138 protein-coding genes and 1 riboswitch (2 of these 139 only partly in view) are annotated in these 115,343 nt (G+C 36.4%); of the genes, 41 read left to right on the top strand and 97 right to left on the bottom strand.

Annotated elements, in window-relative coordinates; translation table 11 throughout:
- From MUA87_RS03750 to MUA87_RS03730, 5 genes are all read left to right on the top strand, one after another.
- Positions 1–1,356 carry the 3' portion of a heavy metal translocating P-type ATPase gene (locus MUA87_RS03750; protein WP_262551311.1) on the top strand. The gene continues 579 nt to the left of window position 1, outside the view, so only the last 1,356 of its 1,935 coding nucleotides appear in the window; its start codon lies beyond the left edge, outside the window; its stop codon occupies positions 1,354–1,356.
- Entirely contained in the window at positions 1,295–1,510 is a 216-nt protein-coding gene (locus MUA87_RS03745; protein WP_057509872.1) for a heavy-metal-associated domain-containing protein, read from the top strand. The genes MUA87_RS03750 and MUA87_RS03745 overlap by 62 nt, the downstream gene beginning before the upstream one ends.
- 102 nt (positions 1,511–1,612) lie before the next feature.
- Positions 1,613–2,137, top strand: coding sequence for a YfiT family bacillithiol transferase (locus MUA87_RS03740; RefSeq protein ID WP_060803675.1), 525 nt, complete (start codon positions 1,613–1,615; stop codon positions 2,135–2,137).
- Positions 2,138–2,314: 177 nt separating this feature from the next.
- Complete coding sequence (locus MUA87_RS03735; RefSeq protein ID WP_002479534.1) at positions 2,315–2,794, top strand: PTS sugar transporter subunit IIA; 480 nt, start codon at positions 2,315–2,317, stop codon at positions 2,792–2,794.
- 145 nt (positions 2,795–2,939) lie between these two features.
- Positions 2,940–3,785 (top strand): CPBP family intramembrane glutamic endopeptidase, encoded by an 846-nt coding sequence (locus tag MUA87_RS03730; protein WP_023014966.1) that lies wholly within the window; start codon positions 2,940–2,942, stop codon positions 3,783–3,785.
- 75 nt (positions 3,786–3,860) lie between these two features.
- On the opposite strand, the gene MUA87_RS03725 is transcribed toward MUA87_RS03730, so the two are convergent.
- The 39 genes from MUA87_RS03725 to rpsJ all read right to left on the bottom strand — a co-directional run bounded on the left by MUA87_RS03725 (position 3,861) and on the right by rpsJ (position 25,694).
- Entirely contained in the window at positions 3,861–5,081 is a 1,221-nt protein-coding gene (locus MUA87_RS03725; RefSeq protein WP_262551310.1) for a PAS domain-containing protein, read from the bottom strand.
- A 96-nt stretch (positions 5,082–5,177) separates the two neighbouring features.
- On the bottom strand, positions 5,178–5,717 hold the full coding sequence (locus tag MUA87_RS03720) for a histidine phosphatase family protein (protein WP_262547320.1): 540 nt from the start codon (positions 5,715–5,717) through the stop codon (positions 5,178–5,180).
- Entirely contained in the window at positions 5,714–5,956 is a 243-nt protein-coding gene (locus MUA87_RS03715; protein WP_023014969.1) for a DUF7695 domain-containing protein, read from the bottom strand. Before MUA87_RS03715 ends, MUA87_RS03720 begins: the two co-directional genes overlap by 4 nt.
- Before the next feature lie 32 nt (positions 5,957–5,988).
- On the bottom strand, positions 5,989–6,831 hold the full coding sequence (locus MUA87_RS03710) for a glycosyltransferase family 8 protein (protein WP_060803672.1): 843 nt from the start codon (positions 6,829–6,831) through the stop codon (positions 5,989–5,991).
- Between the two features lie 205 nt (positions 6,832–7,036).
- Positions 7,037–7,429: a 30S ribosomal protein S9 gene (gene rpsI, locus MUA87_RS03705; RefSeq protein ID WP_002479540.1), complete on the bottom strand. Its 393-nt coding sequence runs from the start codon at positions 7,427–7,429 to the stop codon at positions 7,037–7,039.
- A gap of 19 nt (positions 7,430–7,448) precedes the next feature.
- The gene (gene rplM / locus MUA87_RS03700; protein ID WP_002479541.1) at positions 7,449–7,886 is read right to left on the bottom strand and encodes a 50S ribosomal protein L13; all 438 of its coding nucleotides are present in this window, start codon (positions 7,884–7,886) and stop codon (positions 7,449–7,451) included.
- Between the two features lie 213 nt (positions 7,887–8,099).
- The gene (gene truA / locus MUA87_RS03695) at positions 8,100–8,903 is read right to left on the bottom strand and encodes a tRNA pseudouridine(38-40) synthase TruA (protein ID WP_002479542.1); all 804 of its coding nucleotides are present in this window, start codon (positions 8,901–8,903) and stop codon (positions 8,100–8,102) included.
- A 4-nt stretch (positions 8,904–8,907) separates the two neighbouring features.
- Positions 8,908–9,714 (bottom strand): energy-coupling factor transporter transmembrane component T family protein, encoded by an 807-nt coding sequence (locus tag MUA87_RS03690; protein WP_002479543.1) that lies wholly within the window; start codon positions 9,712–9,714, stop codon positions 8,908–8,910.
- Positions 9,704–10,564 carry an energy-coupling factor transporter ATPase gene (locus tag MUA87_RS03685; protein ID WP_262551309.1) on the bottom strand — a complete coding sequence of 287 codons (861 nt, stop codon included), beginning with the start codon at positions 10,562–10,564 and terminating at the stop codon, positions 9,704–9,706. The genes MUA87_RS03690 and MUA87_RS03685 overlap by 11 nt, the downstream gene beginning before the upstream one ends.
- Positions 10,561–11,370 (bottom strand): energy-coupling factor transporter ATPase, encoded by an 810-nt coding sequence (locus MUA87_RS03680; protein ID WP_031262423.1) that lies wholly within the window; start codon positions 11,368–11,370, stop codon positions 10,561–10,563. Before MUA87_RS03680 ends, MUA87_RS03685 begins: the two co-directional genes overlap by 4 nt.
- A gap of 357 nt (positions 11,371–11,727) precedes the next feature.
- Positions 11,728–12,096: a 50S ribosomal protein L17 gene (gene rplQ / locus MUA87_RS03675; RefSeq protein ID WP_002479546.1), complete on the bottom strand. Its 369-nt coding sequence runs from the start codon at positions 12,094–12,096 to the stop codon at positions 11,728–11,730.
- Between the two features lie 22 nt (positions 12,097–12,118).
- Positions 12,119–13,063 carry a DNA-directed RNA polymerase subunit alpha gene (locus tag MUA87_RS03670; RefSeq protein WP_002479547.1) on the bottom strand — a complete coding sequence of 315 codons (945 nt, stop codon included), beginning with the start codon at positions 13,061–13,063 and terminating at the stop codon, positions 12,119–12,121.
- 89 nt (positions 13,064–13,152) lie between these two features.
- Positions 13,153–13,542, bottom strand: coding sequence for a 30S ribosomal protein S11 (gene rpsK / locus MUA87_RS03665; protein ID WP_002479548.1), 390 nt, complete (start codon positions 13,540–13,542; stop codon positions 13,153–13,155).
- A gap of 22 nt (positions 13,543–13,564) precedes the next feature.
- The gene (gene rpsM / locus MUA87_RS03660) at positions 13,565–13,930 is read right to left on the bottom strand and encodes a 30S ribosomal protein S13 (RefSeq protein ID WP_002479549.1); all 366 of its coding nucleotides are present in this window, start codon (positions 13,928–13,930) and stop codon (positions 13,565–13,567) included.
- 22 nt (positions 13,931–13,952) lie between these two features.
- Complete coding sequence (gene rpmJ, locus MUA87_RS03655) at positions 13,953–14,066, bottom strand: 50S ribosomal protein L36 (RefSeq protein ID WP_002479550.1); 114 nt, start codon at positions 14,064–14,066, stop codon at positions 13,953–13,955.
- Between the two features lie 33 nt (positions 14,067–14,099).
- On the bottom strand, positions 14,100–14,318 hold the full coding sequence (gene infA / locus MUA87_RS03650; RefSeq protein ID WP_002479551.1) for a translation initiation factor IF-1: 219 nt from the start codon (positions 14,316–14,318) through the stop codon (positions 14,100–14,102).
- Between the two features lie 189 nt (positions 14,319–14,507).
- Positions 14,508–15,158, bottom strand: a complete 651-nt coding sequence (locus MUA87_RS03645) for an adenylate kinase (protein WP_002479552.1) — start codon at positions 15,156–15,158, stop codon at positions 14,508–14,510.
- 16 nt (positions 15,159–15,174) lie between these two features.
- Complete coding sequence (secY, locus tag MUA87_RS03640; RefSeq protein ID WP_262551308.1) at positions 15,175–16,467, bottom strand: preprotein translocase subunit SecY; 1,293 nt, start codon at positions 16,465–16,467, stop codon at positions 15,175–15,177.
- Positions 16,467–16,907: a 50S ribosomal protein L15 gene (gene rplO / locus MUA87_RS03635; protein WP_002479554.1), complete on the bottom strand. Its 441-nt coding sequence runs from the start codon at positions 16,905–16,907 to the stop codon at positions 16,467–16,469. Before rplO ends, secY begins: the two co-directional genes overlap by 1 nt.
- 27 nt (positions 16,908–16,934) lie before the next feature.
- A complete protein-coding gene (gene rpmD, locus MUA87_RS03630) occupies positions 16,935–17,120 on the bottom strand; it encodes a 50S ribosomal protein L30 (RefSeq protein ID WP_002479555.1) in 186 nt (61 codons plus the stop codon).
- Positions 17,121–17,136: 16 nt separating this feature from the next.
- A complete protein-coding gene (rpsE, locus tag MUA87_RS03625; protein WP_002479556.1) occupies positions 17,137–17,637 on the bottom strand; it encodes a 30S ribosomal protein S5 in 501 nt (166 codons plus the stop codon).
- Positions 17,638–17,658: 21 nt separating this feature from the next.
- On the bottom strand, positions 17,659–18,021 hold the full coding sequence (rplR, locus tag MUA87_RS03620) for a 50S ribosomal protein L18 (protein WP_002479557.1): 363 nt from the start codon (positions 18,019–18,021) through the stop codon (positions 17,659–17,661).
- Positions 18,022–18,053: 32 nt separating this feature from the next.
- Positions 18,054–18,590, bottom strand: coding sequence for a 50S ribosomal protein L6 (gene rplF, locus MUA87_RS03615; protein WP_002479558.1), 537 nt, complete (start codon positions 18,588–18,590; stop codon positions 18,054–18,056).
- 25 nt (positions 18,591–18,615) lie between these two features.
- The gene (gene rpsH / locus MUA87_RS03610; RefSeq protein WP_002479559.1) at positions 18,616–19,014 is read right to left on the bottom strand and encodes a 30S ribosomal protein S8; all 399 of its coding nucleotides are present in this window, start codon (positions 19,012–19,014) and stop codon (positions 18,616–18,618) included.
- Between the two features lie 32 nt (positions 19,015–19,046).
- Positions 19,047–19,232, bottom strand: a complete 186-nt coding sequence (locus tag MUA87_RS03605; RefSeq protein ID WP_002479560.1) for a type Z 30S ribosomal protein S14 — start codon at positions 19,230–19,232, stop codon at positions 19,047–19,049.
- A 26-nt stretch (positions 19,233–19,258) separates the two neighbouring features.
- Entirely contained in the window at positions 19,259–19,798 is a 540-nt protein-coding gene (gene rplE / locus MUA87_RS03600; RefSeq protein ID WP_262551307.1) for a 50S ribosomal protein L5, read from the bottom strand.
- 25 nt (positions 19,799–19,823) lie between these two features.
- Positions 19,824–20,141: a 50S ribosomal protein L24 gene (gene rplX / locus MUA87_RS03595; RefSeq protein ID WP_002479562.1), complete on the bottom strand. Its 318-nt coding sequence runs from the start codon at positions 20,139–20,141 to the stop codon at positions 19,824–19,826.
- A gap of 32 nt (positions 20,142–20,173) precedes the next feature.
- The gene (gene rplN, locus MUA87_RS03590) at positions 20,174–20,542 is read right to left on the bottom strand and encodes a 50S ribosomal protein L14 (protein WP_002479563.1); all 369 of its coding nucleotides are present in this window, start codon (positions 20,540–20,542) and stop codon (positions 20,174–20,176) included.
- 28 nt (positions 20,543–20,570) lie between these two features.
- Entirely contained in the window at positions 20,571–20,834 is a 264-nt protein-coding gene (gene rpsQ, locus MUA87_RS03585) for a 30S ribosomal protein S17 (RefSeq protein ID WP_001829723.1), read from the bottom strand.
- A gap of 24 nt (positions 20,835–20,858) precedes the next feature.
- Entirely contained in the window at positions 20,859–21,068 is a 210-nt protein-coding gene (rpmC, locus tag MUA87_RS03580) for a 50S ribosomal protein L29 (protein ID WP_000644737.1), read from the bottom strand.
- Positions 21,058–21,492 carry a 50S ribosomal protein L16 gene (rplP, locus tag MUA87_RS03575; protein ID WP_002479564.1) on the bottom strand — a complete coding sequence of 145 codons (435 nt, stop codon included), beginning with the start codon at positions 21,490–21,492 and terminating at the stop codon, positions 21,058–21,060. The genes rpmC and rplP overlap by 11 nt, the downstream gene beginning before the upstream one ends.
- A gap of 2 nt (positions 21,493–21,494) precedes the next feature.
- Positions 21,495–22,148, bottom strand: a complete 654-nt coding sequence (gene rpsC, locus MUA87_RS03570; protein ID WP_262551306.1) for a 30S ribosomal protein S3 — start codon at positions 22,146–22,148, stop codon at positions 21,495–21,497.
- Between the two features lie 24 nt (positions 22,149–22,172).
- Positions 22,173–22,526, bottom strand: a complete 354-nt coding sequence (rplV, locus tag MUA87_RS03565; protein ID WP_002479566.1) for a 50S ribosomal protein L22 — start codon at positions 22,524–22,526, stop codon at positions 22,173–22,175.
- A 32-nt stretch (positions 22,527–22,558) separates the two neighbouring features.
- Entirely contained in the window at positions 22,559–22,837 is a 279-nt protein-coding gene (gene rpsS, locus MUA87_RS03560; RefSeq protein WP_002479567.1) for a 30S ribosomal protein S19, read from the bottom strand.
- A 64-nt stretch (positions 22,838–22,901) separates the two neighbouring features.
- Positions 22,902–23,735 carry a 50S ribosomal protein L2 gene (gene rplB, locus MUA87_RS03555; RefSeq protein WP_002479568.1) on the bottom strand — a complete coding sequence of 278 codons (834 nt, stop codon included), beginning with the start codon at positions 23,733–23,735 and terminating at the stop codon, positions 22,902–22,904.
- A 33-nt stretch (positions 23,736–23,768) separates the two neighbouring features.
- On the bottom strand, positions 23,769–24,044 hold the full coding sequence (gene rplW, locus MUA87_RS03550; RefSeq protein WP_002479569.1) for a 50S ribosomal protein L23: 276 nt from the start codon (positions 24,042–24,044) through the stop codon (positions 23,769–23,771).
- A complete protein-coding gene (gene rplD, locus MUA87_RS03545; RefSeq protein WP_262551305.1) occupies positions 24,044–24,667 on the bottom strand; it encodes a 50S ribosomal protein L4 in 624 nt (207 codons plus the stop codon). The genes rplW and rplD overlap by 1 nt, the downstream gene beginning before the upstream one ends.
- A gap of 28 nt (positions 24,668–24,695) precedes the next feature.
- Complete coding sequence (gene rplC, locus MUA87_RS03540; RefSeq protein ID WP_023014975.1) at positions 24,696–25,358, bottom strand: 50S ribosomal protein L3; 663 nt, start codon at positions 25,356–25,358, stop codon at positions 24,696–24,698.
- 27 nt (positions 25,359–25,385) lie between these two features.
- Positions 25,386–25,694, bottom strand: coding sequence for a 30S ribosomal protein S10 (rpsJ, locus tag MUA87_RS03535; protein WP_002479572.1), 309 nt, complete (start codon positions 25,692–25,694; stop codon positions 25,386–25,388).
- Positions 25,695–26,031: 337 nt separating this feature from the next.
- Here rpsJ and MUA87_RS03530 point away from each other — a divergent pair, with 337 nt between their 5' ends.
- A complete protein-coding gene (locus MUA87_RS03530) occupies positions 26,032–26,418 on the top strand; it encodes a hypothetical protein (protein WP_262551304.1) in 387 nt (128 codons plus the stop codon).
- A 242-nt stretch (positions 26,419–26,660) separates the two neighbouring features.
- Entirely contained in the window at positions 26,661–27,452 is a 792-nt protein-coding gene (locus MUA87_RS03525) for a glucose 1-dehydrogenase (RefSeq protein WP_002479574.1), read from the top strand.
- 99 nt (positions 27,453–27,551) lie between these two features.
- Here the strand turns inward: MUA87_RS03525 and MUA87_RS03520 are convergent, their stop codons facing one another.
- Positions 27,552–28,886: an NCS2 family permease gene (locus tag MUA87_RS03520; protein ID WP_002479575.1), complete on the bottom strand. Its 1,335-nt coding sequence runs from the start codon at positions 28,884–28,886 to the stop codon at positions 27,552–27,554.
- 186 nt (positions 28,887–29,072) lie between these two features.
- Entirely contained in the window at positions 29,073–31,205 is a 2,133-nt protein-coding gene (locus MUA87_RS03515; RefSeq protein WP_262551302.1) for a DNA topoisomerase III, read from the bottom strand.
- Positions 31,206–31,348: 143 nt separating this feature from the next.
- Between MUA87_RS03515 and MUA87_RS03510 the strand changes: the two genes are divergently transcribed.
- Complete coding sequence (locus tag MUA87_RS03510; protein ID WP_023014978.1) at positions 31,349–32,212, top strand: GNAT family N-acetyltransferase; 864 nt, start codon at positions 31,349–31,351, stop codon at positions 32,210–32,212.
- A gap of 121 nt (positions 32,213–32,333) precedes the next feature.
- Entirely contained in the window at positions 32,334–33,188 is an 855-nt protein-coding gene (locus tag MUA87_RS03505; RefSeq protein WP_002479578.1) for a GRP family sugar transporter, read from the top strand.
- Positions 33,189–33,276: 88 nt separating this feature from the next.
- Here MUA87_RS03505 and MUA87_RS03500 read toward each other — a convergent pair whose 3' ends face one another.
- Complete coding sequence (locus MUA87_RS03500) at positions 33,277–34,188, bottom strand: AEC family transporter (RefSeq protein ID WP_002479579.1); 912 nt, start codon at positions 34,186–34,188, stop codon at positions 33,277–33,279.
- 135 nt (positions 34,189–34,323) lie between these two features.
- On the opposite strand from MUA87_RS03500, the gene MUA87_RS03495 reads away from it, so the two are divergent.
- Both MUA87_RS03495 and mspA read left to right on the top strand, forming a co-directional pair.
- Entirely contained in the window at positions 34,324–34,491 is a 168-nt protein-coding gene (locus MUA87_RS03495; RefSeq protein WP_002479580.1) for an SE1832 family protein, read from the top strand.
- A 71-nt stretch (positions 34,492–34,562) separates the two neighbouring features.
- Positions 34,563–34,880, top strand: a complete 318-nt coding sequence (gene mspA / locus MUA87_RS03490) for a membrane stabilizing protein MspA (protein WP_002479581.1) — start codon at positions 34,563–34,565, stop codon at positions 34,878–34,880.
- A gap of 52 nt (positions 34,881–34,932) precedes the next feature.
- Here the strand turns inward: mspA and MUA87_RS03485 are convergent, their stop codons facing one another.
- The 4 genes from MUA87_RS03485 to MUA87_RS03470 form a co-directional block, all read right to left on the bottom strand.
- On the bottom strand, positions 34,933–36,102 hold the full coding sequence (locus MUA87_RS03485) for a metal-dependent hydrolase family protein (RefSeq protein WP_002479582.1): 1,170 nt from the start codon (positions 36,100–36,102) through the stop codon (positions 34,933–34,935).
- A gap of 17 nt (positions 36,103–36,119) precedes the next feature.
- On the bottom strand, positions 36,120–37,301 hold the full coding sequence (locus tag MUA87_RS03480) for a hypothetical protein (RefSeq protein ID WP_061054624.1): 1,182 nt from the start codon (positions 37,299–37,301) through the stop codon (positions 36,120–36,122).
- A gap of 201 nt (positions 37,302–37,502) precedes the next feature.
- Positions 37,503–40,640 (bottom strand): efflux RND transporter permease subunit, encoded by a 3,138-nt coding sequence (locus tag MUA87_RS03475; protein ID WP_156666534.1) that lies wholly within the window; start codon positions 40,638–40,640, stop codon positions 37,503–37,505.
- 165 nt (positions 40,641–40,805) lie between these two features.
- Positions 40,806–42,059, bottom strand: coding sequence for a lipid II:glycine glycyltransferase FemX (locus MUA87_RS03470; protein ID WP_262551301.1), 1,254 nt, complete (start codon positions 42,057–42,059; stop codon positions 40,806–40,808).
- A gap of 120 nt (positions 42,060–42,179) precedes the next feature.
- Here MUA87_RS03470 and MUA87_RS03465 point away from each other — a divergent pair, with 120 nt between their 5' ends.
- A complete protein-coding gene (locus tag MUA87_RS03465; protein WP_002479586.1) occupies positions 42,180–42,431 on the top strand; it encodes a hypothetical protein in 252 nt (83 codons plus the stop codon).
- A 3-nt stretch (positions 42,432–42,434) separates the two neighbouring features.
- Here MUA87_RS03465 and MUA87_RS03460 read toward each other — a convergent pair whose 3' ends face one another.
- The gene (locus MUA87_RS03460; protein ID WP_057509884.1) at positions 42,435–43,190 is read right to left on the bottom strand and encodes a VOC family protein; all 756 of its coding nucleotides are present in this window, start codon (positions 43,188–43,190) and stop codon (positions 42,435–42,437) included.
- A gap of 259 nt (positions 43,191–43,449) precedes the next feature.
- Between MUA87_RS03460 and MUA87_RS03455 the strand changes: the two genes are divergently transcribed.
- Entirely contained in the window at positions 43,450–43,866 is a 417-nt protein-coding gene (locus MUA87_RS03455) for a MarR family winged helix-turn-helix transcriptional regulator (protein ID WP_070625749.1), read from the top strand.
- Positions 43,867–43,924: 58 nt separating this feature from the next.
- Complete coding sequence (locus tag MUA87_RS03450) at positions 43,925–45,073, top strand: MFS transporter (protein ID WP_052032787.1); 1,149 nt, start codon at positions 43,925–43,927, stop codon at positions 45,071–45,073.
- 35 nt (positions 45,074–45,108) lie between these two features.
- Here the strand turns inward: MUA87_RS03450 and MUA87_RS03445 are convergent, their stop codons facing one another.
- The 4 genes from MUA87_RS03445 to MUA87_RS03430 are packed head-to-tail and all read right to left on the bottom strand — an operon-like array spanning position 45,109 to position 48,396.
- The gene (locus tag MUA87_RS03445; protein WP_105966500.1) at positions 45,109–45,714 is read right to left on the bottom strand and encodes a response regulator transcription factor; all 606 of its coding nucleotides are present in this window, start codon (positions 45,712–45,714) and stop codon (positions 45,109–45,111) included.
- Complete coding sequence (locus MUA87_RS03440) at positions 45,711–46,811, bottom strand: sensor histidine kinase (RefSeq protein ID WP_262551300.1); 1,101 nt, start codon at positions 46,809–46,811, stop codon at positions 45,711–45,713. Before MUA87_RS03440 ends, MUA87_RS03445 begins: the two co-directional genes overlap by 4 nt.
- A complete protein-coding gene (locus MUA87_RS03435) occupies positions 46,811–47,542 on the bottom strand; it encodes an ABC transporter permease (RefSeq protein WP_105978587.1) in 732 nt (243 codons plus the stop codon). Before MUA87_RS03435 ends, MUA87_RS03440 begins: the two co-directional genes overlap by 1 nt.
- The gene (locus tag MUA87_RS03430; RefSeq protein WP_262551299.1) at positions 47,539–48,396 is read right to left on the bottom strand and encodes an ABC transporter ATP-binding protein; all 858 of its coding nucleotides are present in this window, start codon (positions 48,394–48,396) and stop codon (positions 47,539–47,541) included. Before MUA87_RS03430 ends, MUA87_RS03435 begins: the two co-directional genes overlap by 4 nt.
- 305 nt (positions 48,397–48,701) lie before the next feature.
- On the opposite strand from MUA87_RS03430, the gene MUA87_RS03425 reads away from it, so the two are divergent.
- Positions 48,702–49,046, top strand: a complete 345-nt coding sequence (locus MUA87_RS03425; RefSeq protein ID WP_262551298.1) for a transcriptional regulator, SarA/Rot family — start codon at positions 48,702–48,704, stop codon at positions 49,044–49,046.
- A gap of 71 nt (positions 49,047–49,117) precedes the next feature.
- Here the strand turns inward: MUA87_RS03425 and moaA are convergent, their stop codons facing one another.
- Genes moaA through MUA87_RS03395 form a run of 6 tightly spaced genes read right to left on the bottom strand, consistent with a single transcriptional unit; the run spans position 49,118 to position 53,213 of the window.
- Positions 49,118–50,140: a GTP 3',8-cyclase MoaA gene (gene moaA, locus MUA87_RS03420; protein ID WP_023014989.1), complete on the bottom strand. Its 1,023-nt coding sequence runs from the start codon at positions 50,138–50,140 to the stop codon at positions 49,118–49,120.
- A 45-nt stretch (positions 50,141–50,185) separates the two neighbouring features.
- Complete coding sequence (gene mobA / locus MUA87_RS03415; protein ID WP_156666529.1) at positions 50,186–50,788, bottom strand: molybdenum cofactor guanylyltransferase MobA; 603 nt, start codon at positions 50,786–50,788, stop codon at positions 50,186–50,188.
- A 4-nt stretch (positions 50,789–50,792) separates the two neighbouring features.
- A complete protein-coding gene (moaD, locus tag MUA87_RS03410) occupies positions 50,793–51,026 on the bottom strand; it encodes a molybdopterin converting factor subunit 1 (RefSeq protein WP_002479597.1) in 234 nt (77 codons plus the stop codon).
- Positions 51,023–51,478, bottom strand: coding sequence for a molybdenum cofactor biosynthesis protein MoaE (locus MUA87_RS03405; protein ID WP_002479598.1), 456 nt, complete (start codon positions 51,476–51,478; stop codon positions 51,023–51,025). The genes moaD and MUA87_RS03405 overlap by 4 nt, the downstream gene beginning before the upstream one ends.
- Entirely contained in the window at positions 51,475–51,957 is a 483-nt protein-coding gene (gene mobB / locus MUA87_RS03400) for a molybdopterin-guanine dinucleotide biosynthesis protein B (RefSeq protein ID WP_002479599.1), read from the bottom strand. Before mobB ends, MUA87_RS03405 begins: the two co-directional genes overlap by 4 nt.
- Positions 51,954–53,213 carry a molybdopterin molybdotransferase MoeA gene (locus MUA87_RS03395; RefSeq protein ID WP_156666528.1) on the bottom strand — a complete coding sequence of 420 codons (1,260 nt, stop codon included), beginning with the start codon at positions 53,211–53,213 and terminating at the stop codon, positions 51,954–51,956. The genes mobB and MUA87_RS03395 overlap by 4 nt, the downstream gene beginning before the upstream one ends.
- A gap of 63 nt (positions 53,214–53,276) precedes the next feature.
- Here MUA87_RS03395 and moaC point away from each other — a divergent pair, with 63 nt between their 5' ends.
- On the top strand, positions 53,277–53,756 hold the full coding sequence (gene moaC, locus MUA87_RS03390; protein ID WP_002479601.1) for a cyclic pyranopterin monophosphate synthase MoaC: 480 nt from the start codon (positions 53,277–53,279) through the stop codon (positions 53,754–53,756).
- Positions 53,757–54,054: 298 nt separating this feature from the next.
- Here moaC and MUA87_RS03385 read toward each other — a convergent pair whose 3' ends face one another.
- From MUA87_RS03385 to MUA87_RS03345, 9 genes are all read right to left on the bottom strand, one after another.
- Positions 54,055–54,564 carry a MogA/MoaB family molybdenum cofactor biosynthesis protein gene (locus MUA87_RS03385; RefSeq protein ID WP_002479603.1) on the bottom strand — a complete coding sequence of 170 codons (510 nt, stop codon included), beginning with the start codon at positions 54,562–54,564 and terminating at the stop codon, positions 54,055–54,057.
- Between the two features lie 25 nt (positions 54,565–54,589).
- Positions 54,590–55,591: a ThiF family adenylyltransferase gene (locus MUA87_RS03380; protein WP_002479604.1), complete on the bottom strand. Its 1,002-nt coding sequence runs from the start codon at positions 55,589–55,591 to the stop codon at positions 54,590–54,592.
- Between the two features lie 134 nt (positions 55,592–55,725).
- On the bottom strand, positions 55,726–56,346 hold the full coding sequence (locus MUA87_RS03375) for an ATP-binding cassette domain-containing protein (RefSeq protein ID WP_060803661.1): 621 nt from the start codon (positions 56,344–56,346) through the stop codon (positions 55,726–55,728).
- A gap of 1 nt (position 56,347) precedes the next feature.
- Positions 56,348–57,019: a molybdate ABC transporter permease subunit gene (gene modB / locus MUA87_RS03370; RefSeq protein ID WP_111440573.1), complete on the bottom strand. Its 672-nt coding sequence runs from the start codon at positions 57,017–57,019 to the stop codon at positions 56,348–56,350.
- A gap of 11 nt (positions 57,020–57,030) precedes the next feature.
- Positions 57,031–57,795 carry a molybdate ABC transporter substrate-binding protein gene (gene modA, locus MUA87_RS03365; RefSeq protein ID WP_060803660.1) on the bottom strand — a complete coding sequence of 255 codons (765 nt, stop codon included), beginning with the start codon at positions 57,793–57,795 and terminating at the stop codon, positions 57,031–57,033.
- 140 nt (positions 57,796–57,935) lie between these two features.
- Complete coding sequence (gene galT, locus MUA87_RS03360) at positions 57,936–59,429, bottom strand: UDP-glucose--hexose-1-phosphate uridylyltransferase (protein WP_262551297.1); 1,494 nt, start codon at positions 59,427–59,429, stop codon at positions 57,936–57,938.
- Between the two features lie 16 nt (positions 59,430–59,445).
- Positions 59,446–60,438, bottom strand: coding sequence for a UDP-glucose 4-epimerase GalE (galE, locus tag MUA87_RS03355; RefSeq protein WP_023014996.1), 993 nt, complete (start codon positions 60,436–60,438; stop codon positions 59,446–59,448).
- An 11-nt stretch (positions 60,439–60,449) separates the two neighbouring features.
- On the bottom strand, positions 60,450–61,616 hold the full coding sequence (locus tag MUA87_RS03350; RefSeq protein ID WP_057509900.1) for a galactokinase: 1,167 nt from the start codon (positions 61,614–61,616) through the stop codon (positions 60,450–60,452).
- Positions 61,617–61,697: 81 nt separating this feature from the next.
- Positions 61,698–62,699: a LacI family DNA-binding transcriptional regulator gene (locus tag MUA87_RS03345; RefSeq protein WP_262551296.1), complete on the bottom strand. Its 1,002-nt coding sequence runs from the start codon at positions 62,697–62,699 to the stop codon at positions 61,698–61,700.
- 147 nt (positions 62,700–62,846) lie between these two features.
- On the opposite strand from MUA87_RS03345, the gene fdhD reads away from it, so the two are divergent.
- Positions 62,847–63,656, top strand: coding sequence for a formate dehydrogenase accessory sulfurtransferase FdhD (gene fdhD, locus MUA87_RS03340; RefSeq protein ID WP_262551295.1), 810 nt, complete (start codon positions 62,847–62,849; stop codon positions 63,654–63,656).
- Between the two features lie 27 nt (positions 63,657–63,683).
- On the opposite strand, the gene MUA87_RS03335 is transcribed toward fdhD, so the two are convergent.
- From MUA87_RS03335 to MUA87_RS03325, 3 genes are all read right to left on the bottom strand, one after another.
- On the bottom strand, positions 63,684–64,439 hold the full coding sequence (locus tag MUA87_RS03335) for a GNAT family N-acetyltransferase (RefSeq protein ID WP_262551294.1): 756 nt from the start codon (positions 64,437–64,439) through the stop codon (positions 63,684–63,686).
- Positions 64,440–64,461: 22 nt separating this feature from the next.
- Entirely contained in the window at positions 64,462–65,013 is a 552-nt protein-coding gene (locus MUA87_RS03330) for a biotin transporter BioY (RefSeq protein WP_002479614.1), read from the bottom strand.
- A 96-nt stretch (positions 65,014–65,109) separates the two neighbouring features.
- Positions 65,110–66,054 (bottom strand): nucleoside hydrolase, encoded by a 945-nt coding sequence (locus tag MUA87_RS03325; protein ID WP_262551293.1) that lies wholly within the window; start codon positions 66,052–66,054, stop codon positions 65,110–65,112.
- Between the two features lie 200 nt (positions 66,055–66,254).
- On the opposite strand from MUA87_RS03325, the gene MUA87_RS03320 reads away from it, so the two are divergent.
- Both MUA87_RS03320 and MUA87_RS03315 read left to right on the top strand, forming a co-directional pair.
- Positions 66,255–67,400, top strand: a complete 1,146-nt coding sequence (locus tag MUA87_RS03320; protein ID WP_083326792.1) for an acyl-CoA dehydrogenase family protein — start codon at positions 66,255–66,257, stop codon at positions 67,398–67,400.
- 164 nt (positions 67,401–67,564) lie between these two features.
- Complete coding sequence (locus tag MUA87_RS03315; RefSeq protein ID WP_002479617.1) at positions 67,565–68,491, top strand: iron-hydroxamate ABC transporter substrate-binding protein; 927 nt, start codon at positions 67,565–67,567, stop codon at positions 68,489–68,491.
- A 55-nt stretch (positions 68,492–68,546) separates the two neighbouring features.
- Here MUA87_RS03315 and yut read toward each other — a convergent pair whose 3' ends face one another.
- Positions 68,547–69,476: an urea transporter gene (gene yut / locus MUA87_RS03310; RefSeq protein ID WP_002479618.1), complete on the bottom strand. Its 930-nt coding sequence runs from the start codon at positions 69,474–69,476 to the stop codon at positions 68,547–68,549.
- A gap of 296 nt (positions 69,477–69,772) precedes the next feature.
- Between yut and MUA87_RS03305 the strand changes: the two genes are divergently transcribed.
- From MUA87_RS03305 to MUA87_RS03275, 7 genes are read left to right on the top strand one after another with little or no spacing between them, the layout of a single operon-like run.
- Positions 69,773–70,075, top strand: a complete 303-nt coding sequence (locus MUA87_RS03305; protein WP_262551292.1) for an urease subunit gamma — start codon at positions 69,773–69,775, stop codon at positions 70,073–70,075.
- A gap of 16 nt (positions 70,076–70,091) precedes the next feature.
- Positions 70,092–70,505 carry an urease subunit beta gene (locus tag MUA87_RS03300; RefSeq protein ID WP_023015003.1) on the top strand — a complete coding sequence of 138 codons (414 nt, stop codon included), beginning with the start codon at positions 70,092–70,094 and terminating at the stop codon, positions 70,503–70,505.
- Complete coding sequence (gene ureC, locus MUA87_RS03295; protein WP_002479621.1) at positions 70,502–72,217, top strand: urease subunit alpha; 1,716 nt, start codon at positions 70,502–70,504, stop codon at positions 72,215–72,217. Before MUA87_RS03300 ends, ureC begins: the two co-directional genes overlap by 4 nt.
- Positions 72,218–72,230: 13 nt before the next feature.
- Positions 72,231–72,683 carry an urease accessory protein UreE gene (gene ureE, locus MUA87_RS03290; RefSeq protein ID WP_060803651.1) on the top strand — a complete coding sequence of 151 codons (453 nt, stop codon included), beginning with the start codon at positions 72,231–72,233 and terminating at the stop codon, positions 72,681–72,683.
- Positions 72,676–73,365: an urease accessory protein UreF gene (locus tag MUA87_RS03285; RefSeq protein ID WP_002479623.1), complete on the top strand. Its 690-nt coding sequence runs from the start codon at positions 72,676–72,678 to the stop codon at positions 73,363–73,365. Before ureE ends, MUA87_RS03285 begins: the two co-directional genes overlap by 8 nt.
- A 12-nt stretch (positions 73,366–73,377) precedes the next feature.
- The gene (ureG, locus tag MUA87_RS03280) at positions 73,378–73,992 is read left to right on the top strand and encodes an urease accessory protein UreG (RefSeq protein ID WP_262551291.1); all 615 of its coding nucleotides are present in this window, start codon (positions 73,378–73,380) and stop codon (positions 73,990–73,992) included.
- The gene (locus MUA87_RS03275; protein ID WP_262551290.1) at positions 73,992–74,831 is read left to right on the top strand and encodes an urease accessory protein UreD; all 840 of its coding nucleotides are present in this window, start codon (positions 73,992–73,994) and stop codon (positions 74,829–74,831) included. Before ureG ends, MUA87_RS03275 begins: the two co-directional genes overlap by 1 nt.
- Before the next feature lie 89 nt (positions 74,832–74,920).
- Here the strand turns inward: MUA87_RS03275 and MUA87_RS03270 are convergent, their stop codons facing one another.
- Positions 74,921–75,781, bottom strand: a complete 861-nt coding sequence (locus tag MUA87_RS03270; protein ID WP_060803649.1) for a patatin-like phospholipase family protein — start codon at positions 75,779–75,781, stop codon at positions 74,921–74,923.
- Between the two features lie 36 nt (positions 75,782–75,817).
- The gene (locus MUA87_RS03265; RefSeq protein ID WP_023015009.1) at positions 75,818–76,294 is read right to left on the bottom strand and encodes a TspO/MBR family protein; all 477 of its coding nucleotides are present in this window, start codon (positions 76,292–76,294) and stop codon (positions 75,818–75,820) included.
- A 178-nt stretch (positions 76,295–76,472) separates the two neighbouring features.
- Here MUA87_RS03265 and MUA87_RS03260 point away from each other — a divergent pair, with 178 nt between their 5' ends.
- Positions 76,473–76,898 (top strand): very short patch repair endonuclease, encoded by a 426-nt coding sequence (locus MUA87_RS03260; protein WP_070863870.1) that lies wholly within the window; start codon positions 76,473–76,475, stop codon positions 76,896–76,898.
- 93 nt (positions 76,899–76,991) lie between these two features.
- Here the strand turns inward: MUA87_RS03260 and MUA87_RS03255 are convergent, their stop codons facing one another.
- Positions 76,992–77,348 (bottom strand): transcriptional regulator, SarA/Rot family, encoded by a 357-nt coding sequence (locus tag MUA87_RS03255; RefSeq protein ID WP_002479629.1) that lies wholly within the window; start codon positions 77,346–77,348, stop codon positions 76,992–76,994.
- Positions 77,349–77,682: 334 nt separating this feature from the next.
- Between MUA87_RS03255 and MUA87_RS03250 the strand changes: the two genes are divergently transcribed.
- The gene (locus MUA87_RS03250) at positions 77,683–79,944 is read left to right on the top strand and encodes an ATP-binding cassette domain-containing protein (RefSeq protein ID WP_060803648.1); all 2,262 of its coding nucleotides are present in this window, start codon (positions 77,683–77,685) and stop codon (positions 79,942–79,944) included.
- Positions 79,945–80,004: 60 nt separating this feature from the next.
- Here the strand turns inward: MUA87_RS03250 and MUA87_RS03245 are convergent, their stop codons facing one another.
- Positions 80,005–80,361 (bottom strand): DoxX family protein, encoded by a 357-nt coding sequence (locus MUA87_RS03245; RefSeq protein ID WP_023015013.1) that lies wholly within the window; start codon positions 80,359–80,361, stop codon positions 80,005–80,007.
- Between the two features lie 13 nt (positions 80,362–80,374).
- Positions 80,375–81,427, bottom strand: coding sequence for an LLM class flavin-dependent oxidoreductase (locus MUA87_RS03240; RefSeq protein ID WP_037556060.1), 1,053 nt, complete (start codon positions 81,425–81,427; stop codon positions 80,375–80,377).
- A 572-nt stretch (positions 81,428–81,999) separates the two neighbouring features.
- Between MUA87_RS03240 and MUA87_RS03235 the strand changes: the two genes are divergently transcribed.
- Complete coding sequence (locus MUA87_RS03235) at positions 82,000–82,734, top strand: CHAP domain-containing protein (RefSeq protein ID WP_023015016.1); 735 nt, start codon at positions 82,000–82,002, stop codon at positions 82,732–82,734.
- A gap of 171 nt (positions 82,735–82,905) precedes the next feature.
- Here MUA87_RS03235 and MUA87_RS03230 read toward each other — a convergent pair whose 3' ends face one another.
- The 3 genes from MUA87_RS03230 to MUA87_RS03220 all read right to left on the bottom strand — a co-directional run bounded on the left by MUA87_RS03230 (position 82,906) and on the right by MUA87_RS03220 (position 86,158).
- On the bottom strand, positions 82,906–83,409 hold the full coding sequence (locus MUA87_RS03230) for a hypothetical protein (RefSeq protein ID WP_002479634.1): 504 nt from the start codon (positions 83,407–83,409) through the stop codon (positions 82,906–82,908).
- A gap of 235 nt (positions 83,410–83,644) precedes the next feature.
- The gene (gene nhaC / locus MUA87_RS03225; RefSeq protein ID WP_023015017.1) at positions 83,645–85,063 is read right to left on the bottom strand and encodes a Na+/H+ antiporter NhaC; all 1,419 of its coding nucleotides are present in this window, start codon (positions 85,061–85,063) and stop codon (positions 83,645–83,647) included.
- A gap of 24 nt (positions 85,064–85,087) precedes the next feature.
- Positions 85,088–86,158, bottom strand: a complete 1,071-nt coding sequence (locus MUA87_RS03220) for an NAD/NADP-dependent octopine/nopaline dehydrogenase family protein (protein WP_002479636.1) — start codon at positions 86,156–86,158, stop codon at positions 85,088–85,090.
- 431 nt (positions 86,159–86,589) lie between these two features.
- Here MUA87_RS03220 and MUA87_RS03215 point away from each other — a divergent pair, with 431 nt between their 5' ends.
- The 4 genes from MUA87_RS03215 to MUA87_RS03200 all read left to right on the top strand — a co-directional run bounded on the left by MUA87_RS03215 (position 86,590) and on the right by MUA87_RS03200 (position 88,794).
- Complete coding sequence (locus tag MUA87_RS03215) at positions 86,590–86,970, top strand: DUF4870 domain-containing protein (protein WP_023015020.1); 381 nt, start codon at positions 86,590–86,592, stop codon at positions 86,968–86,970.
- Positions 86,971–87,091: 121 nt separating this feature from the next.
- On the top strand, positions 87,092–87,424 hold the full coding sequence (locus tag MUA87_RS03210) for a DMT family transporter (RefSeq protein ID WP_262551289.1): 333 nt from the start codon (positions 87,092–87,094) through the stop codon (positions 87,422–87,424).
- Complete coding sequence (locus MUA87_RS03205; protein ID WP_002479639.1) at positions 87,424–87,738, top strand: DMT family transporter; 315 nt, start codon at positions 87,424–87,426, stop codon at positions 87,736–87,738. The genes MUA87_RS03210 and MUA87_RS03205 overlap by 1 nt, the downstream gene beginning before the upstream one ends.
- An 87-nt stretch (positions 87,739–87,825) precedes the next feature.
- Positions 87,826–88,794, top strand: coding sequence for a 2-hydroxyacid dehydrogenase family protein (locus MUA87_RS03200; RefSeq protein ID WP_002479640.1), 969 nt, complete (start codon positions 87,826–87,828; stop codon positions 88,792–88,794).
- Between the two features lie 93 nt (positions 88,795–88,887).
- On the opposite strand, the gene MUA87_RS03195 is transcribed toward MUA87_RS03200, so the two are convergent.
- From MUA87_RS03195 to MUA87_RS03160, 8 genes are all read right to left on the bottom strand, one after another.
- Positions 88,888–90,012 carry an FAD-dependent monooxygenase gene (locus MUA87_RS03195; RefSeq protein ID WP_057509915.1) on the bottom strand — a complete coding sequence of 375 codons (1,125 nt, stop codon included), beginning with the start codon at positions 90,010–90,012 and terminating at the stop codon, positions 88,888–88,890.
- A 107-nt stretch (positions 90,013–90,119) separates the two neighbouring features.
- Entirely contained in the window at positions 90,120–90,896 is a 777-nt protein-coding gene (locus tag MUA87_RS03190) for an N-acetylglucosaminidase (RefSeq protein ID WP_002479642.1), read from the bottom strand.
- Between the two features lie 25 nt (positions 90,897–90,921).
- Positions 90,922–91,173 (bottom strand): hypothetical protein, encoded by a 252-nt coding sequence (locus tag MUA87_RS03185; protein ID WP_037556062.1) that lies wholly within the window; start codon positions 91,171–91,173, stop codon positions 90,922–90,924.
- Between the two features lie 124 nt (positions 91,174–91,297).
- Positions 91,298–91,768: a helical membrane plugin domain-containing protein gene (locus tag MUA87_RS03180; protein ID WP_002479643.1), complete on the bottom strand. Its 471-nt coding sequence runs from the start codon at positions 91,766–91,768 to the stop codon at positions 91,298–91,300.
- The gene (fdhF, locus tag MUA87_RS03175) at positions 91,761–94,718 is read right to left on the bottom strand and encodes a formate dehydrogenase subunit alpha (RefSeq protein ID WP_060803641.1); all 2,958 of its coding nucleotides are present in this window, start codon (positions 94,716–94,718) and stop codon (positions 91,761–91,763) included. Before fdhF ends, MUA87_RS03180 begins: the two co-directional genes overlap by 8 nt.
- 561 nt (positions 94,719–95,279) lie before the next feature.
- Positions 95,280–95,582, bottom strand: a complete 303-nt coding sequence (locus tag MUA87_RS03170) for a hypothetical protein (RefSeq protein WP_002479645.1) — start codon at positions 95,580–95,582, stop codon at positions 95,280–95,282.
- A 117-nt stretch (positions 95,583–95,699) separates the two neighbouring features.
- Positions 95,700–96,656 carry an LCP family glycopolymer transferase gene (locus MUA87_RS03165; protein ID WP_176746711.1) on the bottom strand — a complete coding sequence of 319 codons (957 nt, stop codon included), beginning with the start codon at positions 96,654–96,656 and terminating at the stop codon, positions 95,700–95,702.
- Positions 96,657–96,720: 64 nt separating this feature from the next.
- Positions 96,721–97,530, bottom strand: coding sequence for an inositol monophosphatase family protein (locus MUA87_RS03160; protein ID WP_057509918.1), 810 nt, complete (start codon positions 97,528–97,530; stop codon positions 96,721–96,723).
- Between the two features lie 399 nt (positions 97,531–97,929).
- Between MUA87_RS03160 and MUA87_RS03155 the strand changes: the two genes are divergently transcribed.
- Complete coding sequence (locus MUA87_RS03155) at positions 97,930–98,616, top strand: helix-turn-helix transcriptional regulator (protein WP_262551288.1); 687 nt, start codon at positions 97,930–97,932, stop codon at positions 98,614–98,616.
- Between the two features lie 27 nt (positions 98,617–98,643).
- Here MUA87_RS03155 and MUA87_RS03150 read toward each other — a convergent pair whose 3' ends face one another.
- Complete coding sequence (locus MUA87_RS03150) at positions 98,644–99,360, bottom strand: CPBP family intramembrane glutamic endopeptidase (RefSeq protein WP_262551287.1); 717 nt, start codon at positions 99,358–99,360, stop codon at positions 98,644–98,646.
- A gap of 100 nt (positions 99,361–99,460) precedes the next feature.
- Between MUA87_RS03150 and MUA87_RS03145 the strand changes: the two genes are divergently transcribed.
- A complete protein-coding gene (locus MUA87_RS03145; protein ID WP_002479650.1) occupies positions 99,461–99,805 on the top strand; it encodes a hypothetical protein in 345 nt (114 codons plus the stop codon).
- A gap of 298 nt (positions 99,806–100,103) precedes the next feature.
- Positions 100,104–100,976, top strand: coding sequence for a MurR/RpiR family transcriptional regulator (locus MUA87_RS03140; protein ID WP_002479651.1), 873 nt, complete (start codon positions 100,104–100,106; stop codon positions 100,974–100,976).
- A gap of 45 nt (positions 100,977–101,021) precedes the next feature.
- Here MUA87_RS03140 and MUA87_RS03135 read toward each other — a convergent pair whose 3' ends face one another.
- Positions 101,022–102,413: an amino acid permease gene (locus tag MUA87_RS03135; RefSeq protein ID WP_057509923.1), complete on the bottom strand. Its 1,392-nt coding sequence runs from the start codon at positions 102,411–102,413 to the stop codon at positions 101,022–101,024.
- A gap of 654 nt (positions 102,414–103,067) precedes the next feature.
- On the opposite strand from MUA87_RS03135, the gene MUA87_RS03130 reads away from it, so the two are divergent.
- The 3 genes from MUA87_RS03130 (at position 103,068) to MUA87_RS03120 (ending at position 104,511) form a co-directional block, all read left to right on the top strand.
- Positions 103,068–103,910: a formate/nitrite transporter family protein gene (locus tag MUA87_RS03130; protein WP_002479653.1), complete on the top strand. Its 843-nt coding sequence runs from the start codon at positions 103,068–103,070 to the stop codon at positions 103,908–103,910.
- A 68-nt stretch (positions 103,911–103,978) separates the two neighbouring features.
- Positions 103,979–104,332 carry a hypothetical protein gene (locus MUA87_RS03125; RefSeq protein WP_023015028.1) on the top strand — a complete coding sequence of 118 codons (354 nt, stop codon included), beginning with the start codon at positions 103,979–103,981 and terminating at the stop codon, positions 104,330–104,332.
- Positions 104,329–104,511 (top strand): hypothetical protein, encoded by a 183-nt coding sequence (locus MUA87_RS03120; protein WP_002479655.1) that lies wholly within the window; start codon positions 104,329–104,331, stop codon positions 104,509–104,511. Before MUA87_RS03125 ends, MUA87_RS03120 begins: the two co-directional genes overlap by 4 nt.
- 108 nt (positions 104,512–104,619) lie before the next feature.
- On the opposite strand, the gene MUA87_RS03115 is transcribed toward MUA87_RS03120, so the two are convergent.
- Together MUA87_RS03115 and MUA87_RS03110 are read right to left on the bottom strand one after the other, a co-directional pair.
- Positions 104,620–104,802, bottom strand: a complete 183-nt coding sequence (locus tag MUA87_RS03115) for a hypothetical protein (protein WP_070468812.1) — start codon at positions 104,800–104,802, stop codon at positions 104,620–104,622.
- Between the two features lie 16 nt (positions 104,803–104,818).
- Positions 104,819–105,451: an HAD-IA family hydrolase gene (locus MUA87_RS03110; RefSeq protein WP_060803638.1), complete on the bottom strand. Its 633-nt coding sequence runs from the start codon at positions 105,449–105,451 to the stop codon at positions 104,819–104,821.
- A gap of 203 nt (positions 105,452–105,654) precedes the next feature.
- Here MUA87_RS03110 and MUA87_RS03105 point away from each other — a divergent pair, with 203 nt between their 5' ends.
- The gene (locus tag MUA87_RS03105; protein WP_002479658.1) at positions 105,655–106,191 is read left to right on the top strand and encodes a hypothetical protein; all 537 of its coding nucleotides are present in this window, start codon (positions 105,655–105,657) and stop codon (positions 106,189–106,191) included.
- A gap of 133 nt (positions 106,192–106,324) precedes the next feature.
- Entirely contained in the window at positions 106,325–107,680 is a 1,356-nt protein-coding gene (gene glpT / locus MUA87_RS03100; RefSeq protein ID WP_060803637.1) for a glycerol-3-phosphate transporter, read from the top strand.
- A gap of 75 nt (positions 107,681–107,755) precedes the next feature.
- On the opposite strand, the gene MUA87_RS03095 is transcribed toward glpT, so the two are convergent.
- The 7 genes from MUA87_RS03095 to hutI form a co-directional block, all read right to left on the bottom strand.
- On the bottom strand, positions 107,756–108,277 hold the full coding sequence (locus MUA87_RS03095) for an SRPBCC family protein (protein WP_002479660.1): 522 nt from the start codon (positions 108,275–108,277) through the stop codon (positions 107,756–107,758).
- Between the two features lie 156 nt (positions 108,278–108,433).
- The gene (locus tag MUA87_RS03090) at positions 108,434–109,741 is read right to left on the bottom strand and encodes a Na+/H+ antiporter NhaC family protein (protein ID WP_002479661.1); all 1,308 of its coding nucleotides are present in this window, start codon (positions 109,739–109,741) and stop codon (positions 108,434–108,436) included.
- 68 nt (positions 109,742–109,809) lie between these two features.
- Positions 109,810–109,920, bottom strand: a riboswitch (SAM riboswitch).
- Positions 109,921–110,009: 89 nt separating this feature from the next.
- Positions 110,010–110,621 carry a flavin reductase family protein gene (locus MUA87_RS03085; RefSeq protein WP_023015031.1) on the bottom strand — a complete coding sequence of 204 codons (612 nt, stop codon included), beginning with the start codon at positions 110,619–110,621 and terminating at the stop codon, positions 110,010–110,012.
- Between the two features lie 132 nt (positions 110,622–110,753).
- Positions 110,754–111,635 carry an SDR family oxidoreductase gene (locus MUA87_RS03080; RefSeq protein WP_023015032.1) on the bottom strand — a complete coding sequence of 294 codons (882 nt, stop codon included), beginning with the start codon at positions 111,633–111,635 and terminating at the stop codon, positions 110,754–110,756.
- A gap of 71 nt (positions 111,636–111,706) precedes the next feature.
- Complete coding sequence (locus tag MUA87_RS03075; protein ID WP_262551286.1) at positions 111,707–112,822, bottom strand: amidohydrolase; 1,116 nt, start codon at positions 112,820–112,822, stop codon at positions 111,707–111,709.
- Positions 112,819–114,003, bottom strand: coding sequence for a SulP family inorganic anion transporter (locus MUA87_RS03070; RefSeq protein WP_316960862.1), 1,185 nt, complete (start codon positions 114,001–114,003; stop codon positions 112,819–112,821). The genes MUA87_RS03075 and MUA87_RS03070 overlap by 4 nt, the downstream gene beginning before the upstream one ends.
- A 126-nt stretch (positions 114,004–114,129) precedes the next feature.
- Positions 114,130–115,343: the 3' portion of an imidazolonepropionase gene (gene hutI / locus MUA87_RS03065; protein ID WP_156666512.1), read on the bottom strand. Its footprint extends 28 nt past the window's final position; 1,214 of the gene's 1,242 nt are visible here — the last part of the coding sequence; the start codon falls outside the window, past its right edge — the gene reads right to left on this strand; the stop codon is at positions 114,130–114,132.

Here is a 115,343-nt window from a genome sequence, read left to right as displayed (position 1 = left end):
TTAGAATCTGGCTATGTTGAAATGATTGCAGATAAAGTCGGAGAAGATACTGCGTTTGCGAAGATTATTGATTTGATTGAAGAAGCTCAAGAAACTAAATCTAACACTGAACGTTTCTTAGACCGCTTCGCTAAATGGTATACACCCGCTGTCATTGTATTAGCCGCTATCGTTGGGCTCATCACTTGGAACTTGCATCTCGCAATTACTTTCCTCGTTATCGCATGCCCAGGTGCATTAATAATCGGTGCCCCTGTTTCAAGTGTTGCGGGTATAGGTAATGGCGCAAAACATGGTGCTTTGATCAAAGGCAGTGACATTATGGAGACCTTAGCACATATTGATGTGATGGTCTTTGATAAAACAGGTACATTGACTAAAGGACAACCAGAACTCTTACGTATACAAACTTATAATAATCCACCTCATGATTTATTAGGTTTAATCGGTACTTTAGAACAAACCTCTGAACACCACTTAGCCCATGCGATAACAAGTTATGCTGAACAACATCATGTGCTGACGGATTATGTTGTAGAATCAACGACGCCGATTAAAGGAAAAGGCATTGCAGGTCAAGTTGATCATCAACAATTAGTTGTCGGTAACCGTGCTTTGATGCAGGATCACCATATTGATATTTCACAAGCTGAACAAGATGCTTTATACGAAGAACAAACCGGTCATACTTTAGTCTTTGCGGCAATTAACGGAAAACTAGCAGCTGTTTTATCGATTAAAGATGAAGTACGTGAAGATGCGAAACAAGCCATTGACCTAATGAAACAACATGGTGTGAAACGTACCATTATGTTAACGGGTGATAATGCATATACTGCACGTGTGATAGCAGAACAGTTAGATATAGATGAGGTTGAAGCAGGCTTATTACCGGAAGATAAAACAGCTTACGTTAAACAACTACAAAATCAAGGTTATCATGTTGCGATGGCAGGTGATGGTATTAACGATGCCCCTGCGATTGCGACTGCAGATATCGGCTTAGCTATGGGAGACGGCGGTACAGATATTTCAATGGAAACCGCAGATATCGTATTAATGGCGGATCGTTTAAAACAATATGCTCATGCATTCTTATTAGCTAAAGCCACACACCGTAATATTAAACAAAATATCTGGATTGCGATGCTGACAGTATTCGCACTGCTCATCGGTGTACTCCTCGGCGGTGTGAACCTAGCGATTGGAATGTTTATCCATGAAGCAAGTGTCTTAGTCGTAATATTCAACGCCATGCGTTTAATCAAATTTAAAATTAAAGGAGAAGATTTAAATGAAACAACTCAAACTACAATTAGAAACCCTGACATGCCCTACATGTATCAAGAAAATTGAAGGTGCTTTAAATAAAACAGAAGGTGTTGAATCAGCAAAAGTCTTATTCAACAGCAGTAAAGTCAAAGTTAAATATGAGGACACAATCATCTCTTCTGAACAAATCAGCGAAACAATAGAACAATTAGGGTATAGTGTCTTACAAGTAGCTTAGTCTTTCATACAGAATATTAAAGTAAAATAAGTCAATTATCTATTTAAATTCACGTGTGATATACTAGCACTTCATTCAATATTTGATGAAAGGTGATTAACCATGCTGAAAAATCAATTTCCCATCGGTAAGTTCCAAAAACCAGATCGTTATAGTGTAGAAGATTTAAACACGTGGATTGATGCGATTGAAGAATTACCAGATATACTCACAACACTCACAACGAACGCATCTGCAGAAGAACGTCATGCGACCTATCGTGAAGGCAGTTTCGATGTTCAAACTTTAATTCACCATATTGCTGATAGCCACATGCACGGTTTTATTCGTACGAAACAAACATTGACTGAAGACCATCCATTTGTCACATCATTCCTACAAGATGCTTGGGCTGAAGCTCCAGACAATCAAGCACCCTTAGAATACTCACTAGAACTGATTGACGGTATGCATAAACGTTGGGCCATCTTATTACGTGACCTGCCTATCGAAGCATTTGACCGTACGTTCTACCATCCTGAAGAAGGTGAAGGTAGACTTGCAGATCTTGTAGCTAAAATGGCTTGGCATGGTAACCATCATCTAGAACATATTAAATTGGCACTAAAGGAAATTGAGGAAAGTTAATATATGTTATAAACGTCGGTGTCTTACATCGACGTTTATTTATGACAAATATTTTAAAATTGTGAGATGTATTGTGGTATAAAACACATAATACATTGACATCTATCTATTCATTTACCTATACTTTAATTGACCAGATAAATATTAAAATACTTACTAACGAAGAAGGAGCAACTTATGACTCAATTATTTTCAAAAGATAGCGTTTTTGTCTCAAATGCGGATAGTAAAGAAGCGGTACTAACAGAAGTATCAGAAGCATTAGTAAAAGCAGGTTATGTAAAAGACAATTTCTTAGAACATGTTTTAGATCGTGAAAAAAATTACCCAACAGCCCTAAGCTTATCAAATATCAGTGAAACATACCCTAATGTGGCAGTACCACATACTGAACCTGAATTTGTAAACACAACTAAAATTGTACCTGTTAAATTAACTAACCCTATCGTATTCCAAAATATGAGTTCACCTCATAAAGATTTACCAGTAGAATTCTTATTTGTGATTTTAAACGGTACAAAAGCAACTCAAGTACATTTATTATCAGACCTTATCGTGTTCTTTGAAAAACAAGATAAAGCTGAATTAGAAAAATTCTTTAAATTGACTGATACAGATGCGATTTATGAGTATCTTCAAGCAAACTTTAAAAAATAATTTTTTCTACTAACGACATTCGTATATTGCTTTAATCCTCAAATCAAATTGGTTTGAGGATTTTTTACGTTTAAAGGACCAAAATTAAATAAAATTGGGTATTATTATTTAAATGCTTTTACATTTTAATATTAAGGAGAACGCCATGCAGAGAAATAAATTACGTTTATTGATTCCTATTGTCACTTTATTATTAATTTTGGTTTCAGCTTTATATGTACAAACTACACAAAATGGTTTGATTCAAACGAGCGCAGATACCAAGGACAAAACTCATTTTATGAATATTTGGTTGATCTATTTAATTCCACTTGTTGTGCTATTTGTTTTACCTTTACACTTTAAGTTTCAACCCCTTATTCAGAAACCTTTGAAGTCAGAACGTATTTTACTCATATTAGGTGTTTTATATATCATACTTGTGTTTCTTACACCTAAACCCTACTTTGAGCTCTTTTATATTTATAAATTTGTATTATTGTTGTTGATTCCTTTATGGATTATTAAGCGAGAAAAACTGTCCATACTCTCTAAAGCTAATCCAGTGATTGATTGGTCTCTTGCGCCTATTGTCTATGTAATTTGGTTAGTGCTCTATTTTAGTCCTTTGAACAACTTATCTAATATCTCTTATGATGAACCTTATCTTTTCGTACTGATATTTGCGATCATTTCAATATTAATGAATGCTGTGTTAGAAGAAGTGTTTTACCGTGTGTGGCTACAAACACGTTTAGAACATTTGGGTATAGTGTCTTCTGTATGTATCAGCACAGTACTTTGGTCTTTATGGCATGCGGGCATCCAAGGACAAGGAAATCTTTTGGATTTGTCAGCACAAGCATTGGTCACACATGCGCTTGCGGGGATATTCCTTGGCTTTTTCTGGGCCAAATATCGAAATATCTACTTACTGATATTAATTCATATCTGTATGAATTTCCCGCTATACTTGATTACTTATTGGTCAAAATTCTTACCGTTTCTTTAAAACGACTGTGATAAATGAACAACCCACGAATCAATATTGGACTCGTGGGTTGTTCATTTTATTATTAATTAACGTTTATTGTTTAGTCGCATCTCGTTTGAACTTTTGTGGTAACTCAAAGAATGGTTGAATATCTTGTACATATTCTAAAATACCAATATATTCATCTTTTTCATCAAATAAAGCTTTGTATGTGACGTGAATGAATTGGTTACCTTTTTTAAACCACATGGATTCAGACTTTTTTTGTTTTGTTTTCAAATCACGAATAATCTGCATCACTTTGCTTAAACTTTTTGGTGGATGACAATTAGCCACATTTCTCCCAATAGAGATAGGTGTACGGATAAACATCATGTCAGACGCTTCAACTAAATCATTGAAATACTTAAAAGTGCCATTTTTATCTACAAACGTAATTTCTACTGGCAAGTTATTTAAAATAAGGTCCGCTTCTTTTGTCGTTAAGAAACCTCCACCAAAGCGCAAATTCTGTTGCCCTTGTTTTGCATCATATTTTGCGTCAATAGAAGTTAATTCTATTTCAGAATCGTGCCATATCTCAGGAACTTCTATCGCATAGCCAAAAGCACTGCTTTCTTGCGCAATTTGTTGCCACTCAACTGCACTGATGTCTTCCTGCATTAGTGGGATGAATAGTACCTCTTCTTGGCGTAACATGTCCGTTAAACTGCTTTCTAATTCAGTATAAGCATTTTGAATATGTCGCCAATCTACTTCTTCAAGTTTAGCTACACGTTTTTGTAGTTTATTCAACGCAAAACGAATCACATCATCATCTGCCCACATTTTTCTCGGTAAGATATACTCTCCTCTTCGTTCTATGACAGGAAAGATAATCTTTTCTTTACGATTAAAATGTGGAATTAAACCTGAAAGTGTTTGAACTTTCCCTTTAAATAATTCAATCGCTTCTGTTTCATTCGCCTTTACTTGATCTAACAAAGCGCTCGTTTCTTGAAGCAATGACTTAAATATATTAATTTCTTGTTGGAAGATATTCAGTGGATGCGTTTTATCATTTGAAAGTGTGATTTCTGTCAGTGATTGTTTTGTCACCTTTTCATATGTTGAGACAAAACGTTCTATTTCATACATAGACGTAAATTTTTCAATAAAGTAAAGCTGTCTAAGTGCTTCTGCTATTTTACTGCTTGATTCGTTTTGAGAGAGTTCTATTAACATGTCAGTAATATCTTCTTGATGTATATGTTGATCAATGAGTCCTTTAACTTCTTCTTTAACCTCATTTGAAACTGAACTAATATTAAACATCACAAACACCTGCAATTCTTATATTTCATCTCTTCTAGTATAACTGTTTAATATCAGTGACGATATTAGCATATTCACTGAATTTAATGTTTTAAATCACTGAATGTGCGTTAACGCTTGTGTTTTCGTCTCATACGAATAGATAGAAGGCATTTTCATTTGTAGGAAGTCTGCATAATCAAATTCCCCATTTGTTAAGTGATTAAATAAAAGTGACATTGCGGTACCGTGACCGCATATTAATAACGTTTGTACCTCATTATTTTCTATAATGCGGTGATAGGCTTGAACGATACGATCTTGAACTTCATTTAAAGACTCACCATTCTCTAACTTATAGTCAAAATCTCGCCACTGCTTTTCCGCAAATTCATAAAAGTCTTCTACCCAGCGTCCTATTTTTCTTTCACGCAAACCTTCGTCTTTATTAATCAGCAGCTTCAATCTTTTTGCTGTGGGTAATACAGTTTCTATGACACGACGATAAGGACTAGCGTATATCTGTTCAATGTTTTTATCGTCAAAAAAAGATGCCAATGCTTCTGCTTTATTCAGCCCTTCTTTAGTTAAAGGTGCAATGACATCTTCTTTCACACTATTATCTCTTAATGAATGTCTGACAAAGTATATTTTCATTCTTTTTTATTCTCGTCCTCCTCATCCTCTTCTTCATAAATTGTTAAACTCAAATCAATATAATCTTCCATTTTACTACCTTTACCTTCTTGAGGATTCCACAGTACTCTTTGGTAATCTGTTCCTCCATCCAAAAAGATACAACCACATTTACAATTGACCATTTCATGTCTATGTGTAGATTCAATAATATCTCCGCACATTTTACATTTCGCAATACTTCTGATGATTTTTTTCATGATGTCCCCTTCTTTCAAGTATTGAGTTTTATTTAATCATTTAAGTTTTCAAGCTGTTCTAATCTTTTTTGATACTGAAGATATAACATGGTAAATCTACTGTTACTTTTGTTATCCCAAGGTTTTGGGCGACCACAAAAATGTAAGAACACAGTATGATAGGCAACCCAATGTGTATCGTACTCACCTACACTTTTTGTATAATACATATTTGCTTGTCTTGTATCATAATTCCAAATTTCTTCCGGTATTTCTTTAATTTTATCACCATACAAACTATTCATAACGTCTTGATCAGGCAATAATAAGTATTGATTATTTTTCTCTATAAAATTAAAAATATCATCCATGCTTATTTCTTGTCTTGCTTTTTCTACATCAATCAACATAACTCCTGAATTGAAATATACTTGACCTTGTTTCGTACCTAAACGTAGATTATTCATGCCTTGTGAAAATTTTGTAAATCCTTCATGTGTTGCTGCCGCAAATATATTCCTTTCTAAATTCAGATTCCATAAATCGTCTATTGTATTAATCACTAAAATATCTGGATCTAAATAAAGTACTTTTGTCACTGATTCAGGCAGTAATTCACCACACGCTAATCTAAAGTACATTTCTTGAGGATAACGTTCAACTGTTTTCGCATTGCCAAAATAATTAGGCGGTACTTTAACTTCTTCTAATTCCATATTAAATGATGACAATAATTCTTCTAACTGCATTAGTTTACTTTGTGGTATCTTCTCATGAACCAACCAAACTTTAAATGATAAATGGGGATTCGTATCATGTAATGATAACAACATAACCTTTAATGGTTTCAAATAGTTTTCATTTAGCGTTACTAAAATATCTACTTTTTCATGCAATGTTACCGCCTCCTTCTTTTAAAATAATCATATCACACACAACTAATTAATTAGAATTGAAAGCACCAGCGAATTAATGATATGAAAGGATACCAGAAATGAAAAAATTTCTAAAAGGTCGATATGTAAATAACTTTTACGGGCATAAAAAAACACTCCCCAAACTTGGGAAGTGTTTGAATAATAATAATCGTTTGTCCAACAATTAACGTTTTGAGAATTGTGGTGAACGACGTGCTTTTTTAAGACCTGGTTTTTTACGTTCTTTCATACGTGGGTCACGAGTAAGTAATCCAGCGCGTTTTAAAGAACTTCTGTATTCAGGATCTGCTTCTAATAATGCACGAGCGATACCGTGACGGATAGCTTGTGCTTGACCTGTGAAACCGCCACCGTTAACGTTAACTAAAACGTCGTAGTTACCTTGAGTTTCTGTAACTTCGAATGGTTGGTTTAAGTCTAAGATTAATGATTCGAATGGTAAATATTCACGTACGTCAACACCGTTTACAGTGATGTTACCTTCGCCTGGTACTAAACGTACACGTGCTACTGAGTGTTTACGACGGCCTGTGCCTCTATATTCAACTTGTGCCAATGTATTTTCCTCCTTCTAATTAACCACGTAACTCGTAGTTTTCTGGTTGTTGTGCAGCGTGTGGATGTTCAGCGCCACCATATACAAATAATTTTTTACCTTGTTTTTCACCTAAACGGTTGCTTGGTAACATACCTTTAATTGAAATTTCAAGTAAACGTGCTGGGTTTTTCTCTTTTAATTCACCAGCTGTGATTGATTTAATACCACCTGGGTAGTTTGAGTGACGGTAGTAAACTTTGTCAGATTCTTTTTTACCAGTCATTTCGATTTGTCCAGCGTTGATGATGATTACATAGTCACCGTTATCAACGTGTGGTGTGTAAGTTACTTTATGTTTTCCGCGTAAAATAGTTGCTACTTCTGATGATAAACGACCTAGTGTTTGGCCAGCCGCATCAATAACATACCATTTGCGCTCAATGTTTGATTCATTAGCCATAAATGTTTGACGCATAATAATTGTCCTCCTAATAATAACTGCGTGTTGAGTTGCTTTTTAAAAAATCAATGTTACGATTCAAAGCTCAGATAATTTCAGATTGTTGATTTCGTTTCGACTTTGCTTCTATATCTAGTAACACAATAAGTTTCCGGGGCTTATCGTGGGGTGATATAAAACAATACCGCATATAATCGTATAATTTATTAGTGTATTTGTCAATACGAATCAGTCATTTTGCAATGATTTTTTACGATGAATTTTTATATCTGAACCAAAATCTTGTATCAGTGATTCTGGTGATAAATATATCTTTTCTAAATACAATCCTTCTGCGGGTGCAGTGAACGGTACTTGATTACGATCTTTCGCTTCTAATAAGCCTGGAACCTCGTCTGGTGATCGCTTACCTTTACCGACTTCGATTAAAAACGCGACTAACACACGTACCATATTATATAGAAAACCAGAGCCAGTCACAACATAGTCAAAGCCATTTTTTGTTTTAATAATTTCACTTTGATAAAGCGTACGCTCTTTACTTTCTACTTCGGTCTTTTGTGAACAAAATCCTGTAAAATCATGCGTACCGATAAATTGTTGTGCTGCTTGATTCATTTTATCTAAATCTAAGTCATAATCATTATAAGTTTTTAAACCGCTCATAAAAACATCGCGATGCGCACCTTGATACACCATATAACGATATCGCTTTCCTACGCAGTCATAGCGGCAATGAAAGTCGTCATCGACGATTGATACCTCTTTAACATAAATGTCGTCAGGCAGTGCGCTATTCATCGCATATTGCCATTGCTTAGGTGCGATATCTAGTTCTGTATCAAAATGGAAATATTGTTCCATCGCATGCACCCCTCTATCTGTTCTGCTTGAAGGATGGATACGTACATGACGCTTATGCATACGTTTTAAAATCTTCTCAAATTGTTGTTGCACGGTTCTACCGTGTTGTTGAATCTGAAAGCCTAAGAAGTTGCTTCCTTGATACGCTATATTAACTAAAATACGCACACGTCTACACTCCTAAATATTTTAATACAAATAATATAACCGCAATTGGAATCAATGAACCGATAAGCAAAGTATCTTTCCAATGCCATTCTAATTTACGGAAACTTGTACGTTTTGATTTTACATCATATCCACGTACTTCCATCGCAATTGCTAAATCTTCTGCACGTTGAAAGGCAGAAATAAATAGTGGAATCAGTAATGGAATAAATGCTTTGATTCTTTGTCCCATTGAACCTGAACTAATTTCAGATCCTCGTGATTTTTGCGCTAAAATAATTTTATCTAACTCTTCCATTAACGTTGGGATGAAACGTAGCGCAATGGACATCATCATGCTTAATTGTTGTACAGGGACTTTTACAACTTTAAGCGGCGATAAAATTTTATCAAAGGCATCTGTTAATGCGATCGGATTCGTTGTTAAAGTCATAATCGTTGAAGCCATCATAATGAACATCAACCGCATAGATATAAAGATCCCTTCTTTGATACCACCTGAATCAATCGAAATAAATTTCCAGCTGAACAACGTCGTTCCGCCTTTAGTTAAAAACAAATGCATTAAAAACGTAAAAATTAAAAAGAACAGTATTGGGGTTAAGCCTTTTAATAAATAAAACAGCTTGATTTTACCACAATACATAAATATCAATAACACTAACAACATCCACCCATACATCGGGAAGCTATGACAGAAAAAGACTAAGACAATATAGAAAAAGACAAATGCTAATTTAGCTCTAGGATCCATACGATGTACTATCGAATCCAGAGGTAAATAGCGACCAATGATAAATTTATTTTTCATTTCGCTGCCACTCCCTATAGAGTTCAATAAACTCTTCGTCAGTTAATGCTGTATCAGATAGTTTAGTCTGATGTTTGTGTTCAAAGTCTCTTTGTAGTTGCACAATGTCTGGTAAATCCAATGAATAATCATTAATACGCTCGGAATCACTGAATAATGCTCTTGGTGTCCCCTCATATACAAGCGTTCCTTGTTGTAAGACTTTAATACGGTCTGCATATTGTGCAACGTCATTCATGTCATGAGTTACCAATACGATAGTCTTTCCTTCCTGCTGCAACTGTTTTAGTAAACCCATCACTTGCTTTCGACTGTGTGGATCTAAGCCTGCTGTCGGTTCATCTAACACGATGATGTCTGGATCCATCGCAAGAATTGAAACAATCGCAATTTTACGCATTTGTCCTCCAGACATTTGAAAGGGTGACTTATTCATCACATCGCGATCAAAACCTAATTTCATCAGTAAGCGATATGCATAGTCCTTTACCTTGTTTAAGTTCATATTGAAATTTTTAGGACCAAACAGAATCTCACGCTCTACACTATCTTCAAAGAGTTGTGATTCTGGAAATTGAAAGACAAGCCCTACACGTTGTCTCATAGGGCGAATCGCTTTATCCTTAGTCTTTGCCTTCAGAACTAAATCATCAAGCGCTACGGTTCCGTAAGAGGGCTTTAACAAGCCATTAAAATGTTGGATTAATGTAGATTTGCCTGAACCTGTCTGACCAATAATCGCATAATAATGTCCTGGTTCAAACTCTGTATTGATTTGATGTAATGCTTCATATTCAAAAGGTATGCCTTTTTGGTACACATATGTGACGTCGTTAAATTTTATACTCATAAACGTGCCACCAGTGCATCATATGTCAGAAATTCAGACGGGTTACCAAGCAATGAATTAATGCGCATTGGAAATGGTAAATCTAAACCTATTTCTGTTAATGATGCTCCTTTCTCAAAAATTGCTTCTGGTGTACCTTTTTCATACACCTCTCCACGATTCATCACAATCATATAATCTGAATCTAATGTTTCAGTTAAATCATGTGTAATCGAAATAATCGTTACATTTTTTTCAGTGTTCAAATGTCTGACCAGCTGCATCAGCGATTGTTTGCCTTCAGGATCTAACATAGATGTGGCTTCATCTAAAATAATCACATCAGGACTTAAAACTAATACACCAGCAATCGCAACACGTTGTTTTTGTCCGCCTGATAAGGCTTGTGGTTCATGATTGCGTTGCGCATACATTTCAACTTCTTTTAATACTTGCGGGACAGCTTGATGCATTTCTTCATAAGGGACTTCGAAATTTTCTAAACCGAATGCGACATCATATTGAACTGTAGAGCCCACAAATTGGTTCTCAGGATTTTGAAAGACTATGCCTAGGTGTTGACGAATCTCTGCTAAATTATCAGCTGTCATTGGTTGACCGTTTACAAGAATTTCCCCTTTTTGAAACGGCATCATACCCATCATCAGTTTTGCGATGGTAGATTTACCTGAACCATTATGACCGACAATAGAGGTCCATTTACCTTTAGGGATATTAAATGATAGATTTTTTAATGTGAACCATTCGTCGCCTTGGTATTGAAATGACACGTCATTAAATTCAATAATGTTCTCTGTGTTCAATATGACTCTGTCCCTTCTGTTTATTTTCACTCTACTTATTGTACATGAATATACGATATGTGTATATCCAAGACTATGTATCAAAAGCCCCTGTACCTAAAGAGAGTAAAGGGGCTTCGAAATAAAAAAGCGCGCACCCCATTCAATAATTGAGTTCACGCTTTAAAAAATATTAAGTTCTGTGAATGGGGTACTCTGAGCTAGACAATATTTGTATGTGGCAAACATTATCGTTGCACTCATTTGCTTTATATATTCATAAGTTCAGTGTGTTTACTTGTACAATGATAAGCGCACAATGTCATCATCATCGTGTGCTTCTACTTATCATCGTTGCTTTGTTACAAGTTAAAGTTGGAATTAAACGAATTCGATAATTGCTGCTTCAGCACCGTCTCCGCGACGAGGACCTACTTTAAGTACACGAGTGTATCCGCCTTGGCGTTCTGTGTAACGAGGAGCAATTTCACCGAATAATTTTTGTAAAGCTGTTTGTGTAGTTTCATCTTCGTTTAAGATTTCAACATCACGAACGATTCTAGCTGCTTGACGACGTGAAGCTAAATCTCCTTTTTTACCTAAAGTGATTAATTTATCAACCACACCGCGTAATTCTTTAGCGCGAGCTTCAGTTGTTTCAATACGCTCATTAACGATTAATGAAGTAGCTAAGTCACGTAACATTGCTTTACGTTGATCAGATGTACGACCTAATTTTCTGTAACCCATGAGTTAACCTCCTTTACCTTTATCAATCTTCTTTTCTTAGACCTAAACCTAAGTCTTCAAGTTTGTATTTTACTTCTTCTAAAGATTTACGACCTAAATTACGTACTTTCATCATATCTGCTTCAGATTTGTCAGCCAATTCTTGAACGCTGTTGATGCCTGCACGTTTTAGACAGTTATAAGAACGTACTGATAAGTCTAATTCTTCGATAGACATTTCAAGTACTTTTTCTTTTTGATCTTCTTCTTTCTCAATCATGATTTCAGCGTTTTTCGCTTCATCAGTGAGTCCAACAAAGATGTTCAAGTGTTCAGTCATAATTTTTGCTGCTAATGAAACTGATTCTTGTGGAGTGATTGATCCATCAGTCCATACATCTAATGTTAATTTATCAAAGTCACTGCTTTGACCTACACGAGTATTTTCTACTGTATAGTTAACTCTTTCTACTGGTGAGTATAAAGAGTCTACTGGTATAACACCAATTGGTAAATCACTAGTATTATTTTGTTCAGCTAATGCGTAACCTCTACCCTTATTTGCAACAAGACGGATTTTTAAATGTCCACCTTTAGCAACTGTAGCAATTTTAAGCTCTGGGTTTAAAATTTCAACATCACTATCATGAGTAATGTCAGCTGCAGTTACTTCGCCTTCATCTTTAACATCGATTTCTAATGTTTTATCTTCTTCAGAATAAATTTTAAGAGCTAGTTTCTTAATATTCATAATGATTGTAGATACGTCTTCAACCACATTTTCAATTGCTGAGAATTCGTGTAGAACTCCCTCAATTTCGATGTACTTAACGGCTGCACCTGGTAATGAAGATAGTAGGATACGACGTAAGGAGTTTCCTAGCGTAGTGCCATAGCCACGTTCTAGTGGTTCAACAACAAACTTACCGAATTTAGCATCTTCACTAATTTCAATTGTCTCAATTCTAGGTTTTTCAATTTCTATCATTATTTACATATCCTCCTTGGTTACGTCGACTTATAAGATACAGTTTATCTTAGTGATCTGCGGAAAATAACTATTTCTTGACAATAATATTATACGCGACGACGTTTTGGCGGACGGCAACCGTTATGAGGTACTGGAGTAACGTCTCTAATAGCTGTTACTTCTAAACCTGCTGATTGCAATGCACGGATAGCTGATTCACGGCCTGGACCAGGTCCTTTTACTGTTACTTCTACAGATTTTAAGCCATGTTCCATAGCTGCTTTTGAAGCAGTTTCTGAAGCCATTTGTGCTGCGAATGGTGTAGATTTTTTAGAACCTTTGAAACCAAGCGCACCTGCTGATGACCATGATAATGCGTTACCAAATTCATCAGTGATTGTTACGATTGTATTGTTGAAAGTTGAACGAATGTGAGCCACACCGTTTTCAACATTCTTTTTCACTCTGCGTTTACGAGATACTTGTTTACGTGCCATTAATATTTTCCTCCTTTACCTATTATTTTTTCTTGTTAGCTACAGTTTTAACTGGGCCTTTACGTGTACGAGCATTGTTTTTAGTTTTTTGACCGCGAACTGGTAAGCCACGACGGTGACGGATACCACGGTAAGATGAGATTTCCATTAAACGTTTGATGTTTAAGTTTTGCTCACGACGTAAGTCACCTTCTACTTTGTAGCTGTCTACAACTTCACGAAGACGACCTAATTCATCGTCAGTTAATTCGTTAGTACGAGTTTGTGGAGAAACTCCAGCTTCTGCTACGATTTTTTCAGCAGTTGATTTACCAATACCGTAAATATAAGTTAATGAAATTACAACGCGTTTTTCGCGTGGAATATCGACTCCTGCAATACGTGCCATATTATTTTACACCTCTCTTTTATTAACCTTGTCTTTGTTTGTGTTTCGGATTTTCACAAATGATCATTACTTTACCTTTACGTTTAATGACTTTACATTTTTCGCAAATAGGTTTTACTGATGGTCTTACTTTCATTTTAATACCTCCCTGTAATAATGGAGTGACGAATTATTTATAACGATAAGTGATTCTTCCGCGAGTTAAATCATACGGAGACATTTCTACTGTTACTTTGTCGCCAGGTAGAATACGAATATAATTCATTCTAATTTTACCACTCACATGTGCTAAAATTTCATGACCATTTTCTAATTCTACTTTAAACATTGCATTTGGTAAAGTATCTGTTACTGTACCTTCTAATTCAATTACATCTTGTTTTGCCATTAGAACAATTCCCCCTTTTGCATTATTAGTTAATGTCTATTGGAAAATGTTAGACATACTGCCCTTGTATCATTACGTTGAACAAAAAATCGGGAATCATTATCGTTATGCTGTCACTCATAATTCGTTAGGCTGAGAGACAAACAATATCAGACTGCCTTCATTCAACATACAAGCAGCAATGTTGAATTACTTAAGATCTTCCAAGATATCGATAACTGAGCCAGTTACTTCTTGGATATCTTTAGAACCGTCAACGTTTTTCAAAACGCCTTCTTTATCATAGTATTCTAAGATAGGTTTAGACTGTTTTACGTTAACTTCTAAACGTTTTGCAACTGTTTCTGGATTGTCATCTTCACGTTGGTATAATTTACCGCCATCAAGATCACAAACACCATCCACTTTTGGAGGATTGAACACAAGATGATAAGTTGTTCCGCAAACTTCACAAACGCGACGTCCAGTCAAACGATTCATGAGTTCTTCTTCCGGAACTTCAATATTAATAACTGCATCAATCTTTCTGCCAAGTTCTGTCATGATTTTACTTAATGCTTCTGCTTGTTCAAGTGTACGTGGGAAACCATCTAATAAAAATCCTTTTTTCGCATCGTCTTCAGAAAGTCTTTCTTTAACGATACCCACAGTTACTTCATCAGGTACAAGTTCGCCGCGGTCCATATAAGACTTAGCTTCTTTACCTAATTCAGTTTCATCTTTGATAGCTTTTCTAAACATATCACCTGTAGATATATGCGGAATAGGGAATTTCTTAACAATTTCACTCGCTTGAGTTCCTTTACCTGCGCCAGGTAAACCCATTAAGATGATATTCATATTGCCCTCCTACAAATTATCTACCACCAAAGCCTTTATATTCTTTTTGGTTAACTTGTGCTTCCAAGCTCTTCATAGTTTCGATTGCAACACCGATAACGATCAATAAGCTTGTACCGCCGACTTGAATCGATTGCGGTAAGTTCATAAATTTAGTAGCAAGAATCGGTAAAATAGCGATAACTGCTAAGAAGATAGAACCTACAAAAGTTAAACGATATAAAACTTTGGTAATATACTTTTTAGTTTTTTCACCAGGTCTGATACCCGGTACATAACTGCCTTGTTTCTTAAGGTTGTCAGCCATTTTTTCTGGATTAACTTGAACAAATGCATAGAAATAAGTGAATGCAATGATCAAGATAATATAAATTACCATTCCGATGTTACTTGATGGATTGGCTGTATTGGCAATTTGCTGCGCCCAGTCAGCTTTAGGGAAGAACATTGTTAACGTTCTCGGTAACAAGAAGAATGCCATAGCAAAGATAACCGGGATAACCCCTGCTGAGTTAACTTTCAACGGCAAATACGTTGCATTTCGTCCTAAACGCTGAGCGGATTGTTTTTTCGCATATTGAATAGGTATCTTACGAACAGCTTGTAATACGTACACAGCACCCATTGTTAGTAAAATCAAACCAATAACTAGCCCTGCTACTTGCAACCATGCGATTGTTGTATCACTTTGCCCTACAAAGGCTTGTTGATAGAACTGAATCAGTGATGATGGCAAAGTAGACAAGATACCGGCGAAGATAATAATGGAAATACCATTACCTACACCATATTGTGTTATCTGTTCACCTAACCATAATAAGAAAGCTGTTCCTGCTGTTAATACAATTGCAACCAACAAATAACTCATAGGTGAAGGATCAACAATCAATGCACCTTTAAGATAGTTATTGAATTGGAATGCCATCCCTATTGATTGGATGAATGCCAAAAGTATCGCAAAATAGCGCGTAACGTTGTTTAGTTTCTTACGACCAACGTCACCTTGTTTGGCCCATTCTGTAAACTTAGGAACTATATCCATTTGCAATAACTGCATAACGATTGAAGCAGTGATGTAGGGCATAATACCCATTGCAAAAATGGAAAAGTTCTTCAAGGCTCCCCCACCGAATGTATTCAATAGATCAGTGACACCTTGAGAACCTTGTTGACTTTCAAACGCTGCTGGATTGACTCCAGGCGCTGGTATATAAGTACCTATTTTAAAAATAACTAGCATTGCGAGCGTAAAAAAGATCTTGTTTCGCACTTCTTTTGTTTTAAAGAAGTTTACGAATGTGTCAAACATTAGATCACCTCGTGTGCTCCACCTTTAGCATCAATTGCTTCAGCTGCAGATGCAGAGAATTTATGTGCTTTTACTGTTAATTTTTTCTCTAGAGAACCATTACCTAATACTTTGATACCCGCTTTTGCGTTTTTAACTACGCCTGTTTCGATTAAAAGTTCAGGAGTAACTTCTGTACCTTCTTCAAAACGGTTTAATTGGTCTAAATTCACAACTGCGTATTCTTTACGGTTGATGTTTGTGAAACCGCGTTTAGGGATACGACGGAATAATGGTAATTGACCACCTTCGAAACCTGGTCTTACTTTACCACCTGAACGTGCTTTTTGACCTTTTTGACCACGTCCACTTGTTTTACCATTACCTGTAGCAGCACCACGACCTACGCGGTTGCGTTCTTTACGTGATCCTTCTGCTGGATGTAAATCATGTAATTTCATTACGGCACCTCCTTATATATTATCTAATTATGCGTCTAATTCTTCAACTTTTAGCAAGTGACTTACTTTGTTCACTTGTCCACGGATAGCTGGGTTGTCTTCTACAACTACTGTAGAGTTAGTTTTTTTCAAACCTAATGCTTCAACAGTTTTACGTTGTGTTTCTGGACGACCAATAACACTACGTGTGAGGGTAATTTGTAATTTAGCCATTATTCATTTTCCCTCCTTAATTGTATAATTCTTCTACTGATTTGCCGCGTAATTTCGCAACTTCTTCAGCACTTTTTAGATTTTCTAAACCATTGATTGTAGCACGAACCATGTTAATTGGTGTGTTAGAACCTAATGACTTACTTAAGATATCAGTGATACCTGCTAACTCTAATACGGCACGAACTGGTCCACCGGCGATAACCCCAGTACCAGGTGCTGCTGGTTTCAATAATACACTTCCTGAACCGAAACGGCCAGTGATTGTGTGTGGTGTTGTACCTTCAACACGGTTTACAGATACTAATTCTTTTTTAGCAGCTTCTACCGCTTTTTTGATCGCTTCCGGTACCTCTTGTGCTTTACCTGTACCGAATCCAACACGACCATTTTTGTCTCCAACTACTACTAATGCAGTGAAACGGAAACGACGTCCACCTTTTACAACTTTCGCAACACGGTTAATCGTAACAACGCGTTCTTCAAATTCTTTGTTTTCTTCATCTCTGCGAGCCATTATTTGTCCCTCCTTTTATGATTAAAATTCTAAGCCATTTTCACGTGCTGCATCTGCTAATGCTTTAACACGTCCATGGTATAAGTAACCTCCACGGTCGAAGACGATTGCAGTGATACCTTTATCAACTGCTTTCTTAGCGATTACTTCGCCCACTTTGGCTGATAATTCAACTTTTGAACCAGTTTCATTTTCGAAATCTTTATCTTGAGTTGATGCTTGAGCTAAAGTTACGCCTTTAGTATCATCAATGATTTGTGCATAGATGTGTTTGTTAGAACGATATACGTTTAAACGTGGTTTTTCAGAAGTACCAGTTAAGTTAGTACGTACACGTGCATGTCTTTTTAAGCGTACTTTATTTTTATCAATTTTGCTGATCATGCTTTATTCTCCTTTCTTTAGAGAGTTATTTATTATTTACCAGTTTTACCTTCTTTACGACGAACATATTCGCCTTGGTAACGGATACCTTTACCTTTATAAGGTTCTGGTGGTCTTACGGCACGGATTTTAGATGCTGTAGCACCAACTAATTCTTTAGAAATACCTTCAACTTTAACTGTTGTGTTTTTCTCAACTGTGAATGTGATACCATCTTCTGGTTTGAATTCAACTGGGTGAGAGTAACCAACGTTAAGTACTAAGTTGCTACCTTGCAATTGTGCACGGTAACCAACACCGATAAGTTCTAAAGTTTTTTCGAAACCTTTAGCTACACCTTGTACCATATTGTTAATTAACGCACGAGTTGTTCCATGAACTGTTCTGTCTTTTTGAGAATCAGATGGACGTACAACTTCTAATGTGTTGTCTTCTAATTTGTAAGTCATGCTAGGATCCATAGTACGTGATAATTCACCTTTAGGACCTTTTACTGTAACTGTATTACCTTTGATGTCTACTGTAACATCGCTAGGAATTTCAATAATTTTCTTACCTACACGGCTCATTTACGGGCACCTCCTTAATTATTTATTACCAAACGTATGCTAATACTTCTCCGCCTACGTTACGTTTTCTTGCTTCTCTGTCAGTTACGATACCTTCAGATGTTGAAACTAATGCGATACCTAAACCGTTTAATACTTTAGGTACTTCGTCAGCTTTAGCATAGACACGTAAACCTGGTTTAGAAATACGTTTTAAGCCTGTGATAACGCGTTCGTTGTTTTGACCATATTTAAGGAATAAACGTAAAACACCTTGTTTATCATCTTCTACGAACTCAACGTTTTTAATGAAACCTTCGTTTTTAAGGATTTCAGCAATTTGTTTTTTAATATTTGACGCAGGCAACTCGATTTTTTCATGACGCACCATGTTTGCGTTTCTTACACGAGTTAGCATATCTGCGATTGGATCTGACATTGTCATAGATTGTTGCCTCCTTTCAAGACTCTCTTTAATTACCAGCTAGCTTTACGAACGCCAGGGATTTGGCCTTTATAAGCTAATTCACGGAAACAGATACGGCATAATTTAAATTTGCGGTATACAGAATGTGGGCGTCCACAGCGTTCACAACGAGTGTATTCGCGCACTGGGAATTTTTGCTTTTTAGCTTGTTTTACAACCATTGATTTTTTAGCCACTTAATTAGCCTCCTTTATATTAGAGCTTACTTTTGAAATGGCATACCGAATTGAGTTAACAATGCACGGGCTTCTTCGTCAGTTTTAGCAGTTGTAACAATAACGATATCCATTCCTCTTACTTTACTTACTTTATCATAATCGATTTCTGGGAAAATTAATTGTTCTTTGATACCTAATGTGTAGTTACCACGACCGTCGAATGCTTTTTTAGAAACACCGTGGAAGTCACGTACACGTGGTAATGATACTGAGATTAATTTATCAAGGAATTCATACATTCTTTCTCCGCGAAGAGTAACTTTTGCTCCGATTGGCATACCTTCACGTAAACGGAATGTTGCTACTGATTTTTTAGCTTTTGTGATTAATGGTTTTTGACCTGTAATTAATGTTAACTCTTCAACAGCATTGTCTAATACTTTAGAGTTTTGAACAGCGTCACCTACACCCATGTTCACAACGATTTTATCGATTTTAGGTACTTCCATTACTGAACTATAGTTGAATTCTTTCATTAAGTTCTCAGTAACTTCTGTATTGAATTTTTCTTTTAAACGGCTCAAAGTGGATCCTCCTTTCAACTAGTTATTAATTATTAGATTTGATTTCTTCGCCTGATTTTTTAGCGATACGAACTTTTTTACCATCAACAAATTTGTAACCTACACGAGTTGGTTCATTTGTTTTTGGGTCCAATAATTGTACGTTAGAAACATGAATAGCTGCTTCAGTTTCTAAGATTCCACCTTCTGGATTAAATTGAGTCGGTTTTTGGTGCTTTTTAATGATGTTCACACCTTCCACAACGACACGGTCTTTTTTAGGTTCTGTTGCTTGTACAACACCTGTTTTACCTTTATCTTTACCTGAGATAACGATTACGTTGTCACCTTTTTTGATATGCATGTGGGCACCTCCTTAGATTTTATTTATTAAAATTATAGTACTTCTGGTGCTAATGAAATAATTTTCATGTAGTTGCTGTCACGTAATTCACGAGCTACTGGTCCGAAGATACGAGTACCGCGTGGACTCTTGTCGTCACGAATAACTACACATGCATTTTCATCAAATTTGATGTAAGAACCGTCTTTACGACGTACTCCTGATTTAGTACGTACTACAACAGCTTTAACAACTTCACCTTTTTTAACAACGCCTCCTGGTGTAGCATTTTTAACAGTACACACAATTACGTCGCCGATGTTCGCTGTTTTACGACCAGATCCGCCTAATACTTTGATTGTTAGAACTTCACGAGCACCTGAGTTGTCAGCTACTTTCAAGCGTGTTTCTTGTTGGATCATGAATTAAACCTCCCTTATCTTTAAATGATTAAATAATAACTGATTCTTCAACAATTTCTACTAAACGAAAACGTTTTGTTGCTGATAAAGGACGAGTTTCTTGAATCTTAACGATGTCTCCTAATTTAGCTGAATTGTTTTCATCATGAGTTTTATATTTTTTAGAATATTTTACTCGTTTACCATATAATTTATGAGTTTTGTAAGTCTCTACAAGTACAGTTACAGTTTTATCCATTTTGTCTGATACGACTCTACCTACATAAACTTTACGATCATTTCTTTCGCTCACTTTTGTAACCTCCTCTTTCAATTATTATTGATTAGCCTTACTTTGTTCAATTTCTCTTTCACGAGCAACAGTTTTTAGACGTGCAATCGTTTTTCTTACTGTACGAATACGTGCAGTTTCCTCTAATTGTCCTGTAGCTAACTGAAAGCGTAGGTTAAAAAGTTCTTCTTTTGAAGATTTGATTTGCTCTTCGATTTCTGAAGTGGTTAAGTCTCTAATTTCCTTAGCTTTCATTTGATTCACCACCCAATTCTTCACGTTTTACAAACTTAGATTTAACTGGAAGTTTGTGACTTGCTAAACGTAATGCTTCGCGTGCAACTTCTTCTGACACGCCTGCAACTTCAAATAAGATTCTACCTGGTTTAACTACTGCGATCCAGCCTTCTACTGCACCTTTACCAGCACCCATACGTACTTCTAAAGGTTTTTTAGTATATGGTGTATGAGGGAAGATTTTAATCCAAACTTTCCCGCCACGTTTCATATAACGAGTCATCGCAATACGAGCAGATTCGATTTGACGAGATGTGATCCAAGAAGTTGTAGTAGCTTGTAATCCATACTCACCAAATGTTACAAAGTTACCGCCTTTAGAACGTCCTTTTGTGTTTGGACGATGTTGACGACGATATTTAACGCGTTTTGGTAGCAACATTATTATTTTCCTCCTTCACTATTGTTCTTAGTAGGAAGAACTTCTCCACGATAGATCCATACTTTAACTCCAAGTTTACCGTATGTTGTATCAGCTTCAGCATGTGCGTAGTCAATGTCAGCACGTAATGTGTGAAGTGGAACAGTTCCTTCTGAATATTGTTCAGCACGAGCGATGTCAGCTCCGCCTAAACGACCTGAAACTTGAGTTTTAACACCTAAAGCTCCTAGTTTCATAGCTCTTTGAATAGCTTGTTTTTGTACACGACGGAATGATGCACGGTTTTCTAATTGACGAGCGATGTTCTCAGCAACTAAACGAGCATCTAAATCAACATTTTTGATTTCGATCACGTTAATGTGTACACGTTTGTTAGTTAAGTTATTTAATTTGTTACGAAGTTTTTCAATTTCTGAACCGCCTTTACCAATTACCATACCTGGTTTACCAGTGTGGATTGCAATATTGATACGGTTAGCAGCACGTTCGATTTCTACGTGAGAAACTGATGCTTCTTTTAATTCGTTATCGATGAACTTACGGATTTTTAAATCTTCATGTAATAAAGTAGCGAAATCTTTTTCAGCATACCATTTAGCGTCCCAATCACGGATAACACCAACACGAAGTCCGATTGGATTAATTTTTTGACCCACAGTATTCCCTCCTTAGATAGTTTATTAAGCTTCTTTAGCTTCTTCTTTGCCGTCACTTACGACAATTGTAATGTGGCTTGTACGTTTGTTAATTGCACTTGCGCGTCCTTGAGCACGTGGACGGAAACGTTTTAAAGTTGGTCCTTCGTTAGCATATGCTTCTTTAACAACTAATTCATCTGTATTCATGTCATAGTTGTGCTCTGCATTAGCTAAAGCGGACATTAATAATTTTTCAACAACTGGTGATGATGCTTTGTTAGTTAATTTTAAAATAGCAACAGCTTCACCAACGTTTTTGCCTCTGATTAAGTCTAAAACTAATCTGACTTTACGAGGTGCGATTCTGATAGTTCTAGCAACCGCTTTTGCTTCCATTTGGTCTTCCTCCTCTACTTAATAGAAAGTATTTATCTTCTTGTTTTTTTGTCGTCTGCAGCATGTCCTTTGAATGTACGAGTTGGAGCAAATTCACCTAATTTGTGACCAACCATATCTTCAGTTACATAAACAGGTACATGTTTACGTCCATCGTATACTGCAAAAGTAATACCGATGAAGTTAGGGAAAATAGTTGAACGACGTGACCAAGTTTTAATCACAGTTTTTTTCTGATTACCTTCTTGCGCTTCCACTTTTTTCATCAAGTGGTCATCGACGAAAGGTCCTTTTTTAATACTACGAGCCATTATGGCGCCTCCCTTCTTATTATGTGCGTGCAGCGATTACGCCGCACACCCAAATAAGTTGTTATTATTTTCTTTTACGTCTACGTACGATAAGTTTATCTGATGATTTTTTACCGCGACGAGTTTTCTTACCAAGAGTTGGTTTACCCCATGGTGACATTGGTGATGGCATACCGATTGGAGCACGACCTTCACCACCACCGTGTGGGTGATCGTTAGGGTTCATTACAGAACCACGAACTGTTGGACGGATACCTTTCCAACGAGAACGTCCGGCTTTACCAACGTTAACAAGTTCATGTTGTAAGTTACCAACTTGACCTACTGTTGCACGGCAAGTTGAAAGGATCATACGAACCTCACCTGAGCGAAGTCTTACTAATACGTATTTACCTTCTTTACCAAGTACTTGAGCACTTGCACCTGCTGAACGAGCGATTTGTCCGCCACGGCCAGGTTTTAATTCGATATTGTGAACTACAGTACCTACTGGAATGTTAGCTAATGGTAAAGCGTTACCTACTTTAATGTCAGCTTCTTCACCATTTTCTACTGTTTGTCCTACAACCAAACCTTTTGGAGCGATGATGTAACGTTTTTCACCATCTGCATATACTAACAATGCAATGTTAGCTGAACGGTTTGGATCGTATTGGATAGAATCAACTTTTGCTGGGATTCCATCTTTGTTACGTTTGAAATCAATAACGCGGTATTGACGTTTGTGTCCGCCACCATGATGGCGTACTGTCATTTTACCTTGGTTGTTGCGTCCCGCTTTTTTCGGTAGCGGTTGTAATAATGACTTTTCTGGAGTCGTTTTTGTGATTTCAGCGAAATCCAATGAAGTCATATTACGACGACCATTTGTAATCGGCTTATAATGTTTAAGAGCCATTGTCGCTTACCTCCTTATTGGTAATTTTATTTTTTAGTTGAATAGATCGATTGATCCTTCTTTAAGTGTAACGATCGCTTTGCGTCTTCTGTTTGTATAGCCTTGGTAACGGCCCATACGTTTTTTCTTAGCTTTGTAGTTGACGATATTTACTTTGTCTACTTTAACATCGAAAATTTCTTCAACTGCAATTTTAACTTGTGTTTTATTCGCACGTGTATCTACATCAAAAGTGTATTTGTCTTCAGCCATTGCTTCTGAAGATTTTTCTGTGATTACGGGGCGCTTAAGAACGTCTCTTGCTTCCATTATCCGAGCACCTCCTCAACTTTTTTAGCAGCTGCTTCTGTAATTAATACACTGTCAGCGCTAGTGATGTCTAATACGTTTAAACCAGTTACAGTAGTGATTTGAACACTAGGAATGTTACGTGCTGATAATTCAACATTTACATCTTCTGATTCAGTAACTACTAAAACTTTTTTAGGTAATTCTAAGTTTGATAATACTTTAGTGAATTCTTTAGTTTTTGGTGCTTCTAAACCGAAAGCATCAATAATTTTGAATTCATTTTCTTGTACTTTGAAAGATAATGCAGAACGTAATGCTAAACGACGCATTTTCTTAGGCATTTTGTATGCATAGCTTCTTGGAGTCGGTCCGAATACGATACCGCCACCACGCCATTGTGGAGCACGGATAGTACCTTGACGCGCACGTCCTGTACCTTTTTGTCTCCATGGTTTACGTCCACCGCCGCGTACTGCTGAACGGTTTTTAACCGAATGCGTACCTTGGCGTAATGAAGCACGTTGTAAGTTAATTGCTTCGAAAAGAACATCTTTGTTTGGTTCAATTGCGAATACAGCATCGCTTAATTCAACTGAACCTGCTTTTGATCCGTCTACTTTTAATACATCATAATTTGCCATTATGCATTTTCCTCCTTTCGTTAATTAATTATTTGTTACCTTTTTTAATTGAAGTTTTGATTTCTACTAATCCTTTTTTAGGACCAGGCACATTACCTTTAACTAAGATAACGTTGTTTTCTGTATCGATTTGTACAACTTCTAAGTTTTGTACTGTCACTGTGTTGCCACCCATACGACCTGGCATTTTGTGACCTTTAAATACTTTAGATGCGTCAGATGCCATACCTACAGAACCTGGCGCTCTGTGGAAATGAGAACCGTGAGACATTGGTCCACGACCGTGGCCATGACGTTTGATATTACCTTGGAAACCTTTACCTTTAGATACTCCAGTTACGTCAATGATGTCCCCAGCTTCAAATGTATCAACTGAGACTTCTTGACCTACTTCGTATTCATCAACATTGATGTTTCTGAATTCACGAATGAAGCGCTTAGGAGCTGTGTCAGCTTTTTTAGCGTGACCTTCAGCTGGTTTATTAGCATATTTATTTGACTTGCTGTCTTTTTTGTATGCTTGTTTGTCTTCAAAACCTACTTGGATAGCGTTGTAACCGTCTACCTCTTCAGTTTTCTTTTGTAATACTACGTTTTGTCCTGCTTCTACTACAGTTACTGGGATTAAGTCTCCGTTTTCACCGAATACTTGTGTCATCCCGATTTTTCTTCCTAAGATTCCTTTGGTCATCGAAAGTCCACCTCCTATGATTTTCTATTATAATTTAATTTCGATGTCTACACCTGATGGTAAGTTTAAGCCCATAAGAGCATCAACAGTTTTTGGTGTAGGGTTAACAATGTCGATTAAACGTTTATGAGTACGTTGTTCGAATTGCTCACGAGAATCTTTGTACTTATGCACCGCACGGATGATAGTGTAAATTGATTTTTCAGTTGGTAATGGAATTGGTCCAGAAACTTCTGCACCAGAACGTTTTGCTGTTTCAACAATTTTCTCAGCTGATTGATCAATTACTCTGTGATCATAAGCTTTTAATCTGATTCTGATTTTTTGTTTTGCCATAATTTTCCCTCCTTATATCGTCTACATTTAGTGATAGACTTCTCCACGAAAACTATCTCACACAACGCCATGGCAAAGCGGCCGGGTGTGTCAGTAACCTTTCGCTTCATCGCGTATTCAAAGTCCAACATTAGATATGTTACACGAATCAGCGCTTAGTTGCAACCATTTCATGTAACTTTTTTTATGTTAGACTTTTTCTCTAACACATACCAATATATTTTACTGCAAATGATTGCACACTTCAACCCGTATAAAGATTTTTTTCTCTAAGTCTTCATATTTTTTCAATCGACTCACATCCTATATAATAGTAAATGAATGGTGGTGATTAAAAGTGAAACATAGTACAAGAATCGCATTAATCATTATAAGCATTATCTTGCTGCTCTCTGAACTTTTATATGGTATTCCTTTCTTAGGAGGTTCTATCATCGTTTCATTTGGTTGGCAGCCATTAATCATTAATGCTTTCTTCTATTTATTACTCGTTATCGCATTATTAGCTGACAGCCAAAATACAATTCGTCCTATGGTCATTATTCCTTTATTAGGAATCGCTGGTTCGTTTATCGCAATTGTTCCTTTTGTCGGAATGATTGTACATTGGATTTTATTCTTCTTAATGTTGTTCTTCTTGTTTATTGTCATGAGCACTCCTATTTATATGCCAAATCGAAATGCGAGAGCTGTTTATGATGAACATGGACGTCGAATTAAATAAGTTATAGATAAATACCGGCAGATCTGTCGGTATCTTTTTATATTTACAAGTAATTTTATGAGTTTCTTCCTATTGTAATGAAAACGCTTCTATTTATATTTATTTTAGAAGTTAAAGGTGTTTGGATTATTAATTTTTAGAAGCGGGTATATTGATAGAGTTCATAATAACGATGAAACATATTGCTTTTTAACTATATTGAATAGAAATAAAGCATGATATAGATAAAAGGAGATAGAGATATGTATCAAGATTTAGAAAATAAAGTAGTTATTGTCACAGGTAGTGGCAGCGGAATTGGTAAAGCTTACGCTGAAGCGTTTGGTAAAGCAAAAGCGAAAGTTGTTTTAAATTACCGTTCTTCTAAACACGAACCTGAGTTAGAAAAACTCAAAAAAGAAATCGAAGATCACGGTGGACAAGCTTTACCAGTCCAAGGTGATGTTACAAACGAAGAAGATATCATCAACCTTGTAGAACAAGCCATCAAACATTTTGGCACTTTAGACATTATGATTAATAACGCTGGATTTGAAAATCCTGTTGCTTCTCATGAAATGTCTGTTGAAGAGTTCCAAAAAGCACTTGATGTTAACTTAACAGGTGCATTCATCGGTTCAAGAGAAGCTGTTAAATACTTCCTTAAAGAAGATAAAAAAGGAGTAATCATTAATACAGCGAGTGTGCATGACATCATTCCATGGCCTTACTATGTAAATTATTCAGCAAGTAAGGCCGGCCTAAAAAGTATGATGGAAACAATGTCTATGGAATATGCACAATACGGTATCCGCATTAATAACATTTCACCAGGTGCAGTCGTTACAGAGCATACGAAAGAGAAATTCTCTGATCCTGAAACACGTGAAGAAACTCTTAAAATGATTCCTGCAAGAGAAATTGGCGAAACAGAGCAAGTGGCTAACGTTGCTTTATTCTTAGCATCTGATGCAGCAAGTTATATTCACGGCACAACAATTTATGTTGATGGCGGTATGACGAATTACCCTGCGTTCATGGGTGGTAAAGGTTAATATTATCTCTTGCAGTAAGACACTTGCGAATTGTGCAAGTGTCTTTTTTGATATTAAAAAAACAAGCCCATATCTCATGAGCTTGCTTAATCGTTTGTTTTAACCGTGTACGAATACGAAGTATAAAATGAATAATACCATTAATACATACATAATTGGATGTACTTCTTTATGACGTTTCGTCACTAACATTGTAATTGGATAGAAGATGAAACCACATGCGATACCTGTCGCAATTGAATAAGATAGTGGCATCATAATAATTGTAATGAACGCTGGAACAGCCAATTCAAATTTCTTCCAATCAATTTGTGATAAGTTTCCTGCCATTAATACCCCTACTACGATTAATGCTGGAGCTGTGACTGCACTCGTAACAACAGCCATTAATGGACTGAAGAATAATGCTAATAGGAAACAGACACCTGTTACAATACTCGCAAAACCAGTTCTTGCACCTACAGCAACACCCGATGTTGATTCAATGTATGAAGTCGTTGTTGTTGTACCGAAAATAGAACCTACGATTGTAGCGATAGAATCTGAGAATAAAGCACGACCTGCACGAGGTAATTTATTATCTTTCATCATACCTGCTTGTGAAGCCACTGCCACTAATGTTCCTGCTGTATCAAAGAAATCAATGAACAAGAACGTTAAAATAACAATTAAAAATTGTACTGTAAATAATTGACCTGGGTCTTTAAATGCTTCAAATGCTGCACCGAATGTTGGCGCAATACTTGGAATCTTTCCTACTACTGCATGTGGCATTTGAATTAAACCAGTTAATAATCCGCCGGCTGACGTTAAAATCATACCGATAAAGATAGCACCCGGTACTTTTTTAGCATAAAGTACAACCGTTACGATGATACCAAATACTGCTAATAATACTTTACCGTCTGTAATATGGCCTAAAGTTACAAGCGTAGAATCATTATTCACAATAATACCTGCACCTTGTAAACCAACAAAGGTAATAAACAAACCGATACCCGCTGTTACAGCCATTTTCATCTCATACGGTATGGCGTTAATAATGGTCTCCCGGAGTCCCGTTACGGTTAATATCGCAAAGAAGATACCTGAACATAACACACCTGTTAAACCGATTTGCCATGGAATCCCCATTGTTAACACAACAGTAAATGCGAAGAATGCATTCAGTCCCATACCTGGTGCTAATGCGATTGGATATCTAGCAATGAGTCCCATAAATAATGAACCCACAAATGCAGCTAAGGCTGTCGCAACAAATACTGCGCCCTGATCCATCTTCATATCATCTGGGATACCTTTTACACCTGCTAAACTTAAAATCTGCGGGTTAACAGCTAATATGTAAGCCATAGATAAGAAAGTTGTTAAACCGCCTAAAATCTCACGACGATAATTCGTTTGATACTTATCAAATTGGAAATATTTTTTCACTTTAAAGTCTCCTTAAATGAAATACCTTAATATTCTAATCCCTATTCAAAGAAAATACAATGAAGATTTAAGAAAAAACCAAACAATTTTAATAGAAATTTGAAAAACACACTCATTTTCGAACGATTTCAACACTATATTTTTAAATATTGTTCGTTAAAATTCGTTAATGAGTGTGTCTTCTAATTAAAGTTTCAAATTCTTCAAAGCATCTTGGAATGGATTATTGTTCATTTCTTCTTTACCCATATATTTCTTCATCTCACGTTTAGATACTTTGCCTTTACCTTTATTCTTATGTCTTTGATCCATTTGTTCTTGTGTTTCAGAGTGACCGCAAACACAACGATATGTCGCTTTTTTACCTTTACCGAATAATGTCATTTTCTTATGACAGTTTGGACAACGTGCATTCGTTTTACGTTGTACATTTTTCTTTGTCTTACATGCTGGGTCTTGGCATACAAGCATTTGACCATTTTTTGTTTTGACTTTAATCATGAATTTACCGCATGTCGGACATTCTGTAGTGGTCAAGTTATCATGTTTATATTTCTGTTCACTGTTTTTAATTTCATTCACAATAGTTTCAGTAAAATGTTTCATCTCTTTTATGAACTGACGTGCATCATATTTACCTTGTTCAATTTGCGTTAATTTTTCTTCCCATTCTGCTGTAAGCAATGGTGAAGTAAGTGATTGTGGTGCGAGTTCTAAAATTTGGCGTCCTTTAGACGTAACTTTAATATGACCATCTCTTGCTTCAATCGCATTCATATTAAACAGCTTTTCGATTATATCTGCACGTGTTGCTACCGTACCAATACCGCCTGTTTGTTTCAAAGTTTGTGAATGTTTTTTATTTTTGAGTTCAAAGAACTTTTGAGGACTTTCCATTGCTTTTAACAATGTTCCCTCGTTAAAGTATGGCGGCGGTGTTGTTTCATGTTCTTGAATATGGAAACGTTGAACTTTATAAGTTGCACCTTGTTTAAATTGTATTGGTTCTGATTGTGTGGTTGATTCATTGCGTAATTGTTTGAAACCAAGTTGTAAGGTTACTTTATCTTGCAATTCAAAGGTCTGCTTACCGACCTTCAAGATAACTTTGACCGCTTCATACTCATACGGCGGCAACAAGTTCTCTATAAATCGTTCTGCAATCATTAAATAGACCTTTTGTTCACGTTGGCTCAAATCATTCATGTTAGGACGAATTTCTGTTGGAATAATTGCATGATGATCTGATACCTTCTGATTATTTACGATACCCATTTTAGCACTGAACTGTTTATTGACTAATGGACGCACCGCTTCTTTATACTCAGTCGCAAGCAATGCTTGTAAACGTTCTTTAAATGTTTCTACCATGTCATCCGTTAAATAGTTCGAATCCGTTCTTGGATACGTAACCAACTTATGACGTTCATATAAGTTTTGAAGTGTATTCAGTGTTTCTTTCGCACCCATACGATAACGTTGATAAGCTTCTTGTTGTAAATCAGTTAAACTGAACAACTTCGCAGGATATTGTTTCTTTCGTTTTGATGTTACTGATTCAACAATGCCCGTTTGTTGTTCTAATTGTTGAACCATATCTGTGAATACTTGTTTGTCATAGATACGTTGTTTTGAAATCAACTTAAAGTTTTGTCCATCCACTTGTGCTTCTAACGTATAATATTTAGAAGGTCTAAAATGTCTGATTTCATCTTGGCGCATTTGAACAAGTTGAATCGTCGGTGTTTGAACACGACCTAATGATAACTGTGCATCATATTTCGTTGTTAATGCGCGCGTCGCATTAATCCCAACAATCCAGTCTGCCTCACTACGTGCTAATGCTGCACGATATAATGGCAAGTATGCTTTACCATCTTTTAAATGTTTGAACCCGTTACGAATCGCTTTGGCTGTAATCGAACTGATCCATAAACGTTTAATCGGTTTCTTATTATGCACCTTATCTAAAATCAAACGTGCAACGAGCTCCCCTTCTCTTCCAGCATCAGTCGCAATGATAATTTCTTTAACTACATCTTTTAACATCAATGATTTGACTGTATTGAATTGTTTCTTTGTTTTTGGAATAACGACTGTTTTCATATATTTTGGGATAATTGGCAGTTCTTGCAAATCCCATGTTTTAAACTTCGAATCATATTGTTCTGGAGTTGCATTCGTTACCAGATGACCTAAAGCCCATGTCACAATATATTGATTGTTTTCAAAATAGCCATTGCGCTTTTGATGTACATTCAATGCGTTCGCAATATCACGGGCCACAGAAGGTTTCTCTGCTAGAATTAATGATTTCATCTTCATTTTCCTTTCTCAAAATCGTATTTCTATTGTAACATGATTTATTGTGCTTGTTTCTCGTACCTTTGCTTTTATCTCAACACAAAACAAAGTATAATAAATAAAAAGGTGTTCTTTATATAACAACCAAGGAGGTTCTTATGAAAGCCGTTAAAATTGAAGCTGTTCAAGACATCCAAAGTTTTATTCACCAAGCCGATACATCCTATTGTTCCTATATTTATAAGCTTCACGAAAAAAACGTTTCATTGACACAAAGTATTGAGGCTTTAAAACAAGACACAGGCGTCTATGCGCTCATTGACGAAAGTGACAAAGTCCGTATGCTGATGGGTGGATTCTCCTATGATACTAACCATTTTAAAATGGTTGGGCCGTTCATCAATTCAAATGATCAATTAGATGCGCAAGCTTTTAAAAGCCTTTTTGAAACTTTAATTGCAGATCAACCTGATCAATCTCATTTCAATTTTTCATTTGATATTACAGACGACTATAAAAGTTCATTGATGAAATCCATTGATGCACACTATACGTTCACTGACTATTATCTTTCAACTGATCACACAATTGAAACAAGTCCTGCGGCTGAACGTCAAATCATTCCATATCACAAAGCTTTTTTCGCACATTTCGATCGCTTACATCAGAAAAACTTCCGTCGTGAAGCAATGTCTGCTTCTGAAATTGTCAATACACTAGATGAGAACAATCATTTATTCTTTTTTGTCAGCGAAGGTATTTTAAAAGGCTACTTATATCTGCAAGTCAAACCTGATAAAAATAAAGCAGAAATTAAATATTTCTCATCTCATACGGATTATCGTTATGAAGGAATTGCTTTTAATTTATTAAGTCATGCGATTAACTTTGCTTTTAAATATGATGATATTAATAAAGTCTATTTCAAAATACGTAGTAAAAATGATCAATTAGTAGACCGCTTCAGTGAACTCGGTTTCGACATTCGTTCAGAACGTAAAAAATTCAAATATATCAAATAATATAAGCGTTTGTTATGAGGTTAACCTTCATAGCAAACGTTTTATTTTCCATTTATTTGTCTTTGTTTTATTCTTATTTTATTAAGGGGTAAGTTTAAATATAGAAAGGAAAAGATAGAAGATGGATTTACTTATCGCATTACTGCCTGCTCTCTTTTGGGGTAGTGTTGTTTTAATTAACGTTCTTGTTGGAGGCGGACCTTACAATCAAATCCGAGGCACGACACTCGGCGCATTGATTGTAGGTATTGTTCTCTTATTAACAGGACATTCTAGTTTTGAACCTAAAGTCATTATTGTCGGTTTGATCTCTGGTGCATTCTGGGCATTAGGTCAAGGTTACCAACTACGCTCTGTTGATTTAATTGGTGTTTCTAAAACTATGCCGATTTCTACAGGAATGCAGCTGGTTGGTACTACATTATTCAGCGCAATATTCTTAGGAGAATGGAGTACAGGAACACAAGTCGTTTTAGGTCTATTAGCGATGATTTTATTAGTGGGCGGTATCGCATTGACTTCACTTAAAGGTAAAAATGAATCGAGCGAAGGCCAATCTAAATTAGGTAAAGCAATTGTGATTTTATTAATTTCAACAGTCGGCTATGTCGTATATGTGGTTGTGGCGCAAATCTTTAGCGTTAATGGCTTAGATGCCTTATTCTTCCAATCAATTGGTATGGCAATCGGTGGTTTCTTATTATCAGCGAAACACCAAACGTCTACACGCTATACGTTACGTAACCTGTTACCAGGTGTGATTTGGGCCATTGGTAACTTATTCTTGTTCTACTCACAACCTAAAGTCGGCGTCGCAACAAGTTTCTCATTCTCACAATTACTAGTAATCGTTTCAACACTCGGCGGTATCTTTATACTGAAAGAACGTAAAGATAAACGTCAAATGCTTGGAATTACTGCAGGGATTGTATTAATTGTGGTCGCAGCTTTCATTCTCGGCGGATTAAAAGCATAATGACTTTCTAATAAAATATTGAAGAAAATAATAGAAATTTTAAAGGGATTGTCAGCCACTTAAGTAATGGTTGACAACCCCTTTTTTATTATACGAAAAACATTTGGAAGTAATAGAGTATGACGATACTGATCACAATCGTCATGTTGGTGGTCATGCCAATCAAAGGCAATGTACGGTACTGGAATTGAATGGAGTAAGGTATGACCGCAACGCCGATTGGCAACAACCAAATGACCATTAAAGTCGTTTTTATCATTTGGTCAGAGACTGGTAAAAAGAAATAAACGAGTAAGCCCGCTATGAGTCCAAAGCCATAATGAATAGCCAAATATTTCAAGGCAATCGGTAAATAACGACGTTCTACTCTAAAGTTCAACATTAAACCTAAGAGAATCATAGATAACGGCATATTCGCTTGTGCCAATACATCTAAGAAATTGATAACAGGATCTGGTAAATGCAGGTTACTCATATTTAAACCAAACATCATCAAATAAGTCATCAATGGAATAGAACGTAATAAATTCAATATAAGGAATCTAAGATTAAAAGTATTATTTCCGCTGCTGCTGAAATAATTGCCTATAAAATAAGTGATACCGAACATGACAATCGCACCGCCGATATCTGCCATACCGAAATAAATCATGCCGACTTTCGGCCAAATCGCTTGTACTAGCGGATAAGCAAATAAGCCGATATTCAGTGATGCCATCATCATGCCGATGGTACCTCGCATCTCATTGTCATATTTTAAGAAAAAGCTGATAGCGATAACTTTTGCAATAATACCGTAAATGACCATCATAACCGGTAATACAGATAGTGAAATATCCAGTTCAGCCTTGTTTAAATTGACGATGACTAATGCAGGTAACGTCACATTCAGCACTAATTTAGCCAGTACTTGGTTATCTTCTTCTTTTAAAATATTGATACGTTTGAGTAAATACCCAAGCGCAATCAATATAACAATGACTGCGAATTTGCCTGTCATAAGTCACCCTTCTTTCTCTATTATCATTGAGACATTCATTCGTCATGAAATGTCATTTCTCGGTAATTACATCTCTAATCTTTCCATGATATACTATTATTATTGATAATAAAAATCAATAGGGTGGTGTATCTTTTGGATTTAGAAAGTCAATTAGCAGAATTAAAACAAGATTACGTACGTCTGCAAGACGATTTGGAAAAGCGTGAATCAACAGGTCAAGAAGTCGATCCATTGATTAAACAGCTTGAACAAATCGAACATGAAATCGCACACGTCCGTTCACAAATAAAACAGCAATAAAATCGACATCTTGAATAGAAACACGCCATGATTCAACGTGTTTTGCGATTATCAGAAAGGAAGTACACGCGATGCAACTCTATCTATTATTACTACCCGTTTTGTATTTATTTGTAAGTTATATCAGTATTTATAAAATGAATACAATCTACAGTAGTGTTTTACGCATGGTCATGGGTGGATTACTCATCCTTATTGTCGCAATGATTAACTTAACAGTTCCTCCAGTAGCATGGTGGGAGTTTGCGGTCATTGTGATGCTTGTAGGTAATGTGGAGATTACAGCCTTCAAGTATTCAAAAGGCGATCAAAAAGGTGTCTTCTTATTAAATGTGATGACCCTTTTAATTTTCGTAATCAGTACTATTTTAACATTTGTATTATATTAAGAAAGAAAAGCCCCTCAGCCGCGTATTATACGAGCTGAGGGGCTTGTTTGGTTTATTTGGTAACTTTGATACCTTTTTTGTAAACTATTTTTTGTTCCTGTAATGCTTTAATGTCTTCTAATGGGTTATGGTCTAGAATAATAAAATCAGCAAGTTTGCCTTCCTCAATTGAACCTACTTGGTTATCAATTTTAAGTAGTTTTGCTGCATTAATTGTTGCAGCTTGAAGTGTCTGTAAATTAGTCGCACCTGTACGCGTCATTAATTCCATTTCAAAAGTAGAATGTGTATCAAAATTATTCATAGCTGTACCCGAATCTGTACCCATTGCTAATTTAATTCCTGCTTTAGCTGCTTTACCGATACTTTCAAAATGCGCTTTTTCAATATCTAACGATTTTTGAACCATAAAATCTGGTAATAATTCTTGATTTTGATTAATCGCATATGGCGCAATCAGTGTTGGCACGATAAACGTTTCGTGATCTAAACATAATTGAATTGTTTCATCATCCAAGAATACAGCATGTTCAATCGAATCTACACCCGCTAAAATCGCATTTTTAATACCTTCTGTCCCTTGTGCATGTGCACAGGCTGTTCGGCCTTTATGATGGGCTTCTTCGACTGCAGCTGTTAATTCATCTAATGACAATTGAACATCATGTGGTGTTTCACCACTAAATGAAACACCTCCTGTTGCCATTAATTTAATATTTCCAGCGCCTTTTTTTAATAATTTTCTAGCAAATTTACGCACCTCATCAACACCATCAACTTCGTAGCTGCCTTCACAGAAGTGACCGCCAGTCATGGTCAATGGGCTGCCTGAAGCAACAATACCTGGTGCCAACAATTCACCTTGCTGTTCTAATTTAGCTAGTTCTAAATCTACATCATAAATTGAACCGACATCTCTAATATATGTTACCCCATCGCTCAATAAATCACTTAAATTCTTTAACGCCATATAAGTTGCGGTAACCGGATTACTATCTGGTGATCCTAGCTTCGTTACTTTACCATACGGATCAGCAACGATATGTGTATGCGTGTTAATTAAACCAGGTACTACAAATTGTCCTTTTAAATCAACCGTCTCATCAGCATTATCGCTTGAACTAACAAATTTTCCCGTTTCAGAATCGACTACAAAACTTTGATTATCTACAAATGTTTCTCCATTAAAAAGTTGTGCATTTTTAAATAATACTTTTACCATTCAACTCTACCCTTTCCTTACAATAATTTAAGAAATAGTGAAGCGATAATAATAGAAGCGACAGATACCGTCGCAAATCCGCCCACTAACATTTTCGGCATCATATAATCGATTAAGACATTGCGTGCTTTCTCATCTTTCGTTAAATTGTTGACGACTTCATTCGTTAAAATATAATCAGCTGGGAAGCCGAACAATGCAGTTAACGCTGTCGCAAATGCCATATCTTTGCTCATCTTTAATGGTTTAGATAATAAAGATGAAGCTAGATACATACCTAAAATACCTAATGCGATCAAAACCAGAATTAATATCATGATTCCACTTAATACTTTCGGTGTTGTCATACTAAGTTGCGAGAATACAAATGCTAATAAACCATACATTAACCAATTAAACACTTTGGCTTTATTTAAAATTTGCTTTTCTAAAAAGCCGATTTGATGGAAAATAACCCCTAATACTAAGGCAATAACATTCCCATTAATTGCTTTGTTTGTTGCCTTTTCGAGTAGTACTGCAAGTACCGCAACCAATGCTACTTTTGCAAGTAAAAATGCAGGTGTTTGAAATTTCTCACTTTTTAAAAAAGTCGGCTTTTTTGTTAATGTTTCATCGGCTTCTTGACTCAACTCTGTTTTCTTAAAATCAAGCTTTTGATTATCATATTGCTTTAATAATCGTTTCCCTTCTCTTTTCAATACAACAGATGTTAATGGATAACCAATAATACTATGTGTGATATACATTGCGACAGGAATTGCAACTAAAGTCGTTAATCCCTCTGCTTTTAACCCATCTGACATCAGTGCTACAGAAATAACACCTCCTGTTAATGGTGGCACAGCAGCAACAACTGTATGCCAATCAAATAACAATGTTCCGATTGTCAGCGTTAAAACCATAGTACCGACTACTCCTGCTAAAGCAACTACAACTGCTCTCCATTGTGCAGCAAGTTGTTTCAAATCCATCATTGTACCTAAATGAACAAGTAATAACGGTACTGCTATAGCAACAAATTCTTTACCAAATGATGCTTGATTAACAATATCTTTAGGTAAGAATGTCCAAAATCCAATCGTGAAAAGCGCAGCTGTAATAAATACAGAAGGTATGTATGCTTTCGAAAAATTAGATCCCCACTCCCCAATGAATATAAAAACCATTACCACCAAAAATGCGATTAATAACTCCATATGTTACCTCCAATTCCATTCCTCTTATATTTATCCAATTATAAAACCTTTGAATGAATATGTGAAGATAACATTCAAATTTTTCTGAATTATTTGAGTATATTCATTATTATAATGTACAACTACTCTCATAATAAAAAACGCACTCCCTGCTTATATGCAGAAAGTGCGTAGAAATCAGATGCTATTTAAATTTTAAACTTAATTCTCTTTTTTACGTTTTGAGCTAAACATATGTGTTACTTTATCTTTCAGCGTAAATAGAATTTCATAAATAACTGGTACTACTATCAGTGTAAGAATAGTAGAAGAAACCAGTCCGCCTATTACAGTTGCGGCTAAACCTTTGGAAATCAAGATAGAGCTGTCTTGTCCGAATAACATCGGTACAAGTGCGCCAATTGTCGCAAGTGCTGTCATTAAGATTGGACGTATTCTCGTTCCGCCCGCTTCTAACAACGCTTCTTTCATTTCCATACCTTTATGCTCATTATTGATAACTCGGTCTATGAGTACAATCGCATTGGTTACGACAATACCTATTAACATTAAGACCCCGATCATACTTGGTACAGAAAGTGTTTCTCCTGTGAATACTAAAGCTAACACCACACCAATCACAATGTATGGAAGTGAGAATAGGATGGTAAATGGTGCTAAGCCGCCTTTGAATGTTAATACGAGTACAAGATAGACAATTACAACTGCCGCAATCATTGCTAGACTTAATTGCGTCATCGCTCTATTAATATCATCTGTCGCACCGCCTGAATTGATTTTAACATTCGCTGGTTTATCGACTTTATTTACTTTATCCATTACTTTCGTTGAAATACCGCCGACATCTTTACCGCTGATTTTACCTGTTACAGTTGTAGTATAGTCGCCATCTTCTTTAATCAGCTTACTTGGTGTTTGTGTTGATTTTAATGTTGCGATATCTTTCAGCTGAACCATTTCTCCTGTCGGTGTCGGAATTTCAAGATTGTTTAATTTCTCTTTGGTCCAGTTCGTTTGTTTTTCTTTTTCAACTTTTACATCGACTTTATGACCTTTTTCATTAATCGTTGTCAGTGTTGTTTCTGGAATGTTTTGATTTAAGCCCATCGCTAATTGACCCGCTGACAAGCCTTTTTCGGTTGCTTTGTTTTTATCAACATCTATTGTGTATTGGTCATAGACTTCAGTTAAATCAGATTTAACGTTCACTACACCTGATGTTTGTTTCATTTTATCTTCGATTGCTTTCACTGTGTCTTTGATTTCATGACCTGATGGACCAGATACTTTAACTTCAATTTCATTATTTCCGCCGCCAGTACCCATGTCTAAGTATTTCCATTCGCCTTCTTGTTTAAAGCCTGCGATATGTTTTAATACTCTGTCTGGTTCTGTATCAAAGTTTTTCGTATCACTCGCATATTCAATCATCACAGCCATATTGTTTGTACTGCCTGTCGGATCAATTGGTGATGCGCCACCTAGTGAATACTGAACTTTCTTCACTTTATCTTTACTGTTAAGATATTTTTGAACTTGTTCAGCATTTTTTAGTACTTGTTCTTTTGTTTCACCAGGTTTTGGTGTATAAGTCAACGCCATGAATTTATCTTCACCTGTGGAAATAAAGCTCGTTCCTATTTTCGCAGCACCTAATCCGATACTGCCGATTAAAATAACAGTCGTTATAATTAAGACAATCCATTTATGGTTTAACGACCAATTCAATACTTTTTTGTATCCTCTGCCTACTGCACCTAACGAACGTTGACGTTTTTGTTTGATACCATTTTTAAAGAACGTTGAAGCTAATGCCGGCACAATAGTGATAGATACTAGTAATGATGCTAATAAACTAAATGTAATTGCGAGTGCGAATGGTCTGAACATCTCACCGACTGAACCAGCCACAAAGACTAATGGTAAGAAGACGACAATCGTTACAAGCGTAGAAGACATAATCGGTTTGAATACTTCAGCTGTCGCGCTGATAACCAAGTTGTCGCCGCTCTCTCGCTCTTTCGGATCGGACATCCGTCTGTATATATTCTCAATAACAACAATAGAGTCATCAATTACACGTCCGATTGCGACGGTTAATGCACCTAAAGTCAAGATGTTCAATGAGACATCTGATAACTTCAAGGCAATCATCGCAATTAATAACGACATTGGAATTGAAACGACTGAAATTGCTGTTGTTCTGATATTACGTAAGAATAATAAGATGACAATAATCGCAACTATCGTACCAAGAATCGCTTTTTCAAGCATTGTATAAATAGAATCTTGGATTGGTTTTGCGGTATCCATAATCTTAGTTTGTGTTAAATCTTTATTATCTTTCACAAACGCTTTAATTTTCGCATCTGTATCTTTTTTCACTTGAACAGTATTGGCATCTTGTGCTTTTACGATTTGAACATCAATCGCATCTTTACCGTTCGTTCTGGAGATTGACTCACGTTCTTGTCCGATTTTAACATCGGCGATATCTGAAAGTCTCACCATGTCATTACTTTGTGGTCCTTGTGAACCTTGTGACATCATTGAACTTTCATCTGACCCAGGTTGGCCTTGTTCTCCTTGTGCTGCGCTGACAGGAATTACAAAGTTTTTCAATGCATCTGCTGAAGTGAATTCTCCATTCACTACAATGGATTTTTCTTTTTTACCGAATTGGAATAAACCTAAAGGCGTTTTGCCAGAAGCATTTTTAATATAGTCCTCCACACCTTTAGCACTCATACCACGTTTTTGTAATTCGCTTTGTTTGAATTTAATCGTTGCTTGACGTGCAGTTTGACCGTTCATTTGTACATTTTGAACACCGTCAACAGTTTCTAATTTCGGAATGAGTTGTTTCTCAATCGCTTTCGTCGCTTTCTCTAAATTTCCATTTTTATCTGAAAATGAATAAACAACTACAGGGAATGCATTCATACTATTCCTCATTAATTCAGGTTCCCTTGCATCCTCCGTGAGTTTAAGTTTATCAATTTCTTTCTTTAATGCTTCTTCAGCCTTATCCATATCTGTACCATCTTCATAGCTAACTTGGACCATAGAAACATTTTCTAACGATTGGCTTTTGACATTTTCGACATGCGCCATGCCTCTGATCTGATTATCTATTTTATCACTGATATCCTCTTGCACTGTCTGAGGTGTGGCACCCGGTAAGACAGTATTGACAGATATCATCGGTTCTTCTACATCAGGCAATAATTCTAAACGCATTTTTACACTGGAATAGACACCGCCCAAGATGACTAATACAACCATTAAAAATACAGCGAATTTATTGCCTAAAGAGAACTTCAGCAAACGATTAATCATGCGCTCTTTCCTCCTCATTTCTCGTTACTTTAAATTTAACACACCCCGCCTTAAAAGGTCGTTGATTTCACTCAACATTTTAGGTTTTTCCAAGAAAAAAGATTGAGACCAATATTAGTCTCAACCCCTTTATCTATACTTATGAAAATATGTTGTCTAACTGTATTATTTTCTGCCTTTTATTTTGCGAGAAACTTTGATTTTAGCTTTTGTTAATGCTGGTTTTGCTTTTTCAATCATATAATACAATGGTTTATTTAAGACATAATCAAACTCACCGATTTTTTCACTTAAATACGTACCCCATGTTTTCTTAAATGCCCATAAACCATAATGTTCTGAGTCTTTATCCGGGTCGTTATCTGTACCGCCGAAATCATATGTTGTAGCGCCTTTTTCACGCGCATAACGCATCATTTCAAACTGCATATGATGGTTCGGCAAGAAATCACGATAATCATTAGAAGATGCACCATATAAGTAATATGATTTGTGGCCACAGAACATAAGCAGTGCGCCTGATAAATAAACACCTTCTGGCTCACGTTGGTATAGTTCTTCCATTTGATCGATTAATTTTTGGTTACGCGCAATTTTAGCTTCAGCATCTTTGATTTTATTCAACGTCTTTTTATCTTGTTTCTTTTGTTTCAGACGTTCAATATCTTGTTCAACTTCTGCATTTTCACCTTTTAACTCTGTCAATACAGGTTTCGGTTCTAATTTAACCAAGAATAACTCTGCGTCGCCGTCAGGATGTAATGCATCGTAAATATTTTCAAAGTAGCTGATATCACGTGTTAAGAAACCATCACGTTCCCCAGTAATACGCATCAAGTCTGCGAAGATTTTAAGTTGATTGCGACCTGCACGTTCTACTTTCGTTCCACGTTTTAATGATAAACGTACTTTTGAACGGTTACGACGTTCAAAGCTTTGAATCAATTCATCATCTGTTTTATCAATCGGTGTAATCATTGTCATACGTGGTTGAATGTAATCTTTTGATAAGCCTTCTTTGAATCCTTTATGTTTGAATCCTAATTGTCTTAAATTACCTAAAGCATCCCCTGCTTTATCCACTTCTACATCTGGATCGATTTTAATCGCATAGGCTTTTTCATCTTCAGCAATTTCTTTTGTGTATTGAAGGAGGGCTTCGATGACTGCTTTATCATCATAATCTGCGACGAACCCTCTAGAGACATAACAAAGTGTATAAGGTAGTTTCGGTATTTTCTTGAATAATAATTGACCGACACCTTTAACTTTTCCATCTTCACCTACTGCGACACGTCTAGAGTACCAACCAGTCAGCTTTTTCGTTTCTGCCCATTGTGTGAGTTGAAGCAAATCACCATTGGGATGAGATTTAACAAATGCATCATGTTCTTGGTTCGTGATATTCATCTTTTCCATAAAATAAAAATCTCCTTTATTTTCCTTACACTATCTACTTATTATACAATGAAACTAAGTGACTTTCATGTCGTATCCTCACGTAACCCTATAAACTATAAAGATTCAGAGGTGAAAAGTGTGAGAAATATCTTTTTAATTATCATGATTATTTTAAATATCATTGTGATTAGTATAACATTAGTCAACCATGTTCAAATAGACAATCTCAGCTTGCGTGTATTCTTTACCGCATTTTCTTTAGTAACTGCTGTTTATCTTGTCTTATTACGTAAATCACGTGTTGATATGTGGCTAGCAATTATCTTATTCTTAATCGCTTTAACTTATGCGATCATGATTGCGAACGCAGTTTATCATTATGTGTACTAAATTTTAAGGTTCGAAGTGATAAGCTCCACCGCGTGTCACGATATGATAAGGTGTTTCGGCGGTTGTATCTTGAATAACAATCGCATACTTGTCTTTACGTCCTGATTGAATACGATATTCAATCGCTTCATCAGGCAATTTTAAAGTTGTGATTTCTTCATCTTCAGATACCACTTCCATACCAAACCAATCCCGCCATTGATTGACCACTAACGCTTGTTGTGTGGTTTGAATTTCAATGGCTTTTATTTTGAATTGCGGTTGAAATCTATTTTCTAACGCCTCAACACGTTCTTCTTCTGACTTATTCCACTCTATAAAGAACGGCGGTTTCAATTTCGCATCCGGCTGATTCAAATATAATAAACGCCAAGACGTTTGTTCACCTTTTTTATTTTCTCGGCCCATTTCAATTGGTCCTACGACATCTAACCCTTTCGCTTCAAACTCATCTTTAAGTTTGTCTAAATCATTTGTGCGTAAGGCGATTGCTTTAAAGCCTTGTTCGAAATTATCTTGTACGATTTTCGCAACGAAAGATACACGTCCTTCATTCGATTTAATAACCTTCTTCAACTTTTCTTCATCGTTTACACCGATAATTTCAATATAAGCCAAATCTGTATAAACCAATTTATTATATGTACCATAGCGATTGTGTAAGCCGCCTGGTGATAACTTCATTACTTCTCCTGGATACTCAAACTCATCAATATGCTTGATATAATGGATGATATGATCAAATTTCAACTGAACCATTTAGACCATCCTCTCTTCATTTTTCTTCATCTTATCAAATTATGAATCGAATTGCCTTTTGAAAGACTAATTTCAAAAAATCTCTTGATTTTTATTTGAGAATTTTCTACAATAGTAAAGTAAATTAGTTAGCTTAGCTAACCTTTTTAACGAAATCAATCAATTACCCTGCAAAAAAATCAAACTGATTTCGTTTATATATGAGGTTGTGACGTTTTTCTGAGGTCTCAACCTCTATCTTAATTTAAGGAGCTACAACATGGAAATCAATCAATTATTTAATAGCTTTACTGAATTATATAGACCTTATGTAAAAAGCGTTCAACCTTTACTTGATCAGTATCAGCTACATACTGCTCAATTTTTAGTTCTAAAGGATATTTACTTACATGAACCGACAACACTTGTCGAAATTTCTAAACGTCGTTGTATTGAAAAACCATCAACACGTAAATTATTAAAAGTGTTACATGAACACGACTTGCTGACTGTTACACCAGGGGAAGATAAAAGACAAAAACTATTAAGTCTGACGGACAAAGGTAATCAGATTTACCACGAAGTCATCGAAAAAGTAACAGCTCTTCAACAACAAATCGTTGAAGAAGCAGGTCTTAGTCAAGATGATATCGAGCAAACCATTCGAACGCTCAAAGCTATCAAACATCAGTTTTAAGGAGGGATTTCGCGTGGATCATTCTCAACACGCACCAATATGGACTAAAAGTTTCAATATGAACTTTATCGTCAACTTCTTCGTTTATCTTTGTATGTATCTGTTAATCGTTGTCATTGCAGGCTACAGTAAAAACGAATTTGGCGCTTCAGATAGTTTATCCGGATTAGTAACCGGATTATTTATTGTCGGCTCATTAATCGGCCGTTTTATTACAGGAAAATATGTCAATGCGATGGGACCTAAACGTACATTAATTATAGGATTGATTTTTCTTATCGTAACGCAAGCCCTTTACTTTATAGAAGGTTCATTAGGTTTCTTAATGTTTACCAGATTAATTAATGGTGTTGCGACAGCAGTTGCGACTACTGCGACAGGAACAATAGCTGCGTACATCACACCACCTGAACGTAAAAGTGAAGGTATCAGCATGTTCTCACTCAGTTTAGTTCTTGGAACAGCTGTCGGACCTTTCTTTGGTTTATTATTATCAAATCAATACTCCATTGATGTCTTATTCGCTTTATGTTTAGTATTAGGCATCATTGGTTTAGCTTTATCATTCTTCATTCATATCAATTTTGAAACAACTAAAGTTTCTGAAACTCAACCATCAAAAGGTTTCAGCTTAAGTCAATTTATCGCTAAAGATGCAGTACCGATTGCGATTGTAATTTTAGTAACAGGTGTGACTTACTCATCTATTCTGACATTCTTAAAATTCTTCGCAGAAGAGCGCAATCTAGTCGCAGTTTCAAGTTACTTCTTTATTTTCTATGCCTTAACATCATTAGTCACACGTCCAATTACAGGTCGTTTAATGGATAACAAAAACGAAAACGTTGTAGTTTATCCATCTTATTTCTTCTTACTTATCAGCTTTGTGCTTTTATTCTTTGCACATTCAGGCTGGATGTTATTACTAGCAGGTGCAGCGTTAGGTGTAGGTTACGGTAACTTATCATCACTTATGCAAGCTATTGCGATCAAAGTTACGACACCAGAAAAATATGGCCTAGCCACTTCTACTTTCTTTATCGGTATTGATTTCGGTATCGGCTTCGGCCCTTCTGTATTAGGTGTCTTCACTTCATCTATTACTTATGCACAACTTTATGGCTTCATGGCTATATTAACTATTATTACCGCAGGACTTTACTATGTCCTACATGGCCGCAAAGTAAAATATTTAGAACGCGCTTAATTATAAAAGTGCAGATCAAAACGGTCTGCACTTTTTTATATAATCCATCCTTTTTCAATAGCTTTTTTCCACGCATCAAAACGATTTTCTGTCTCCATTTTATCAATAATGACAGAAGTATAATTACGAACTGTCCCGTTTGAAAGAAAAAGCTTTTGTGCAATTTCTTTACTTGAATAACCATTGCCGATTTCTTTCAGTATTAATTGTTCTGAAGGCGTTAATGGATTTTTCTCATTAAAATATGTAGTCATCAGTGTTTCACTATATTCTTTTTGTCCTGCCATAATATTATGCATGGTCTGAATCAGTTCTTCTACGGAACGTTCTTTTAATACATAAGCATCTACATCATTTGCGACTGCTCTTTCAAAATAACCTGGTCTTTTGAACGTCGTTACAATAATGACTTTTGTATTTAACTTTGCTTCTCTTATTTTATTCAATACTTCTAAACCTGTTAATTCCGGCATTTCAATATCTAGAATTGCAATGTCAGGTTGATTGGATTCAATCATTTGCCATGCCTCTGCTCCACTTGAAGTATCAGCAATAATGTTTATATTTCCATCCATCTCTATAAGTTGAACCATCGCTTTTCTCAGCATTTCTTGGTCTTCAGCTAGAACAACATTTATCATAAATTATCACCTCGTGGAATTCGAATCATTAATGTAACACCTTGTTCAGATTTTATTGTAACTTCACCATCTAATAATGCTGCACGCTCTCTTATACTATGCAGTGTAGCTTCAGGTTTACTGATACCTTTGCCATTATCACTAATTATCAACGTAATGATGTGTTGCGCTTCTTTTAATGTACCAGTTACTTTTGTCGCATGTGCATGTTTAATAATATTATTGACCGCTTCTCTCAATAGCATAGCTAATATAGACTGTTGTCCTTTATTTAATGTTCTAGCAGTGGATTGTCCCTCGAAATCAAAAGTAATATCTGCTTGTTTTAATAGTTGATCTACAGACTTCACTTCTTCTTCAAAATCTTGAAATTTCAGATGTTCTACAATAGTTCTGACTTTATTTAATGCCTCTTTAGAAAGTTGATTAACTGCTAACATTTCTTCTTTGGCTTTTTCTGGATTTTGATCTATCAACTTAGAAGCAAGCTCAGATTTTATGCTCAAACTGGCAAATACATGACCTAACGTATCATGTAAATCTTGGCCGATTCTTTGACGTTCTTGTTCAGCAATCAATAAATTGATGTGACGATTTTTCTCTTTCATTTGCGCCCTTACTTTTTTATTTTCGATAAATCTAAAGTTAATGAACAACGAAATGATTACAACAAGAATCAGTACGACAACTATTGGTAAAGCTTTTGGAAGTAAGTATAATGAAAGACCAGATGCGATGAGTAAAGCAATATAAAATAGTATACTTTCCACTGACTTTACAGTCGCTTCATAAACATATGGCAACACATAAGAACCAAAAAAGAAAAACATGATAAATGTGCTGCCCATTGCCCAACAAAAATAAAGTGTGCCGATCAAATAAATCATCCATACAATCAACCGCTTCACTTTAAACTGATAAACATCAGATAAAATTAAAATACCATAATTAATTATGAATACAGCAATCACTATAACAGCAATTACTTTAGGTCCTTTGATGTCTTGATAAAATAAAGTGATAATTGGAAACAACAAGTAAATAAAACTCGCAACGCCCATTGGGTTTCCTTTTATTTTTCTAAGCAAAAAAGACATTACATCACGTCCGATTTCTTTTGAATAACTAAAGCAATGATTATAAATAGTATACAATACCCCAAAAGAAAACCAAGTGCCGCTATATTAATCGTTTGATGCTGAATAAAATCTAATCCTAGCTGTTTTAATCGGTAGGTCGGCATATATCGAGAGATAGAAGCTAGCCATTGAGGAAACAAGCTAATAGGAAACCATAATCCACCCACAATCGCTAAAACAATATACAATAAATTACCTATACTACTTGCTTGCTTCACATCTTTATGTTGTGCCAGTAATAACCCTATGGACAAAAATAAACTGGATCCAATCCATAATAATAATCCTGATACTAACCATTCATAAAGAGACATATGAATGTGTCTAATCATTCCTCCAACACTAAACATCAGAATAATTGAAAATAAAAAAAGACTCATGATTTTGAATACTTTAGCTACATAATATTTAATGGGTGTCATCGGTGTCGCAAAAAGTTTTTTCTGCCATCCGTTTTGTTTATCCTGTACTAATTCAACAGGGAAGGTCAACAAACAATAACTAGTTAAACTAAAGACCGTCATACTCATCAAACTTTCTTTATAAATTTGATTGGCTTCTGATTGTGGTACTTTAGTTAATGAAGTGAAAATCAAGAAAAATACTAACGGCATCCCTACTGAAAGGATAAGATATATTTTTTGTCGCAAAGTGATTGTCCAATCTAATTTCAAATATTTAAAAATCATGATAGAATCTCCCCTTCACTTTCAAATACATAATCTTCTAATGAACTTTTCTTAATTTCTAACTCATTTAAATCTATATCTATTTCAATCAATTGTTGTAAAACTTTTTGAACCTCATCTGTTTTGATTTGAAGTTCACTTTGATCCTTTTGATAACTAAATTGAGTTTGATTTTGAATGATTGACTCAAATTGTTCAGGTAGATATATCGTTGATGTTTTATCAAGGTGTTTTAATTGTGAAGGTGAACTATCATTCATTATCTTTCCTTGTTTCAATACGATAACGCGATCCGCAACCTTCTCTACTTCTTCAATATAATGCGTCGTATATAATATGGTAATACCTCGAGCCTTCAAATCATTTATGATGTTCCAGAAATAACGTCTTGTTTTAGCATCCATTGCAGACGTCGGTTCGTCTAAAAATATTAATAAAGGTTGTCCTGTTAACATCAATATAAAATCTAATAAACGTTGTTGACCTCCAGATAATTTAGTCGCGTATTGATTTAATTGTTTATCAGTAAACTGGGTCAATGTTTTAAACTTGTTGTAATCTAACGCTTTTTTATAAACCGATGAATAAAACGCATAGAGTTCTTTTACTTTGACCCATTCATTAAAGATTGATTTTTGAAATAATACGCCGATATTATTTTGTATAGCAGAATCCCTTTCAATACGCCCTTCATCTGGAACTAAATTACCTAAAATCAAATCAATCAATGTGGACTTACCTGCTCCATTTACGCCTATTAAAGCGATACATTCTCCTTCTTTTATTCCAAATGAAACATGATCTATTGCTTTAGTATTGTGGAATGATTTAGTTACACCGTTTACTTTTATCATTTAATCACCTCTTTATTTCCTTGATTTAATGATATATTTTTAAAAATTGTAAACATAGTAACGTTTGTCATAAATTCTCTATGACATTTGTCATTTTCTTGTTTTATACTTTTAGCACTTGAATCAACTTTTCTTTCAACATATTCAATTTCGGTTCATAATTTCCGTGATAACGCACTTTTTTTACTATTATAGTAAATTAAAGAGAATAGATTTATATTGAAATTCGTTATATAATATAATAAGTAAAACAATTATTATTCCTGGGGGAATACAACTATGAAAGGGCAAGAGGAGGAATATCAATGTCAAAGACAATTGATCATTTAATTGAGACAGAATGTAAACTTAGCCAGATTAAATATTGGCTAAAAGCAGAACATCATCTTACCATGGAGGAGTTCATTATTTTATACCGCTTCAATGGTACTGACAAAATTACAGGTAAAGTATTGAGGGATACCCTCCATTACGACATGAAATGGAATACGAGTAAAATTGATGTATTAATAAGAAAACTTTATAAAAGAGAACTGATCGCAAAAGAGCGTTCAGAAACTGATGAACGCCAAGTCTTTTATTTATTAGATAAGACACAACGTGAATTCGTCGCATCTGTCATCAAAGAATTTGAAACCTTCGTAAAGTAATCATTATGAAAAAGCACGCCTTTCCGAAAAAAATCAGAAAGACGTGCTTTTTATTATATATTTCATTCGACTTAACCGCCGATATAGTTCATATTAATTTTCTTACGTCTGCGATTTGCGACCGTTTGTTCAGTTCGTTCATCTGAATATCTGTCATCACGAATATGCCATAACTCTTCGAATTTCGCTTGTAATTCATCGTCCGTTTTACCAGAACGCATAAATTCTTTGACGTTAAATCCATCGACTGTGCTGAATAAGCAGCCATAGAATTTACCATCAGAAGATAAGCGTGCTCTCGTACATGTTGAACAGAATGACTGAGAAACACTCGTAATTAAACCGAACTGTGCTCCGTTATCTTTATGACGATAATATTTTGCGACTTCACCATAATATTTCGGTTCAACCGCTTCAATATCAAATTCATCTTCGACCATCGCAAGCATTTCATCTTTTGTGACAACTTTACTGAAGTCCCAGCCATTGTCATTACCGACATCCATAAACTCAATAAATCTTACAACAATATTTTTGTCTTTGAAGTACTGAATCATTGGGATGATTTGGTCATCATTGATACCTTTTTGAACAACAACGTTCACTTTCACTTTAAAACCGATAGATACTGCATAATCAATTTGTTCTAGGATGGTATCTGCTTTGATATTACGGTTATTGATAGATTGGAATAATTCGTTATCAATAGCATCTAAGCTGACATTGATACGTCTTAATCCGGCATCATAGAGTTTTTGTCCATGTTTTTTCAACAATAGACCATTGGTAGTCAGACCAATATCTTCTACACCGTCGATTTCATTAAGAGCGGCAATTAATTTATATAAATCTCTACGCATTAAAGGTTCCCCGCCAGTGATACGAATCTTCTTCACACCTAGGCGAGTATATACGCGAGCAATTCTTTCCATTTCACTAAAAGTCAATAATTCATCTTTGGGTAAAAAGACAAAGTCATCGCCGAAAATTTCTTTAGGCATACAATAATCACAGCGGAAATTACAGCGATCTGTCACGGATAATCTTAAGTCACGAATCGGGCGACCTAATTTATCTGTTATTTGTTTTACCATCTTTTGACCCCCTTTTCTTTCTCTCTTATCGCTTGATACATCTCATCAAAGCGATTGATTTCTGACTCTGGCTAAATCATCTTGGTAGTTAATATTTTGGTACCAATCAGGTCTTGTATCAACCTCATGAACATCCAGCCAATCAGAAGCGACTTGGTTATAAACATGTTTCATACTGTAATCATCGGATTCTAGTGCACGTGCAATGACTGGCAAACACGTCGGACTATAAAATGCGATAGTAGGAATCGGATACCCCTCTTCTTCATACCCCGCAATATCTAACTGATCTTCAATGACATGTTCAACCATAAATTGATATAACGTGCTGACAGCTTTTTCTGTGATTAACGGTGTATCTACTGAAATCACAAAGAATAGTTCTGCTTCAAAATCTTGCTTCATTACTGAGTAGATGCCTGAAAGCGGTCCTTTCGCTTGATGTTCTTCATCATCTACGACCACTTTGACATCTTCAAATTGATCAGCCAATTCCGCACTAGAACTAATGATAATCTCATTAAACATATTGGCTTCATTCAAGGCTTCGATAATATGTTGATAAAACATTTTACCATTGAGCCTCGCAAATGCCTTAGGCGAACCGAAACGTTCTGAACGTCCGCCTGCTAAAATAATTGCTTTCACTTTCTTAACCTCCGCTTACCGGTGGAATCAACGCAACGACATCAGAAGGTTGAATCATTTCATCATTTGGCACAAATTCTTCATTCAAGGCGATTTGGAATTGTTTGCCGCTGATTTCTGGATACGTTTCAAATAAATATTTTTTAAACGCCTCTACTGTCATTTCATTCTCTAGTTCAAATTCTTCTGTACCTTTTTGTAAGATTTCTTTAATCTCCGCAAAATAAAGGACTTTCATTCTGTTTGCCCCCTTTCAATGGCATCTTCATGGTAACCACGTTGATGACCGATCCATTGTGCGCCATCTTCCCATATTTCTTTCTTCCAAATCGGCACTACTTCTTTAATACGATCAATCGCATATTCATTTGCCGCATAGGCATCTTTTCTATGTGGTGAAGAAACTGCGATTAATACCGCAATATCGGAAATATGCAATGGTCCGATACGGTGAACAATGCTGACAATCGTGCCAGGCCATTGTTCGTTGATTTCATCGCCGATTTGAGCTAATTTTTTTTCAGCCATTGGCACATAAGCTTCGTACTCAAGATGTTCTGTACGAATGCCTTTTGTCCATTCTCTGACATGACCTGTAAAGACCACTACTGCACCCTGATGCGGTGTCAGTGTAAAGTCTCGATAAGGTTCTGTTTGAATCGGCTCAGTCACAACTTCAAATTGTTTCATTTTGACTCATCCTTTTTTCTATCGATAAAAGTTAATAACCACTTTTTAAAATGACTTAACTCTGTATTTTTTTGAAACGGTAACTTATATTGTACATGACTCAGCTCAGATAAAGAAACTAATTCCGCTTCATCTCTATAAATAATCACTTTATCATAATCCGCTTGTTTAAAACCTTCAACTAGTAACACATCATAATCAATCGTGACCGCTGATTCAATAATGTGGGATAAAGTTTGTTCTGTTGTACGTGTGACTGTTTCTCTTAACGCATGACCTTGCACAATGCTTTGGTCTGCCCCTGCTTCAAAATGTTTCATATGATCGACTTCTGCTGCTTGTAAGGTAATATCTTCACTACCATGTCCATGATGTTTAATCGTCACTACACGATAACCTTGCGCTTTCAGAAACTTAACTGTTTCTGCCATCAAGGTTGTTTTGCCAGAATTTTTATATCCCACAATTTGTAAAATCATAGTGCTAATTCCTCTTCAAAGGTATCTGTTTCAGTCAGAATGACATCCACTGTGTAGCCTTTTTCAAAGCCGCGTGTACCGCTCGGCAACATAATCATCGCATTACTGTGTGCAATCGCGACAACCGCACCTGATTTGTTGAAACCAGAAGGTACTACTGTTGTTTGTAAACCATTTAATGTAGCTTTTGCACGAATGAAACGTGTGAATGGATTGGCTTTTTTGAAGTCTTCCATCAATGTGGCTTTTACAACTTGAGGGAAACGTTCAATCGCACCCATCATATTTAAGACTGCTGGTTTTACGAACAATTCAAATCCTGTATAGCACGCAGATGGATTCCCTGATAAACCAAATAAATATTGGTTATTTGCGACAGCAACTGTTGTGACACTGCCTGGACGCATTTGTACTTTATTGAATAATACTTCTGCACCGATTTCTTTGTAGATAGCTGGTAAATAGTCGAAGTCACCAACAGATACACCGCCTGTTGTGATGACCATATCATGAGAAGCAAGTGCTTCTTTAACGACTGCTAAACTGCTGTCGAAATCATCTTCTTGAATTTTATAAACTTCACAGTCTAAGCCGAATTGATTTAGTAAGCCTTGAATCATCGGTCCATTAGAATTACGGATTTTACCTGGTTCTAATTCATCACCGACATCTAATAACTCACTGCCTGTCGCAATAATAGCTGCAGAGGGTAAGCGACGTACAGGCACTTCTGTATAACCGAAGGTCGCAAGTACTGCGATAGCCCCAGCATTAATACGTTGGCCTTCTTTTAATACGACATCTCCGACTTCTGTTTCCTCACCTTTTAATGAAACATTTTCATTATGTTCGAAGGTTGTACGAATCGTAAATGAATGTTCACCTTCACGTGTTTGTTCTAACATCACAACTGCATCTGCACCTGCTGGAATTTCTGCCCCTGTCATAATACGGACAGCTTGGTTCGGTCCGACTGTTTTATCTGACACACTGCCTGCACCGATGTGATCAATGACTTCAAATTCAATACGGTTGTCACCGCTTGCACCTTTTGTATCTTCACTTCTTAACGCAAAGCCGTCATAAGGTGATTTATTAAAACGTGGGATTTCATACGTTGCCACGATATCTTCAGACAGTATATATCCTAAACTGTCATTTAAAGGCACTTGTTGTGTTTCTGTACGAAATTCTTGTGCTACCACACGTTTGATTGCTTCTTTTACCGCAATTGGATTTCTTTTTTCAACTGGCATAAACTATCTGCTCCTAACATCTATTTTATTTCATGCTATAATGTCTAAGCGAGGAGGAATAACATGTCTGAATTTACTCATATCAACGCTCAAGGTAATGCGAAAATGGTCGACGTTTCTGATAAAGACATCACAAAACGTGTTGCGACAGCACATTCAAGCATTACTGTTAACGAAGCGATTTACAAGCAAATTGTAGAACATACAAATAAGAAAGGTAATGTGCTGAATACTGCCCAAATCGCGGGAATCATGGCAGCTAAGAATACCTCTACGATTATTCCTATGTGTCATCCGCTCTCACTGACTGGTATCGATATTGCCTTTGAATGGGATACAACATCGTCATATACACTTAATATTGAAGCTACAGTCTCTACATCAGGTAAAACCGGTGTAGAAATGGAAGCTCTCACAGCCGCTTCAGCAACGGCTTTAACCGTTTACGATATGACCAAAGCACTTGATAAAGGGATGGTCATCGGCGAAACTTACCTTATCTCAAAATCTGGCGGAAAATCCGGGGATTACCGCAGATCATAAACTATTGTTGTTCATGCTTTACCCTTTTATACGTAAACATGAACTTCACAACAGCACTACGGAACCATTGACGTTGTGATTTTACTGTCACAACGTACAATCGTTCCGTTTTTTTCATGTTACTCCTATTATATAATGCGAATTCTTTAAGTTAAATAGGCTGAATGGATGAAAAAACTGATGAAATCTTATGAAATCAGTGATTGGCTTCAGTGTTTTCCCTTATTCAATCAAACAGTACAGTGAAGAAGCGGTTAGTCTTCTACCTGAGTAAAATCTAACCGCTTCTTCTTGCCTTTTATTTTGTTAATTCATGAATGAGATGATTCAATTCAGGTTTAATTAATTTTTCAATCGCTAATCTTACCGCACCAGATGAACCTGGCAATGAGAAAATCAATTGTTCACCTACTGTACCGCCGACAGCACGTGATAATAAAGCACGTGTTCCCACATCTTCAGCATAACTTAAATATCTGAATAACTCTCCGAAACCTTCAATTTCTTTTGTTAATAAAGGAGTTACTGCTTCAATCGTCACATCACGTTGTGCGATACCTGTACCGCCCGTTGTAATAATGACATCCACATCTTCATTCAACCATTGTTGTACTTGTTCAGTAATCGCTTGTTTATCATCTTTGACGATTGTGTAATGATCATCTGTAATTTCCACATTAATCTCTGATAATAATTCTTTAGCTAAATTACCACCTTTATCTGTTTCTTTTGTTCTTGTATCAGACACAGTTAAGACTGCTGCGTTGATGGTTCTATCTAATTTGACATTCACGTGTTCATTTTTCATTCATTAGGCCTCCTATGTGATTTACTCAACCGAGTAATTGGTTCATTAATTTAATCGCTTCTTCAGGTTTTGTCATGCCATGTATCAACATGCGTCCGCCTGAGAAGCTGACGATTCGATGATTGTTGAATTCGAAGCGAATCATATAAGGGTTCGCATGATACTTAATATGATGCGTTTCAAGATATTCCTTCAACATTTCCTGGGTAATATCCTCATTATTGTATTGAACTGTATCTCTTCCGCATAATGTCGCAAACTGTAAATCAGTATGATTTAAATGCGGATAGGTCGCATGTTCACTACACGTATGACAATCAGCTTTAAACATACGACTGAATCCGAATGTATAGTGTGTCCCTTCCCAAATATCACCATAAGTTAATTTAGGCGTAAAAGGTGTTTCAGTCAGGATTTTCAATGCATCACGTGTTTGTAAACTCGTGGTCATGGTTACCGCTGGTTGAATTACCCCTACTGTATCACACGTCATGTTAATGACTGGTAATTGCGGCATCAGACAGTTGAAACACGGAGTTTGTCCAGGAATGAAAGCTGCTTCGATATATGTACTTTGTACAACCCCGCCATATATCCAAGGTATATTATATTTATACGCAAAATCATTCACTAATAAACGTGTATCGAAATTATCTGTCGCATCTAAAATTAAATCTACCTCAGTTCCATGCGTTTCTAGAAACTGGGGATTGACTTGAGCGATATGCGCCTCAATGATGACATCACTTCGGATTTCCTGCAGCTTTTCTTTCGCCGCAATCACTTTCGGCATCGCGTCTGTCGCATCTTGTTCTGTAAACAACATTTGACGTTGTAAGTTGCTGAACTCGATGTAGTCACGATCAACAATCGTTAACTGTTTGATGCCCGCTCTGACTAAACCGTCCGCAATGTGTGTTCCTAATGCACCCATGCCGATTATCAGCGCATGTTTTTGCGCAATTTTCTCTTGGCCTTCTCTGCCTATATGTTTAAACAAAATTTGTCTGGAATAACGTTCTGACATCTTTCGATTCCTTTCTTAAAGTGCATTGTCTTTATTATAAGACGAATAGAGACGTGTTACAATCGTTCGAATTGTAGTATGTCACCTAAAATCCGGTCATGCCAATAGAAGACAGACCGGATTGAAACTTTTTATTATTCAGCTGGTACAGAACTTAACGTTATAATTTCATCCGCCAATTGTTCTGCTTCGTAATTAGAATGTGTCACAAAAATAATCGGGATTTGCCATTCATCAAAGAGTCGTTTCACTAAACGCATACTTTCTTCTTTCGTCGCATCATCCAAACTAGAAAATGGTTCATCTAATAAAAGTAAATCAGGACGTGTGCTTAATGCACGTGCTAATGCGACGCGTTGTGCTTCCCCGCCTGATAATCTAGCTGGATATTGTTTTTGTAAATAACTGATGTTTAATTGATGCATCAACGCTGTAATATGTTCAGAAGGTTGCGCCATAAACGTGATATTTTGAAAAACTGTCATATTCGGAAACAATTGATAGTCCTGAAATAAATAACCTAAATGACGCTCTTGAATTTTAACATTCACAGATGATTGCGTATCCGTTAACACACGTTCGTTGACTTTGATATAAGCGTTATCTGCAGCCCTTAAGCCTGCGATCATATTCAAAACAGTCGTTTTCCCCACTCCTGAAGGTCCTCGTATCGCATAAATTTTAGGTACTGTATCTTGAATATCTAACTTCAGTAACTGTCCTTTTAATTGATGTGTAATTTGGATGGTCAACATCTTAATCCACCTCCAAATAACGATCTTTGTTCATTAAGTTAATCGTACCAATAACAGTAATCGCAAATGCGACTAATACTAATACCCATAGCCAAGCTTGGTTCTCTTTGCCTTGTTCAACTAAGAAATAAATCTCTAAAGGCAACGTATTGGTTTTATTTGGAATATAACCCGCTACCATTAAGGTTGCTCCGAACTCACCGATTGCACGCGCAAATGCCATCATCACACCAGATAAAATAGCACGCTTAGATAGCGGTAAAATCAGTCTGAAGAAAATTTTATTTTCACTTGCACCCATTGTTCGTGCTGTATTCAACATTTTATGATTAATACCTCTAAAACCTTGAATCGTATGTTGATACATTAATGGAAAACTGACAATCACAGAGGCAATAATTGCACCAGTGATTGTGAATATGACAGGCATATGTAAAACATTTGTCATAAATGCGCCTACAGGGCTTCGTGGTGAGAAAACAATTAATAATAAGAACCCCATGACTGTCGGAGGTAACACAATCGGCAGGATAATAATACTCTCAAGAAGTGTCACAATACGTCCACGACGTCGATATAACAGTCTTGAAATTAAAATCCCAAGTGCTGTTACAATAATCGTGCTGATTACAGCCACTTCAATTGATATCCAAAATGGCGTTAAATCAGGCATTTCCACTCCTCCTACGCTTCAAATTGATAATCTTTTAAGATTTGTTTCGCTTCATCTGATTTTAAGAACTCAATCCAAGCTTTCGCTGTCTTATTATCAGATGTTGTTCCGGCTTCATAAACAATCGGTTGTTTTAATTTCACCGATTCGATTTCTTTTACTTTATCATTTTTAGTTTTGTTTTTATATAAATCCGTTTTATAAACAAAACCGAGTTGCGCGTTCCCTTTTTCCACATAATTCAAGACTTGACGGACATCTTTCGCAAAGACAAGATGATCTTTAACGCTGCTGTATAATCCATTGTCTTTTAAGTAACCTTCTGCGTATTTACCTGCAGGTACAGAGTTCACTTCGCCTATCGCAAGTTTTTGTCCATCTTTTAAATCTTTGACTGATTTTAAATCAGTGCCTTGTTCACCAATTAATACAAGTTGATTTCGCGCATAATCATAAGTGTTATCAGCTTTCTTCTTATCTTTTAACGCTTGGACATCTTTTGTGTTGGCTGACATAAACACATCAACAGGTGCACCTTTTTCAATTTGTTGTCTTAACGATCCTGATCCGCCGTAGTTAAATGTAATATCAACATCTGAATGTTTTTTCTTAAATGCTGTTTCTAAATCTTTCGTCACATCCGTTAAACTTGCGGCAGCTGCGACATGTAAAGTATTTTCTTTTTGATTACTGTTTGTTTCTTTTTTATCATTTGAACATCCAACAACAACTAAGCAGACGCTCAACAGTATAACCGCAAAGTATTTCAACTTCATCTTGAAGAAGCCTCCTAAAAATGATTAATTCACTCTCGATTATACGCTTTCGGTCCATAAATTCCAATTTGAATTTAACCATTATCTTTTGTCTTCTCACAAGAAAAAAGGCCAATATGACATTGACCTTTTGATTATAATTATAAAGTTTGAACAAAACGTTTAAAGGCTTCTAAGCCTTCAGTATCACGTTTAAACACACCTGCATCTTCTAAGACACGTTTGAATTTCTGACCTACAGCATCTAAAACAATACCTTCAGCATTTTCAGGTGTAAATTGATGTTTCGCTTTTAGTTCATCTGCGAAATCTTGATGCACACCTAAATCTATATCAGTTTCACCTAAAACATATTGTTCGACTTGTTTAAGCTCATGTTTTAAACGTGCTGGTAAAATCGCAGTTCCCATCACTTCGATTAAACCGATGTTTTCTTTTTTAATGTGTTGTACATCTTGGTGCGGATGGAAAATACCATCTGGATAATCTTCTGATGTTTGATTGTCTCTTAGTACTAAATCTAATTCAAAACGACCTGTTTCTTGACGGTAACGTGCAATTGGTGTGATGGTATGATGACGTTCGCCCGCTTCACTTTGTGCTTTGACTTGAACACTTTCATCACTGTACGCATTCCATTGATTGAAAATATGTTCTGCCGCATCAATGAGTTGTGCTTGATTATTACCTTTTAAACGGATTACACTCATCGGCCAATCTAACAACACCGCTTCTACTTCAGGATAATCATCAATAGTAAAACGTTCTGTTTCTGTCGCATTATCCATCGGGAAAGTGTGGCGCCCTGTTTGGTAATGGTTGTGAGACAAGATTGAACCGCCTACAATCGGCAAGTCCGCATTAGATCCCGCAAAATAGTGCGGAAATTGCTTCACAAAGTCTAATAGATTCACAAAAGTTTGTCGTCCAATCTTCATCGGTACATGTTGTGCAGATAATACGATACTATGTTCTGGGAAATAAGCGTATGGTGAAAATTGGAATCCCCAGTCTTCTCCATCTAACTTAATAAGCGCAATTCGGTGATTACGACGTGCTGCTTGGGTTACAGAACCTTGGTAACCTTCATTTTCCATACATAACGCACACAAAGGGTAACTTGTTTGTTTTGCTTCTCTTGCTGCCGCAATTTCTTTCGCATCTTTTTCAGGTTTAGACATATTAATTGTAATTTCTAAGTCACCATAGTTCGTTGGTGTATAGAAATGAATATTTTGTGCGATGGCATCTGCCTTAATATAGTGGTTGCGCATACAAATATCATATAAATATTGCGTCGCTTTCTCCGGGCTGTCTTGATACAACTGTCTAAAGTTGCGATTAATAGTTGAAGGTTTCGGTGTGATTAAATCTAATAGTTTCGTTTCAACCATTTCTTTTTGATATACCGCATCTTCTATTAAGTGATGTTCAATCATTCGATTAATCCAGTGTTGTGCAATCGCATTCGGTGTATCAAGTTCTGAGATATCTCTCTCCTCATGTTCGATATCTTCTGCTTGTGTAATCTCTAGCACTAGGTTTTGAATATAGAAAGCATCTTCCTTTTCAAAGTCCCCATATTCTACTGCATATGAAATAAAGCGTTGTATCAGCTGTTGATTCAGCTTCATGATACGGCCTCCCTTTTTATTTATCTTCGTAGCCATTCGGATGTGCGCGGTGCCAATGCCAAGCAGTTTCAATAATTTCATGAATATCATCATGTTTCGGCTCCCAGCCTAACACGTTACGTGCTTTATCACTTGAAGCGATTAATTTACTTGGATCACCTGCACGACGTTTGCCGATTTCTGATTTAATCTTTTCACCAGTCGCTTGGCGTGCTGCTTCCACAATTTCAATAACAGAATAACCTTGACTGCTGCCTAAGTTGAATGCGCCGCTCTCACCGCCATCTTTTAAGTAACGATACGCTAAAATATGCGCTTCAATTAAATCTGTGACATGTAAATAATCTCTGACACATGAACCATCTTCTGTATCATAATCTACACCGAATATCGTAATCGCATCTCGTTGTCCTAACGCTGCTTCTAATACAATAGGAATTAAATGTGTTTCCGGATTATGATCTTCACCAATCGTACCATCTTCACGTGCACCTGCGACGTTGAAGTAACGTAATGCTGCATAGTTCATACCATATGCGTTATGGCACCAATGCATCATTTTTTCCATCATCAATTTACTTTCGCCATAAGGGTTGGTCGGTGCTTTTTTCGCATCCTCTGTAATCGGGACAACATCTGGTTCACCATAAACTGCTGCTGTTGAAGAAAAGACAATATCATTCACATCATGTGCTTTCATCACTTCAAGCAACACTTGCATACCATAGACGTTATTATTGAAATAATCTAAAGGTTTCTCTACCGATTCTCCAACTAATGAATAAGCACAAAAATGGAAGACACCTTCAACATTTTCCGTTGCGAACACTTGATTTAAGAATTCGCTGTCACGAATATCTCCTTCATAAAAACGTGCTGCTTTAGGTACGGCACCTCTATGACCTGTTCCTAAATTATCCACCACTGCGACATCATAACCAGCATCTATCAATTGATGCGCTGCATGGCTGCCGATATAACCAGCACCGCCTAATACTAAAACTGACATGATTTTCCTCCTTAAAGTTCGATTGTTTTCACGCCGTCACCGATATTGACATGGTAAAACGATGGCGCATAACCAATCTTGTCTGTATAAATACGAGAGACTTCATCTTCTAAATCTTTAACTTTTGATTGATGAACTAAAGCAATCGCACATCCTGCGAATCCTGCACCTGTCATACGTGCACCAAGGACTCCATCAACATTTTGTGCAGATTCTGCTAAAGTATCTAGCTCTGTGCCCGTCACTTCATAATCATCCTTCAATGAAGCATGGCTTTGGTTTAATAATTCACCAAAGCGTTCAAAGTCTGATTGCGCTAAAGCATCATACGCTTCTTTAACACGTGCGTTTTCAGTAACTGCGTGACGTGCACGACGACGTATCGTTTCATCTTCAATTAAATGCGCATATTTTTCGAACGTTTCAACATCTAAATGTCCTAACGCTTCAATATCCAATTCTTGTTGAAGTAACGCTAATGCTTTCTGACATTCTTCTAATCGTTCATTATATTTAGATTCTGCTAATTCACGACGCTTATTCGTATTCATAATAGAAATCGTGTAATCTCCGAATTCAGTTGGGACATAATGATACTCTAACGTATGCGTATCTAATAAAATCGCTTGATCCTTTTGACCCATACCCACAATGAACTGGTCCATAATACCTGAATTGACACCGATAAATTTATTTTCTACTTTACGTCCAAGTTGAATTAATTCTAAGCGCTCTACATCTAAGTTGAAGAGTTGCTTCATTAACCAACCTGTCAGCATTTCAATAGAAGCTGAAGAAGATAAGCTTGCACCGTTTGGAATGTTACCTTCAACGATGACATCAAATCCTGAGTCAATTTTATAACCCGCTTCAATTAAAAACTTAACCATGCCTTTTGGATAGTTCGCCCAACTATGGTCAGCATTGTAATCTAAATCATCTAATGAAAATGAAATAATACCTTTTTCTTCAAAGTTCAAAGAGTAAAAACGAATCGTACGATCTTCACGTTTACGTGCTAAACCGTATGTGCCCAATTCAATAGCAGCTGGGAATACATAACCGCCATTATAATCTGTATGCTCTCCGATCAAATTAATACGTCCTGGTGCGAATGCGGCAACATCTGGCTTTGTTTCAAAATGCTTTTCAAATTGCGTTTGCATAGATGCCAACATAATATAACTCCTCTCACAAGGTAAATTTATTAGTAAACACAATTAAAGTTTATTTGTTTACTAAATGTTTTGTCAACACTTTCATTGGTTCTTAAAAGAAAAAGATTGTCGCTCTATTTGTTTCGTTTGTATCACAATATGCATGGCAGATTGACGTGTTTTTTGAATACGTTCTTTTGCCATTAAGACAGCACTTTTACCAAACTGCTCGATATCAATACGCACACTCGTCAATGATGGTGTTACATATTGATTCACATCTAAGTCATTGAATCCGATAACCCCAGCATCTTTAGGGATTGTGACACCTCTTTGTTGGAGGCCTTGAATTAAACCGATTGCGACCATATCATTACCCGCTATCAACACATCTGGGATAGTGTCCGCTTCTGTTATCGCTTCAAAACCATCTTCTCGTTCCCAACCGATTAAATTGCCATTCGGTATCTCATCATGTTGTTGACACCAAGAAAGATATGCGTGATATCTTGCATCATTTTCATACGCTTCTTTCCCATCTAAATTACGTTCTTCGCGTATGCCTCCATAGTAAGCGATATGTGCATCATGATAAGTGTCCCTGATTTGATTCAGCAGCTGATACATGGCTTGTTCTAGATCAGAGTACACTGCATCGATATAATCAGGAACTTGCTTATTATTAATCACCACCATATTAGGGTTATGGCGATAAATTTCTTTTAAAGCTTCCAATGAGAAATTACCGATGACTAACACTGCGCCTGCTTTTTTCACAACTTGTAAATCTTGTTTTTTAAATCCTGTTTCAATTCTAAGTGTCTTCTTTAATGTTAAATTTAATTTCTTAATTTCAGACTCTATTGCTAAACGCAATTCACGATGAAACGGGTCAGCCATTTCTCTTCTGCGAGACGCATAGGTAATAATTTGAACTTGGCGATTTACACGTTCTGCTTTGTGATATTCAAGTTCTTTTGCAGTATTTAAAATACGAGTTCTTGTACTGTCGGCTACAGACAATGTCGGATCTTCATTAAGTACACGCGACACTGTACCTGGACTGACACCCGCTTGTTTTGCGATATCTCTAATACTTGCCATAATTGACACCTCTCTTTTGTTTACTTTAAGTTTACTACGCTCTGTTTACTTGTACAACTTTTCATTTTAAATAATGAAACATTTCATGCAAATCTTTTTTGTAAATTGAAGTGATGTAGTATATTGTTAAATTAAGGAGTCATGCATATGAATAAAGATAAAGATGTTTTAACGAATCAGACAATTGTCCGCTTTGAAGATGGAGAATTATTTGAAACAACTGATAGTTATGTTACAGAATTTCCATTAACTGTCATGGTTAATGGCGAAGAATTTGCAACCGTCATCTGCAGTCCAGACCACATGGAAGAATTGGTGCTGGGCTTTTTAGCGTCTGAAGGTGCAATTTTAAAACGCAGTGAATTGAAATCGATTCAAATAGATGACAGCAAGGGGTTTGCACATGTTGAATTAACGAAAGACTTAGGGGATCGTTTCGAGTATTCAACCAAGCGCATGATTGCTTCATGTTGCGGTAAAAGTCGTGAGTTTTATTTCCAAAATGATGCGGCGGTGGCTAAGACATCATTGTCGAATATCGCACTCACACCTCAACAGGTCATCAATATGATGACGAGACTACAAACTGCAAGTAAACTGTTCAAACGTACAGGCGGCTTGCATAACGCGGCCATCAGCGACGGTGATGATTTCTTTGAACACCGTCAAGATATCGGTCGACATAACGCACTCGATAAGTTATATGGTTTCTGTATTGAACGTCATATTCCTGTTCGAGACAAAGTCTTAATTTTCAGCGGTCGTATTTCATCAGAAATTCTGATTAAAGCGGCTAAAATCGGAGTTGGTGTTATTCTTTCTAAATCCGCACCGACTACGTTAGCTGTGACGCTTGCGAACGACTTAAACATAACAGCCATTGGATTTATCAGAGATGGCAACTTCAATATTTATAGTCACCCAGAACGAATAAAAGCTGTGTCCTCACAAGATTAACTTGTGAAACACAGCTTTTTTGTTTGCTTATATATTCTCTTTTATCACACTATAACAATAACTGATGAAGGTATAGCCTTGTTTAATATACATTTCCTTGGCAGTATCTTCACCGTCTGCGATTAAAATCAAAGGTTTATGCTTGGCATAATTTGCGACAAATCCCTGCATAGCGCGTCCGATTCCTTGTCCACGCATTTCTTTGATCACACCGAAACTATCGATTTCAATCGTTTCTTCTGATTCAATCATATCTAATGTGCCGACTGGTTGATTATCTTTATAAGCAATCACCCGCTTCACATTCGTTGCGCCTTCAAATTGTTGTCTTAAAGTTTTAACCACTTCGTCTGCGTAGTCTTTACCGTAATCCAGTGAAAAATAACGACAGATTTTCAAATAATCATCCAAATGATAAATATCGACAAAACGGATATCTAAACCATTTGGAATGTCACCTGCAAGCTCATGTGCTTCGATCGCATACATTTCTAACAACACAACATCAAAATTCTCTCGTTCAAAATATGTACGAAACGTGGAATCTAAAGGTGTATTTTCTGGAAAAGTAAATGCCAAATGGCGGCTCTCTTGTTTGAAATGTGCGTGTGTTTGTGTTTTGACATCTTCTAACCAAGTTTCAAACGTCGGCATGTCATGATATACCCATTTATTCGTATAATACGTTAAAGGTTCTTGTGGTGTTAAATAAATCGTCTTTTGTTCATCTTCATAAGCAATCGTTCCAGGTTGATCAATTAATCGCATGGATAGCGGCCCCATCTTTATCCCTCTTTCTGCTACCTCAGAAACGAATCAATTGTTTAAAGCGTGTGTGATTCAATAATGCTGCACCGATTAAGCATGCGATAATCGCTTTAATAATATCCCCCGGCATAAAGACAAATGATAAAAAGAATGCTTTTGATAATGGCATATGTGTAATCACGCCCATAATTAATGTGCCGACAATGTCTAATAATAAGACACCCGCAATTAATGTTGGTAAAAATAAACGACCGAAATTGATTCGTTCTATAGATTTATCGCGCGCATACCCAATTAAGAAAGCGACGACTGGATATAAGAATAAGAAACCTGCTGATGGACCAGCAAAAACTCCTATACCACCACGACCGCCTGATAGTACAGGTAAACCGCACGCTGCTAAAATTAAAAATACAATTACGCTTAATGTACCATACTTTTTGCCTAAAAGAATACCTGCTAGAAAAATACCGACATTTTGCAAGACAATCGGTACTGGCATGAATGGAAGCGGAATAGGTGGAATCAGACCAAGCAATGCGATAATAGCTGTCATAATCGCAGTAAATGTGATATGTTTTGTTGTCATAATATAACCTCCTCAAAATCTTACATGGAAGATTATATCACATATGTTAACTTTAATTTACGATAAGTTAACATTTATTTGTATAATTTTACACGTCTAGACACGAACCTTTGCGGCAAGGTTTGTCATGTAGTCAAAGAATGCATCTCTGTGCACATCATCGACTAATCTGATTGTACGGCCGCCCTCTTGAACACGTTTAGTTCGTCCTTGACTCGGTCCTTTTGTAATCACTTCTGTTTGTACTTCTTCAACATGTATTAACTCAGGTTTTCTGACAGAAGCTGTTGTTAAGACATCCCATAAGAAATACGTAGAGTTCGTCACAAAATGCGTTAATGGCGGAACTGCAGCATAACAAACACCTAAGAAATCTACACCTAAAATATCACGTTGATCTGCCCACATTTGTCTGACATCAATTGTTAACGGCACTTTATTTGTACTTTCTAACGCAACCATATCAATCGCAATATCTGTATCAAAAACCGTTGCGACTGCTTCTGGATCCCAAAAGGCATTCCATTCTGCAGTTCCATCATGTTCAGGTTCTTCAACATTGCCTTTCGTTAAGAATGTTCCCCCCATCCATACTAAGCGTTCAATTTTTTCTGTGATATGCGGAGCAACCTCTAATGCTTTAGCCAAATCTGTTAAAGGTCCAGTAAATAACAAGGTTACTGGTTTCTTACTCGCTTCTAATTTTTCTATTATATCTTCATATGCTTCAAGTTCTGATTGCGATGCTCGTTGTTCAGTACGTGATTCATTCAATACTGGTAATGCATCTACAAAGAAGGCATGCATACGCCATTCTTTAGGAAATGGATTCTTCCCTCTTTGTGATGATGCGGCAACTTTTAAATCTCTATCTGAAAAGCGGTTAATGATTTTAATAGACGCACTCACTGCGGGTTCTACATAACTGTCAGCACCAATTGCGCTGACACCGATTAATTCAACATCTTCCATCTGTAGTAATAAAAAGAGAGACACTAAATCATCTACACCGCCATCGTGGTTGAAATATATTTGTTTCATGTTCTACCTCCAAAATTTATGTATATTACTTATTAAATTGAAATTCACAACAAATGTAAAGTAAGCATTTAACCAGAAATTTAATTGTATGATGTCTAGCTTTTCTCTTAAAACAAATGCAGACCGCTAAAAACTACCAACTCTCTATTCCGAGTGATACACTAAACTTAACAAGGCAACAAACGTCAGGAGGAATGACATTGTTAGAATCAGGATTAATTCATACAGAGATTCAACGTAAATGGTTAACAAAATTACAATCAGTCAAAGACGAATTTCAAGCACATGCAGCATACAATGATGCGCATAGCCGCTTCCCTCACGAGAATATTGATTGGCTCGTTAAAGAAGGTTATACCTTATTAACCTTGCCGAAAGCTTATGGCGGTGAAGGTGCGACAATTGAAGATATGGTTATCATCCAAAGTTATTTAGGTTCTATTGATGGTGCCACAGCTTTATCTATCGGTTGGCATTTAAGTACTGCAGGACAAATATTTGAAGAACAAAAATGGGAGCCTCACCTACTCGATCAATTAGCACAAGCTATTCAAGAAGGTGCGTTGATTAATAGAGCGGTGAGTGAAGCGGATACTGGAAGTCCGACACGTGGCGGCAAACCTTCAACACACGCTAAACGCTCAGGTTCAGAATATGTTTTAAACGGCGTTAAAACTTTTACTTCAATGTTGCCAGCTTTAACCCATTTCTTAGTTAGCGGCTACAATGAAGCCACAGACCAATTCGGTTTCTTCTTAGTTGAAAAAGAAACGCCTGGAGTGTCTGTTGCTGAAACTTGGAATGTGGTTGGCATGCGTGCGACGGAAAGTCATGACCTGGTATTAGAAGATGTGCATATACCACAAGAAAACTTTGTAGAAGTTGCGGGCGGTTCAAAAGGACCGAACGGTTGGATTCTGCATATCCCAAGTGTGTATTTAGGTATTGCACAAGCTGCGGCAGATTATGCGAAAGACTTCGCCAAAACACATCAGCCGAATAGTATTGATTACCCTATCGGACATCTTCCGACTGTCCAACAATCAATCGGTGAAATGGAGTCGTTATTACTTTCAGCACGTGCCTTTTTATGGTCTACAGCCCGTACGTATCATGAAGCCCCTGATGCACCTGTTTGGAATGAAACTTCCGCAAGTAAAATTTTAGTAATGAATCAAGGTTTGAAAGTCATCGATTTAGCAATGCGCATTGTCGGTGCGAAAAGTTTAGAAATGGATCGCCCGCTTCAACGCTATTATCGTGACATGCGTGCTGGTCTGCATAATCCGCCAATGGAAGATGCGGCTTACACAAATATTGCCAAATCAGAACTCAACTTATTCTAGTGACTTAACACTATGTTCAATAGTCGAACATAGTGTTTTTCATTTTAAACAAATAATAAATGTTGATTTATTTAGAAATTTATATTGTGCTTTCTGCCAATACCCTTTATAATTTTGAATAACGCTAAACGATAATCGTTTTCAATTAGGAGGAAGATATAAAGATGAAAAAATTACTCATCCCACTGATTGTGTTAGTCCTTGTGCTTGCAGCATGCGGTAAACAATCCAGTGATCAAAAAGATTCAAAAAAAGAAACACGTTCATATACAATGGATAACGGTAAGAAAGTAGATATTCCGAAAGAACCTAAACGTATTGCGGTTGTTGCACCTACATACGCTGGCGGTGTAAAAAAATTAGGCGGTAACGTTGTAGCAGTCAACAGCCAAGTCGATGACAGCCCTATCTTAAAAGAAAAATTCAAAGGTGTTGAAAAAATCGGCGCCACTGGCAGCGAAGATGTTGAAAAAGTAATCAAACAAAAACCAGATTTAATCATTGTTTATTCAACAGATAAAAACATCAAGAAATATCAAAAAGCAGCTCCTACTGTAGTTTTCGACTACGCAAAACATAAGTACTTAGATCAACAAATTGAACTAGGTAAATTATTAGGTAAAGAAGACGAAGCTAAAAAATGGACAGAGGATTGGAAAAAAGAAACTAAAAAAGATGGTAAAGAGATTCAAGATAAAATCGGTAAAGATTCAACAATCTCATTATTAGATGAATTCGATAAAAAACTTTATACGTACGGTCCAAACTGGGGTCGTGGCGGTGAAGTGATTTATCAAGCATTCGGCTTACAAATGCCAGAAAAACAAAAAGAACTAGTTAAAAAAGATGGTTGGGCAGAAATAAAACAAGAGAAAATCCCTGAATATGCAGGCGACTATATTGTATCAACACGTGCCGGCAAAGCTGAACCATCATATACTCAAACAAACCTTTGGAAAAACCTTCCAGCAGTTAAAGAAGGACATGTCATCAAAGTAGATGCGAAAACATACTGGTTCAACGACCCTTACACATTAGAATTCATGCGTAAAGATTTAAAAGAAAAACTCGAACAAGCAGCTTCTAAATAATATGAAAAAACGGCTTACACAGTAAACAGGTTGTGTAAGCCGTTTTCTTTATAGATTATTTATTTTCAGTTTCGCTTTCAACAGGCATCACATTTGGTTTACCTGCCATCAACATCAACCATGTTGCGACGATGAACGGTAATGTGAATACTGGCAAGCCGAAAGGTTTTAACCAAGTCACTAAACCAGCATGTACAACCACTGTGATAAAAATACCAAATAACATACTTAAATATTTGTTAAATACAGAGGTTTCTTTAAAGGTAACCCCTAAAGCTAATATTACTAAGATGACATTATAGCCATATAATCCTGTATTAATATCATCATGATTCGCCCCAAATAACATTACCACAAAAACACCGATAATATTTGCGACGACTGAGAAGATACCTGCACGTTTAGAAGCAATAAAGATACCAATCAGTATCAATAAGCCCCCTACTGTACTTTTCACCAAGAAAATTTCACTAAAGCCATCTAAGAAAGTCATCACACCGTTAATCGCGTGATGTGAAAATGTAATCTCACGTACCGTAGAAGGTAAAATATTAACCCCAGCATTGACGTGTTCGAATTGGAAGGACATAAATAAAAACATCCAACTGATAAACACATACGGCATGGTCAACATCGGCAAGTCAAAACGCGATAATAAATGACGAAATGCGGCACCAAGCGGTAATGTCAATACAACCGCAAGTGCTGTCATACCAATACCTTTAATGTCTGGCACTAAGAATATGGTTAAAGCCACACCTGTCAGCACTGGATTAAAACCAGCCAGCCCCTCTTTGATTTCTTCTTTGGAATAATTTGTATAAGGTGCTAATACATAAGCAATCAAACTAGAAAGCAATGCTGCTAGCCCTACTTTCCAATTTGCTACAAATAAACCTGCTAAAATGAATAGCCCTGTCCAAGCATTATTTAACAATAATACTTGTGAGATATTCTTTAATACAACGTCGACTAATTGACGCATCGATCCTTCACCTGATTTCTCAAAATTTATAAACAGTTATAATTTTAACAAAATAGGATAGTGAATAAAACCTATTGCTCTCTATTTATAATTTTTTTAGATTAAAATACAACGTTTGTTTGAAAATGTACCAAAAAAGGTAAAACTCCCTTGGGTTAATTAAAGTGTATATTCAAGCCTTAACTTGTTAATTTGCAATTATATTTGGCACCACAAATATATATTTCTTGTATATCGATAAGTCGAGTCTTACAATGGATTAGTATTATTTAACATATATGAAAGAAGGGATTACTTTGCATTTTACTCAACGTGAACAAGATAAATTGATGTTGGTTATTGCGAATGACGTTGCACGCAGACGTCAAAAACGCGGTTTAAAATTAAACTATCCTGAAGCGGTAGCTATCATCAGTTACGAAATGTTAGAAGGTGCAAGAGATGGTAAGAGCGTTGCCGACCTTATGAGTTACGGCAGACAAATTTTAAATAAGGATGATGTAATGGAAGGTGTAGCAGATATGATCACAGACATCGAAGTTGAAGCTACATTCCCTGACGGCACAAAATTAATCACGATACATCATCCGATTATTTAAAGGGGGATTATATATTATGAGACCTGGTGAAATTATAGTAAAACGTACTGAAATAGAAATAAATAAAGGTACTGATTCTACTGAAACAGTAATCGTTGTTAAAAATATAGGAGACCGCCCTATTCAAGTCGGTTCTCATTATCATTTTTTTGAAGTAAATGATGGCTTAAAATTTGATAGAGAGAAAGCATATGGTAAACATTTAGATATTCCAGCTGGTGCAGCTGTACGCTTTGAACCTGGGGATGAAAAGAAAGTACAACTTGTGGAATATAACGGTAATCGTCGTATTTACGGATTCCGAGGAATGGTTAATGGACCGATTGATGAAGATCGTGTCTTCCGTGTAGACGATGATCATCCGAACGCTGGTATTAAAGACGACGAAGGAATGAAAAATGCGAATAAAGAAAGTGGGTATGATCGATGAGCTTTAAAATGACACAATCTCAATATACAAGTTTATATGGTCCGACTGTCGGCGATTCTATTCGATTAGCTGATACAAACTTGTTTGCACGAGTAGAAAAAGACTATGCGTCATATGGGGATGAAGCTACTTTCGGCGGCGGTAAATCTGTGCGTGACGGTATGGCTCAAAATCCTAACGTAACACGTGATGACCGTAATGTTGCAGATACTGTTATTACAAACGCAGTTATTATTGATTACGATAAAGTATACAAAGCAGATATCGGAATTAAAAACGGCTATATCATGAGATATGGTAAAGCTGGTAACCCTGATATTATGGACAACGTTAATATCATTATCGGTGCAAACACTGATATCATTTCAGCTGAAGGTAAGATCGTAACAGCTGGCGGTATTGATACACACGTACACTTTATTAACCCTGAACAATCATGGGTTGCGCTTGAAAGTGGTGTTACAACACATATCGGCGGCGGTACTGGTGCTTCTGAAGGTTCTAAAGCCACTACGGTTGCTCCAGGTCCATGGCATATGCACCGTATGTTAGAAGCAGCTGAGGCTCTACCAGTCAACGTTGGTTTCACTGGTAAAGGACAAGCACATAACCACACAGCATTAATTGAACAAATCCACGCTGGCGCAATCGGCTTGAAAGTCCATGAGGACTGGGGAGCAACACCATCTGCGCTAAGTCATGCATTAGACGTAGCTGATGATTATGATGTTCAAATCGCATTACACGCAGATACGTTGAATGAAGCGGGCTTCATGGAAGATACGATGAAAGCAATCAAAGACCGTGTCATTCATATGTACCACACTGAAGGTGCTGGTGGCGGACATGCGCCTGACTTAATCAAATCAGCAAGCTATCCTAATGTCCTTCCATCATCTACTAACCCAACACTACCTTACACAACAAATACAATTGATGAGCACTTAGATATGGTTATGATTACACACCACTTGAACGCTTCTATTCCTGAAGACGTAGCATTCGCTGATTCACGTATCCGTAAAGAAACAATTGCAGCGGAAGACGTATTACAAGATATGGGTGTATTCAGTATGGTCAGCTCTGACTCACAAGCAATGGGCCGTGTCGGTGAAGTTATCACACGTACATGGCAAGTCGCACACCGTATGAAAGAACAACGCGGTTATTTAGATGGCGACTCAGAATACAATGACAACAACCGTATCAAACGTTATATCGCAAAATACACAATCAACCCTGCGATTACACACGGTATCTCTGAATATGTCGGTTCAATTGAACCTGGCAAACTTGCGGATATTGTAATTTGGGAGCCTGCATTCTTTGGTGTAAAACCTGATGTTGTCTTAAAAGGCGGAATGATCAGTACAGCAATCAACGGTGATGCAAATGGTTCTATCCCAATCTCAGAACCTCTTAAATTCCGTAAAATGTACGGTCAACTTGGCGGTAACATGACAGGTACAAACATGACATTCGTATCAAACATTGCTTATATGAACGATATTCAACGTCAATTGAACTTGCATCGTTTAATCCGTCCAGTTAAAAATATCCGTAACCTACGTAAAACAGATATGAAAAACAATACAGCAACACCAAAATTAGACGTAGATCCACAAACGTATGAAGTGTTTGTAGATGGCGAAAAAATCACAAGCGAACCTGCTAAAGAGTTGCCATTAACACAACGTTACTTCTTATTCTAGGAGGCTAGCTTTCATGATAGTAGAAGAAATTCTTGGCAATATCGCCAATTTATCACCTGAAGAAAAACAAAAGCACACTGAAAAAGTGTATCTAGAAAACTCTGATTTAGTTAAACGCATCCAACGTGTCAAAACTGACCACGGTAATGAAATCGGAATCCGCTTAAAAAACCCTGTAGACTTGCAGTATGGCGATATCTTATATGAAGATGACAACAACCGTATCGTGGTTGATGTCAATTCTGAAGATATTTTGGTTATCAAACCACGTTCACTGCAAGAAATGGGAGATATTGCCCATCAGCTGGGTAACCGTCATTTACCTGCACAATTCACAGAAAATGAAATGTTGGTACAATACGATTATTTAGTTGAAGATTTATTAAAATCATTAGGCATCCCCCACTCACGTGAGGATCGCAAAGTAAACAAAGCCTTCCGTCATATAGGACATTCACATGATTGATCATGCGTCTTTACGCTTGTTTCAATTTTGCGATTCGCAATTCCCTACAGGTGCTTTCAGCCATTCATTCGGATTAGAAACTTATATCCAAAGAGGGACTGTTCATGATGAACAGTCCTTCCAAGAATGGTTGAAACTCTTTTTAAGTGAACAACTCACATATGCGGATGGATTAGCGATGCGCTTCGTTTACGAAGCACTGAATCAGAATGATGAAAAAAGAGTATTAGAATTAGATCGTTTATTATTTGTTCAAAATATGCCGAGAGAAACACGTGTCGGTACCAAACAAATGGGAACACGTATGGTGAAACTAGCTGATGAACTTTACGATAGTGAATGGATTCATTGGTATCACGAACAATATCAAGCAAAACAAGCGAAATTGCATCCAGCAATCTGCTTTACAATGCTTGGTCATTATCTCGGTGTCGATATTGAAATGATTATCGATTATTATTTATATCAAAACGTTTCATCTTTAACTCAAAATGCGGTCAGAGCCATTCCATTAGGACAAACTGCAGGTCAACGTATTGTGACGCAGATGATTCCTTTTATGAAACAAACACGCGACCATATTTTTGAGCTTAAAGCATCTGAATTCGGCATCACTGCACCAGGACTTGAAATCAATCAAATGGAACATGAAAAAGTGAATGTACGAATCTTTATTTCTTAGGAGGCAAGATTTATGACTCAACCTATTAAAATCGGAGTCGGCGGCCCTGTAGGCGCAGGTAAAACCGAACTTGTAGAAAAAGTAGTAAAACATCTTTCTAAAGAATTAAGCATCGGTGTTATTACAAATGATATTTATACAAAAGAAGACGAAAAAATCTTAGTAAATTCTGGCGTACTTCCTGCAGATCGTATCATCGGAGTTGAAACTGGCGGTTGCCCTCATACAGCAATTCGTGAAGATGCTTCAATGAACTTTGCGGCAATTGATGAATTAGTTGAACGTCATGAAGATATTGAATTGATTTTCGTAGAATCAGGCGGCGACAACTTAGCTGCGACATTCAGTCCAGAACTTGTAGATTTCTCAATTTATATTATCGACGTTGCACAAGGTGAAAAAATCCCACGTAAAGGCGGACAAGGTATGATTAAATCTGATTTCTTCATCATCAACAAAACAGATTTATCACCTTATGTCGGCGCATCTTTAGAACAAATGGCTGAAGATACACGTACTTTCCGTGGTGATCGTCCATTCACATTCACAAACCTTAAAACAGAAGAAGGTTTAGACAATGTGATTAACTGGATTGAACGTGATGTGCTGCTTAAAGGACTAGAGTAATGTCTGAAGAAAAGCAATGGACAGGACAGTTAGATATCACCGTCTTTAATGACGGTGAACGTTCTGTGGCACGCGATATCTTTTTTGAACAAGCATTAAAAGTGATTCGCCCTATTTATTTAAATGGCTCAAATATCCCGACATTCTATATTGTTAATGTCGGCGGCGGCTATTTAGATGGAGACCGTTATCGCTTAAATGTTAAAGTGAAAGAAAATGCGGCAACGACACTCACATCGCAAGGTGCAACAAAAATCTACAAAACATTGAAAGACCATGTTGAACAGTACCAAACGTTCACGATTGAAGATAACGCTTATATGGAATATGTAGGCGATCCGATTATAGCTTATAAAGATGCAAAGTTTTATCAGCATAATCAGTATCATCTGGCTAAAACCGGCGCAATGTTTTATACCGATATCTTAACGCCTGGTTATTCTCCAGATGAAGCGCACTTTACGTATGACTATCTTCATCTGCTTAATGAAATTTTCGTTGACGGTGAATTAGTCGTCTATGATAACTTGTTGTTGGATCCAAATAAAAATCGTGTAGATGCTTTAGGTTATATGGAAGGTTATTCTCATCTAGGGTCTTGTTATTTCATTCATCCAAATGCGAATAAAGAAACAGTTGAAGAACTTTATGAGATTATGGCACCTTATGCGAAACAAGAAGACTGCAGAATCGGTATTACTGAACTTGCGACACATGGTATCAGTATCCGTATTCTTGCACATCAAACTGATTTAATTTTAGATATTCTAAATGACGTGCAACAACAACTTGTCAGAAAACATTATGACAGAGATGTAGATTTCTTAAGAAAATATTAATAGCAATCAAGTTATACACCTGATTGCAAACTAAAGGACGGTTATTCATTCTTTGATAACCGTCCTTTTTACATACATAATTTTATAAGTTACTGTTTGTTCCAAAATGCTTTAAGCGCTTGTGTTTCTTCATGCCCTTGTTGGCGTGCAGCTTCAGCTACTTCTTTACGTAATGCACCATTCATTGTATTATAATCATATTTTTCCAGAATGCTCATTACAGTGCTATCTGGTTTGACTGTATACACACTTTGACCTCGTTCTTGCATATGGTCCACTAAATCAGATAATGCATAAGGTGTTTTCACTGGTAAATTCGCAGCTAATACCACAACTTTATCCGCTTCACTGACATCTGGATTATCCATAGAATAAGAACCGCCATCATAATAGTGTTTATCATGCAGCTGAATCGTCGGATAAGCCCCTTGGAATGCGCCACTCGCCGCAATAGCTTTAACTAACGGTACATCAGAGTTTTCATCAAATACACGACGTTGATTTGTTTCTACTTCTGTCACTACAATTTTGATTTTAGGTGTCCAGCCCGAAACCGCATTGCCTAAGCTGTTTCTGATCATATTGAGTCGTTCTGTTTCAGGCAAATCTACTTTAGGATGCATAGCCATCTGACTCATACCATCAATCCATTCTTCTACAGTACGCGCATTTTTCTCTAATTGATCAAATTGCGCAAAGATATCTGCTAAATCATCATCCGTTAATGGATTTTCAGCTTCTCTTTGATAGTTTAGTTGTTCTTCCCATATTGTTTCCCAGTCTGCTTCTGATGCGAGAACTGTGCCCACTTGTGCACCCGCAGATGTTCCGACAAATTCATCGGCATCTCTCAAGTCTAAACCTTTCTCAGCTAAACCTCTTAAATAACCGATTTCCCATGCCATGCCGAATTGACCGCCGGCACCTAAAATTACTGATGTTGTTGCCATATGATTCACTTCCTTCAACTTTTATTATGACATGAATTATTGATCTTTGTTTAAAATCCAGCTTCCTGTCGCAAGATAGCTCGCAAATGCACACCATAATGCATAAGGCACCATTAACAAGCCGCTGCGTTTATCTGCTTTATAGAAATTGACTGCCGTGACGACAACAGATGCGAATAAAGCATAACTTTCAATCATTGCTGCTCCACGTAGTTTATATTTGAAATACAATACAGACCATAAGAAATTCAAACCAAGTTGTGTATAGTGTGAAATCGGTACAGATTTATCTTTACTTGCGTTACGTGCAATCATATATGCGACGCCCATCGCAAGATACAAACCTGACCAGACAATGGGATACGTAATACCTGGCGGTGAAAGCGGCGGGTTCTTTTCTTTTTGATAAACTTGACGTGCATTGCTTGTCGCATATTTTGCTACCAAAGTGCCCCCTACTGTCGGCGTTATTAAATGTACAATATCTCTCAGAACTTTGAATGGTTGTTTCAAACTATCCCTTCCTTCTGTTTCATATAATTATTTTCTTTACTTTATGTATCTACCCTTTAGAAAAAGCATTAAATATCATCGTTGTATGTTTATGTTATTATCTGCGTGATGCTGCATAACAACAGGCTTTTTCGGGAATATCAATATAGAACGTCTTATATGTATGAGGTGAATTTATATGACAGAATCTAAAGCGTATCGTTCTAAGATGATGTCTAAAATCAAAGGCACAGGCGGCAAAGCTGAAACACAACTTGCTAAAGCTTTATGGCACCAAGGTGTCCGTTATTTTAAGAATTATAAGAAACTACCCGGCACCCCAGATATCGCTATCACTAAATATAACGTAATGGTATTTGTAGATGGGGAATTCTGGCATGGTTATGATTGGGAAAATGTTAAACAAAAAAGAATCCACACGAACCGTTCATATTGGATACCGAAATTAGAACGCAATATGGAAAGAGATCAAGAAGTGAATCAGAAATTAGAAGAAATGGGTTATACTGTCTTACGTTTTTGGGAGAAACATGAAGTGTTTAAGGACATGGATGCTTGTGTCCAACAAGTGTTAGATGCGATTGAACAAAATAAACAAAAATAAAAAAGTGAGCTATCTCAATGAATAACTCACTTTTTTATTACTAATTTTTTGTGCCTGTTGAAATAATCTTAAATTCCCCAACTTCTCCTATGATTAAAATACTTTGCTGACCGCTTTACAAAGAGCCTCGATTTCTTTTCTTTGCTCTGGATCAACTACTAAAATCACGGTTCTTTCATCATGTTTATTTCTTTTTTTAGTTAAGAGTTTACGCTCTTTAAGCTTTTGAATCGCTTTAGAAATAAAATATGGTTTTAAGTTGGAAAGTTGAATGATTTCTTTTACATTGAACTCTGTACGTTCTTTTTCACTGCTGTGAATGTAGTTTAAAATAAAGAGTTCTTCAAAAGTGATTTGAAACTCACTTTTAATTGTAGCACTGACCTCTCTTACTTTTTGTGCTACAGTGACGAATTTTGATAAATCATTAATTATGTTTTTATTGTTCATAGTGAAATTCACTCCTTCTTGATGTTTTTCGAAGATGTTTAGTGAATTGTTCTGATAATTTCAAGCAAGCCCCTACATAAACTAATTTTATTACAACTCTCATTAAATAACAATCTATTTTTGTTCCTAAAATAATCAAAATAGTAAACGTCATAATGTTGAAATCAGTCATCACGAATGTAAAGTTTTCACTAAGGTTAATTGGGTTAATAGGATGACTGTCTATTCAAAAAATCAAAAGCAATAAAAGTAGTAATAAATGAATATTGGGGAATACAATTAATCAATGTCATAATGAATGTGTATCACATATACAAACAAGGAGGAAGAAAAGATGAAACAAGATTATATCCGTGTCAAAGGTGCGACACAGAATAATTTAAAATCCATCGATGTAGACATTCCGAAACATTTCATAACTGTATTTACAGGCCGTTCTGGTTCAGGAAAGTCTTCACTCGTTTTTAATACACTCGCTGCTGAATCAGAGCACCTTTTAAACGAAACTTATTCAAGTTACATACAGTTTCATCTTAATCAACAACCTAGACCTAGCGTCGATCACATCGACCATCTGCCTGTTGCGATGACAATCAGCCAACAACGTTATAACGGCAACTCTCGCTCAACAGTCGGCACAATTTCAGACATATACGCATCTGTGCGTTTATTATGGTCACGTATCGGCACACCTTTTGTAGGCTATTCTGATGTTTTTTCATTCAACAGCCCATCAGGCATGTGCAAAGAATGTGAAGGTTTAGGCTACATTGAATCAATTAATTTAGATGAATTGTTAGATTGGGATAAGTCATTAAATGAAGGTGCCATCGACTTCCCTTCTTTCGGTCCGGATAAAGAAAGAGGAAAAGCATATCGCGACAGCGGTTTGTTTGATAATGATAAAAAGTTAAAAGACTTTACCAAAGAAGAACTTGATTTATTTTTATATCAACAGCCGACAAAGCTTAAAAATCCACCGAAAGAATGGAGAAAAACTGCGAAATATGTGGGATTGATTCCGCGTTTCAGCCGTATCTTTTTAGGAGATAAAACTTTTGCGAAAAAACGTTATGCACGCCATTTAAAACACGTCGTTACCACTAAAACATGTCCTGTTTGTGAAGGACAAAGACTAAATCAAAAGGTATTAAGTTGTAAAATCAATGGCTATAATATTTCTGATTTTACTAAAATGACAATTAAAGAGAACTTGGCTTTTTTAGATCAATTGAATCAACCAACTGCAGAATTTATTATTGCGCCGCTTCGAAAACAACTTGAAGCCCTAGATTTCATAGGATTAAGCTATCTAACACTCGACCGTGTCACAACAACACTTTCTGGTGGAGAAGCACAACGCCTTAAATTAATCCGTCATTTGAATAGTCCTTTATCTGATTTAGTTTATATTATTGATGAACCCAGTGTTGGTTTGCATCCTGAAGATATACAAAAAATCAATATTATTTTACAATCACTTAAAGAAAAAGGCAATACTGTTTTAATTGTTGAACATGATCCTGATGTTATTAAAGAAGCGGATTATGTCATTGATATGGGACCAGGTTCTGGTAAGAATGGTGGAGAAATTACATTTGAAGGAGATTATCCAGCATTATTAGAATCTGATACAGCGACAGGTCATGCGTTAAGAAAACCACATCACCTTAAAAATGACGTGCGTCAACCTGCAGGATATTTCCATCTCGGACCAATTACAGAAAATAATTTAAAAGATGTCACGGTTGATTTACCTAAACAAGTCATGACGGTTATGACAGGTGTCGCAGGTTCTGGTAAGAGTACTTTGGTCAAAAAAGGATTTGAAGATAATGAACACACTATCTTTGTTGATCAAAAAGCAGTTCAAGGTTCAAGCCGTTCTAATCTACTGACTTATTTAGGTGTCTTTGATCAAGTACGAAAATTCTTCAGCCAACAAACCGGATTAAGCAAAGCGATGTTCAGCTATAATTCTAAAGGTGCATGCCCCAATTGCGGCGGTAAAGGTTATATTAAAACTGAACTAGCCTTTATGGCTGATTTTTCTCAGACTTGTGAAGTGTGTCATGGTAAACGCTATAAACCTGAAGTATTAGAAGCAACAGTTAACGGTTATAATATTGCGGATGTTTTAAACTTAACTGTAGATGAAGGTTTAGAATTCTTTAAAGGGCATCAAGAAATTGAAGATGCATTAGAGTCATTAAGCCAAACTGGATTAAATTATATGGCACTCGGTCAACCGCTAGACACCTTATCTGGCGGTGAGATTCAACGCGTTAAATTAAGTCAGCATTTAGTCGAACCGACAACTGATTATGTTTATATCTTTGATGAGCCGACAACAGGTTTACATGAAGAAGACATTCCTCTACTATTGAATCGCTTCAATGATTTAATTGAAGCTGGGAATACAGTGATTCTGATTGAACATAACTTATCCATGATGTGTGAAGCGGATTGGCTCATTGATGTCGGACCAGGTCCAGGTTTAGAAGGAGGACAAATCTTATTCAGCGGCTTGCCTAAAGACTTCCTACAAACAGATACCTTAACTGCCAAACATTTAAAACGTTATACTCAAGCATAATAAAAAGGCTCAACCACAGTTTTGTGATTGAGCCTTATTCATATATACACTAATTATTTATTATTTTTTACTGCAAATTGTATCAGCTGAAGATAATGCAGCTAATTTCAATAAGTCAGTTGCGTGTTTAGCGCCTTCTTTACCATGACCTGCTTCGTAGTGTTTGTAAGCTGCAACACCTAAAACACCTACTGCTAATAATGAAGCAACATTTGTCATTTTTTTGTTGCCGAAGCTTAGTAAATAGATTAAACCACTTGCTGCTTCTAAAGTACCTGCAACTGTTACCCATTTAGAATCAAGGCCGAACACATTTGCGAAAGTATCTTTCATACCTGCGTCACCTTTTAATTTTGGCTCTGAAGCCTGTAATAATTCCTTAGCGATTTTAATATTATTTAAATAACGTAATAACATAATACAATCTCCTTTATTTATTATTAAAATATTCCTCTACAATAGGTTTTACCCTTTCTCCGTATAATTTAATTGCATGCATTACACGGTCATGTGGCATAGACCCTACTGGCAGGTGAATCATGAAACGATTCAAGTTCAATTCTTCGATTACTTTAATCATTTTCTTTGCGACTGTTTCTGGACTTCCTACAAACATTGCACCTTCATCGCTGATTTCACGTTGGAAATGCGCTTGATCGTATGGCGGCCAATTACGTTCTCTGGCGATGATATCATGTGCGACTTTAGTCGGCGCGTAAAACTCACGTTGTGCCGCTTCATCAGTCTCTGCGATATAACCCCAAGAATGTACTGCAACCGGCATATCTTCTGCGCGATAGCCTCTGTTTTCAGCAACTGCACGATACACTGCAATATTACGTTTGAAACGTCTAGGATTACCACCGATAATCGCGTAGGTAATCGGTAAACCGAACTCTGCAGCTCTCATAGAAGACTCTGGTGTGCCTCCTGTTGCGAGCCAAATTGGAATTTCCTCTTGCACTGCTCTAGGATATACACCTAAGTTGTTAATTGCTGGACGCAAACCGCCTTCCCATTTAACAATCTCATGTTGATTGATACGTTTCAATAATTCCAACTTCTCAATAAACAATTGATCGTAATCATCAAGGTTGTAACCGAATAATGGGAAAGATTCGATAAACGAACCGCGCCCTACCATAATTTCAGCACGTCCGTTAGATACTGCATCCAATGTCGCAAAACGTTCATAGACACGTACTGGATCATCTGATGATAAAACCGTTACTGCCGATGAAAGTTTAATACGTTTCGTTGTTGTCGCTGCTGCCGCAAGTACAGTCACAGGATCTGAAACTGCATAATCTGAACGATGATGTTCACCTAATCCATATACATCCAGCCCTACTTCATCAGCAAGTTGGATTTCTTCTACGATGTTTCTAATACGTTCTGCTGCTGTTAATTTTTCTTGAATGCCATTTTCTGTATAAATATCAGTGTTGTCTGCAAAGGATGTCATTCCAATTTCGAGTTTCACTTTTTTCACCTCTTTAGGTATAATTTTTATACTTAAATAATACATCTGTTCTTTCCTTAAGTCAATACTTTCAACTCGAGCAGAACAAAGAGATAAAAACTTCCATTTAATGAAGAAAAGCCTAACTTTACATTAAGTTAATAGTTAACATCCACCTATTGTGTTTAATTAGATGACTATCTATTCGACAGAATTTTAAAAATAAATCTCCGTCATATTAACTACAAAGCAACATTTATTCATTGGAAATTATGTTTCAAAGTTTTCTGTTATATTACAAGACTGTAATATGAAAATCCTTTACAAATAATTAAAAATGTTAAAAATGCGATAACATCAACATTCTAAGACTATAGTCCTACTTTCATGCTTATTACATCCAAATACATAATTATTAGAACTAAATTACAAAACGATAACAAACCACACAAGTGCAATTTTTTTTGGTAGAGTAAGTCTTGTCGTTAAGAGAACGAAACAAACAAAACAAATTATGAAATTTAGTAAATGTTAATCCAGTCACGAGACTTAAAAAATAATTTAGCTTATTATCTTTAGGAGGATATTTTATCATGAATAAAATCGCTACTACTACAATCGCTACAGCAGGTTTAGGAATCGCTGCTTTAACTTTATCTAATCACGATGCAGACGCTGCACAAAATAACGGATACAACTCAAACGATCCTTATTCTTACAGCTACTCATATACAATTGATCAAGATGGTAACTACCACTACACTTGGGAAGGTAACTGGAACAAATCTAATCAATTCAATAACTACTATGGCACTTACGCTCAATACAATAACAACAACACAGCTAACAATAACTATACAAACTACACTAGCTACAATACACAAGCAACTGCTCCACGTACTGGCGGTTTAGGTGCTTCATACTCAACATCAGACAACAACGTTAAAGTAACAACTACTTCAGCACCAAAAACAAGCACTAACACATTCGCTAACCGTTCATCATCAGGTGCTAACTTATACACTGTAGGTCAATGTACTTACTACGTATTCGACAAAGTTGGCGGTAAAATCGGTTCAACTTGGGGCAACGCTAACAACTGGGCTAACGCAGCAGCAGCTTCAGGTTACACTGTAAACAACAACCCATCAGCTGGCGCAATCTTACAAACTAGCCAAGGTGCTTTCGGTCACGTTGCATACGTTGAAAGTGTAAACAGCGACGGTTCAGTAAACGTTTCAGAAATGAACTACGGTCAAGGTCCTGGCGTTGTAACTACACGTACAATCTCAGCTAGCCAAGCAGGCGGATACAACTACATCCACTAATTAATAAATTTACGATATAAACCAACTGATCAGCTACAATCAGTTGGTTTTTTTTATGCCCTTTTTTTATTTCTATTGCTTATCCTGCCACTAACTTATACGCATAACAAAAAAGCCGGAGACTTAGGAATTTACACCTAAGCCTGCCGGCTTTTCTATCTATTTACTACGTTATAACCAATATGCGATCATAATCCAGAATGCGAAAGCTAACACATATAATAATGGGAAGCTTTCTGATACGGGGCGTTTAAGTTGTCTATAAAGAACATAGCCTCCTAAACCTATGGCCATACCGGCTGTTAGGACAATACGTACCACAAACATTTCTACTGTGGCATTAATCCCAAGCTGAGGACTCGTAGTCATAACCTCAATAAGAGATAAGATTAATATCATTACTGTATAAACAACAGTATCTTTTGTTTTGTTAGTTTGGGATAATGTCCAAAATATTAATAGCCCGAAGATAGACGTCATTAACATTTCATGTGCTAAAAATTCCGACATAGAAGAATCAACTCTATATTGCAAAATCGCTACAAAATACAATATAAAGCTGATTACTAAATAGATAATAGAAGGATATTTTACAGTTAAATTATCTAAATTGAAGTATCGATGAATTCCTAGACACAATAGTAATATCGCTACAAGTATTACTACATATAGCATGGAATCACCTCATTCATATATATTTAATAACCGTTTTAGTACACAACTAAACCTAATAAATATTAATTTTTTAATGATAATGATTGGAATTGCAATTAATCCTTCTTAGATAACTATAATTGTTCCACCATTAGTATGTTATACCCTGGATTCACGCGTTTAATGTGTAAAATCCGAAAAATTGTAAAAAGTCAAAGAAAAACTGCCTCACTTTAAAAAGCGAGACAGTTCATCTTTAACCGTGCTGCGTATAATGTGTTGTGTCTGGTGATTTCACCTTTTTCACTGACCAGCCAGTAAAGGCGTAGAATATAGCGAAAATCACACATAAATAACAAGGTACCGTCCAAATAAAGTAAGAATAGACGTTTACACCTAATTGTTGCGTATAATAAATTCCTGATGTGCCCCAAGGGATCAATGGAATAATCATCGTACCTGAGTCTTCAAGTGTACGTGATAAGTTTGTACGAGACAGCTTCATCTCATCATACATATCATATAACAACATACCTACTACGATAATCACAACAGATGCTACTCCTGCTGCTAATACCATAATCAAGCCAGATATTACTGTAACTAAAATTAATGTGCCTGGCGAAGTGACTTTATCTTTAATTGTGTTCAACATCACTGTTAAACAACCTGATTTTTCGACAATACCCGCAAACGCATAGCCACAGAAGATTGTCACAATGACTTGTGTCATACTCATCATGCCGCCTTGCTCAAGCAAAGTCGTCGCTTTATCATTTAAATTGACTTGATGGACAATCATATCTGGTTTAAAACCGTCAAACGCAGCTTTAAAACCATCAGTAAAATTAAAGCCATGATTCAGTGCTCCGACAAAGATCGCTGCCACACATGAAACTAACATAGCCGGTACGGTTGAGAAGCGGAATAATAAACATGCGATGATAACAATCGCTGGAATCCATACACTGAAATTAATATGATATACATTTTCGAGTTGACGTAATAATGCATTGATTTGGCTTTTATCCGCACTCGATTTATGATTTAATCCCGCAAAGAACCAAACTATCATACCGATAATCGACGCAGGAATCGTCGTCCATAACATCGCTTTAATATGGGCAAAAATGTTCACGTTCGTGACCATTGCCGCTAAGTTTGTTGTATCAGAGAGTGGTGATAACTTATCACCGAAAACTGCACCTGCAATAATTGCACCTGCAGCCATACCCGCATCAATATGTAATTGATGTGCAATCGCAATTAACGCGATTCCTGCTGTTGATGCAGAACCCCAAGCGGTTCCAGTGGCCATAGACGTTATCGCTGAAATTAAAAACGCAGAGACCAAGAAATAACTTGGATTCAACAATTTTAATCCATAATAAATCAGAGCAGGTACGGTTCCAGAATACATCCATGTCCCAACTACAATCCCTACGCATAAAATAATATAAATCGTAGGCATCGCTGTACTCAGCCGCTGTGTAATCCCCTCTTCTAAATCTTTCCAACGTAAGCCTACACGCCAGGCAATTACTGACGCATAAGCCGCTGAAAGAATTAATAATGGTTGTACTGGAATTCCAAATACCACAAATCCAACAATAACTAATAACATCATCACAACGATGGTTGAAATGGATTCAAGTAATGTCGGCATTCTCTTCATAATATGTCCCCCTTTATTTAATTGTTAATCTAATCCAACTTTATCTCTGCCTAACTCGTCGATTGTCAGACCCTCTTCAAAGAAATCACGTTCTAAAATTGTAGAAGCTATGACGATAATCGCATCAATATTCGGCGTTTCTACCCCAATTTCACGCCCTAAGCTAGACCATAAGACTAAACCGAATGCAATATCTTCAGTTAAATAACGATTCTTCACGTGATTTGGCCCTGGAATTTGTGAGAAAACAGGACTTTCGTTAAACAGACGATTTAACGGTTCATCTTCACGATCTCTTTCTAAATAACCACGTTGAATACGTGCTTCTTTTGCTGTTTGCAGTTCGAATCCTAAACGACGACCAAGTGACAGACGCTCAAGCTCTACCGCATGCAGTAAACGAACCGTATGTTTAGTAATCCCTTCTTTATATAATGAGAAGTCTCCAGAGTAATCAATACGTCCAACGTTTAATAAAGTTGGTCCTGGGTGCACTTCTGGGTTACCATTTTCTAAGTTTGTTTTCCATAAGTTTTCTTCTTTAATAATTTGAGGATAAATCTTTTCAACAATTTCAAAGTCTTCACTTAAATGTTCTTGAATATAAGAAGTGAAATAGACTTTACGTACATTTAAAGATAGATCAACAATACCCTCTTCAAAGTCAACACGCGTACCATACGTTAATGTGTTTGCTTCACAAAAACGTGGGCATACATCGATATATTCATCTTCTAATATGTTAAGGAATCGTGCTGAACCCATAGCAGCTGCCATGTTGAAGAATATAATTTGGTCATCCTTAACGAACGGCGCCATAATACGTGCATAATATTCAATAAATGTTGATGGAATAATCATTTGAATAATTTCTGCATCTTGTATAACCTCTTCGATGTCATCGCTGACTTGTGTAAATTTCACAAAGCTTTCTTCACCTTCATTATTGAAGTGGAAACCGCCTTGTTCAATCGCTTTATCGAACTTTTCGATAGAAGCGTTACGGCAATACAATTTGACATCGTGGCCCTTGCTTGTCATATCAACGGCTGCTGTGACTGCACCGTTACCTGAACCAATAATTGCTATTTTCATGCTTCATACCTTCTTTCTTTGTTTAGTCATGATTATGAGAGACCGTACAATAGCTTTATTGCTAGAAATAAAGTGATGTACGGTCTCTCGAAGTGTGAAAATATTATTTATTCTATTTAACCGTCTTAAAGAAAAATAAAACAGAAAACTTGTGAGACTTGTGTATGCTAGAACACGCACAGTTACAGCTTTCTGCGACCATCAAATAGTGTATTATAGTTATCGTAACATGATTAGACAAATAATAAAATAAAAATTTGTTAGCTACTTATTAACAATAACGTCTATATATTTCATACCCTACTTCTCTTTATTTATTGTTATTGTTAGGTGTCCAAAATGGTAAAAAATATTGAAGATTTTCCGATTGTGTTTCATTTAAACTCAATTATTGCTATATTTAAAGTAATCTTAAATATCGGAGGAGCGCTATGACTAAGGAACATTCACCTGAACAAGTCACCGAGCACACTGAAGTCTATCAACAATTTCCAACAGAAGATGCACGTTTATTCGCGTGTTTAATTTATATACTCAGCTTTTTTACAACTATTATCGGACCCTTAATTATTTGGTTAACCAAAGGCAGTGAATCTTATTTTGTAAATAAGACCGCTAAAAACTATTTTAATTTCGTTATTTCTTATACGATATGGACGATTGTAGCATTAGTTTTATGCATCGTATTAATTGGTATGATAATATTACCGGTTCTCGGTATATTGAGCATTGTATTCTCAGTCATAGCGGCTGTCAAAGCATATAATGGCGAGGAATACCTAATCCCGCTATCTATCCGCTTCTTCAACTAATCACACACAACCACAGCGTTGTGTGTTTTTTTGATGCTTTTTTCATAAACACATTCATTGTTTCTCTGTGTGTAATTTGAGAAAATGGACAGTGCTGAATTAAGAAGAAGGAGGCGTGTGTATGCGCTGGTTTAAAGTCATTTTAGCTGGCTTAGTAGAAATTATTTGGGTCAATTGTATTAAAAATGCAGATTCAGTGCTCAGTTGGGGACTGACTTTAATTATGATTGCGATCAGTTTCGCATTAGTAATCAATGCTTGTAAATCATTGCCTGTGGGAACGGCTTATGCGATTTTCGTAGGTATCGGTACAGTGGGTACCATTATTTTAGATATGGTGGTCTATGGCGACCCCTTCAGCTTTACCAAACTCTTTTTCATCATCTTATTATTGATTGGTATTCTTGGACTAAAAGTATCAACAGATGAAACAGAAAGCGAGGGCTCACACTGATGGCATGGTTATATTTATTTATCGCAGGCTGTTTCGAAATTCTTGGCGTGATTCTTTTAAATGAATTAAATCGAACAGGCAAGAAATTTTATATTGTGTTATTAGGTATCGCCTTTATCTTCAGTTTCAGTATTTTATCACTCGCTATGAATTCCATCCCGATGGGTACTGCTTATGCGATTTGGACAGGTATTGGAACTGGCGGCGGTGCAATTATCAGTATGATATTTTATAATGAATCCAAAAATATCTGGCGTATTCTTTGTATCGGCTTAATTGTCGTTTCTTCTGTTGGGTTAAAACTCATTTCATAGTCATGCATACGCTTACGGTGTATTCATTGTTTCTCCTTCTTCCTTTTAATATAATTGATATATAAACTAAGAAAGGGAGTGTTTTGTATGGCTAAGGTCTATATTGCAGGCCCTATCCCACAAGTAGGACTTGATATTCTAGAAAAGAATAATATCGAAGTCGATATGTACGATGGTCCAGGAGTTGTGGATCAAGAAACATTAAAAAATGGCGTGAAAGATGCGGATGCATTAATCAGTATTTTATCTACAAACGTAGATAAAGACGTCATCGCAGCAGGCGAAAACTTAAAAGTGATCGCAAACTACGGTGCCGGCTTTAATAACGTAGATATTGAATATGCTGAATCTAAAGGCATCTATGTGACAAACACACCTGGCGTTTCAACACGCTCAACAGCAGAATTAACATTTGCGTTAGTTCTTGCAGTGGCACGTCGTATTGCTGAAGGTGATCAGTTATCACGTACGAAAGGATTCGATGGTTGGGCACCATTATTCTTCAGAGGACGTGAAGTATCAGGTAAAACTATCGGTATCTTCGGTTTAGGAAATATCGGTTATGCAGTTGCTAAACGTGCGAAAGCATTCGATATGGATATCCTTTATACAGGTCCACATCGTAAAGAAGATAAAGAAAAAGAATTAGGTGCGAAATACGTTGATTTTGACACATTATTAAAAGAATCAGACTTTATCACAATCAACGCTGCTTACAAACCAGAATTGCACCACTTGTTCGATACAGAACAATTCAAACAAATGAAACCGACAGCTTATTTAGTTAATGCTGCGCGTGGTCCGATTGTAAACGAACAAGCACTTGCTGATGCATTGAAAGACAAAGTCATCGAAGGTGCAGCGTTAGACGTTTATGAATTCGAACCGAAAATCACTGAAGACTTGAAATCACTAGACAATGTCGTGATTACGCCGCATATCGGTAACGCTACATTTGAAGCACGTGATGGCATGGCTGAAATCGTCGCAAATAACACAGTAGATGTCTTAAAAGATAACAAAGCACCACAATATGTTGTAAATAACGTTAAATAAGATATTTACACTTAAGTAAAATGAGGCCTGGGAAAATATCCCAGACCTCATTTTTTATTTCTTTATTTTATCGTTTTAAACGATGTTGGTTGTTTATACAGATTTCGTTTTGTATAAGAATTTCGCTTGATTTGAAATCAATTTAGACGGTGTGCGTTTCAACACAAAGTTGCGCAAGCCAATCATCAAGCCATTTTGATATTGTGCTTTTTTACCGATACTGCGAGAACGTTTAATCACTTTTGCAGTATGTTTCACACGTAACGCATCATAACGTGCTAAAGCTTCTCTGAAATCATAAGTATTTAAGCAATTTGCTAACACAATCGCATCTTCCATCGCTTGTCCTGCACCTTGTCCCATATTCGGTGTTGTCGCATGAGCTGCATCACCTAGTAATAATGTGCGACCATAGACGAAGGATTGAAGCGGTGTTAAATCGTAAATATTATGGTGTAAAATACCCGTTTCACTTTGTTGGTCTAGAATACGTCTGACCTCATTTGGATAGTTATTGTAATATGCTTGAATATAAGGTTTCGTGAACTCTTTAAATTTAGGATCGTTTTCTTTCGCATTAACCGCAATAAACCAATACGCTTGGTTATTTAACATCGGTACAATCCCTACACGGCCTTTAGCACCCCAAAACTCTTTCGCTGTATGCGGATCATTCAAAGTTACATCGTCGACCATTCCTCTGAAGCATGTATAACCTTGGTAGTTAACAGTGGCTTTAGGGTTTACTTGTCCACGAATAATTGAATGTACGCCATCTGCACCGATACATAAATCAAAGTAATGTGTATCACCTTGTGCAGTTGTTAAAGTAACTTTCGAACTGTTTTGTACGAGTTTCACGATTTTAGTTCCTGTATGGATTAATTCTTTTGGAACATAAGATGCGATAACATCTAATAAAGCTTGTCTTGGCAGTGTTAAATTAACTGTTCCTTTTTTCATCACTGCTTTATTTAATACATGTCCTTTGTCATCTAAAATTTCCATTTCTTTGATGACTTGTCCTGCATTTTTAATTCCTTTTGCCATATCATGATTGCCGAGTTTGTCTAATACATTACCACCGATGCCGATACCTGCACCGATTTCTTTGATTTCATCTTGTTGTTCAAATACATGTATTTCGTGATCTTGTTCATGTAATAAGGCAGCTGCGGTGAGTCCGCCAATGCCGCCGCCGACAATTGCTATTTTCATCTCAATAATCCACCTCTTTTTAACACTTCCTATTTATTCTATCATATTCCCTATTTCCTATGTATCTAGCTGGATAGCTTAAAAAAGAGGGCTGCTGCCCTCTTTGGTTATTTATAGAAGTTTTTACGAATATCATCTTTTTTAATACCATATTTTTGATAATACGTATCCATCATACCTGCAATATTTTGATCCCAACCGATGTCACTCGCATATTGATGCTGACCAGGATTGCTAGGATTCCAACGCATTTGATAAAGTGAAATTTGTCCTTTATCAAAGAAGTCTTCTCGTACAAAACGTGCACCGCCCATAATTGCACGTTCTGGTGACGTCCACTTCTGCTTTTTCGCATAACTATGGCCATGCTTCATTGCGTCTTCATCAAACGCACCGATGCCATAAAAATTATAATATGTTTTTCCTTTAAACTTAATGCCTTTCGATAACTCAGAACGACCATGTCCTGTTTCCACTAATGCATGACTGACGAGATAAATAACATTCACATCATATTTATCTTGTGCCTTTAAAAATGCGTCCCCTTTATTTTCAAGCACGCCTTTGCCTTTTAATAATTGATTCACTTCTTTTTCATCCATTGAGACAGGCTCTGAAATATCCATATAACTGATATTATGATTCTGTCTTTTAATTGCCATAGCTTGTTCAACATCTGCTTTAGATGCATTCACAAATTGACCATTGTCTTCTTTCGTATTCAATACACCTTTTGAAGTTTGAAGTTGAACAGCTTCATCAAATGTATAATTCTTATCATTGCTGAACCAATTCGTTTCATTAATGATAAATAGAATAATAAAAGTTAAAAGAATTAAGCCGACAAACAGCCTGAAAATACGCGTTTTTACTTTACGATTCATTATGCGAACTCCTCATGTATTTTTTCTATTTCAACATAAAGTATGCTGCAATGATCACAATCATCACAATTGTAAAAGAGAGATTGATAATTATCTTCATTCCTGTTCTGTCACGGAATAAAACATTAAACATCATTAAACTGATAATTAAACCGATCGCAAACATGGTAATCGCAAGCACGGCTTTCATCATAATCAAAAAAATAAAACCAAGCACGACAAATAAATTTGAAATCAGTGCTAAAGCTTTTAATATGTTCGGGTTAATCGTCAACACCTTCTTTCTATCATCTACATCTAAATTCTATTAAAGTTTATCATATTTCTGACAGCGTCGGCAGATAGATTCTGTATGTAAAAAAAGAGCCGTTCTAAACAGAACAGCTCTTATAGAATGGCGCTTAATCTTCGCGTGACATTCCTTTTAATAAGTTTACGAAATACGTAATACTTCTGTTTGCTTCATCGTCTTTCAATAAGCCGACTAAGCTAGAAATTGTTGTACGTTGATTTGGACTTGCAGCATTCGCATTTTTAAGTCCTTTGTTCAACTTAAGCAACATTTCTTCTGTACCTGCTACATCCACTTTACCAAGCATGAATACAAGTGGTGCTAAGTTGTTTAATAAGCCAGTATATTGCTCTTTATTCAACTCTTTTGTGATCTTGTTTGTAATGAAGCCACGTTTTTCAACTGCGCCGATACCAGCGTCTAAGATTTTCGCATCATCTAAGACACGCATTAAACGGATCGCTTTGATGATGACATCTTTGTTTTCTGAAATAGCATCAGTTACTTCTGCAAGATCTTTCGCTTTTTGCTCTTCATGTGAAATTTCCATACGTTTGATTTTTCTAATGTTTTCAGCCATCGTGTCTCACCTGATTTCCTGGGAACACGTAGTCTGGACGTGCCCATTTTTTCTGAACTTGAACACTGTATTGCGGGTTACGTTCTGTATTCACACGGAAGTTAGAAGGGTTAAGTGGTGACTTACCTCTACGTGTAATAACTTCCATACGTGCTGATGTACGTTTGTAAGATGGTGTATCTGTGTCTTTGTCAACGTCACTGTTTGTCAGCATATTGACTGCACCTGCAGTACCATCTTCGTCAGCGTTATTATTCATCGGAATATAGATTTCTTTACCTTTAACACGGTCAGTAATGTGAACAACTAATTCAACTTGACCTGTTGAAGAAACTAATCTAACATCTGCACCTTCATGAATACCGCGGTCTTCCGCAAGTTCTGGTGAGATTTCAACGTAAACATTCGGCACTTTGTATTTGATACCAGGCACTTGGTAAGTCATATTACCTTCATGGAAGTGTTCTAGGATACGACCATTGTTAACATGGATATCATATTCTTCATCTTCTTTGAAGAAGTTGTCGAATGTTAATGGATATAATTTGGCACGTTTATTAGGGAAGTTGAACCCGTCTAAGTATAAAGTAGGTTCATCTGTTCCATCTTCATGTACAGGCCATTGTAATGAATTGTAACCTTCTAAACGGTCATATCTTACACCAGCGAATAATGGTGTTAAGCTTGCCATTTCATCCATGATTTCACTTGGATGTGAGTAGTTCCAGTTTAATCCAACTTTGTTTGCGATCAATTGAATGATTTCCCAGTCAGGTTTTGAGTCGCCTAATGGTTTCATTGCTTGATATAAACGTTGGATACGACGTTCTGTATTTGCGAAAGTACCTTCTTTTTCAAGTGAAGGACTAGCTGGTAAAACAACGTTTGCGAAACGTGCTGTTTGTGTCAAGAATGCATCTTGAACGACTAAGAAGTCGACTTTTTCAAGTGCTGCTTGTACAAAGTTGATGTTTGCATCTACGATACCAGTGTCTTCACCATAGATGTACATTGCGTCGATTTCATCGTTATGGATACCTTCCATCATTTGATGGTTATCACGTCCAGCAATAGCTGGTAGTTCCATACCCCATGCTTTTTCGAATTTCGCACGTACTTCATCGTCAGTTACATCTTGGTAACCAGGGAATTTATCCGGCATACTACCGCCATCACTACAACCTTGTACGTTGTTGTGACCACGTAATGGATAAGCACCTGTACCTTCTCTTCTATAGTTACCTGTTACTAATAACAAGTTAGAGATTGCAGTACTTGTATCACTACCGATGTCTTGTTGAGTAACACCCATCGCCCAAGCGATACATACGCCATTAGAATCAACCATTTCATGTGCGAAGTGAATCAAGTCATCTTTAGGAATACCTGTTGTTTCTTCCGCAAATTCTAATGTGAATGGTGCTAATGATTTGTAGTACTCATCGAAGTGATCTACCCACTCATCGATAAATGCTTTATCGTGAAGGTCGTTATCGATAATGTATTTCGTAACTGCAGCTAACCATGCCAAGTCAGTACCTGGTTTTGGTTGATAGAATTTGTCTGCACGTTCAGCCATTTCATGACGACGAATGTCGAATACATGAAGTTTGTTACCGAATAATTTATGTCCACGTTTGATTTTAGAAGCAATAACTGGGTGAGCTTCAGCAGTGTTTGTACCTACTAATACCACCATGCCTGCTTTCATTAAATCATCCGCTGAACCTGAGTCACCACCGTGACCTACAGTTCTGAATAAACCTTTCGTTGCGGGTGCTTGACAATAACGTGAACAGTTATCGACGTTATTTGTACCCATTTGCCGTGCTAATTTTTGCATCAAGTAAGATTCTTCAATTGTACCTTTAGATGATGCGATGAATGATAATGCATCTGAACCTTTAGCTTCTTTGATACGTAAGAAGTTTTCGCTAATTACGTTCAATGCTTCTTCCCACTCTACTTCAACGAATTCGTCACCTTTACGTACTAAAGGTTTCGTTAAACGTTCTTCAGAGTTGACGAAGTCCCAACCGAATTTACCTTTCACACAAGACGAAATACGGTTAGCTGGTGAATCATGTTGCGGTTGAACTTTAAGAATTTCACGGTCTTTCGTCCATACATCAAATGAGCATCCCACACCACAGTATGTACATACTGTTTTCGTTTTCTCAATACGTTCTTCGCGTAATGCAGATTCTGAATCTGAAATTGCGAATAATGGACCATAACCTGGTTCTGCTTTCTTAGTTAAGTCAATCATGTCTGCTAATGTACCTGGTTCAGTATCAGTCATGTAACCTGCTTCACCCACCATGTGGTTTTCCATCATTGCGTTACATGGACATACAGTCGCACATTGTCCGCAAGATACACATGATGATTCGTTGATTGATACGTCGTTATCCCAGATAACACGTGGTTGTTCACGTTCCCAGTCGATTGATAATGTTTCATTGACTTGAACGTCTTGACAAACTTCTACACAACGACCGCAAAGAATACATTGACTTGGGTCATAACGATAGAAAGGACCGAAGTCTTTCTCGTAACCTTTGTCTTTATATTCATATGATTGTTCCTGAACACCGAATTCATCCATTGTATTATGGATTTCACAATCACCGTTGTTGTAGTCACATACTGTACAATACAGAATGTGCTTTTCTAAAATACGGTCTAAAGCTTCTTTTTGAGATGCTTTAACATCGCTGTTTGTCGTATTAACGACCATTGGTCGATCAATTGTTGTGCCGCATGCACGTGCAATCTTTCCGTCGATTTCTACTGCACATGTATCACAAGTTTCAATCGGCCCTAATGATTCGTTATAACAGATTGACGGCACAAATGTATCTCTAGATTTAATAAACTGGAGAAGATTCGTACCTGGTTCCACAAGATAGTCTTTCCCGTCTAATGTAAGGACAAGATGTTCTTGCATGTAATCACCCCTATATTCTGAGGTCTTGCAAATGTGTTTAAGCTGATGACATACCGACAGGTATACTGCATTCTGATTGATGAGGGTCAAAAGAACAGTATAAGAGTCGCATAAAATCCCCGATGTCACGCTTACGTCACAGATACGAATGTATGTATCAACATTAATATCTATTGAAATTAAGCAATCTTTAGATGAACAATGCAACGAAGTTTGCGGTTGCATCTCACTTCCTTTAGAAACATTCAGCCTCTAAAGATTCAACTCATTTCCTAAACCTCTATTTATTTTATATATTCCGTAAATATTGAAGACTAGTCTTTTTTTGCCCCACGCAATAAAAAATAGTCTTATTACTAATTCTATTACTTTTAAAGTTAAATGTTAAGCCCCATACTTATATATTCTCTCTAAAGTTGACATATTAAACTTTTTATTCATGAATCTCTTTTTTTGGTGCCGATTTAAAGGATTTAACATAATGTATTACTCTATTTCATAGACGAATTAGTTTGAACTTTCTTTTAAAAAATACCGACATATCACATGCCGGTATTTTGCTTACTTATCGTGTAATCTACCTAATACTTCTTGTTTAATAATATTGATAGCTTCATCAAATTTTTCTTCATTATGGTTTGCATCTGCATGTGCAATTAATGAATTGACTAAATCAGCATCATTATATTCGCTGACTTTCAATTTGAATTGATCAATTCCAACTTCTACAGTGTTGCCATTCGGTTGGAATTCATTGATGCCATAATAATTATCTGCACCTAAGCCGCCTTCATCAACCATTTCAGATACATCTTGTACTTCTTTTTCATCTACTTTATTTTGATCTTTATTATTATTTGTCATAAAAAATTCCCCCTCTGTTTATCATTACCCCAAAACATGTATTTTATTTATATACAATTTTAAATTTTAGGGTAAAATAATACCAAGACAAAGATTAACCCTGCCTTGGCATTTCATTTATAATTCTAAATTTTGTCTTAGCGCATTTGAAACGTTATTCAATGAACTTTCATCAGGTACAAAGTAATAAACGCCATCACTTTGAATACCTCCACCGCCTTGTAGTTCTAAACGGTTCATATTTTCATTTGCTTTTTGATATTTAGAACGGACTGTATTTAATTCACCTAGAGATAGGTCAGTTGTAACATTCTCTTTGATTTGATCCGTCACACCATTAAAGTTCGTTAGTGACTTCACACTTGTTAATTCATTCGCAATACCACGTAACACTAATTGTTGGCGCTCTTGACGACCGAAGTCACCGCCTGCACCTTCTTCTTTACGTGAACGAATAAACGCTAAAGCTTTATCACCATCTAAATGTGTTTTTTCGCCCTTCACAAAGCTGTAACCACTATAACTAAATGTCGCATTACTGATAACATCTACACCGCCGATTTCATCGACCATACCTTTGATGCCATCCATATCAACTGTCGCATAATGATCAATCGGTACATCCAACAATTTCTCAAGTGATTTCACAGCCATATCCGGACCACCATACGCATAAGCATGATTGATTTTCTCTACTGAATCATGTCCGACAATTTCAGCTTGAGTATCACGTGGGATACTGACAATTTCAGTTGTCTTTTTATCTGGATTAATAGATAACACCATGATTGAGTCAGAACGTTGTCCGTCCCCTTCACTTTGACGTTTTTCATTACTATCCACACCAAATAAAGCAATTGTGAATGGATCACCTTTATTTAAATCTACTTTTTCTTTTCGTAATTCTGATTTGTCTCTGTCTAGAGGGTTATGAATCTTTCCGCCAACCGCAAAAATCTTAATTGCTAAGTAGATTGCTGCAATAAGCGCAAGTATTACTAAAATTCCAAATGCCCATAATAATATTTTTGGTACAAGTCCCATTTTACGACCAGGTTTATCTGTTCTCTTCACCCAACCACTCCTCATCTTTCATTTCAATCCATTATATTATAGTTGATTTTAACTAACATGGTGCTTAAGTCTTAGTTATTTTATTAACTTGATAACCGCCTTTTTGATTTAATATTTCAAGGACCGCTTCATGACACCCTTTATTACTAATAATAAACGGTCCGCCAACCGCAAAATCAATTGGTTCATTATCAAGATTCGTCATTTTCAAATCAAGTTCTTTCGCAAATAAAAACTGTGCAGAAATATCCCACGGTTTCGCATTTGTATTAATGTGTGCTCCGAATTGACCTTTCATCACGCGTAAAGAATCTAATCCGCAAGCCCCGATTAATCGATAACTGAATGCTGCCGCTTTTAAATCTGCTTGTGTATGATCATTTAAAACATATGGATTATACGACAGAATCATTTCACTGATATCTAAAGAAGGAACCTTAGGCATACGTACTTCATTTTCAAATGCACCTTCATCTCTGATGGCTTTATAAAGTGTATGGTGCGGATAATCATAAATGTAAGCAAGCATCGGTTGACCTTCAGAGAAATAGCTTAAGATAATACAATAATCTGTTTTTTGTTTTACTAAATTCGCAGTACCGTCAATCGGATCCATTATCCAAACATCGCCATGTTTCGCATCTACTAAATCATTATTTTTTTCTTCAGCGAAAAGTTCATGACTTGGGTAATGTTCTTTTAAAAATGCGTCAAATTGATCTTGAATCATTTGATCTACATTGGTTACTAAATCAAACTGATTTGCTTTTGTTTCTGTATGCATATCCGCAATCAGTTTAGGAATAATATCATCTAACCCTTTCAACCAGTGTCTGATTGCTTGGTCTAATTGAAGCAGTTGATTACGATTCAAATTACACACCTCATCCTTTATTTTTCTTATGTATGTTTTCATTCTAGCATGGAACACAAATGAACTGTTAACGACTTTATAATCAATAAAAAAACCGACTAGCTTAACTAGTCGGCATAGAAAGGAAAGTAAGTAATAATATTGAAGATGTTAATTAACTAGTGATTCGCACGTTCTAATAAATCACACGACATGATTTATCATTACCCCTTTGTTCACTAAGTGCTATCTCCTAGTTACTAATGATAGTTTAGCACATAATTTTATAAAATGTAAGCGTTTACTTGAAATTTTTTCGACTTTTTTTAATTTTTTCTACAAGTACATTACCTAAAAACATCAAATTTTAAGAGATATGATATAATGATTGTAATATGTAATATATCGGAGGTGGCTTAATTGAATAAAATAGAACGTCAAAATAAACTTGTTCAGGCAATTGAAACCAACCATCAACTCACTGCAGCACAACTTGCGAAAACACTTAAAGTTTCAAAGCGTACGATATTAAGAGATATCCAAGATCTTGAAAAACAAGGTGTCCAAATTATCGCAAAACAAGGCATGCTCGGCGGATACCAGATTCAAAGCCATCCTGCACCGATTCAACTCGAATTAAACGAAGCACAAATGCTAGCTTTATTTATGACATTAAACGAGAGTCAATCTTATTCTCGTTTACCTTATAAAAAAGAAATTGCACAAATTATCAAGAAATGTCTCAATCAGCCAGCAACACATATCAGACGTTTGTTAAAACGCATGGATCGCTACATTAAATTTGAATCTAATCCAAACGAGACAATACCGCAAATCTTTTCAGACTTATTAATTTTTTGCGCAGAGCGTAATGTGATGTTAGTCGAATATGATTTGGAAAGTGAGACCTATACTGAAAATGTCATCTTTATCGGATTGATATGTCGCAAAGCTGAATGGCGTGTCGTTATTTTCGATATTGGTCATGGACATACAAAAGAAATACCGATTCAAGCGATTCAAGACATCTCTTATTCATTCCATAAAACATTAAAGACTCACGATATTACTATCTATAATTATCAACAATTTTTAAAATCCAACTAAGGGATACACCTCAGTTGGATTTTTTTATTATAGATATAAAATTGTGATGATGAAAGAAACGAAATTATTCGCGATGTGAATTGCGATAGTAGCTGCAGTATTTTTACCTGATTTGAAATATACATAAACAATAACAATTGCCATAATTAAATAGGACCCGATTTCAAATGGAGATTCGGCTCCTGTAACATGAATCAACGCAAAGCTGATAACCGAAATAATTGCCATGACAATATAATTCAACTTCTTCCCTAACTCTCCAATCAAAATGGTACGGAAGAATAATTCTTCAACAACAGGACCTATAATTACTACAAAAATAAATGTGAAAGGTAAAAATGCCGGATTTCTGAACAATAATTCTAATTCCTGTTCATTTTGTGTTTCTGTATACTGTAAATTTTCAGGCAAGAACGAAACCAAATAATTGTAGAGTGTTTCTCCTCCCATTGCGATCAGCAGCATAATTAACAAGAACAACCAATGTTTCTTAACATAATGCCATCCTGATGACAATTTCATAGGCATTTCACTATAGTGAAAATAATAGTAAATAATTAAAAGTGCGATATATGTATTGATTTGACCTATAGCTGAAATTGGAATCAATGTTTCAACGGTCATCGGTACATTAAAATTGGCTGCTATTAACGTTTCTAAAAAAGTAAATAGAAAGATTAAAACAAAACCAATCGGAATTAACGTTAAATCTCTCCATGCTGGCTTATTATTTTTTAACTCCATAAGATGCTCCTCTATACAAAATTTAACTTCTCATGCATTTATCTTAAGTTATCGGCTTTCAAATCACAAATTAAATTTATCTTTTAAGGAATGATTAGTAATGACAAAACAAACCATTGAAACAGATATTTACGCACAACTGATTCATTTGATTACTTTAAGCGACACCTATCATCACTATATAACTTTAAATCAACAGAAGCCTGCTGAACAGACTGCAAATGATATCACAACATATCTACAAGCATATTATCATAAAGCACAAAGCTTAGTTGAAACACACCCTTCTTTTATTACACAACGCTACTGTGACTTATTAGCCAAATTAATCTTGCAGCCGTTAGTAATCCTTAACACTGGCAATACAAATGTGATGATCAAAACGTGGCAAAAACCCATTCATCACTTGCTTTTTCTTTTAACCTCACACTCAATTATTGACTAATTTTTTAATATTTTTACGTTAATCGTTTAAATCTTTATCAGTTAGGTATGATAATACTAGTGAGTGTTGTTTTTAAAATTCTCAATTGTGTTAGCTGTCATCCTATAGTACACTAGAAACCATTATAAAGATGAACTGATAATTGGGAGACTGTCGGTTTGTCTGAGTCGTGCTTTAATAGGCGTACAAACAATAATCAAAGTAAACTGTAGCAACTAAGGGTTCTGTTTACTGCTATCTATGATTTACAAAACAAATGAAAAAGCAGCTTTGTTTTTTCATAGAGCAGGTGATTATGATGACAAACATACTATTTAAACTAGAAACAAAATATAATGTTTTAACTAAAAGCGAGAAAAAAATCGCAGACTTTATTTTAAAACGGCCACAAAAAGTCATTGATATGACAACTTTAGATTTAGCGAACAGCACCAATACCAGTCCTTCTTCGGTCGTCCGCTTCGGTTACAAAGTAACAGATGGCGGCTTTCAAGAATTAAAAACAGAAGTATCAAAATACCTTTCCAAACGTACAAAACCCCAACCTATTGAATTACAACCGAATGAATCGATTGATTCTATTAAACGCAAAATGTTGTCACGCAGTACTCAAACATTATGTAGAGTTTCAGATGAAGTTGATGAACAGAAGATTGAACAAGTCTGTATCAGGTTGAAACGTTCACGTACCATCTTCTTATTTGGCTTTGGCGCTTCCTTTGTTTCAGCATTAGATTTAACACAGAAACTATCTAAGGTTGGTTTAAATGCGCAATGCGTTGAAAGTGTACACGCGTTAATCAGTTTAATTGCAACCCATGATGCCCGTGATACATTATTCTTAATTTCTAATAGCGGTGAACACAATGAACTCGAAGCCATTGCACGTGTTGCGTCGGATTATCATTTGTGCCTGATTACCTTAATGGGTACACATCATAATCCGATGACACGCTATAGTGATATTGATTTGATTTACAGCGAATCAGAAGAAAATGAGTTTCGTATGGCGGCTACTACTTCTCTGACAGCCCAGCTCTTTACTATCAATGTGCTGTATTACCGTTATTTGTCTATGGACTTTTCAAATGCGTTAGATACAATTACGCAATCTAAAATGGCTTTAAACAACTATAAGAAACATCTTTCTAAAATTAAATTTGAACATTAAAAAAGAGTTGAGCATAACGCCCAACTCTTTTTCATTTGTCTTATATTATTCTAAATGTTGATCTTTATAAGGTAATTTGTCGTATCCTCTGATGAAGTAGAACGCTGTCATGAAACCTAAGAATAAGAATCCGATAACAACTGATACAACTGTTTCTTTATTAAGCAACATACCGATTAATACGATAATTAAGAAAATAATAGTCGCAAAGCTTGCTGGTGCTCCGCCTGGCATTTTGAATGGATGACCTTGGACTTCTTCAGGATGAAGGCGTCTGAAGCGGATATGACTGATTAAAATCATAAACCAAGGAATCATACCAGGTAAGATTGATGCACTATAAACATATACGAAAATACTGTCTGCACCTTTAATGAATAAAGGTAAGATAACGTTTAAGATAACACCGATAAAGATACCGATTGAAATCGCAAGTACTGTGTATACAGGTACACCATTTTTCATTACTTTCAAGAAGAATCTAGGTAATTGTTTGTGTTGTGCCAATGTATAAATCATACGGCTCGCACTGAAGATACCTGAGTTACATCCTGACATTGCGGCTGTTAATACTACGAAGTTGATTAAACCAGCTGCAATTGTAATACCGACTTTCGCGAATGTTGCTACGAATGGACTACCGATTGTACCAAGTTGATCCCATGGATAAACAGTTACAATAACGAAGATAGCTCCGATATAGAAGATTAAAATACGCCAGATAACACCGTTAACTGCTTTTTTAATATTCTTTTGAGGATTTTTAGTTTCCCCTGCTGTGATACCGATTAATTCTACACCTTGATAAGAACCTACAACGATTGATAAAGCAAAGAAGAAGCCAAGCCAACCGTTAGGAAGGAAACCGCCGTGTGACCATAAGTTAGATAAACCGATGGCATTTCCGCCGTTACCAAGTCCGAAGAAAATCAAACCGAAACCAGCAATAATCATTAAAACAATAGTGACAATCTTGATCATCGCGAACCAGAATTCAAATTCACCGAACGCTTTAACTGATACTAAGTTCGCTGAAGCTAATAATACAATAACGATAACACCAGGAATCCAATCCGGAAGTTCTGGGAACCAATATCTCATGTATTCTCCGACTGCGATAACTTCACTCATACCAACTACAACCCACTGGAATATGTTACTCCAGGCTGTTAAATATCCTGCTACTGGATGAATATAGTCACTTGCGAAGTTTGCAAATGAACCTGTAGTAGGATGTAAGTAAACCATTTCTCCCATTGCACGCATTACTAAAAATAAAAATAGTCCAACAATTAAATAAGCAAAAATAACAGATGGTCCTGTCCATTTAATTGTACTTGTCGCACCCATAAATAAACCAACGCCGATGGTACCACCGAGTGCGATCATTTGAATCTGTCTAGAACTTAATCCCCTGTGTAATTGAGTTTCTTCCATTAGAAAATACCCCTTCTCTTTCATGATTTCCAGGCCCTATTACAAGTTATCGATAGCTGCCCCATTCTCTCTTTCTATTTCAGCGTCCCAATTTACTAAAATTTAAAAGATTGCGAAAAATTTAACAATGTTTCTTTTTGCTATCGATTTGTAACTTTTCAAGCCCATTGAGGCTATTATACTATAAAATTTCTAGATGAAAACATAAAAATTACACTTTTATGTATGCGCTTTCATTTATTTTTTCCTAAAATACAACAAAAGCAGTCATCGCGCATTTTAATGCATTTCGCACTCAAATAAAATATTGTATTCCTAAAACACACACAATGAACAGTGTCCATTTAGTAAATACATTTTATTTGAACATTATAGCACGGAGTTTTATAAAAGCGCAATGTACTTTTGATAATTTTCTGATTCTTTGTCATGTACATAGAGACAATTGTCTTTTTGACACAATCACTGTTTTATATACAAATGCAGTATTTCAATAATTTTCACGAGACAGTCATATTTATAAAAAAAGTTTATGTGAAAGTATTCACAAAAATAAGAAATGCGATTATACTATATGCATTACAGAAAATGAGATAACCCTCTCAGCCTGAATTAATATTAAACATTTTGCTAGAGCGAGGAGTTTTTTTAGGAATGAACAGTGAAAAATATATCCGTTGGGATAATGTATTTTATGGACGTAAATGGGTTAAAGAAGTTGTTAAAACTATCCAAACTAAAGACGTCTTACAAGCGACTTATTTTAAGCGCTATTTATTACGTGCCATGATGGCAGGTTTTATTATCAGTATTATTGCAGTCTTTGTATTAGCCATTAAAGCTGGTTTTGTACAAGAAGTACACACAGGAGAAATCAACACAGGAATTATCAACATCGTCGGATCAGTTGCCTTCAGCTTTGCCTTAGTACTGATTCTTTTTACCAATTCAGAACTCCTGACAAGTAACTTTATGTATTTCACAGTGGGTTTATATTATAAAGTTATTTCGCCATGGCGCGCTTTCCAAATCTTTATGTTATGTTTCATCGGTAATATGTTAGGTGCCCTAGCCTTCTTTATTATCTTACGTTTCAGTGATGTCGTTACACCAGAAATGATGAAACAATTAGAAGTCTTGCTACATCACAAAACAATGACAGCTGACTTTACTCAAATATTAGCTAAAGCAATTTTTGCCAACTTCTTTATCAATATCTCATTAGTTATTGCGATGCAAATTGAAGACATTCTAGCAAAAATGTTTGTGATGATGTTTGGGGTTGCTATCTTCGCATTCATGGGTTACGAACACGTTGTTTATAACGCATGTCTATTTATCGGCGGTGCTATTTACCAATCAGATGTTTTACACTTCTGGCCTGCAGTCATCAATATCATAGCTGCATTCATCGGTAACTATATCGGCGGCGGATTAATCATCGGTCTATTCTATGCTTACTTGAATGACCATAAACAATTTAAGAACGAGCTTTAATATGCATACGACGCACCAATATACTATGTTATAATTTGAGTGAACTGAATTGAAAGGAGACGTCAACATTGTCTAAACAATTAGTTTCACGCGGACTATTATATACATTTATATTTGGTGCGTTATTCTTTTTCTTAAACCGCTCAGCCAGTCAAGAATCGCTGACACATACTTTAATTATGTCGGTAATTGCTGCTGTGGTATTCGGTGTATGCTATGTCGCTTTGTTTAGCGCATTGACTTCTCCAGCTAAAAAAATGAAAGTCGGGATTGTATTACCGATTACCGTTATACTCGGTATTGTTATCGGACACTTTACAAATCATATGAAACTTGGAGTAGGCCTTGGCCTAGTACTTGGTATTGTCATTGCCTTTCTCTGGGATTATTTATCAAAGGATCATAAAGGAGAATCAGAGTGAAGCTTACCTTAATTATTATTATCATAGTGCTCCTTATCATCAACCTTGTACCAAACTATCTCATGTACAAACGTTTGAAAGCACAAGGTGAACAAGCAAACCGTCGTGCATTAATGATTGGAGTAGACGCGATTTTATTAGTCTTAGTCATCGTCGGTCTAGTTTATATGTTGAAATAAACAAAACAGAGGATTCAAAAGTTAACGGCTTTTGAATCCTCTGTTTTATTATAATTTTAATTTCATTAATAGTTTGTATCCTCTTTTTCCAACAGTTGCTCATTAAAGTTATAACTGCCCTTTCAATACAAACTGATAAACTAAGTAGGCAGATATCAAGTAAATCATAGAACCTATCATGAACGCGCGAAACCTGACATTCATCGGCACCCTTCTATTAAAGATAGGTGCAAGTATTAAGTTTCCAACGCCAATAATTAACGGTCCTGCTAAAAAGAATAATAGCAACATGCGCTCACCTGCTCACTTAAAAATATTGTTTCATAATTGTTTCAGCATCTAAATTCATTCCTTCTAAATTTAAATTGCTGAAATCCATCTGTTCAGTCATTTGATTTGTATTTACAATTACTCCAAGTCCCGCACGTTCTGCAGCAGTTGCACCATTGACTGAATCTTCAATAGCTAAACAACTCACCGGATTCATATTCAATTGTTGAACCGCAGTTAAGTATAAGTCTGGTTCAGGTTTGACCGCTTCTACATCTTCTCTTCCGACAATCACTGCAACCCGATTTGTTAATCCTAATGCTTGAAGTGCAGGTTGAATCGCTTCACGACTACTGCTCGTCGCAATCGCAAAAGGAATATGTTTAGCCTCTAAATGTTCCATCAAACGACTAATATTTTCAATCATCGATAGATGTCGACTTTGTTGATGATGATCATCATACAATGCCTTAGTTGCTTCTTCTCCTATTTGTGATTCTATATATTGATGCAATCCTTTGGCTGCACCGCCGATGGATTGACGATAAAAATCTACTGAAATTGGATCTTTTTGATATGCAGTTAAATGTTGATTGATCACATCAAACAAATGTTGTTCCGTATCAATAATCGTACCATCAAAATCAAATACGACTGCTCTATATCGCATGATGTATTCACTCTCTTTCTTTCCTATGTATTACACTCATTATATTGAAAAAATGACAAAATTATCAATTATCTTCATTTCGTCCAAAAGTCCTAGTGAAAAAGTTTTTAAAGCGTGATACAATTTACAATGAATTTGAACAACACGCAATCCATCCATCTTATGCCACTCAAATATAAACTATACTTCTGGAGGAATTGTCTATGTTTATAGATAAATATGACACTTTTATTATTAATATAGGGCATCTATCAACATGGCTTAAGCGAAGACAATTATTAAAATTATGCAGACAACTTCAAAGCAGTCACGCTGTTCAAGCAGAATTCACTCGAATTAAACAACAGCCTGTTTTAAAAGTCCGTATTCCAAAATGCAACCTGCCTTACTTCATCAGTTTCTTAAGTTATCACAACTACCCTATCTACCAGATTTTACCTTTTGCAGACAAAGACTTCGTCTATCAATTTGCGCCGAATATTCAAGCTTCTATGCATTTCAAACTTAAAATTGACGGTTTACAAGATATGTTTGTCAAAGATAAAATCATTGATATTATGCAGTTTCTTAAACATCAAGAAGACATTAAATATGTACTCACAACGTATCACATTGATATTTCATGTACACCGCACGTATTATCTAAATTGATTCATGCGCTTGCGACACAAAATATCGATGTATTAGGTGCGAACTACAGACCACGCATCGCTCAGCATAAATATTCTACAATCTCATAATAGATTGTACCGTTCTGACATTCCATGATTGGAGTGTCTTTTTTATATTAAAACTAAAAAATAAAAATGTTCATTGCTCTTTTGTAAATTTAGTATTAAGATTAAGTTAATTATTTGTAAAGGAGGCGCTTTCTTGTTTAACTTCTTAAAACCGCCAAAGCCGATTGCTCCTCTACCAAAAGAGCAAGTTGATGATACATATAAACAACTACGAATGAAAGTATTCTTAGGTATCTTCATCGGTTATGCGGGTTATTATTTATTACGCAAAAACTTTTCTCTTGCGATGCCTGATTTGATTGAACAGGGGTTCAGTAAAGGTCAATTAGGTATTGCCCTGTCCGCCGTTTCAATCGCATACGGTTTTAGTAAATTTGTGATGGGAACTGTCAGTGATCGAAGCAACGCACGCATGTTCTTAACACTAGGATTGATTTTGACTGCGATTGTCAATCTGTTGCTTGGTTTTGTTCCATTCTTTACTTCAAGCATTTTAATCATGTTTATTATGCTGTTCTTAAACGGCTGGTTCCAAGGCATGGGGTGGCCGCCTTCAGGACGTGTTCTCGTCCATTGGTTCAGTGTGAGTGAACGAGGCAGTAAAACAGCCATTTGGAACGTCGCACATAATGTCGGCGGCGGCTTAATGGCACCGATTGCGACTTGGGGTATTTCTATGACTGCCTTGTATAACTTCGGTTATTTAAAAGGATTTGAAGGGGTCTTCATTTACCCAGCATTACTTGCGATTATCATTGCGATCATCTCTTATATCTTAATTAGAGATACACCACAATCACAAGGTTTACCACCGATTGAAGCCTATCGTAATGATTATCCGACCGCTTCAAGAACAACACTTGAAACAGAATTAACTACCAAAGAAATCTTGTTCAAATATGTGTTGAATAACAAATGGGTATGGGCAATCGCTTTCGCAAATATCTTCGTCTACTTCGTTCGTTATGGTGTACTTGACTGGGCACCAGTCTATTTAAGTGAAGAGAAACATTTCGATATGAAATCCTCTGGATGGGCTTACTTCCTTTACGAGTGGGCTGGGATTCCTGGGACATTACTGTGTGGTTGGATCTCAGATAAACTCTTCAAAGGACGTCGTGGTCCAGCAGGTTTCTTCTTTATGTTAGGTGTAACTATTTTCGTATTAATCTACTGGTTAAACCCTCCAGGTAATCCATTAGTAGATAACTTAGCACTCGTAGCGATTGGTTTCTTAATCTATGGACCAGTGATGTTAATAGGCTTGCAAGCATTAGATTATGTACCTAAGAAAGCAGCAGGAACAGCTGCCGGGTTAACAGGTTTATTCGGTTACCTATTTGGTGCAGTCATGGCTAACATCGTACTTGGTTTCGTGGTTGATCAATTTGGTTGGGATGCAGGTTTCATCTTATTAACAGTGATTAGTATTCTAGCTATGTTAAGCTTTATTCTGACTTGGAATAAACGTGGTCAAGAGACTGTCTAATTGTTGAAAATTGAATATATAAAATAAAACAAGCGACATACGCTGCTTTCTAGCATTGTGTGTCGCTTGTTTTGATTAAAATTCTTCTTTGTCTTCTTGCATTTCTCTTAAAATGTCTTGAAGCTTAATGAACATATTTTCAAAGCCGTGTGCCGTCGCATCATGATATTCTTTCTTCTGCTGTTTGTATTCCAAAGTTGTCCAACGTCTTTCTTTCGGAACAACAGCAGTATAACGGAAGTTCATTTGTGTCATGTCTGAACCTGGTTCACGTTCAAAAATTTCTACTTCAATCGTATCTTCTTTGTCGCTCAGTTCAGGCATACCGATTGTCATCACAATTCGGTTAGGTGCTTCTAGTTCTTGGAAGACCCCTGTTACTCTGTTCTTTTTACCGTTACGTTCATCAACAATTTCATAACGTCTGCCTTCTTCTGGAATCAAGTCAATCGATTGATTTGAACGGTTAGAAGTCATGAACCAACGTCTCATGATATCCGCATCTGTCCAAGCTTGATAAATCAATTCGGGCGGGATGCGCATAAAACGTTCCAATGATATGACTACGACGTCATTTTCAATATTATATCTTGCCACTCTGTCGTCACCTACTTTCGCACTCTTTATTATTCTAACGCATTTAGAAGCATAAGCCAAAGTAATCCTACTAGCAAAGCATTTGTCACTATGCCTCTGTGGTTATTTCACAACAAGATTACTTTAACATTTTTCAAGTGAGAAAGTAAAAATTATTTACGCTTTTTGTTTACGTTTATTCAGTTTTGGAAAATTAAAGATGATTGCGGCTAATCCGCTGATTCCTAAAATAATCGGATAAATCGAATAAGGCACTAGCATAAATGGCGAAATACCTGCGACGCCTGCAGCCGCAATGACTTGCGGACTATAAGGTAAAAGGCCTTGGAAACAGCTGCCGAAAATATCTAAAATACTTGCTGATTTTCTTGGGTCGATATCATATTCATCTGCGATATTTTTAGCTAGGGGACCTGCCATTAAAATAGAAATCGTATTATTCGCAGTTGAAATATCTGCGGCACTGACTAAACTTGCGATACCGAACTCTGCACCGCGTCTTGATTTGACCTTGCTGCGAACAAAATTAAGTAGCCATGTAATACCGCCATTATGTTGAATGATGCCGATTAAACCACCGATCATTAATGCGATAATCGCAATATCTTCCATGCCGATCATACCTTCTGAAGCGGCTTTCAAGAATCCGATCCAGTTAAATGATCCGTCGATTAAACCGATAATGCCTGAGAGTACTGTTCCACCTATCAAAACAATAATCACATTCACACCGATCAAAGCTAAGATTAAAACTAATAAATATGGAATCACTTTAATAAATTCAAAGCTGTAATCTTTTGTACTGCTGATTGTTGCGCTATGTGTCAAAATACCTAAAATAACCATCGTTAAAATGGCACCTGGCAATACAATTTTAAAGTTTACTTTGAACTTATCACTCATTTTTGTATGTTGTGTACGTACTGCAGAAATTGTCGTATCTGAAATCATAGATAAGTTATCTCCGAACATCGCACCGCCGACGACTGTTGCCATGGCTAGTGCTGCTGAAATATCAGTCGCCTCACTAATCCCAAAGCCGACTGGTGCAATGGCTGCGACTGTACCAACTGATGTCCCCATAGAAATAGAAACGAACATACAAATAATAAACAAACCGATAATCAATAAGTTGCCTGGAATTAAACTTAATCCTAAATTAACGGTAGATTTCACGCCGCCCATATCTTCAGTCACTTTTGAAAATGCGCCGGCTAATACGAAAATCAAGACCATCAAAATAATATTAGAATGGCCTGCACCTTTGGTGAAGACTTCAACTTTCTCTGTGAATTTTTCTTTGCGATTCATTATTAATGCGACAATAACCGCAATCGTAATCGCAATATTTAACGGCATCTTCGTAAAGTCGCCAGTAATAATCCCAACTCCTAAAAATAAACCGACAAATAGAATTAAAGGAATCAGTGCGACTGCATTGCCCTTTTGTTTCTGTTCAGACATGATTCAAACACCTCACTCATGATATTAAAAAATCCTTTTTTCAGCTAAGAAAAAAGGATACATTATGTTTCTTATCTCTTAGCAAATAGTTGCTATGGGAATTGGCACACGCGTCGCTATCAGCGAACCATGTTGCCGAGGTTTCAAAGTGCCCATCACTCCACCTCTCTTGATAAGCTATATTTATTTTTATTTTTTGAATCTTTTTAAACCTATCATGATTGTAATAGTTAGTCAATCATCAAAGTATGAACTTTTCATTAAGCAATTATTCTGTTGGTCTTTCTAATACAAATTCTTGACCTAATTTTACATAATCATTACCCGCTAAACGACCAACAGGATGTAACGCTTGCACATCAATTTTATGCGGTTCGATATAAACATCATCAGCGATGTGATAACGTACAACTTCACCTAAGATTAAATCGCTGCCCGCTTTGTCATCACCGAGTTCAATCACACGATCCAGTTTACACTCAAATCGGATTCGCGCCCCTTCGACTGCTGGTACATTAACGACATCTGAAGGAATTGTTTTAAAATCTGTACGTTCTAACTCATTTGCTTCACGTTCAATCGGTGCAGCAGTATTATTAATACCTTCAATCATAGACAATTCAGAAATGTGTACCACAAATTCTCCAGTATCAATAATGTTTTGTGCTGTATCTTTACGGACACCTTCTGTGCGTCCAGTTGAAATCATAATCATCGGCGGATGACTGCTGACCACATTAAAGAAACTGAATGGTGCCGCATTTAAATGACCTTCTTTATCTTGAGAAGTCACAAAAGCAATCGGTCTTGGTAAGACGCTGCCGCTTAATAATTTATAATTTTCTCTTTGCGTTAAATCTTTAGGGTTAAAATGTTTCATCATTCTGCCTCCTTAGTTACTATACTAATTATACCTATAGCATAATAAACTAAACCTTACTTTGCGAATAATGTGTTTGTATGTATAAAAACAGCGTTCCATTCATTGTTGGAACGCTGTCTTAATCATAGCTTAGTTAATTTGTTTACCGCCTGTTACGCCATACACTTGTCCTGTTGTATAACTTGATTCGTCTGAAGCAAGTAAGACATAAGTGCCTGCTAATTCTACTGGCTGACCTGCACGGCCCATCATTGAACTTTGACCGAATTCAGGAATTTTACTTTGCGGTTGACCACCTGAGATTTGAAGCGGTGACCAGAATGGTCCGGGTGCTACTGAGTTCACACGGATACCTTTATCGATTAATTCTTTTGCTAAGCTTTTTGTTAGTGAAATAATCGCAGCTTTTGTAGCCGCATAGTCATGCAAGATTGGATTAGGGTCATAACCTTGAATAGAAGTTGTCGTAGTGATTGTCGCACCTGGTTTTAGATACTCAAGTGCTTTTTGAACTGTCCAGAATAATGAATACACATTCGTTGTGAAGGTTTGTGTGAAATCTTCTGTTTTGAAGTTTTCGAATCCTTCATGGTATTGCTGATGTCCAGCAACCAATGTCACATTGTCTAAACCGCCAAGCGTTTCGTGTGCGTATTCAACTAAATCGTAGTTGAATTGTTCATCTGATAAATCACCTGGTTTTAAATAAACAGTTCCGCCTGTATCTTCAATAACTTTCTTAACTTCTTGTGCGTCTTCTTCTTCTTTCGGATGATAGTTAATCACAACTGACGCACCTTCACGTGCATACGCAATTGCGACTGCACGACCAATCGCAGAGTCACCGCCTGTAACTAATGCTTTCAATCCTTCAAGGCGTCCATGTCCTTTATATGATGTTTCGCCACAGTCTGGTTTTGGATCCATATCTGTTTGGAAACCTGGCCATTCTTGTTCTTGTTTTGGATAATCTTGATCAGAGAATTTTGTACGTGGATCTTGTGGTGCCATTATCTATCACTCCTCAATTATTTGTCTCTCTATTGATATACCACAAAATCCATATTTCATTCATCGGCAAATTAAAATAATTTTTGAACTAAATTCGCAAGAAACTCAGGCGCTTTTTTCAAAATGTCTTCATTCGGGTTATATTTCGGATGATGTAAATCATAATCAGATTGTGAACCGATGAAACTGAAAACACCAGGGACAGTATCACTCATAGCTGAGAAATCTTCACCAATTGTTTTAGGTTGGTTCAATTGTTCAACTTTATAACCTGTCTCTTCTGCCGCTTCTTGTGCAATATGTGTTAATGTTTCATGATTCATGACTGCATTCGGTAAATGAATATATTCTAATTCAATCTCCACATTAAAGGCAGATGCTAAACCATCACAAATACTTTGTAGACGATGTTCTGCAAGTGCACGTGTTTCATTATTAAATGTTCGAACTGTTCCTTGAATGCGTGCTGAATCTGGAATCACATTCCACGTGTTGCCAGCTGATACTTCCCCAATTGTCACAACTGCAGAATCAAAGGCTGAAACATTACGACTGACGATAGACTGCACACTCGTTAATAATTGTCCTAAAATAATCATCGGATCATTGCTTTCTTCAGGTTTTGCGGCGTGACCCCCTTTTGCTTTAATTCGAATAAAGAAGCGATCTACTGCTGAAGTCATCGCACCTGGTTTAATCGCTAACGTGCCCACTTTTAATGTCGGATCATTGTGAAAACCTGTCACAGCTTTAACACCTTCTAATACACCCGCTTCTACCATTTGTTGTGCACCGCTGCCCACTTCTTCGGCAGCTTGGAATAAAATACGCACACGTCCAGGCAATTCTGCTTCTTTCTCTTTCAGCAACAATGCAGCACCTAAAATACTTGCCATATGTATATCATGTCCGCAAGCATGCATTACACCTTTATTTTGTGACGTGATTTCACTATCTACTTGTTCTTCTATCGGTAAAGCATCAATGTCTGTACGTAACGCAACAATCGTTTCACCTTCACCGATTTCTGCCACTAATCCTGTGTCTAGTGGATAATCTATAATTTTGATCTCATGTTCTTCTAAAATTTCTTTTAAACGCGCAGTAGTGTCATATTCTTGATAAGAAACTTCTGGATGCTGATGAAACATACGTCTCCATTCGACTAATTGTTCAAAATGACTCATAAACTTTCCCTTCCTTTACTTACAACGTAGATCACTAAATATATTGCTGAACCTGCCGCGACACCAAAGGCTAAATTATTCGTTATTAACGTAACAATCATCGTACCGATAATCGTTGCGGTATTTAACAGAGGCTTCACTTTAATCGCTTGTATAGTACGTCTATCAAAAGTATTCAACGCAATCGAAACTAATACAGTCGCGAGTACGACCATTGGAATCAGTGCGATAACAGGCCCTAAGACGTAAATCGTCAATAATAAAAACAAAGCAGTCACTAAGGTCGCATAACGTGCAGTTGCACCGACTTTCACATTAAATTTTGATTGACCGACTAATGCACTGCCTCCAAAACCACCAAATAATCCTGCTGCTAAATTCGCAAGTCCTTGTGCAGCTGATTCTTGATTTAAACAACTCTTTTCATTTGTTAGCACATCTAATGCTTGTGCAGTCAATAAAGATTGCAGTGTACCTACAATTGCCATCGTGATACCGTAACCCACAATAACCATTAAGGCATGACTTTCTGTAAACAGATGAAACTGAGACCATTGGAGTTTAGGTAATACCACATAGATATCCGCTAAATCTTTTACATAATGTAGTTTCGGGTGAATAAGATGTGCAATGATGGTTAAGACAATAATTGAGATCAAAGGTGCTGGAATAAACGAAATGAATCGGGGCGCGAACCAAATAATTAAAAAAGAGACTATCGCAAAAACATACGTTGCGATTGAAATGTTGAAAATATTATCGATTTGCGAAGACATTAATAATAAAGCTAAGGCATTCATAAAGCCGATTACAACTGCTTGAGGAATGCGTTCAATCAATCGTCCGACATTTAACGCACCCATGCCTAATTGGAGTAACCCCATAACAATCGTTGCACAGATTAAGTATCCGACACCATGATGCATGACTAGAGGTGCTGCGACTAAGGCTATACCACTGCTTGGCCCTGTAATCATTAAAGTCCTGCCTGCAGTCAGACTGAGTACAATCATCATAATCCCCATACTCAATAAGCCGATTGAAGGGTTCATGCCGACAATAAATGAATAAGCAATTGCACCAGGCAATGCAGATAACGCAATTAAAATACCTGCCAACACATTGTCTTTGATATCACCTTTCCATTGATTCACATACATTTGACGTTCCAATTTTTTCACCCGCCCACTTCTCTATGCACTTATCTTAACATAAATTGTCAGACTATTAAGAAGCAAAAAACAGCCACACTTATGAGAAATCATAAGCATGGCTGTAAAAAGTTGTGTTTAACTGATAGTTAAAGCTTATTGTTGTACTTCAATACGGTTGTCAATAAATAACTTACCGTCTTTATAAACATATTCCGCATGGTTGATACCATAATGGTATGGTACATATTCATAATTCGGTACATTCCAAATCACGAAGTTTGCGCGGTCGTCTTGTTCTAACGTACCTGCATCTGCATCAATTGCTTTTGCCGCATTGACTGTGACTGCGTTCCAAATTTCATTTGGAGTTAATTTTAATTTCAGTGCTGCAATTGCCATAACCATTTGTAAATTATTCGTTACGTTACTGCCTGGGTTGAAGTCAGAGGCAATGGCTACTGCACCATTATTATCCAACATACCGCGTGCATCTGCGTATTGATTTTTACCTAAATAGAATGTTGTTCCTGGTAAAACAACCGCAACTGTGTCGCTATCTTTTAATGCTTGTTTATCTTCTTCACTTGAAGCGACTAAGTGATCAGCTGAAATCGCACCTTGTTCAATCGCAACACCTAAACCACCTAAAGGATCAATCTCATCTGCGTGAATTTTCACATCAAAGCCTTGTTCTTTAGCTGCTTTCATATATTCACGTGATTCATCAACTGTGAAGACACCCGTTTCGCAGAAGATATCCGCAAAGTCTGCATATTCTTTTACTTCTGGTAATAAGTCAATCATCTCTTGTAAGAATGCTTGATTAGATTCCGCTTCTTTCGGCACAGCGTGTGGCCCTAGGAATGTGTGTTTCATTGTAATGCCATACTTTTTCTCTAAAGCATGTGACACTTTTAATTGTTTCAATTCATTCTCTTTATCTAATCCATATCCACTCTTACTTTCTACTGTTAAGACACCATAAGACATCATTTCACGTAAAGACTTGTCTGTTTTCTTTAACAACTCATCTTCAGTTGCCTCACGTGTTGCTTTAACTGTAGATAGAATACCGCCGCCTTGTTCTAGAATTTCTAGATAAGACGCACCTTGTTGTTTTAATGCCATTTCATGCTCTCTTGAACCGCCGAATACTAAGTGTGTATGTGCATCAACCAAAGCAGGAGATACGACTTTGCCAGTCGCATCTACCACTTCTTGTGCATCATACTCTTCTGTATGAGGTCCTGCATAAACTACTTTACCGTCTTTCGCAACTAATGTTGCATTTTCAATGATTTTCAACTCATTTAACTGATTGCCTTTTAAAGGTTTATCAGTTTTCTTCGGTAAAATTAATTGTGCAA

The sequence above is a fragment of the Staphylococcus simulans genome (assembly GCF_025561465.1).
GTDB classification, from domain to species: Bacteria; Bacillota; Bacilli; order Staphylococcales; family Staphylococcaceae; genus Staphylococcus; species Staphylococcus simulans.
Note: the sequence above shows the minus strand (reverse complement) of the source record. Positions and strands in the feature narration are given on the sequence as shown.

Excerpts from the sequence above, each read along its gene's own strand:
- modB (WP_111440573.1), bottom strand. The coding sequence starts at position 57,019 with ATGCCTGATTTAACGCCATTTTGGATATCAATTGAAGTGGCTGTAATC.
- MUA87_RS03215 (WP_023015020.1), top strand. The coding sequence starts at position 86,590 with ATGACTAAGGAACATTCACCTGAACAAGTCACCGAGCACACTGAAGTC.
- MUA87_RS03245 (WP_023015013.1), bottom strand. The coding sequence starts at position 80,361 with ATGTTATTACGTTATTTAAATAATATTAAAATCGCTAAGGAATTATTA.
- MUA87_RS03460 (WP_057509884.1), bottom strand. The coding sequence starts at position 43,190 with ATGGTTCAGTTGAAATTTGATCATATCATCCATTATATCAAGCATATT.
- MUA87_RS03285 (WP_002479623.1), top strand. The coding sequence starts at position 72,676 with ATGATTGATCATGCGTCTTTACGCTTGTTTCAATTTTGCGATTCGCAA.
- MUA87_RS03090 (WP_002479661.1), bottom strand. The coding sequence starts at position 109,741 with ATGTCTGAACAGAAACAAAAGGGCAATGCAGTCGCACTGATTCCTTTA.
- MUA87_RS03275 (WP_262551290.1), top strand. The coding sequence starts at position 73,992 with ATGTCTGAAGAAAAGCAATGGACAGGACAGTTAGATATCACCGTCTTT.
- MUA87_RS03250 (WP_060803648.1), top strand. The coding sequence starts at position 77,683 with ATGAAACAAGATTATATCCGTGTCAAAGGTGCGACACAGAATAATTTA.
- ureC (WP_002479621.1), top strand. The coding sequence starts at position 70,502 with ATGAGCTTTAAAATGACACAATCTCAATATACAAGTTTATATGGTCCG.
- infA (WP_002479551.1), bottom strand. The coding sequence starts at position 14,318 with ATGGCAAAACAAGATGTAATTGAATTAGAAGGTACAGTAACAGATACT.
- MUA87_RS03315 (WP_002479617.1), top strand. The coding sequence starts at position 67,565 with ATGAAAAAATTACTCATCCCACTGATTGTGTTAGTCCTTGTGCTTGCA.
- fdhD (WP_262551295.1), top strand. The coding sequence starts at position 62,847 with ATGAATAAAGATAAAGATGTTTTAACGAATCAGACAATTGTCCGCTTT.
- rplM (WP_002479541.1), bottom strand. The coding sequence starts at position 7,886 with ATGCGTCAAACATTTATGGCTAATGAATCAAACATTGAGCGCAAATGG.
- MUA87_RS03075 (WP_262551286.1), bottom strand. The coding sequence starts at position 112,822 with ATGAGTCATTTTGAACAATTAGTCGAATGGAGACGTATGTTTCATCAG.
- rpsJ (WP_002479572.1), bottom strand. The coding sequence starts at position 25,694 with ATGGCAAAACAAAAAATCAGAATCAGATTAAAAGCTTATGATCACAGA.
- MUA87_RS03430 (WP_262551299.1), bottom strand. The coding sequence starts at position 48,396 with ATGATAAAAGTAAACGGTGTAACTAAATCATTCCACAATACTAAAGCA.
- galT (WP_262551297.1), bottom strand. The coding sequence starts at position 59,429 with ATGAAGCTGAATCAACAGCTGATACAACGCTTTATTTCATATGCAGTA.
- rplP (WP_002479564.1), bottom strand. The coding sequence starts at position 21,492 with ATGTTGCTACCAAAACGCGTTAAATATCGTCGTCAACATCGTCCAAAC.
- mobB (WP_002479599.1), bottom strand. The coding sequence starts at position 51,957 with ATGATTTTACAAATTGTGGGATATAAAAATTCTGGCAAAACAACCTTG.
- MUA87_RS03715 (WP_023014969.1), bottom strand. The coding sequence starts at position 5,956 with ATGAAAAAAATCATCAGAAGTATTGCGAAATGTAAAATGTGCGGAGAT.
- MUA87_RS03485 (WP_002479582.1), bottom strand. The coding sequence starts at position 36,102 with ATGGTAAAAGTATTATTTAAAAATGCACAACTTTTTAATGGAGAAACA.
- MUA87_RS03110 (WP_060803638.1), bottom strand. The coding sequence starts at position 105,451 with ATGCGATATAGAGCAGTCGTATTTGATTTTGATGGTACGATTATTGAT.
- moaD (WP_002479597.1), bottom strand. The coding sequence starts at position 51,026 with ATGAAAGTCCTTTATTTTGCGGAGATTAAAGAAATCTTACAAAAAGGT.
- mspA (WP_002479581.1), top strand. The coding sequence starts at position 34,563 with ATGCAACTCTATCTATTATTACTACCCGTTTTGTATTTATTTGTAAGT.
- rpsS (WP_002479567.1), bottom strand. The coding sequence starts at position 22,837 with ATGGCTCGTAGTATTAAAAAAGGACCTTTCGTCGATGACCACTTGATG.
- MUA87_RS03330 (WP_002479614.1), bottom strand. The coding sequence starts at position 65,013 with ATGACAACAAAACATATCACATTTACTGCGATTATGACAGCTATTATC.
- MUA87_RS03480 (WP_061054624.1), bottom strand. The coding sequence starts at position 37,301 with ATGGAGTTATTAATCGCATTTTTGGTGGTAATGGTTTTTATATTCATT.
- MUA87_RS03645 (WP_002479552.1), bottom strand. The coding sequence starts at position 15,158 with ATGAATATCATCTTAATGGGTTTACCTGGCGCAGGTAAAGGAACTCAA.
- MUA87_RS03670 (WP_002479547.1), bottom strand. The coding sequence starts at position 13,063 with ATGATAGAAATTGAAAAACCTAGAATTGAGACAATTGAAATTAGTGAA.
- MUA87_RS03170 (WP_002479645.1), bottom strand. The coding sequence starts at position 95,582 with ATGACAAATAATAATAAAGATCAAAATAAAGTAGATGAAAAAGAAGTA.
- MUA87_RS03740 (WP_060803675.1), top strand. The coding sequence starts at position 1,613 with ATGCTGAAAAATCAATTTCCCATCGGTAAGTTCCAAAAACCAGATCGT.
- modA (WP_060803660.1), bottom strand. The coding sequence starts at position 57,795 with ATGAAGTTGAAATACTTTGCGGTTATACTGTTGAGCGTCTGCTTAGTT.
- MUA87_RS03470 (WP_262551301.1), bottom strand. The coding sequence starts at position 42,059 with ATGGAAAAGATGAATATCACGAACCAAGAACATGATGCATTTGTTAAA.
- MUA87_RS03260 (WP_070863870.1), top strand. The coding sequence starts at position 76,473 with ATGACAGAATCTAAAGCGTATCGTTCTAAGATGATGTCTAAAATCAAA.
- moaC (WP_002479601.1), top strand. The coding sequence starts at position 53,277 with ATGTCTGAATTTACTCATATCAACGCTCAAGGTAATGCGAAAATGGTC.
- fdhF (WP_060803641.1), bottom strand. The coding sequence starts at position 94,718 with ATGCAAGAACATCTTGTCCTTACATTAGACGGGAAAGACTATCTTGTG.
- MUA87_RS03195 (WP_057509915.1), bottom strand. The coding sequence starts at position 90,012 with ATGAAAATAGCAATTGTCGGCGGCGGCATTGGCGGACTCACCGCAGCT.
- rpsH (WP_002479559.1), bottom strand. The coding sequence starts at position 19,014 with ATGACAATGTCAGATCCAATCGCAGATATGCTAACTCGTGTAAGAAAC.
- MUA87_RS03255 (WP_002479629.1), bottom strand. The coding sequence starts at position 77,348 with ATGAACAATAAAAACATAATTAATGATTTATCAAAATTCGTCACTGTA.
- ureG (WP_262551291.1), top strand. The coding sequence starts at position 73,378 with ATGACTCAACCTATTAAAATCGGAGTCGGCGGCCCTGTAGGCGCAGGT.
- moaA (WP_023014989.1), bottom strand. The coding sequence starts at position 50,140 with ATGGTAAAACAAATAACAGATAAATTAGGTCGCCCGATTCGTGACTTA.
- MUA87_RS03450 (WP_052032787.1), top strand. The coding sequence starts at position 43,925 with ATGAACTTTATCGTCAACTTCTTCGTTTATCTTTGTATGTATCTGTTA.
- MUA87_RS03270 (WP_060803649.1), bottom strand. The coding sequence starts at position 75,781 with ATGGCAACAACATCAGTAATTTTAGGTGCCGGCGGTCAATTCGGCATG.
- MUA87_RS03180 (WP_002479643.1), bottom strand. The coding sequence starts at position 91,768 with ATGGCTGAAAACATTAGAAAAATCAAACGTATGGAAATTTCACATGAA.
- MUA87_RS03105 (WP_002479658.1), top strand. The coding sequence starts at position 105,655 with ATGTTTATAGATAAATATGACACTTTTATTATTAATATAGGGCATCTA.
- MUA87_RS03440 (WP_262551300.1), bottom strand. The coding sequence starts at position 46,811 with ATGTCTTTTTTGCTTAGAAAAATAAAAGGAAACCCAATGGGCGTTGCG.
- rplX (WP_002479562.1), bottom strand. The coding sequence starts at position 20,141 with ATGCATATCAAAAAAGGTGACAACGTAATCGTTATCTCAGGTAAAGAT.
- MUA87_RS03210 (WP_262551289.1), top strand. The coding sequence starts at position 87,092 with ATGCGCTGGTTTAAAGTCATTTTAGCTGGCTTAGTAGAAATTATTTGG.
- MUA87_RS03335 (WP_262551294.1), bottom strand. The coding sequence starts at position 64,439 with ATGGGGCCGCTATCCATGCGATTAATTGATCAACCTGGAACGATTGCT.
- MUA87_RS03190 (WP_002479642.1), bottom strand. The coding sequence starts at position 90,896 with ATGAATCGTAAAGTAAAAACGCGTATTTTCAGGCTGTTTGTCGGCTTA.
- MUA87_RS03350 (WP_057509900.1), bottom strand. The coding sequence starts at position 61,616 with ATGTTGGCATCTATGCAAACGCAATTTGAAAAGCATTTTGAAACAAAG.
- rplC (WP_023014975.1), bottom strand. The coding sequence starts at position 25,358 with ATGACCAAAGGAATCTTAGGAAGAAAAATCGGGATGACACAAGTATTC.
- MUA87_RS03405 (WP_002479598.1), bottom strand. The coding sequence starts at position 51,478 with ATGAAACAATTTGAAGTTGTGACTGAGCCGATTCAAACAGAACCTTAT.
- MUA87_RS03205 (WP_002479639.1), top strand. The coding sequence starts at position 87,424 with ATGGCATGGTTATATTTATTTATCGCAGGCTGTTTCGAAATTCTTGGC.
- MUA87_RS03115 (WP_070468812.1), bottom strand. The coding sequence starts at position 104,802 with ATGTTGCTATTATTCTTTTTAGCAGGACCGTTAATTATTGGCGTTGGA.
- rpmC (WP_000644737.1), bottom strand. The coding sequence starts at position 21,068 with ATGAAAGCTAAGGAAATTAGAGACTTAACCACTTCAGAAATCGAAGAG.
- MUA87_RS03150 (WP_262551287.1), bottom strand. The coding sequence starts at position 99,360 with ATGGAGTTAAAAAATAATAAGCCAGCATGGAGAGATTTAACGTTAATT.
- rpmJ (WP_002479550.1), bottom strand. The coding sequence starts at position 14,066 with ATGAAAGTAAGACCATCAGTAAAACCTATTTGCGAAAAATGTAAAGTC.
- MUA87_RS03085 (WP_023015031.1), bottom strand. The coding sequence starts at position 110,621 with ATGAAACATTTTAACCCTAAAGATTTAACGCAAAGAGAAAATTATAAA.
- rpsM (WP_002479549.1), bottom strand. The coding sequence starts at position 13,930 with ATGGCACGTATTGCAGGAGTCGATATTCCACGCGAAAAACGCGTTGTA.
- MUA87_RS03380 (WP_002479604.1), bottom strand. The coding sequence starts at position 55,591 with ATGTCAGAACGTTATTCCAGACAAATTTTGTTTAAACATATAGGCAGA.
- MUA87_RS03475 (WP_156666534.1), bottom strand. The coding sequence starts at position 40,640 with ATGATTAATCGTTTGCTGAAGTTCTCTTTAGGCAATAAATTCGCTGTA.
- MUA87_RS03135 (WP_057509923.1), bottom strand. The coding sequence starts at position 102,413 with ATGGAAGAAACTCAATTACACAGGGGATTAAGTTCTAGACAGATTCAA.
- rplD (WP_262551305.1), bottom strand. The coding sequence starts at position 24,667 with ATGGCAAATTATGATGTATTAAAAGTAGACGGATCAAAAGCAGGTTCA.
- rpsE (WP_002479556.1), bottom strand. The coding sequence starts at position 17,637 with ATGGCTCGCAGAGATGAAGAAAACAAAGAATTTGAAGAACGCGTTGTT.
- MUA87_RS03235 (WP_023015016.1), top strand. The coding sequence starts at position 82,000 with ATGAATAAAATCGCTACTACTACAATCGCTACAGCAGGTTTAGGAATC.
- MUA87_RS03435 (WP_105978587.1), bottom strand. The coding sequence starts at position 47,542 with ATGATTTTTAAATATTTGAAATTAGATTGGACAATCACTTTGCGACAA.
- MUA87_RS03140 (WP_002479651.1), top strand. The coding sequence starts at position 100,104 with ATGACAAACATACTATTTAAACTAGAAACAAAATATAATGTTTTAACT.
- rplN (WP_002479563.1), bottom strand. The coding sequence starts at position 20,542 with ATGATCCAACAAGAAACACGCTTGAAAGTAGCTGACAACTCAGGTGCT.
- galE (WP_023014996.1), bottom strand. The coding sequence starts at position 60,438 with ATGTCAGTTTTAGTATTAGGCGGTGCTGGTTATATCGGCAGCCATGCA.
- MUA87_RS03720 (WP_262547320.1), bottom strand. The coding sequence starts at position 5,717 with ATGAAAATATACTTTGTCAGACATTCATTAAGAGATAATAGTGTGAAA.
- MUA87_RS03505 (WP_002479578.1), top strand. The coding sequence starts at position 32,334 with ATGGATTTACTTATCGCATTACTGCCTGCTCTCTTTTGGGGTAGTGTT.
- MUA87_RS03385 (WP_002479603.1), bottom strand. The coding sequence starts at position 54,564 with ATGAAAAATGAACACGTGAATGTCAAATTAGATAGAACCATCAACGCA.
- rpmD (WP_002479555.1), bottom strand. The coding sequence starts at position 17,120 with ATGGCTAAATTACAAATTACCCTCACACGTAGTGTTATTGGTCGTCCA.
- MUA87_RS03455 (WP_070625749.1), top strand. The coding sequence starts at position 43,450 with ATGGAAATCAATCAATTATTTAATAGCTTTACTGAATTATATAGACCT.
- rplF (WP_002479558.1), bottom strand. The coding sequence starts at position 18,590 with ATGAGCCGTGTAGGTAAGAAAATTATTGAAATTCCTAGCGATGTTACA.
- MUA87_RS03220 (WP_002479636.1), bottom strand. The coding sequence starts at position 86,158 with ATGAAAATAGCAATTATTGGTTCAGGTAACGGTGCAGTCACAGCAGCC.
- yut (WP_002479618.1), bottom strand. The coding sequence starts at position 69,476 with ATGCGTCAATTAGTCGACGTTGTATTAAAGAATATCTCACAAGTATTA.
- MUA87_RS03685 (WP_262551309.1), bottom strand. The coding sequence starts at position 10,564 with ATGAGTATAAAATTTAACGACGTCACATATGTGTACCAAAAAGGCATA.
- MUA87_RS03145 (WP_002479650.1), top strand. The coding sequence starts at position 99,461 with ATGACAAAACAAACCATTGAAACAGATATTTACGCACAACTGATTCAT.
- MUA87_RS03735 (WP_002479534.1), top strand. The coding sequence starts at position 2,315 with ATGACTCAATTATTTTCAAAAGATAGCGTTTTTGTCTCAAATGCGGAT.
- secY (WP_262551308.1), bottom strand. The coding sequence starts at position 16,467 with ATGTTTGACACATTCGTAAACTTCTTTAAAACAAAAGAAGTGCGAAAC.
- MUA87_RS03445 (WP_105966500.1), bottom strand. The coding sequence starts at position 45,714 with ATGATAAATGTTGTTCTAGCTGAAGACCAAGAAATGCTGAGAAAAGCG.
- MUA87_RS03395 (WP_156666528.1), bottom strand. The coding sequence starts at position 53,213 with ATGCCAGTTGAAAAAAGAAATCCAATTGCGGTAAAAGAAGCAATCAAA.
- MUA87_RS03510 (WP_023014978.1), top strand. The coding sequence starts at position 31,349 with ATGAAAGCCGTTAAAATTGAAGCTGTTCAAGACATCCAAAGTTTTATT.
- MUA87_RS03325 (WP_262551293.1), bottom strand. The coding sequence starts at position 66,054 with ATGAAACAAATATATTTCAACCACGATGGCGGTGTAGATGATTTAGTG.
- MUA87_RS03725 (WP_262551310.1), bottom strand. The coding sequence starts at position 5,081 with ATGTTTAATATTAGTTCAGTTTCAAATGAGGTTAAAGAAGAAGTTAAA.
- rplO (WP_002479554.1), bottom strand. The coding sequence starts at position 16,907 with ATGAAATTACATGATTTACATCCAGCAGAAGGATCACGTAAAGAACGC.
- MUA87_RS03515 (WP_262551302.1), bottom strand. The coding sequence starts at position 31,205 with ATGAAATCATTAATTCTAGCAGAGAAACCTTCTGTGGCCCGTGATATT.
- rplB (WP_002479568.1), bottom strand. The coding sequence starts at position 23,735 with ATGGCTCTTAAACATTATAAGCCGATTACAAATGGTCGTCGTAATATG.
- MUA87_RS03300 (WP_023015003.1), top strand. The coding sequence starts at position 70,092 with ATGAGACCTGGTGAAATTATAGTAAAACGTACTGAAATAGAAATAAAT.
- MUA87_RS03130 (WP_002479653.1), top strand. The coding sequence starts at position 103,068 with ATGAACAGTGAAAAATATATCCGTTGGGATAATGTATTTTATGGACGT.
- MUA87_RS03500 (WP_002479579.1), bottom strand. The coding sequence starts at position 34,188 with ATGACAGGCAAATTCGCAGTCATTGTTATATTGATTGCGCTTGGGTAT.
- MUA87_RS03730 (WP_023014966.1), top strand. The coding sequence starts at position 2,940 with ATGCAGAGAAATAAATTACGTTTATTGATTCCTATTGTCACTTTATTA.
- ureE (WP_060803651.1), top strand. The coding sequence starts at position 72,231 with ATGATAGTAGAAGAAATTCTTGGCAATATCGCCAATTTATCACCTGAA.
- rplV (WP_002479566.1), bottom strand. The coding sequence starts at position 22,526 with ATGGAAGCAAAAGCGGTTGCTAGAACTATCAGAATCGCACCTCGTAAA.
- MUA87_RS03200 (WP_002479640.1), top strand. The coding sequence starts at position 87,826 with ATGGCTAAGGTCTATATTGCAGGCCCTATCCCACAAGTAGGACTTGAT.
- MUA87_RS03375 (WP_060803661.1), bottom strand. The coding sequence starts at position 56,346 with ATGTTGACCATCCAAATTACACATCAATTAAAAGGACAGTTACTGAAG.
- nhaC (WP_023015017.1), bottom strand. The coding sequence starts at position 85,063 with ATGAAGAGAATGCCGACATTACTTGAATCCATTTCAACCATCGTTGTG.
- rplW (WP_002479569.1), bottom strand. The coding sequence starts at position 24,044 with ATGGAAGCAAGAGACGTTCTTAAGCGCCCCGTAATCACAGAAAAATCT.
- MUA87_RS03345 (WP_262551296.1), bottom strand. The coding sequence starts at position 62,699 with ATGGCAAGTATTAGAGATATCGCAAAACAAGCGGGTGTCAGTCCAGGT.
- rplR (WP_002479557.1), bottom strand. The coding sequence starts at position 18,021 with ATGATCAGCAAAATTGATAAAAATAAAGTACGCTTAAAAAGACATGCA.
- MUA87_RS03425 (WP_262551298.1), top strand. The coding sequence starts at position 48,702 with ATGTCAAAGACAATTGATCATTTAATTGAGACAGAATGTAAACTTAGC.
- MUA87_RS03080 (WP_023015032.1), bottom strand. The coding sequence starts at position 111,635 with ATGGCACCACAAGATCCACGTACAAAATTCTCTGATCAAGATTATCCA.
- MUA87_RS03690 (WP_002479543.1), bottom strand. The coding sequence starts at position 9,714 with ATGAAAAATAAATTTATCATTGGTCGCTATTTACCTCTGGATTCGATA.
- rpsK (WP_002479548.1), bottom strand. The coding sequence starts at position 13,542 with ATGGCACGTAAACAAGTATCTCGTAAACGCAGAGTGAAAAAGAATGTT.
- MUA87_RS03745 (WP_057509872.1), top strand. The coding sequence starts at position 1,295 with ATGAAACAACTCAAACTACAATTAGAAACCCTGACATGCCCTACATGT.
- MUA87_RS03230 (WP_002479634.1), bottom strand. The coding sequence starts at position 83,409 with ATGCTATATGTAGTAATACTTGTAGCGATATTACTATTGTGTCTAGGA.
- MUA87_RS03525 (WP_002479574.1), top strand. The coding sequence starts at position 26,661 with ATGTATCAAGATTTAGAAAATAAAGTAGTTATTGTCACAGGTAGTGGC.
- rplQ (WP_002479546.1), bottom strand. The coding sequence starts at position 12,096 with ATGGGTTACAGAAAATTAGGTCGTACATCTGATCAACGTAAAGCAATG.